Genomic DNA, 115,343 nt, shown 5'->3' with positions numbered 1-115,343 from the left:
ACGCCGACGATCAGCGACAGTTCGGCCACACCACTGACACGCTTCTTGGAGGCCTGGCTTTCCAGCACCCTTCCCAAACGCCGTTCGGCAGCCCTCAGCATGCCGTTGTCGCGGAACATCGATTCCAATGTCACGTGGCCTGCCGCGAACAGCTGCGCCACGCCGGATGGATGTGCATGCGTCATATCAAGCTGGGCGCTGAGCTGGTTGATGTCCTCCAATGGAGACGGAGCCAGCGAGGCACGATACTCATCATGCCATGTCTGGAATTGGTCAAGCATGGATTGCGTACTCATGTATTCGATCACTTTCCTACTGCTTTACGGTAATCCTGATAGCCCGGATTATTGGCAAGAGCCTCATCGATGTCCTTATTGCCCTGCGCCGCGAGCCAGGCGTACAGATCGTCGTACAGGGACGGGTTCATGGCCAGGAACGGCAGCAGCTCGGCATGACGCGCCATTTCGAACTGCTTGGTCATATCCGGCGTACGGCGGGCGTCTTCGGAGCTCAATCCGTCGACCTCGATAACAGGCTCAGGAGGCTTGTTGAATTCGCCGCGGGAAACCTTATCGAACACCGATCCCGGTTCGAAGGCTGGCGTGAATCCGCCTGCCGCGTCGGCGGCATTGATGGGCGAGGCAAAGCCATTACCCTGCTGCGTTTCGGCATTGCGGGCAAGTGGGGTGAAGACCACGGAACGGGTCTCGCGGAACACCGCGGTTTCCGCTTCCGGCTCGGCCTGCGACCGCATGAACGTCCGGTCGGCAACTGGCGCATTGCCCGCTTCCGGCTGCGCGATCAACGGTTCGGCCTGTATGCCGGCCTGCGTCGGCTGCTGAGCGTCCGCCGGCTCCGCAACGTCCTGATCACCGGTCTGATTATTGGCTGGGATACCGGATTCACGAGATTCGCGCACGTCCGCCATATGCTCGTCGATCCCAGCGAACAGGTTGTGTGGCTGTTCCTGATGTTCATCCTCGCTGGGAAACAGCAGTCGTGTCTGTTTGGAGGATTCCTCGGCGTTTTGCACCAGACGGTGGACTGGCTGCATGGATGGCTGTGCCGTCGGCATCACGTCTGCCGGCTGAGCGGTCTCTTCGCTTTGCCTGGGCTGTCGGTCAAGCGGTGACTGCGCAACCGGCTGTTCAGCGTGTTCCTGCTGCACCGGCCAATCCGTGGGAGGTTCCGCTGTCATCGGCTGAACCGGTTGCACGAACTGGACAGGTTGCACTGGCTGCACCGGCTGGGCCGCGGCATCGTTTGCGCTACCGCTCAGAACCGGCTTGTTCTGAGATTTCGGCCGCTGGGACTGGAACATGGTCGTCGGTTCGCCGGCGCGCAAATCGAGGATCTGATCGACGGACATATCTGCCGCGTCGGGTTCCTGATGCGTGACTGTCGGCATCGAATAGTCGAATAGATTCGCAACCGGCGCGCTCTGCTCATGCTCCGATGCATCCACGCGTTCGAAATCAGCCGGCACATCGCCGAACTGAACACGCATCGGCGAATACGGAAGAATATAGTCATCGTCTTCAGGAAGACGCATCAGTTCGCCATTATCGCGAATGATGTAGGTGCCGTTGGTCGAGTTGAGATCATGCAGGATGGCCTGGCCGTCGCTCCGCACGGAGAACTGCGCGTGGCGTTTCGACATCGATTTGGTGGAATCCTCCACCTCCATGCGCGTCGTGCCATCATCGGGCAATGGTCGCAGGGGTTTACGTCCAATCTCTACGTTCTCACCAGGATGGACAGTGATCTGTTGGCCACCGTTGACCTTTACCTGCCAGTGGCATGCCGTTTCAGCGCTCACCGCATAGCCTCCTTTTCGTGATTAGACACTATTCCTATTGTGTCATGGAGCAATCCCTTTTGAGGGATTACAGCTCAGGAATTAACAACTTTCTCCCATTAACGGCGAAACCCCGCCACCTGGAACCAGGTACGGGGTTTCGCGGAAAGCTGTGACAAGCGGCTCGAAGCCGCGCGAATCACTTGAGCTCGACGGTAGCGCCAGCTTCTTCCAGCTGGGACTTGGCCTTCTCGGCGTCTTCCTTCTTGGCGCCTTCCAGGACAGCCTTCGGAGCGCCGTCAACCAGAGCCTTGGCCTCAGCCAGACCCAGGGAGGTGATAGCGCGGACGGCCTTGATGACCTGGATCTTCTTGTCGCCAACGGCGGAGAGGATGACGTCGAACTCGTCCTTCTCCTCAGCAGCCGGAGCAGCGCCCGGAGCAGCAGCGGCAACAGCGGCGACCGGGGCAGCAGCCTCGACGTCGAACTTCTCTTCGAAGGCCTTGACGAACTCGGAGAGCTCAACCAGGGTCATCTCACCGAAAGCTTCGAGCAGCTCATCGTTGGTGTACTTAGCCATAATGGCTTCCTTTCAATCTTGGTGACGGGCTGAATTGAAGAGGTGACCGTCACCTAAAAATTTGTTTTCTTTGCAATTATCGATTCATGCGGCAAGCCGCAACTGAATCAGGCAGCCTTTTCCTGCTTCTCGCGCAGCGCATCGATCGTACGCACGGCCTTGGTCGGCAGAGCGTTGAACAGGTACGCGGCCTTGGACATCGTAGCCTTGATGTCGCCGGCGAATTCCGCGAGCAGCTGCGGGCGAGACTTGAGATCTGCCAGCTGCTTGGCACCTTCGGCATCGTACACGGTTCCGTCTGCGAAACCGCCCTTGATGACGAGGGCCTTGTTGTCATTGGCGAAGTCACGGATGACCTTGGCAGCCTCAATGAAGTCACCATGCACGAAGGTGATGGCGGTCGGGCCGGAGAGAATCTCGTCGAGACCCTCGATGCCCGCTTCCTTGGCGGCGATGCGTGCCAGCGTGTTCTTTGCCACAGTGTAGGAAGTATCGCGGCCTAGCTTTTCGCGCAGATCAGAGATCTGCGGAACGGTAAGCCCGCGGTACTCGGTCAGGTAGATAGCATCAGCAGAACGGAACTCGTCCGTCAGCTGAGCGACCACCGCTTCCTTTTCGGGCCTCTTCATGGCGTTCCTTCCTAAGTCGGCCGTTGACTCGAAGCGCGCCTTGCCAGGCAATAAAAAAGCCCTGCGCACAGGCAGAGCAACATAAGGCCGTTTCCGGCAGCCCGCAAATGGGCTTATATCTCTCAACCTGCGCTGGCTTGGCGAACCAAACTTCGGAAATACGCTCTCACGCATTTCAACCAACGGTCTGTGGTTTACGGGTTGCTACGATACGCACCGCCCAAGACTTCATGCATATCGGCGTGTCGCAGCATGCAGTGCGATACGCCGAATCCACCACCGGAGAGAACGCCGCTGCCAACCGCCCTTACAACGTTGCGGCATACTGCGCAACGGAAGCGGTGACCTCCTTGAGATAGTCGAGGGAACGACGCCAATGGCCGGGCACTTCGATGGAATGGTTGGCATCCGGGTACTCATGCACATGGGAGGTGAGCTTATTGGCCTTAGCGCGATCATAGAAGGGATCGGCGGTACCGGCGCAGATAAGCGGCGCCGGGCCGGGATAGGCCACGTCTCCCCCATCCTCCTCGACGGGGATGATCTGATCGGTCGGGTCGAAATCGGCGGGGTTGATCACCGGGGTGAGCAATGCGAACGGCAGCTGATGCGCGCGCGCCACATGCGGATAGGTCAGTGTGGTCAGGGATTTGCCGATCAGCATCAGCCTGCCGGACGCGTCTTCCGTACGCACACGCTCCACCCAGCCGTCGATCGCACCGTTGATCACCGGGGTGACCACCGACAGGTCGTCCGAGGCGTTGCGCACGTTCATCCGATCCACACGCCATCCGTTTTCCGCCAGCGCTTGCGCCGCCCAATACAACAGCGGACGATCGCAGTTATAGCCGGTGCCCGGCATAACCAGCACCCGGCCGTATTCGCTTCCTGCGGGGACGCGGTTCTTTCTCCACGACGTGATATTGACCTCGACCAACGGCTTGGCCATATGCTTTCCTTTCTCTCCCCGCTTATCGCGTTACCGTATGTTGACGGCACTCACTCTAGGACGCAGCCCCAACCGATGGACCTGCCGCCTTCAACGACACCCGTTTACTGATAACGGTTCTCATTTATGATATGATGGCGTCATCACCGAAAACCACAACCACAAACCAGCCGCAATTGCACGACGAAGCAACCGGCACAACAAGGAGAACCGTTGACCCGTCTACAGAAAACCATCACCGCAGCCGCAGCCTGCATGGCCTTGCTGCTGACCGGCACCGCATGCGGAAGCGCAACCAGCACAGGCAACAGCGCGAACAGCAACGTGAAGAACACCATTACCGTGGTGGCCTCCATCAACCAATGGGGAACACTCGCCAAAGAACTCGGCGGTGACCTGGTGGAAGTGAACAGCATCATCCACTCCACCAACGTGGAAGCGCACGACTACGAACCGACCACCGCAGACGTGAACCGACTGCACAACGCCACGGTCGCCATCGTCAACGGCGCCGACTACGACCCATGGGCCATCAAAGGCGCGGCGAACGGCAAGGCGACCGTAGTGAACGCCGCCGAAGCAGGCGGCAAGAAGGACGGCGACAACCCGCACGTGTGGTTCTCCGCCAACGTCCGCGCCAAAACCGCCGACGCGATCACCGCAGCCTACCGCAAGGCGATGCCCGCCAAAGCCAGCGAATTCAGCAAACTCAACAAGGCATGGCAGGCCAAGGAAACCGAGCTCGAAGATCGCATCGCCAAAAACGAGGAGGCGACCAAGGGCATGACCTACGGTGCAACCGAATCCGTGGCGCACTATCTCGCCGACGACCTGGGCATGATCGACCGCACGCCCACCGGGTACGCGCAGGCCACGGCGAACGAAAGCGAGCCGACACCCGGCGACATCACGCAATTCACCAACGCACTGAAGCACAAACGCATCTCCATGCTCATTCTCAACCCGCAGGAAGCCAACGCAACAACCAGGCAAATCACCGACGCCGCCAAGAAAGCCGACGTGCCGATCATCGAAATCAGCGAACAGATGCCCAGCAACTACAACAGTCTGCTGGACTGGATGAGCGCCCTCGTCAGCGCCATCGGCCACACCAGCTGACAAGACCAGTTGCACCCTGCCCACTGCACCGGCACCGTTTATAGCGAAGCGCCCGGCTCCCCCACCGGAGGAATCGGGCGCTTCGTCTATCAGCGACTCATGCAGCGCACATGACCCGCACGACTACAGGATGGCGGTCACCACGAAGTCGAGGATGAACAGAATCGCCACGACCCAGATCACCGGATGCACATCCTTGGCCTGCTTCTTGCAGGTCTTGATGATGCAGTAGGTGATGAAGCCGCCGGCGATGCCATAGGAAATGGAGTAGCTGAACGCCATGAACACGGAAGCGAAGAACGCCGGAATGGCCTCGGAGATGTCGCCCCACTCGACCTCCTTCAACGAGGATGCCATCATGCAGCCGACCACGACCAGCACACCGGCGGTAGCGGCGGACGGCACTGCGGAAATGACCGGGGACAGGAACGCGGACAGCGCGAAGCAGACCGCCACGACCACGGATGTCAGGCCGGTACGGCCACCGGCGGCGATGCCAGCGGAGGACTCCACGTAGGTGGTGGTGTTGGACGTACCGCAGATAGCGCCGATGGAGGTGGCGATGGAATCGGCGAATAGGGCCTTATCCATCTTGGAGGAGAAGCCGGAGCCGTTCTCCAGAGCCTGTTCGTCCTCTTCGGAGAAGATACCGGTACGACGGCCGGTACCGATGAAGGTGCCGATGGTGTCGAAGGTGTCGGACATGGAGAACGCGAAGATGGTCAGCAGGATGATCGGCAGCTTCGACACGTCGGAGAACAGCGCCGGGAAACCATCCTTGGTAAAGATCACGCCGAAGGTCTGCGGCAGCTGGGCGAAGGTATCGGCGATGGACACGGAGTTGGCCATGGTGGTCTGCCCCATCGGAATGCCGATGACGGCGGTGATGATGATGGACAGCAGCATGCCGCCACGCACCTTGAGCACGGTGAAGACGATCGCAAGAATCAGACCGATGACGAACAGCCAGATGGTCGGATTGTTCATGACCGCCAGGCCCGGGGTTGCAGCCGTGGCAAGACCCTTGCCGGCAGCCTTGGCATCCTTGGTGGTGAACGTGAAGAAACCGACGTTCAGGAAGCCGACATAGGCCACGAACAGGCCGATGCCGCCGCCGATGGCGTTCTGCAGCAGCTCCGGAATGGCCTTGATGATCATCTTGCGGATCTTGGTGACGGTGATGATGATGTTGATCAGACCGCACAGGAACACCATGCACAGAGTCTGCTGCCACGAGAAGCCGAGGCCGAAGCAGACGGTGTAGGTGAAGAACGCATTCAGACCCATACCGGCGGCCTGTGCGTACGGCACATTGGCGAACAGGCCCATGACAAGCGTGCCGATGATGGCCGCGATGATGGTGGCTAGGAACACGCCGCCCCACGGCATACCCGTCTGGGACAGGATCTGCGGGTTGACGATGATGATATAGGACATGGCGAAGAACGTGGTCAGACCGGCCATGACCTCAGTGGACGCGGTGGTGCCGCTCTCCTTCAGATGGAAAAACTTTTCCATTATCTCTTCTCTGTTTTGCTTCTTGGGTTGATAGGAACGCGCACGTTGCCGCGCACGCTCCGGCGAGAATCGCGACTCGCCATGGAACATAAGTTCCGGACGCGCCCACACTAGCACCGGCATGGGTCATGGTCATTACAGGCGTACCGGACTTCTTTTCCGCGCCGAGGCGAGGGCGCTCGTTTTCCGTGACGACGGCAACACAAAATGCGGGCCTGATGACAACTTCTGCGACTGGGGTGACATATGTTGTCGCTCCGGTCGCAGAAGTTGTAACGAAACCCGCAGAAAACGCGAATCGGCCGCTCAGCCGCGCGCAACTACGGAACTGCACTGCGCAGAGAGCGACCGTCTGCTGCTTCGAGATCCCGGAGGTAGCGCCCTAATCCAACTTGAGATCAGCGAAATCGGTGCACGAGTACTCATACGCCATATCCACGACGCGGAATCCCAACCTGGCATAGATATCTTTCGGAACATCTTCGGCATCGGCGTGAAGATACGGAACGGCCCCGACTCTCCTCGCATCCTCGACGGCATGCTTCAGCAACGTCGCGGCAACATGCCGCCGTCTGAAACCCTCATCCACCATAAGACTGTCCACGCAGGCGTACCCACCCGCCACATACACATAGCAGGATCCGACCAGCTGCCCATCCAGATAAACGCCAAGATAAGGGACCTTCTCACGCAGGCATCGATTGTCGCGAACGACGAAGTCCTCTCCGCACACAGCACCGAAGCATTTCAGCTCAAGCTGCTCCAATTGAGTGGGATCTGGGCTCTTGACGGAAATCCCCGAGCTGATGCTCCAACCATGCACGTCAACGTCACCGGGAAGAGCCATCGTCAGCGTCGTCTCTTCCTCCATTCCAAACGCATTATCCAACGGCTCGTATCCCACCATCTTGAGGAACAGGTCGCCTCGTGCTTGCTGATAGGTCAACGTCTCCCGGATCTCAGGCGATGAAGGCTGCCCGGAAAACGAAAGCAATTGTGGTCATATTTATCCCGCATCCGGTTGTCCTCCCATTTGACCAGATGCTTCGAAAAAGCGAAGACCGACGAAAACAGCATGGCGAAGTCCTCATCGGCATTCCGAGTAGACATGCTCCCCTCCAGCAACAATTCCAATCCACGCCGCAAAACCGAATCACCATACCATGGCGCGCGGAGGGGACCGTCCTCTCCTGAATCTCAGACACTTGTCCCGAATCATGGGCATACCGCGGAGCCACGGGCAGAAACATCCAACCAATGGAAAAATCCAGTCGACCGACGCCATGCATATGGACAAATCATCCACTGACTGGATAAAAACAACCTCTGACTAACCTCCCACACACCCAAACCACCCACCGGCTAGATAAAACGGACGCTAAGAAGCAACTAAGACGCCCAAAAAAACATCCAGACAGTGGAAGAAAAGAGGGCTTCACGGACATTCAGCGCCCAAAACACCCATCTGCTGGATAAAACGCCCTCTGACAAGACACCCACACGACCAAACCATCCACTGACTGGATAAAACAACCCCTGACGAGCCGCCAGCACACCCAAACATCCACTGCCTGGGTAAAAACGGATGCTGAGAAGGACATCAGACGCCAAAATATCCAGCCAATGGAAAAATCCACTCTCTTACCAGCCGATTAAAGAACCAAATCATCCAATCAATGGAAGGAAACGGACACTCAGCATCTCCTTACATGACTAAAACACCCAGTCACTGGATAAAAACACCCGCTTACCGGCCAGCCACGCAACCAAAACACCCAGCCAATGGACAATACGGACGCTAACAGGCCGCTCACACAACCAAAACACCCACCGGCTGGATAAAAACGGACGATAAGAAGGACATCAGACGCCCAAAACATCCAGACACTGGAGATAATGGCTGTCGAGACGATATTCAGCGGTCAAAACATCCAGGCAATGGATAAAAACGGGCGAGGTAAACCGCTCGCATAATTAGAACAGCAGCCGCCTAAGCTTACCGCTTAGATAAAAACATCTGCCAAGACCATGCCCACACAGTCAAATCATCCAGACAGTGGAGGAAACACCCGCTGGAGGTCAATCCCGCTGAGAGAAAACACCCGTTGAAAGCCAATCCCCACTGGGAGCTAATTCCACCGAAAACCAATCCCCGCTGGGAGAAGGTAGCTGTTGACAGCCAATTCCATTGAAGGAAAGCACCCACCGAAAGCTAATCCCGCTGGGGAAAACACCCACCGGAAGCCAATCCCACTGGAAGAAAACACCTGTTGGAGGCAATTCCATTGGAGGCTAATCCCACTGGAGAAAAACACCCGTTGGAGACCAATTCCGTTGGAAACCAATCCCACTGAAAACCCCGGCCAGCACAGCCGTAGAACCGAAGCACATATCATGGACCGTGCCCCCGGATCCAGCCTCCAAGCAATAGCAGAACCGAAGGCAGCCAGACGATCATCGGCAACGCAAACCCCAGAAATACCAAAACGGCCCGGAAACGGCGAGTACAAAACCGCCGCTTCCGGGCCATCCCGGCACTCGATCAGCCGAAACGACCGGAAACGTAGCGCTCGGCCTCTTCGTTCTGAGGATTGTTGAACATGGTGGTGGTGTCGGTGAAGTACTCGAGGTGCCCCGGCTGGCCCACGGCCTTCAGGTTGAAGAAGCCCGTGTAGTCGGCGATACGGGCTGCCTGCTGCATGTTATGCGTCACGATCACGATGGTGTAGTCGTTCTTCAGCTCGTTGATCAGATCCTCGACGGCCAGGGTCGAGATCGGATCAAGCGCGGAGCACGGCTCATCCATGAGCAGCACCTGCGGGTGCACGGCCACGGCGCGAGCGATGCACAGCCTCTGCTGCTGCCCGCCGGACAGGCCGACGCCCGGATTGTCCAGACGATCCTTGACCTCATTCCACAGGTTCGCGCCACGCAACGCCCATTCGACCAGATCGTCCGCATCGGACTTCGAGATCTTACGGTTGTTGAGCTTGACGCCGGCAAGCACGTTCTCGCGAATGGACATGGTCGGGAACGGGTTCGGACGCTGGAACACCATACCCACGTCACGGCGCACGGCCACCGGATCGACGTCCTTGGCGTACAGGTTCTTGCCTTCCAGCAGCACCTCGCCCTCGCAATGCGCGCCGGGGATGATCTCGTGCATGCGGTCGAGAGTGCGCAGCACGGTGGATTTTCCACAGCCCGAAGGCCCGATGAATGCGGTGACCTTGTTCGCCTCGATATTGAGGTTCACATCCTCCACGGCCAGGAAGTTGCCGTAGTAGATGTTCAGATGGTTGACATCAATGCGTTGTCCCATGTGATTTTCCTTATGACTTGTTGATTACGACTGCACGGTTCAGCGTTCTGTTTTGACGGCGAATACCTTCGCCACCAAGCGGCCGATGAGGTTGAGGATAAGCACGAGTACGATGAGCACGAGAGCGGCGGCCCAGGCGCGTTCCATCGGGATGGTGGTCACGCAGGAGGCGTCCGCGCCGACCGGGCAGTTCGCGTTCAGCTTGGAGTATTCCTGATAGACGTACACCGGCAGCGTGGTCATCTGCCCGGAGATCAGGTTCACGTTCGTGGACGCAATGTAGCCGGCGGTCATGAGCAGCGGCGCAGTTTCGCCGATCACTCGCGCGATGGCCAGAATGCAGCCGGATACGATGCCCGGCAATGCGGTCCTCAGCACGATCTTGGTGATGGTGCGCTGCTTGGTGACGCCCAGCGCATACGATGCCTCGCGCAGATCGTTCGGCACGATCTTGAGCATCTCCTCACTGGATTTGACCACGGTGGGCAGCATAAGCAGCGACAGTGCCACGGAGCCTTCGAAACCGTTGATGGTGCCGGGCCCAAGCAGGATGGTGAACATCGAGAAGGCGAACAGGCCGGCCACAATGGATGGGATGCCGCTCATCACATCCACCAGCAGGGTGATGGCGCGCGACAGCTTGCCGCGGTTGGAGTATTCCACCAGGTACACGGCGCACATCAGGCCGATCGGAATCGAAATGACCATGGCGCCGAGCGTGATCTCCAGCGTGCCGATGATGGCGTGCTGCACACCGCCGTAACCGCCGGAGGGAGTTGGATTGCCTCCGACCACGCCGGTCATGTTGTAGCTCAGGAAGTTGAGATTCAGCCTCTTGACGCCGTTGGCGATGGTGGTCCACAGCACGGAGATCAGCGGCACGAGCGCGACGATGAACGCCAGCGAGATCAGCAGACGCATGGCGGCGTCCTTGCGCTTGCGAGCCGCGATGAAGGAACGGGTCGGTTTGAACTTGTCGAAGTCGATGACGGGCGCGCCGTCCATTGGCGATGCTTCGGTTGCGGACATCATGCACTCGCTTTCTCGGTGATCTTACGTGCGATGAAGTTCACCACGAAGGTAATGAGGAACAGCACCAGGCCGGTGCCGATCAGGGCGGAGACGCCCAGAGCGTTCGCTTCCGGGTACTGCGCTGCGATATTGGCTGCGATGGTCTGGTTCTGCGAGGCCTGCAGCAGTTTGAACGAGTAGTTGAGCCCCGGGGACAGGATCATCAGCACGGCCATCGTCTCGCCGAGCGCACGACCAAGACCAAGCATGGAGGCGGAGACGACGCCGGATTTGCCGAATGGCAGTACGGCGAGCTTGACCATCTCCCACCTGGTCGCGCCGAGCGCCAGCGCGGCTTCCTCCTGCAGGCGCGGTGTCTGCAGGAAAATGTCACGCGACATGGAGGTGATGATCGGCAGGATCATGACCGCAAGCACCACGGACACGGTGGCGACGGTGCGGGATGGGTTGGCCGCCGGGCCGGCGAAGATCGGAATCCAGCCGAAGGTCTTCGACAGCCAGTTCCAGAACGGGTAGATGGCGGGAACCAGCACCAGGCCGCCCCATAGGCCGTAGATGACGGACGGGATGGCGGCAAGCAGGTCGACCACGTAGCTCAGCACGGTGGCGAGCTTCTTCGGGGCGTAATGCGAGATGAACAGCGCAATGCCCACGGAGATGAAGAAGGAAATCAGCAGTGCGAGGGCCGAGACCAGCACGGTACCGAACAGCAGCGGCCCGACGTACTGCCAGAAGTTGGTGGCCTTGCCACCGGTGAAGTTGGAAATCGTGGCGCTGTTGGCTTTCTGATCGCCGCCGATCAGCGGCCATGCGCGGAACAGCAGGAACAGTGCGACGGCGGCGAGCACCACCAGAATGAGGATGCCACAGCCATAGGCAACGCCTTTGAATACCTTGTCAGCGGTTTTGCCGCTGCCGTGGCGTCCGGCCGTGTTGTCTTGCGAACTCACGAGTTCTCCTTGGAACGAATCGGTTTACTCAGCACAGTGAGCGGAGTCGGATTCCTCCCATCCTACATGGGGACCGGGGGCTCCGACTTCGCTCGGAACGGCAGGTTGTGAAGACCTACTTACTTGGTGGAGATCGCTTTGATGGAGTCGGCGATCTTGGAGGTCAGCGTGCTCGGCAGCGGCGCGGTGCCGGCGGCCTGCTGGGCGGTCTTCTGGCCTTCGTCGCTGGTGACGTAGCTCAGCCAGGACTTGGCGAACTCGGCGGTTTTGGTGTCCTTGTACGCCGGGCAGACGATGTCGTAGGAGACCAGCACGATCGGGTAGGCACCGTCGGCCTCGGTCTTGTGGTTGATATTCACCACGACGCGGTGTTCGCCTTTGACGTCGGCAAGTTCGGAATCCTCAATGACCTTGGAGCCGGCATCGGCGGAGATCTCGGTGTACTTGGAGCCGACCTTGACGGCTACGGTGCCCAGCTCGCCAATCTGGGAGAAGTCGGCGTAGCCAATGGTGCCGTCGGCCTGCTTGACGGTGTTGATCACGCCGGAGGTGCCCTTGGCGCCCTGCCCGACCTCATTCGGCCAGTTCTCGGACAGGTCATAGGTCCAATCGTTCGGGGCAGCGTCCTTGAAGTAGCTTACGAAGTTCTGGGTGGTGCCGGACTTGTCGGAACGGTGCACGACGGTGATGTCGGTGTCGGGCAGATTGAGCTTCGGATTCTGGGACTTGATGGCCGCGTCGTTCCACTTGGTGATCTTGCCATCGAAGATCTTGGCGATGGTGGAGGCATCCATGTTGACATGCTCGCCCTGATCGGACACGCCCTTGAGATTGAACACGACCGCGATCGGGGAGACGTACACCGGCACGTCGAATGCGGTGCCCTTGGCACACACGTTCTTGGACTGTTCGACTTCGTCGTCGGCGAGCGCCTTGTCGGAGCCTGCCCATGCGGTGGCGCCCTGCAGGAAGGTGGTCACGCCGGCACCGGAGCCGGAGGGGTTGTAGGCGATCTTGGCGTCGGGGTTGCTGCCTTTGAATCCGGCGATCCAGGCTTCGACAGCGGCCTGCTGGGAGGAGGCGCCGGCACCGGCGTAGTCGCCGGAGATCTGGGAGCTGAGATCCTTGGTGGAGGTCGAATCAGTGGTGGCCGCGACGTTGTCGCCGCAGGCGGCGAGGGAGGCCAGCATGGCCAGGCCGGAAACGGCGGCCAGCGAACGAACGATGAGATTCTTGTTCATTATCTTCTTATTCCTCTGTCATCTATCTGGACGGGAGCCGTCGAAGCGCTCGTCTCTAGGACACTTACAAGCCTAGGGAATCCCACGAGCGTGCCGATCCAAAATAGGTGAACGGAAGATGAACACTTCCCGTCGTTCCGGCTGACCTGGGCGACCGCACTATCTGCCGCGCTGCCGTCAGACGGCTCGGTCGTCTGTCAGTCGGCAGGCTCGTCGATCTTGTATCCCAGGCCTCGCACGGTGCTCAGGTATTTCGGGTGGCTTGGTTCCTCTTCGATTTTGGCGCGTACACGTTTGACGTGCACGTCCAACGTTTTGGTATCGCCGACATAATCGGCGCCCCAGATGCGGTCGATCAGCTGATGCCGGGTGAGCACACGTCCTTTGTTCTGCATCAGGTATTCCAGCAGTTCGAATTCCTTCAACGGGAAGAACACGGATTCGCCGCGAACGATGACCTGATGCTGCCCGACGCGCATCACGATGTCGCCGCAGGTCAGCGGCACGTCGTCGTCGGCGCTCCCCTGCTGTTGGGCGCTCTGGTTGCGGCGCAGCACGGCGCGGATGCGCGCCAGCAGTTCGCGGAAGGAATACGGTTTGGTCACGTAGTCGTCGGCGCCGATCTCCAATCCGACCACTTTGTCGATTTCCGTGCTTTTTGCGGTCAGCATGATGATCGGTACGCGGCTTTGCTCTCGAATGCGGCGGCATAGTGTGGTGCCATCAATGCCCGGGAGCATCAGATCGAGCAGTACCAGGTCGATCCCGCCGTGGGTGAACAGTTCAAGCCCCTCTTCGCCCGTGGCTGCGGCGGAGACCTCGTAGCCTTCGCGGGTGAGCTGGTATACCAGGGGTTCCCGGTAGGATTCCTCGTCCTCCACGATAAGAATGCGTGTCATGGTGGTTTTCTTCTCTTTCCTTGGTTTTGGTCCGACTATTGCGACTGATTGTTCCGCCTGGCTATTCCGTCTGCTCGGCCATATCTTCGGCGCAGGGCAGTTCGATGGTGAATGTGGAACCTTCGAATTCGTGCGACCATACGGAAATCGTGCCGCCGCAATCCTCCACGCAATGCTTGGTGATGGCAAGCCCCAGGCCGCTGCCGCCCGTCTGTCTCGATCGCGCCGGATCGACCCGGTAGAAGCGTTCGAAGATGTGTCCGATGGCGGATTCGGGAATGCCGATGCCCTGATCGATTACGCGGATGCGTACGGCGTGCTCGCTGGTGTCCACCGCCACGCAGACCGTGGTGTATTCCGGCGAATAGTGGATGGCGTTCTCCACCAGGTTCTTCACCGCGGTCACGATTGCGCTCTCATCGCACATGATCGGCACATCCGGGTCGCTATCGGACGGTTCCGGCCCCAATCGGGTTCCATCGAATGCGAGCACCATCTCGATATGCCGTTGTTCGCCCTGCACACGATTCGCATCGATGGCGGCCCTGGCCACGGCCAATGCCGACATGCGCTTGGGGTGCAGGCTACGGCCGGCGTCCTGCATCTTCTGCAGATCGATCAGCCGTCGCACCAATTCGGTCAGGCGGGCGGACTCCTTGCTGACACGCCCGGAGAAATACCGTACCGCATCCGGATCGTCGGCCGCGTCGGCAATGGTTTCGGCCAGCAATGCGATCGCGCCGGTCGGCGTTTTCAGCTCGTGCGCGACATTGGTCATGAACTCGCGGCGCATCTGTTCGAAATGTCTGCGCTCGCTTATGTCGACGGCAAGCAGCGCATATAGTCCATCACCGATACGGCTCACCCGCACGCTCAGATATTGTTCGCGCGAAGGCAATGATTGCCCCGCCTGCACTCCCCTGCCCGAATGCGTGCCTGCCATGTCGGCCGCCGAACGTGCCACTTCGAGTTCGCGCTCACGGGTTGTGCCGTCATGCTCCACTTGGGCGAGCATGTCGAGAATCTCGCTATTGCGTACATGGCCGGCAGCGATGAGACCGAACCGTTCGATATCGTCACGCGCATACTGCACGGCACCGTTGCCGTCGACCAGCGCCACCGCCTGCGGCAGTGCGCGCATAAACGCCTCTTCACCGGTGCGCGGCGAATCGTTGCCGGCAAACAACGATTCGCCGCCCACGCTCATACCGCTGTCATGGTATTCGTCACGGGCAAGACGTTCGCCACGCTCCTTGCCGGCCCAATATGCGGCGAGCGAAACCACCGCCACCGCCGCGACCACCAGAAGAATCTGCCACCACTGCATTTCGCCGCTCGTCGCCCTTTCGACTATCGGGGTTTGCCCACAGGACACCTTCGCTTTACCACAGTAGCGAAGCCGGAACGGCGACAATGCGCAATACGCCTGAAGTTCAGCTATTGTTCACCTAGAGACGCCTGAGCAGATCCACGGTGAGGTTGGCGGCTGTATTCGCGTATTCACTGATGTCGAAGCCTTTGAATTCCTCATAGTCGGTGTCGGCGTTATCGGACAGCGCGCGAATCACCAATGCTGGAACATCGTTGCGCGCGGCGACCTGCGCCACTGCGGCGCCTTCCATTTCCACCGCGTCGGCACCGGTGGCGCGGATGACCTCCTCGACCTTGGCCGGGTCGTCCACGAAATAGTTGCCGGAGGCGATGGTGCCGATGATATGGGTGATGCCGGCGTCGGCAAGGGCCTTGTCCGCGACATCCAGCAGATGCCTGTCGCTATGGAACTCCTCGATGGGGTTCTGTTCGGTTCCCGGCTTCCATTGGCCTACGAGTCGCATGTCGGTGTCGAGATAGCGCAGCGTACCGCCAAGCACTACATCGTTGATGTGAAGCCGCTTGTTGAGATTGCCGGCGATGCCGGAGAAAATGATGGCTTCAGGATGGTAGACGTCGATGAGATGCTGCGTGGTGGCTGCCGCGGCGACAAGCCCCATGCCGCCTACGGTGGCCGCGACGGAAAGTTCCTCGCCGCTGTTGGCGGCAAGCGTGCCGCAGGTTATGTCAAGGCTTGCGGCCGTGGCATGCGTGGTGTTGGCGAGCGCTTCGGCGATGTGCGCGATTTCTTCGTTCAGTGCGCCGATGATGGCGATGGTTCTGGTCATGGGTGTTCCTTTCGCGTTGTTCCGCCGTCAGTTCCAACGGCGTGTGGCCACTGCCTGCGCGAGTTCACGCAAGAGTTGTTCGGTGTCGTTCCAGCTCAGGCAGCGGTCGGTGATCGACTTGCCGTATACCAGTTGGTCGAGTGGTGCGGCCGGCTGATTGCCGCCTTCGATGAAGCTTTCCATCATGATGCCGGTGATGCCCTGCTCGCCGGCTGCGATACGCGAGGCGATATCGCGCACGACTTCGGCCTGCCTGTGCTCGTCCTTGCAGGAGTTGCCGTGCGAACAGTCCACGATCACGCCGTGCGATGCCGCGGCGTCGGCCGGCATGCGTTTTCTGATGGCGTCCAGCGTCTCGGCCACATCATGGGCACTGTAGTTCGGGCCGCTGGTGGATCCGCGCAGCACCACATGGCAATCCGGGTTGCCGAGCGTCTTGACCACGGCGGCGCGACCAAGATGGTCGATGCCGAAGAAGGTGTGCTGCTGGGCGGAGGCGAAGCAGGAGTCCGCCGGAGCGCTGATCGAGCCGTCTGTGGCGTTTTTGAAGCCGATGGGCATGGACAGGCCGCTGGCCAGTTGGCGATGCACCTGGCTTTCCGTATTGCGTGCGCCGATCGCGCCCCAGCTTACCGCGTCGGAAATATACTGCGGGCTGGTGGGTTCCAGGAATTCGGTGGCGCAGGCGAGGCCTTCGCCCAGTACATCCAGCAGTGTCCGGCGTGCGAGCAGCAGACCTTTACGGATATTGCAGCTGCCGTCGATATCCGGATCGTTGATCAGGCCTTTCCATCCGACGGTGGTACGGGGCTTTTCGAAATACACGCGCATGACGATCAGCAGATGATCGTCAAGATCGGCCTTCAATGCCGCAAGACGACGCGCGTAATCCAAAGCCGCGGTCGGGTCGTGCACCGAGCATGGGCCGACGATGACCAGCAGACGATCATCCTGGCCGTACAGGCATGCCCTGATCTCATCGCGGGAACGGGCGACAAGCTCCTGCGCCCGTTCGTTCAACGGCAGGTCGGACAGCACTTGCGCCGGCGTGGGCAGCACCTCGAATTCCAGTACACGGCGGTTGACGATACGGCTGACGCCGACCTGATCCTCCCAACGTGGCACGTCGGTGGCCGTCAACGGGTTCTTTCCCTCATCCATGGCCTGACGAATCGCACGCATCTCCTCCGGTCGATTCAACGGTTCTGGCGCACCGTTTTCCGGCGACGCGAACCTCACCTCATTCTGCTGCTGCATCATGCCTCCTCGAAAACGCTCTCCCACACACAATAGCCGAAACGCCACCATGCGCGGTTCCGCTCGCGGCACGGGCGCGTACCGTCAGGCTTCGCCGCGCAGCACCAGTACGATCAGCAGAGCATTCAGCGCGACGATGAGCACGGCGATCAGCATGAAGCACGCATGGCGAACCGGGCCATCCGCCCACTTGCCCATCAACCGCCTGTCATGCGTGTAGCGCATCAACGGGATGATGGCGAACGGAATGCCGATGGAAAGGATCACCTGACCGATCACCAACGCTTCGGTGGGGTTCGGTGCGAACCATAGCACCACCAGCCCGGGCACCAGGGTGACCACGCGGCATGCCCACATCGGCGCTTTGATGCGTAACAGGCCATGCATGATCTCCGAACCAGCGTATGTGCCCACGGATGTGGAGCTCAACGAGGATGCCAGCAGTCCGATGGAGAATATGGTGCCGATGCCGGGGCCGAGCACGCTGACAATGGCATGCTGCGCCCCGTCGATGGAATCGGTACCGCTCATGCCGTGCAGAGAGTTTGCGGCAAGGATCAGCAGGCACAGATTCACCGTTCCTGCCAGCAGCAGCGCCCATGCCACATCGATTTTCGCGCCATGCAGCAGGCGTTGCACCGACGGCTTCTTCCGCCCGCCGGCATAATGGTCGTTCACCAGCGTGGAATGCAGGTAGATCGCATGCGGCATGACGGTCGCGCCAAGCATCGACGTAGCCATCATCACCGAATCACGATTGGTGAAACGCGGCACCAACCCCTGCACCACGCCGAGCGGATTCGGCGGATCGATGAACAGGCCGGCGATGAACCCGAACGTGATCACCAACAGCAGGGCGATGACGATCTTCTCGAATATGCGCTGCGTGCTGCCGCCTTCGAACATCAGCAGCACCGTCGACACCGCGCCGATGATGAGCCCTCCGACGAACAGCGGCAGGTTGAACAGCAGATCCAATGCGATGGCGCCGCCGATGAGCTCCGCCAGATCGGTGGCGATGGCGATCACTTCCGCCTGCATGAAGAACATGAACCGTCCGGCGTCGCTCATACGTTCGCCCAACAGATCGGGCAGGGATTTGCCGGTGACCACGCCCAGCTTGGCGGACTGGTATTGGATGAACACGCTCATGATGTTCGCCAGCACCAGCACCCACACCAGCAGGTAGCCGTATCGCGCGCCGGATGTGATGTTCGCCGCCACATTGCCCGGGTCCACATAGGCGACCGCGGCCACGAACGCCGGGCCGAGAATGCCGGCGAGCGCATGCTCATGCCGCTGCCTGCCAGACTCCGCGCTTTTTGCGGAATCCTCGCCGTTCACGCCGTCTACCATATCGTCCGAATCAGTGAGTCCGTCAGCAACCTGCCTGTATTCCATACCGCCTCGTCTCCAAACCGCTTACGGTATAACGCGGGTATGTTACAGACATGGCCTTTGAAAATGAACGGCCGTATAAAACGCATCGGCTTGGCGACGAATCTTTCGTCAAGGCCATGCTGCCTACTGCGGTATCTCCTGTGCGGGGCATGCGTGCAGTACGGCAAGCATGGCCGTTTTCTCGTTGGAGGTGACGCTGAGCGAATATTTGGCTTTCACGCCGATCTGCCGCGCCACGTATTCGCAGCGGTAGGCGCTGTTGGTGGGCAGCCAGTAGGCGGCCGAGGCGGATCCTTTCGACTGGTTGGCCGGACCGTCCACGGCGAGCAGATTGTACGGATCGTTTGCGAACGCGTATCGCTTGCTCGTATCCCATGTGTTGGCTCCGGAACGCCAAGCGTTCTCCAATGCCACCACGTGGTCGATCTGCACGGCCGAACTGGTTTTCACGCCGCGGGTGAAATGAATGGTCGCTCCGGTGTAGGGATCGTGCAGTATGCCGCTGGCCACCGTGCATGACCCCCGGTATTTGTAGCGCACGTCGCTCAGATCGCGGGCGAGGATGTCTTCGCGTACATCGCAGCCGTCGTTGTTGGCATCGGTTTTACGGAATCCGAACAGATCGCGGTCGTAACCTCCCGGATTGGCGGAATCGTCGACGTTCAACGTACCCAGCACATCCGCAGCCTGCCCGGTGGCCGTATGTTCGCCGGTGAGCTCGGCCACCTGCGGACTGAGCTTGGTCAGCAGCAGCGCAATGCATGTTCCGAGGATGACGGCTGCGAGCAGCATCGTCAGCGTCCGGAACCAGCTGGCGGAGGTGTTGACTATGCGGCGTGGGAAACGTGAACGTCGGCTCATGGCATCCTTGCTGGCTTGGCTGCGGATCTGGGGTGGGATCGGATTGGCGATCAGGCGTAGGTGAAGGTCATCGGATCATGACCGGCGCGGGTCGGGCCGTCCAATGCGTCGATGGCGGCATGTTCGTCGGCGGTGAGCTCGAATCCGAACAGATCGAGGTTTTCCTGCTGACGCTCGGCGTGCACGGACTTCGGGATGATGATGGTGCCGTTCTCGATGTGCCAGCGCAGAATCACCTGGGCCGGGGAGACGCCGTGCGCGGCGGCGATGCGTTCGATGGCACCATTGCCAGCGTTGAGGTCGGCGCCGCGCGCCATGGGGGAATACGCTTCGATGGCGATGCCGTGTTCCTTGCAGTAGGCGACCACTTCGCGCTGCTGCCAGGTGGGGTGCAGCTCGATCTGGTTCACGGCCGGGTATTCGCCGGTCTCCCGGTGCAGGCGTTCCAAGTGCTCGGGCAGGAAGTTGCATACGCCAAGCGTTTTCACACGGCCTTCGGCGCGGAACTCGTCGAACGCCTTCCAGGTCTCGCCGCTACGCCAGTCGAACGGGGTCGGCCAATGCAGCATGTACATATCGACGTATTCCAGCTGCAGGAGTCCAAGCTGGCGGTCGAACGCCTTGCGCGCGGAATCATAGCCTTGTTCGGAATCACGCAACTTGGTGGTGACCCACAGGCTCTGGCGCTGCTCGCCGGTGGTATAGCCGGCAGCGGCGAGCGCACGGCCTACGCCGGCCTCGTTGTTGTATCCGGCAGCACCGTCGATGTGTCGGTAGCCTGCCGCCAGGGCGCTTTCGACAACTGGCGTCACGCCTTCATCGTCGATACGCAGTACGCCCAGGCCGATCTGCGGAATGGCGTTGCCGTCGCTGAGTGTAATATCGGGAACTTCGTTGGGATTGGGATGACGATTCGTCATATTTTTGCTCCTTCGTTTCGGTACGGAATCGACGGTTATGTTGGCATTGCATGCTGTCTGGTACTGATGTGCAGTCTATGCCACAGCCGGGAGGATGCGCGGGCGGGGCCTGCTACCGCGTGGTGGATCTGGCGATCACCCGTGAGGGGATGCGCATAAGCTCAGGCTCGACGTTCCGCCCGGCGATGCGCATCAGCATGCGAGCACTTACCGCGGGCACGATGGCATCGAACCGTGAATCCATGGTGGTCAATGGCGGCTGCAGATAGGCCGCCTCCTCGATGTTGTCGAATCCGATCACCTGCACCTGGCCCGGCACGCTGATGCCATTCGCCGCAAGCGCCGACAGCACGCCGATGGCCAGCTGGTCGTTGAACGCCACCACGCCGTCGAACTCCGTGCCGGCGTCGATAAGCCGCTGGATGGCCTTATAGCCGCAGCCGATGGCCCAGTCGCCGCCGCTGACCACCAGTTCGGGGTCGAGGCTTGTTCCCCGTTCACGGCATGCTTCGATCACTCCACGCAAACGGAGCCCGGCATTGCCGTCGGTGGCATGCAACGCGGCCTGCTCATCGTAGATTCCACGACTGCCGATCACGGCCAGATGCCGCGCTCCACGCTCGAACAGGTAGGAGGCGGCCATACGCGAAGCCTGCACGTCATCGCAGGTCACATGGTCGCAGACGCCCCACACGTCACGTGCGCCGACCGCGACCATCGGATAGTCCACGTCCAGATCCTGCGCGGTCAGGCTCTCATCCTCCGACATGGACAGGATCAGTCCGTCGGACACGGTGGTGTTGAAATTGCGAAGCAGTTCTCGCGCCCCTTGCGCGTTTTGCCCACCATAGGTGACGACGTACACCAGGTAGTCGTCCGACCTCGCCTGTTCGATAATGCGATTGGCGAGTTCCGCCAGGTACGGCGGCGTCAGCATCGGCACGGCAAGCGTGATGACGCCGGTGCTGTTGCGGTTCAGATTGCGCGCCGACACGTTGACCCGGTATCCGAGCCTGCCGATGACCTCCTGCACGCGTGCCCTGGTCTCATCGGACATGCGCCCGGCATTGTTGATGACATTGGAGGCGGTTTTCAGCGAAACGCCGGCTTCCTGCGCCACATCACGCAAGGTGACACGTTTCCTGCCGGGTTCGATCTCGCTCAACACCGCCTCCGATCATAGGGTTCGTTGACTGCCGTGGGCTTGTGTCTACAACGCCGAACGGCAACATACCGCTACTGCCGATTGTATCGTTTCACGACGAGTACGCCGTTGCGTCGAATGGTGTAGACGCCCGGGGCCTCGCCTTCATCGCACTGGAAGCGATACACGGGTTCGCCGGAAATGCCGCTGACCACCGTCTCGTTCTTGCCGCGCGGCAGGTAGAAGTCGAAGATCGCTTCGGCGCTCGCACGCTCGGTATGCAGGGTAATGGTCGGGTCGTAGTCGGCGCCGTCGCCTGCCTCGCAGGCCTGGCCGACAGTCAGATGGTCGCCGACGAACACAGCGAGATCGGCCACGTTCAAGTCGCACCCGACGAAATAGGCCATGCCCTTGCCATAGGGGTTGCGCGTAATCGCCGCGGTACCGTCCAATTCCCACTCGTCGGCCTGTGTGCCGGCGTAGCTTGCCAGCACTTCCGTATCGGCTCCATCCACAGCGATATCGTTCTGCCATAGGCGGGTGACCATGCCATTGGATAGGCGGATCTCGCTAGGCTCCCCCTCGGCCTGTGCGCCCAGAATGTTGAATTCCTCGCCGCGAATACCCAGCATGGTGCGCAGCATGCCGTCGCCGGCACCCGGGTATCCGCCGAGCCACGTATGGAAGTTCTCATCGATCAGGCCGCTTGCATAGCCGACCACCACCGTGCCGCCGTCACGGACGAAACGTTCCAGGCGCGCGGTATCGGCGGCGCTGAGCATCAGCACCGTCGGCAACACCACCGTCGCATAGCCGCTCCAGTCGTATTTCAACGGGACGATATCGGCGCGCGTCCCGGCGTCGAGATAGGCACGATACCAGTCGCGCACATCATGCCAATGGTTGAGCTTCTTGCTCGGCAGTGTTTCGCTGCGCGTAGCCCATTCGGATTCGGCGCTGAACAGGATCGCCGTATCGGAACGCACCAGTTCGCTGCCCTGCACGCCCGCATCGCCCAGCGTTTTAAGCGCGGCGCCCAGCTCGCATACGCTGCGGTACAGTTTCGTATGCTCGCCGGCGTGCGGCACCATTGCGGAGTGGAAGGATTCGGCGCCGAACGCGGAGGCCCGCCACTGGAAGAAGTTGATGGCGTCCGCGCCCATGGCCACATGCGCCACGGAATCGCGTACGGTCTCGCCTTTACGCTTGCGGATGTTGAGGTCCTTCCACTGCACTGCCGACGTGGAATGCTCCATCACATACCATGGCCTGCCCAACGCCAGGGAGTCCATCAGCGCGTCAGAGCAGAACAGCTCGTCGATATGCGATTCGCCTTCATGGAAGTAGTGGTCGTTGGACACGAAATCGACCTCGTTCGCCCAATCGGCATAGTCCATGCAGCACTGGTCGGTGGAGACCATGAAATTGGTGGTGAACGGCTTATCGGGGCAGATCTCGGCGATGGCATCGCGTTCGGCCCGGTAGAAGTCGAGCAGCATATCGTTGCCGAACCGTTCGAAATCCAGTTTCTGACCAGGGTTCACCATGGAGTCGGCGCCCATGAAACGCGGGATGAGCACCTCGTCGAAGCCGTTCATCTCCTGCCCCCAGAACGTGGTGCCCCAGGCGGCGTTGAGCGCTTCGATGGTGCCGTATTTGCGCTCGCACCAGGCGCGGAAGGCGTGGAGCGCGTTGTCGCAGTAATCGTAGCGGTTGTTCCAGCCGTATTCGTTGCCCATATGCCATGCGGTGACATAGGGGTTGGTGCCGTAGCGTTCGGCAAGCTTGCGGCACAGCGTGAGCGCATATTCCTTGAATACCGGGCTGGTGGGGCTCCACGACTGGCGTGACCCGGCATTGATGGGGTGCCCGTACTTGTCGTGCGGCAGGACCTCGGGGTGCTGCTCGTACAGCCACAGCGGGGCTGTGGCCGTGGCGGAGGCCAGATCGACGGCGATACCGGCCTTGCCAAGCTTGTCGATGATGCAGTCGAGCCAGCCGAATTCCCAGCGGTGCTTTTCCGGCTGGATGCGGTCCCAGCTGAAGATGGCGAGGGCGACGGTGTTGACGCCGGCCTGCTTCATGAGCCGGATGTCGTCGTCCCACACGTCTTCCGGCCATTGGTCGGGGTTGTAGTCTCCTCCGAATGCGATGCCTCGTCCTGATTCGGTCAGTAGCGATGGCCAATGGAAAGTTCTGCGATGTGCCATGAGTCCGTTCCTTTGCAATCTCATTGCGCCCAAGTGGTACAACTGTGTATCAACCGCCAATGATACACAGTTGTACCACCAGCTGTCAAACGGCATGGGCCCACATCTAAGCCCCTACGCAATGTGCCGGTTCGCATCGAACGAACCGGCACATTGCGCCACGATTACAGGCGATCGACAGACTCACGCATCGTGCTGTGCGTCGGCAGCCATCACATGCTGACCACCTGGTCGGCGATCCGCATGGCACTGGCCCGATGAGACACCAGCACCACCGCTTTACCCCCATACCCGCGGCCACGCCCGGACCGATCACGATCATGATGTTCCTCGTGGGCGAGCGCATCGATGGAACGAAGAATAATCGCCTCGTTCAACGCGTCAAGCCTGCTGGTGGGCTCATCAAACAACACCAGATCCGCCTTGCGCAGGAATACACGTGCCAATCCGATGCGCTGACGTTCGCCTTCGGACAGACGATCGCCCAACTCGCCCACCGGAGTGTCAAACCCTTCCGGCAACGAGTCGATGAAATCGAGCACGGAGGCCTTACGACATGCGTCACGCAAACACTGCTCACGAGCGCCATCATGACCCACCTGCGCCGAATCGCCGGAAACCACGCCCGTCAGCGAGCCGGTATCCGCAATCGCCAGCAGCAGATTGTCACGGATCGTCCCATCGAACAGGTGCGTTTCCTGCCCCATCAGCGCCTGCACCCTGCGGCGATGGTGGGCGTCGATCTTCCCCAACGGCTCATTGGACATGCGCACCTCTCCGGATTGCGGATCCCAGTAGCGCATCAACAGTTTGACCATCGTCGACTTGCCCCTGCCTGAAGGCCCCTGCACGCCCAAAACGCCATGTTTCGGCACGGTGAGGGAGAAGTCGTCGAGCACCGGTTTGGCATCGGATGCATACGAGAAGGTGACATGGTCCACTGCCATGCCTTTGTAGCGAGGCTTGCCATGGCCGGTCTCCTGCACGGCCGGCGCCTCGTCCATCAGCGAGAACAGCCGCCGTGCGGAGGCGAAGGTCTGGCTGAGGTTCGCCGGCAATGCGGCAAGTGCCAGCGTAGGAGCAAAGGAGCTGACGATAAGCACAAACGCCGTCATCAGCTGTGCGACCCCGCCGCCTTGCCCGATCACACCGAGCGCCACTGCGGCTCCGGCCAAGGTGAACAGCATGACTAGAATGCCGCCGATGCCTGAAAACAGACCGTTACGCCTGCTCAGTTTCGCACGTTCATACCAAAGCCGCTTGGTGCGGTCCTCGATACGCGCAACCCGTTCCTCGCCACACCCGAAGCCGATGATCTCGCCAAGTCCACGCATATCGTCCATCATCGCCTCGTCAAGATCGCTTGCCCGTCCACGAATGCCAGGGCCCAGCTGACGGACGCTCACGGCAAAGACCCTCGGCACGATAACGCCGATGACCAGATGCGCGCCAAGCAGCAGCAACGCCATCCACGGGTTCAACGTCAATGCGGCCAACGCCGTCACCACCGTAGTCGCCACCGCAATCACCACGGGCGAAATGGTGTGGGCGAAGAAAATCTCCAGCAGCTCCACATCCGTGGTGACCATGGCGATCAGATCGCCCTTGCCATGGCCGGCGAGCTTTGCCGGCGCCAGACGCCGCAACGTTTCGAACGCTTTGGACCGGAACAGCGCAAGCAGTCGGAAGGCGACATTGTGGTTGAGATACTGCTCGACATACCTGAGCGCGCCGCGGACCACCGCGCATGACGCCATCAGCGCCGCAGCCATTGCCGCGGACATGCCCCACACCGGTTTGCCCGACAGCGCGAACAGTGTCATAACAGCGAATACCGGCAGGAAAGTCGCCGCCAGATGCCCAACGGTGCCGGCCAGCGACGCCGCGGTCATAAGCCCGGCGAGCGGCTTCGCTTCATGCAGCAGACGGCCCACAACCTGTGACGTGGAGTATTTCCGCGAATCGGTACTCTGCCCACAGCTCCGGTCGCCGTCGGAGGTTTTCACGGCGGAACCGGCTGTGGAGAAATCCGAGAAGGCGAAGGCGGAATCGCCACCGCCCGAGCTCACGTCCGCAAACCGTTCCACATCGCGCTGCGCGTCATACAGTTTCGCGTATGCACCGCCAATCGCCATCAGGCCAACATGCGAGCCGGTTTGCACGGCATGACCATGGTCAAGCACCACCACATGATCGGCACGCTCGGCGTTGGCCATACGATGCGTGATCATAATCACCGTCCGATGCTTACGATGTGCCAGATCGTGAATGGTATGCAGAATCAGATTCTCGCTTTCCACGTCCACGCTGCTGGTCGCCTCGTCGAACACATACACCGGGCTATCGTGCAGCAACGCACGCGCTATGGCGATGCGCTGGCGTTGCCCACCGGAAAGATTCGCCGCATCAGGCTCGATGACCATGTCGAGTTCGCCGGGCTGGCCGTGGATAAAACCGGCGATACGCGCTTCGATCAGCGCGTTCCACATGGCCTTCTCATCGGCCTTCGGATTGGCCATCAGCAGATTCTCGCGCAATGTGCCCGCAAACAAATGGCTTCGGGCACCGACCAGCGTAACCGTGCGGGACAACGTACTTGGGGAAAGCCCCGAAAGTTCGGTGCCGTTGACGATGATCGACCCGGAATACCCGGAACGTATGCCGGCCAGCAAAGCGGCGGCCGTGGACTTGCCCGACCCTGAAACACCAACAATGGCGGTAAGCTGGCCGGGAGCGGCATAGAACGAGGCATCGTCGAGCGCCGGTTTCTCCCGATCCCCGGAATCGTAGGCATAGCTTACGGAGTCGAAGGCGATGGCGACAATCGACTTGCCCACGCCGGCAAGCGTGCCCTCCCCTCGTTCGGGCTCGGGCGCGTCAAGCAACGCGAAGATGCGCTTGCTTGAGGTCATGCCGTTCATCGCCACATGGAAATACGACCCCAGCTGCCGTAGGGGGATAAAGAATTCGGCCGACAACAGCACGATAAGCACCACCGAGGCCACACTCAGCGTCTTGGTCGTGGCAAACTGCCACAGGGCCACGCCTATGCCGACTGCCGTACCGCCATAAGCCACCAGATCCATCGCGGCCAATGAACGCAGCTGGATCTGCAACACCTTCATGGTCATCACACGGAACCGTTCGGCTTTCTCGTTCAGATCACGCGACGCTCGAGCATCGGCGTCAAAGGCCTTCAATGTTTCCAGACCCTGAAGATCATCAAGAAAAGCGGCGCCCATATCGGTATACCCGCCCCAATACCGTTTGAACGCCTTCGACGCACTCATCGCCACCATGCCGACGATAAGCACGATAAGCGGCGCGCAGATCAGCAAGGTCAGCGCGGTAGGCATATTCAGCGGGGCCACCACCGCGAACAAGGTGATCGGAGCCACAATCGCATAGCACAACTGCGGCAGGAACAGTTCGAAGAAGCTTTGTATCTGCTCCACGCCCTCGCCCGCGGATTGCACGACATCCGACGTGCTCACCCGCGTGGAGTACGACGGTCCAAGTGCCAGCATCTTGCGATACAGCTTGCTGCGTAACGCAAGTTTGACCCGCTCGGAGGCTTCGCTGCCCAAATGCGAGGCAACCACGGTGGCGATATAGCGCGTTACCACGCAGATCGTCAGAATCCAAACGAATGGCGGATTATCGGAGCCTTGCAGCCATGGAGCAAGCACATCGCCGAACAGGGCCACCACCGTGATCATAAACACCACATTGGCCAGCAGACCGATCCACTGACAGATGACCTTACCGACGATCAGCCTAGTGACGCCTGGAGCCAGTCGGAGCAACCGCTTATCGAACATATCTACCCGTTTCTGTCATATCGACGACCATACGGCAGTCGACAGCCGTTTCGGCAGGGAAATGCATGCCGCCCGTCTTCACTGTAATGAAGACGGGCGGCACGCACAAAAGAATCCGTTCCCGGATTCACAAGCATCTTACAAGCTGAGGAACAGCTCGTGGATGCGGGTATCCTCGGTAAGTTCCGGATGGAACGCCGTGGCGAGGATCCTGCCTTGCCGCAGACCGACCACATTACCGTCGATCTCGGTCTCAACAGTCGCCTCGGAACCGACGGACACCACGAACGGCCCGCGGATGAACACCAGAGGGAAATCCTTGATGTCGCCGAAATCGGCGGTGGCTGCGAAGGAGCCCAGCTGCCGTCCATACGCATTGCGGCGCACCACCGCATCAAGAGCACCGAAATACACATTACTGTCGTTGTCGAGTTTCTTTGCCAGCAGAATCATGCCGGCGCAGGTACCGAATGTCGGCTTGCCTGCGGCGATATGCCTGGCGATCGGTTCGAACAGACCGGTGGAATGCAGCAGCTTGCCCTGCGTGGTGCTTTCGCCGCCGGGCAGGATCACCCGGTCGATGGATTCGTCGAAATCCTCGGCGGCGCGCAACAGCTTCCACGGCGCCCCGAGCTTATCGAGCATGGCGGCATGCTCGGCGAACGCCCCCTGCACCGCAAGAATGCCGGTCACGCCATGCTTGACGGATTCCACATCTTCGGATTCTTCTTTGGAAATGTATTCAACAGCTACGACCATAAGGGCTTCCCCACTCTCGCTTCGTATGCAAGCGGGCAGCGTCTCCGCTGCCCGTTCTTGCAGAAATGGCTATTGGGCGACGGATCACTCGCCGCGAGCGGCCATGATGGTTTCGATCTCGTCCTCGTTGATGCCGACCATGGCCTCACCCAGGTTGGCGGACAGTTCGGCCAGCAGATCGGCGTCCTGCCAGTTGGCGGTCGCCTTGACGATGGCGGCGGCGCGCTTGGCCGGATCGCCGGACTTGAAGATGCCGGAGCCAACGAACACGCCTTCGGCGCCGAGTTCCATCATCAGGGCGGCATCGGCCGGGGTGGCCACGCCGCCGGCGGCAAAGTTCACCACAGGCAGGCGGCCGTTGTCGTGCACGTACTTGGCCAGATCGTACGGAACGGCCAGCTGCTTGGCTGCCTCGTACACTTCGTCGTCGCGCAGGGAGACGAGCTCGTGGATCTGCTTGTTCATGGTGCGCATGTGGCGCACGGCCTGAATCACGTCGCCGGTGCCCGGTTCACCCTTGGTACGGATCATCGCGGCGCCTTCGGCGATACGACGCAGAGCCTCGCCCAGGTTCTTGGCGCCGCACACGAACGGCACGTCGAACTGGTTCTTGTCGATGTGGTACACGTCGTCAGCCGGGCTCAGCACCTCGGACTCGTCGATGTAATCGATGTCAATGGCCTGCAGGATGCGGGCTTCGGCAATATGACCGATACGCACCTTGGCCATCACCGGAATGGACACGGCCTCCTGGATGCCGCGGATCATTGCCGGGTCACTCATACGGCTCACGCCACCGGCCGCACGGATGTCGGCGGGAATGCGCTCCAGCGCCATAACCGCGCAGGCACCGGCGTCTTCGGCGATATGCGCCTGCTCCGGGGTCGTGACGTCCATGATCACGCCGCCCTTGAGCATCTGGGCAAGATTCTTGTTCAGTTCGTTACGGTTCTCGGCCACAATCGTTTCCCTTCGATTCTTTACAATGGCTGTCCACCTCATGCTAGGGGAAGTGACGCCCCCGGCACGCATTACGACCACATTGTAATGTGCAAAGGCACTATTGTGTTACGGCGGCCTGCCCACCGTACTGATGCAATCCATGTTCCCCGCCCCCGTCCATTTCGCACCCGACAAAACATCAGCGCGGTTTTTGGAGCGCTTCACAACGTGTCGCAACCTACGCAAGCGTAACCTGAAAGGAAGCGCGGCAAAATCGCCTGAGACACAAAGAAAGTGCGGATATCTATGCTCTCCGAATACACCACTCCCGGCGCATCCATCGAATTGGACGACGACCAGATCATCTATTCCCTGCTCACCCGGCGCATCGAACGCACCGGAACAGACACGGTGATCGCATCGAAAAAGCTCGGCCCCGGGCGCTGGCAGGACATCACCGCCGGCGAATTCCATGCATCCGTCGTCTCCGCCGCGAAGGGCCTGATCGCGCTGGGCATCGCCAAAGGCGATGCGGTGACGCTATTCTCCTCCACCCGTCTTGAATGGGGCATTCTCGACTTCGCGCTGGCTGCGGTGGGCGCGGTGAGCGTACCGATCTACGACACCGATTCCGCTTCCCAGGCGCAGCGCATCATGAACGATTCCGCGGTCAAACTTGCCATCGCCGACAACCGCGAACGTTATGACCGTCTCGATTCCGTCAAAGACAACTGCCCGAGTCTGCGTCAGATCCTCATGATCGACGGCAACGCGCTGGGCGCGCTGGAAGGGCTCGGCGTGGCGGTGTCCGACGAGGAACTGGGCGAACGCACCGCCTCCGTGCATGTCGACGATCTGGCGACCATCGTGTACACCTCCGGCTCCACCGGCCTGCCAAAAGGCGTTGAGCTCACGCACCGCAACTTCGTGAGCATCACGATCTCCGCCAGCCAGGCGCTGCACGAGATAGTCCTCGACGATCATCCACGTCTGCTGCTGTTCCTGCCGTTGGCGCACTGTTTCGCCCGGTTCATCCAGTACGCTTCCATCGCCTCCGATGACGGTGTGGTCGGCTACCTGCCGGACACGAAGTCGCTGCTGCCCGATCTGCGCAGCTTCGGCCCGACCTACCTGCTGGGCGTTCCACGCGTGTTCGAAAAGGTATATAACGCCGCCTCGCATAAGGCCGGCATGGGCTTCAAGGGGCGCCTGTTCCTGAAAGCCGCCGAGGCTGCACGCACGTGGAGCCGCAAGGAGCAGGCCGGCGAATCGCACACCATTGGCGAGATCGCCGAACATGCCAAGTACGAGGCGCTCGTATACCGCACCGTGCGTAGTGCACTGGGCCCGAACATCCGCTATGTGGCTTGCGGCGGCGCGCCTCTCTCCCTCGACTTGGCGCACTTCTACACCGGCATCGGCCTGCCGATGATCCAAGGCTACGGCATGACGGAAACCGCGGCGCCGTTCGCAGCAACCCGTGTCAACGACAATGTGATTGGCACAGTCGGCCAGCCTGCCCCCGGCTCATCCGTACGTATCAGCGAGGACGGCGAGCTGCAGGTCAAGGGGCCGAACGTGTTCCGCGGCTACCATAATCTGCCGGAGAAGACCGCCGAAGTGTTCACCGAGGACGGCTGGCTGCGCACCGGCGATCTGGCAAGCATCGACGACGCCGGCCGCATCAGCATCACCGGGCGTAAGAAAGACATCATCATCACCGCAGGCGGCAAGAACGTCTCCCCCATCCCGTTGGAGGAGGAAATCAGCAAATGCCCGATCGTGGAGCATGCCGTGGTAGTCGGCGACCAGCGGCCGTTCATCGGCGCATTGATCACGCTCGACCCGGAGACGTTGGCGCAGTGGCTGCCGAAGCATGATCTTTCCGCCGACACCCCGCTGGATCGCCTGGCATTGAACGCCGCGGTGCATGATGAAATCCAGCACTACGTGGATGCGGCGAATAGCACAGTCTCCCGCGCGGAATCGGTGCGCAAGTTCGTGGTGCTTGACACCCAGCTCACGCAGGAGAACAAGTGCCTGACACCGAGTCTGAAGGTCGTGCGCCCAGCGGTGAACCGTGTGTTCGCCGAAGTGATCGACCGCGATCTGTACGGCGGCAAGCGCTGATTCAGTCTTTGTTACGCATTGCGCCCTGTGCGCCGGATGTTGCCGGCGCACAGGGCGCAATGCGTTTGCCGGGAATAGCCGTTACTTTCCGGCTGCTTGAACGTCCTGCCGGTTATTCAGCTCACTGGCCATTGCCGGTGCTCTGAGTGCTGCCGGCAGTGTTCCCATTCCCCGAGCTGCTGCCTGTGCCGGTGCCGTTCTGGCTGCTATTGGCGCTGCCATTGCTTCCGGCATTTTCTCCACCGGCGCCGGCGGAATCGGGCTTGGAGTCGGAATCGTTGCCACCGGTGTTCTGTTGCCCGCCGGTATTGGTGTTGTTCTGATTCTGGCCGTCGTTGTATGTGCCGTTGTCATACCCGTTGTAGCCATCGGTGTTGTAGCCGTAAGTGTTGCCGTAAGTGCCATAGCCGTACGTGCCGTCGTTTCCGCTAGCGCTCTGCGATGTCGCAGCGCTCATGGAATTCTCCACCTTATCGCTTGCCGATCTCAGTGCGGAAAGAGCACTGGTAATAGCGGCATCATCCGTACTGTTCTTCGAAATCAGGGCATTCGCGGCGTCAATCGCTTCTTGCAATGCACTACGTGTGGATTCGTCACTCACCGCGCCCTTGCTGTTGTCCATCAGATCTTGGGCGGTGGCGACCGCATCCTTAAGCGAATTGAAGCCCATGGCCGTCTTGCTGATGTTCACTGCGGAAACCGCCTTGCGGATCGCCTCGGCGCTCCTGTTCATATCGGTGGTCTGCGTTTCCATGCTCTTGGTGCCGTTCTTCAGTTCGGTCAGCGAACGGCTTGCGGCACAGCTTTGCGCTTCGCCGTAATGCCCGGCGTTGTTCACCTGCTGCTTCAGCTGCTCTATGGTCGTGGCGTCCGTGACTTGCGACGCGGTGATCGACTGGGCGCTTTCGGCACTCTTCAATGCCGCGTTCAACGCCTTCTTCGCCTTGCCATACTGTTCTGATGCCTCGGAGCAGGCTGCCACGGCATCATCGTGTTTCCCGGACTGGCCGCCCTTCCACAGCACGAAGCCGCCGATTCCTACCACCAACACGATCGCCAGCACCACGATGGTGATGATGGTGTTCCTTCTGCGCGTTCCGGCACGCTTACCGGATGCGGAACGCCTTGAACCCGAACCGGAATCCTCCGATTCGCTCACATTGTCCAACTCCTCGGCGCCACCGACCACTGGCGGCAATGTGACGGTCTGCTCACCGCCGAAGACTTGCGCTTGATCCGGCTGCTGTTCCACGGTCACCGGCGTTGCGGGCATGTGATCAAGGGGATGCGTCCCTTCCGAAGATGCCGTTTCCGGCAGGAACACGGTGGCATTCCCCTGCGAATCGGGTTCCTCATCGGTATCGCGGCTTTCGGGTTCGTTCGCATCGGATGCACCCGTGGTATCCGCACCAAGAGCACTCAGAATATTGCGCTTCGGAGCGGCATGACGCGGCCCCTTCTCCGCTTCCGCCGCAAAATCCGGAAAGGTAAGCGGCTCGAAATCCCAAGAGCTGTCGACAATATCACCCGACACCACGGGCGATTCAACCCGTTCGCCCTGCTTGTCCGTCTTCTGCTGATTCTGTACCGCCGGAAAACTGAGATTCAGAGGCTCCCCCGTGAATTTCTGCTCGTCCATGTACTGCCTTACGTTCTGTTCTCATCCTGCCCTCAGGCATATTCCGTCGGTTAGTTTAGTCGAACGAGGAACGGCATCCCCATGCCCCATCATTTCTTTTCACATATCGCAACATTCGCCGTCGGCTCTTGGCAACTTCCCTATCGAATATGCAAAGGGCGGCACCCCAAGTAAGGCACCGCCCCAATGATTCCGCATGTCTTAAAGCAAATCAGTGTTTTCTGCCTCGCCTTGCAGCACTGCGCTTCGCCCCATCCTCATAGTAGTAATAATAGGCCTCATTGTGGCTTTTCTTCGGATTGGCGAAGTTGAACACGAAGCCCAGCACCGGCACCTTGGCGGTACGCAGCGAATCCGCGACCTCCTCAAGATTCTTCTTTCGGCACAAGCCTCGGGCGGTAACGAGAATAATACCGCTGGTCCAACTGCCGAATACGATGGCATCGTTGGAAACGGTGAGCGGCGCGGTATCGATGATCACGTAATCGTATTGCAGCAGCGCCTGGTCGACCAGCATTTTCATCATGTCGGAATTCAGCAGCAGGCTGGCATTGGCCGGGCGTTTGCCCGCCGGGAGGATATGCAGGTTGGGCTTCCAGTAATTCTGCACCACATCGACCGGCGCCATCTGCCCGGACAGCACATGTGCCAAACCGACGTTGCCCTCGATGCCCAGATGGTGGGCCACGGATGGGTGGCGCAGATCGGCGTCGATAAGCAGCACCTTCGCGCCGTTCTCGGCAAGTACGGCAGCAGTATTGACGGCCGTGGTGGTTTTGCCTTCGCTGGGCGACGTGGAGGAGATGACCAGAAGCTGGCCATAACCGGGCGTCTTGTTGACTTCCAGGAATTTGATGTTCGTACGGATACGTCGGTATTCCTCGGTTACCGAGCCATTGGGTTCGGTGATGATGACAGGACGCGTGCCTTCCAAAGCCTCGTTCTTCGGTATGGAGCCGAGCGCGGAGGCATGGACGATGCCCCGCACGTCGGAGGCTTCCTCGACCTTGGTGCGCAATAGGTCCTTCAACAGAGCGGCAATGATACCGACAATCAGACCAAGGACTACGCCGGCCGCGATGCATAGCTTCTTATTCGGGGCACTCGGTTCCTGAGGCGTGGCGGCACGCTGGACCACTGTCAATTTAATGGGCGCAGCAGCGCCTTTGGCATATAGGTCATGCTCGACGATAGTACGAAGGGAATCCGCGACGGCATTAGCTATGGTTGCCGACTGTTTGGCGTCACCGGCAGTGGCAGTGATATTCACAAACGCGGTATTGGAAGGATTCGACACGGTAAGCTGATTGCTCAAATCCTTTACGGAAACGTCAAGACCGAGCTGGGAGATAACCGGCTTCAGCACCGTTTCGGTAGTGGCAAGCGTCGGATATGATTTGATTTGATTGGATACGTAGGTTCCGCCAGTATTCTGCTGCGTAATGTCGTCAGAATTACCGCCATCCTGCGCAGCGTTATAGGTGGCAATCACCTGTGCCGTTGCAGAATATTGAGGTGCCGCGAGAAAAGCATACGCACCGGCAACACCGACAATCACCGCAAAACAAATCGCTGCCGTAGCGATATGTTTACGGATAATCACAACTATATCCGCGAAAGTAATCCCCGAAGGTCTGCTACCATCCGAGATGCCTTGCCCACTTTCCTGATTCTCATTCTCTTCAGCCACAGCAGTCCCTTCTTATTTTCCTCGCTCAAAAGTGTAACAATGCCCTCAAACCATTCACGGCTTGAGGGCATTCATCGGAAAAAAATCAAGCGTTCTTCTTGCGGCCACGCTTCTTCATGGTTCCGGAGGTCGCCGCATCAATGTCGAAGATGATGACCTTTTCCTCGACGTGAATCGTGCCGGCAACGGACTTGTACGCAACCTCGCCCTCGGAAGCCTGCGGAAGTTCGAAGTACTTATGCAGGGCTTCAAGCACCACCGCTTCCTTAATATTCACAGAGGCGGTCTGCTTGCCTTCCGGCTTGCTGAACTTCACTGCGTTGGCGCTTTTCGCGTTACAGGCCTGCACGGCAATCTGGCGGGTCTTGTCGTTGATAAGAATCTTGACATATGCGGGGTAGCCAAGATCCGCTGCAGTGGCCTTATTGAAACGTGCGACGGATTCAGTAACCGTCATCACGGCCTTTCCCGTTGGAACGGACATGTTGATTTCCTCAAATCCCTGAAGCAATGCCATATTTTTCCTTTTCTTTGCCAATATCTATGGCGCCATGCACCAACACTGCAACTTGATTGCATATACAATTGAGTTGCGTTTTCTTCACTATTTAACAACAGGTTTTGCTGGTAAAGCAACTCTCATTACCAACAACGAATTCTGTTTTACACGCATAATACTTTTTAAATACCACTCCATAAGCGCATTCTTTTAATAACAGACATTTCTGCAAAAATACTTGACCGAACTGCCATTGATAACGTTCTCTTCCACAACGCATTGATTTCACATACGCTACACAAATCACGACAAACGCCAACGTTTTCATCGTTCCATCAACCGCACCGTCCATAAACCGACACCTTCCGGCAGAAGCGCGGCACATAGACCAATAACCGCAAGGACTACAGCGGATTCAGAATTAGACAAACCAGATGAAATCGCATGCATACCACCATCATCAAACGTTGAAAAATATGATATTCTTGATAACGCGTATATCACGCGAACGTTATCAAGGGAGATAGGATCAGACACAGCGCCGTGCTGCACGCCCCAACAGGGAACACAGCCACGGAAGGAAGCGGCTTCCCAGCAACTTCCATCGCTGCGACTGCATCCCTATATCAGGGAGGGCCGATGAAGGCTAGAGGTAATCAGCCAGACGGCAGAGAAGATATGCATTCTTCGACACACTGGCATGCCCCGACGCATGAGAAAATCCGTGCGTATCACAAGAAGAACACCATTTGGAAGAAGCTTGCCGTAAGCGTGGCCGCAGTAGCCACCGCCATCGGCGGCGTCACCGTCACCACTTCGGCGGCACAGGCCGCCACGAACCGCGACAGCTACGCCGATACCGTGGAGAACTCCACGTTCCAGGCCGCACGTGCCAAGTACGGTCTGGCGGAGCAGATGAGCGAAGGCGCCACGCTGCATGCGTGGGAATGGTCGTTCAAGACGATCGAACAGCACATTCCGGAAATCGCGGCAGCCGGCTACACCTCCGTGCAGACCGAGCCGATCTCCGCCATCCACACCGGTAATAAGGGCAAGATCTTCACCGAGAACTGGTACTACGTGTACCAGCCGACCGACACCACCATCGGCAACTGGGTGATGGGTTCCGAATCCGATCTGAAGAGCCTGTGCGCCACCGCACACAAGTACGGCGTGCGCATCATCGTGGACGTGGTCGCCAACCATATGACCGCCACCTGGAATGCCATCGCGGATCGTTGGAAGAAGTCCGACCTGTACCATCACGACTGCAACGACGGCGACGTACAGGACTACAACAACCGTTACCAGGTGACACACTGCAAGCTGCTCAGCTTGTACGACATCAACACCTCGAAGACCGAGACCGCCAACATGATGCATGATTACCTCGTGCAGGCGGTGAACGACGGCGTGGATGGCTTCCGTTTCGACGCGGCCAAGCATATCGAGCTGCCAAACGAATATGACGGCTCCCAGTATTGGAATATCGTGTTGAACAACGGCGCCCAATTCCAGTACGGCGAGGTGCTGCAGGATTCCATTTCCCATGATGCCGATTACGCCAAGCTGTTCGCCAACAACAGCCGTCATGGCGGCGGTGTGACCGCTTCCTACTACGGTGTCAAGCTCCGCGGCGCGTTAAGCTCGAAGAATCTGAATGCTGGCAACCTCAACAATTGGGACAACGCCGCAGGTGGCAACAATCTCGTTTCCTGGGTGGAATCGCACGATAACTATTCCAACAAGCCCGACGATTATGGCGCGTCCATGAAGATGAGCGAATGGGAAATGACTATGGGGTGGGGCGTAATCGGCTCCCGCTCCCAGACCATGCCGCTGTACTTCGATCGACCTGTCGGCTCCGGCGGCAACCAGCCGCAGTTCGCGGAGAAGAGCCAGCTCGGCGATGCCGGCTCCGACTCTTGGAAGGATTCGCAGGTTGTAGCGGTGAATCACTTCCGCAACAAGATGAACAATGCCAAAGCCAAGGAATACATGCGCAACTGCGGTGACAATTCCTGCCTGATGGTCGAACGTTACATCAAGGACGGCAACGCCGATTCCGATGGCGTGACCGTGGTGAACATGAATGGCGATAAGTCGCTGGCTGGCACCGAGACCACGCTGGATGACGGCACCTACACCGACCAGGTGAATGGCGGAACGCTGACCGTCTCCGGTGGCAAGATCACCTCCGGCACCGCCAAGGGTGGCAAGATCAGCGTGTTCTACAACAGCAATCTTGCCAGCGTCTCCGCTAACCCGACCGGCGGTTCCTTCAAGACCGACACCACTAAGGTGACGCTGCACGCCTCCAACGTGACGAGCGCCTCCTACACCACGTCCGAAGGCAGCTCCGGTTCCTACCAGGATGGCGACACCATCGCCATCGGCGCTAAGACCGCGGTCAACGGCATCATCACCCTGAAATTGCAGGGCACCGATAAGGACGGCAAGACCGTCTCCGCCGAATACACCTTCACCAAGAAGGATCCGGCAGCCGTCAGCATCGCCTACGCCAAGAAGCCGAGCAACTGGTCGAACCTGTACGCCTACGTGTACGTGGACGATTCGAGCGCGGCAACGCTCAAGCAGAACGCAAAGTGGCCCGGCGTGGCAATGACGAAGGTCTCCGCAGGAGACAGCTGCGGCAAGGATGGCGAATACAAGTACGAAATCCCTGACGGATTCGACGAGAACGTCCGCATCATCTTCAACGATGGCAATGCCACCAACACGCTGAAGTATCCTGCCGATACCGCCGAAGGCGAGGATGCGGCTGGCCTGTCCATTGACGGCACCTACGCTTGGAACGGCGATACCACCGCTTCCGGCACATGGACGGCTCGTAGCTGCGCCGTTGTTACCGTGAACTCCGTGAAGATCAACCAGAAGGACTTCACTACCGACCTCACCAATGGCGCAAAGACCATCAAGCTCACCGCCACCACCGATCCGGCTGGCGTGAATGTTTCCTGGTCCTCCTCCAACGAAGCCGTTGCGAAGGTCGCATCTGACGGCACGGTCACTCCGGTGAAGGCGGGTACTGCCAAGATCACCGCGAAGTCCGGAGGCAAGTCCGCCTCGATCACCGTCACGGTGACCGGCGTCCCTCCGCTGGATCCGGTCGGGAAGAACACGATCTACGCGACCAAGCCTTCGGGCTGGGGCGACCTGTACGCGTACGTGTACACCGGCGACGGCGCGACCGCGGCGAACAACGCGGCCTGGCCCGGCGTGAAGATGACCGCCACGACGGCATCGGACGGCTGCCGGCAGGCGAACGCGTACAGGTACGCGGTGCCGGACGATCTCGCCAAGGGCGCGAAGGTGATCTTCAACGACGGCGGCTCCAACCAGTACCCGGGTTCCCGCGAGCCGGGCATCGCATATGACGGCGGCATCGTGAAGTGGGACGGCGCCACCGCCGCCCTGCCCGCGCTTGACTGCCCGACCGATGTTCCGGTCACGTCGGTGTCCATCTCCGGTCCGGGCGTGAAGGACGGCAAGGCCACGGTCAGGAGGAACGCGTCGCTACAGCTGGCCGCCACGGTCAGCCCGGGCAACGCGACCGACAGGACCGTGGCGTGGAAGTCCGGCGACACGGCCGTGGCCACGGTCGACAAGGCCGGCAAGGTGACGGGCGTGAAGGCCGGCAAGGCCACGATCACCGCGACCGCGGGCGGCAAGAGCGCCAGCGTCGAGGTCACGGTCGAGGAACCCCAGACCACCGTGCAGATCACGTTCGACGCCGCCGCCGACCTCAAGGCCGGCGAGACCCTGTACGCCGTGGGCGACTGGGGCCAGGGCAAGGGCAAGATCTGGAACCGCGCGGGCGGCGTCAGGCTCGCCGGCGCCGACGGCTCCTACACCGGCACCACGACCGTCGCCAAGGGCCACTCCGTGACCGCCCGCCTCGTGAAGGTCACCGCCGACGGCAAGACCGAGTGGGATAAGATCGGCGACATGAAGGCCACCGCCGACTCGTCCAAGACCGTCAGCCTCAAGTGGGACGAGAACGCCGGCAAGACCGTGGGCATCACGATCAACGCCGCCGCCGACCTCAAGGCCGGCGAGACCCTGTACGCCGTGGGCGACTGGGGCCAGGGCAAGGGCAAGATCTGGAACCGCGCGGGCGGCGTCAGGCTCGCCCAGAGCGGCAGCATCTACACCGGCACCGCCAAGGTGGACAGAAACCACGCCATGACGTTCCGTCTGATCAAGGTCGACGCCAGCGGCAGGACCACATGGGACCCGACCACGGACCGCAAGACCACCGCCGACAAGACCAAGAGCATCGGCGTGACTTGGAGCATCAACAAGGTCAACGAGGATGGAAGCATCCCCGATGGCAACGAGTTCTACATCACCGGAAAGGGTGTGGAGAACGGCAAGCTCACCATGCAGGCCCATCATCTCGCCGAGCTTAACCTCGTTGGAGCCAGCACTTCCGACAAGGTGACTTGGTGGTCCGATAGCGCTGCGGTCGCGGTCTCCGGCACCGGCACCGTGTACGCCGTGCAGAAGGGCGCCGCCAAGGTAAGCGCCAAAGTCGGCACCAAGATTGCTTCGGTAGATATTACCGTGGAAGACAATTCCGTCAACAAGGTCAGCTCCGTAACCATTACCGGAGACGGTGTGTCCAATGGCAAGCTCAGCATCGTAGCAGGAAAAAATATCCAGTTGAACGCTACTGTGCTGCCGGAGAACGCCACCAACAAGACGGTGTCCTGGACATCATCCAACTCCTCGGTCGTCAACGTGATGGGCACTGGTGTTTTAACTACCGCTAAGGCAGGTACAGCCACCATCACAGCCACGGCCGATGGTGTCAGCGCCAAGGTCGCCGTCACTGTAACGGCCGCGCCAAATCCTTTCAATGATGATATCGTCATCGCCGGCGCCGAGAGCGGCAAAGTAATCGGTTCCGAGCAATTCCAACTCACCGCCCGTGAGAAGGATGGCAGCAGCTTCGCAAACGTGGAGTGGAGCATTCCTGACACCAATCTGCTGATGTTCATCAACAAAGGGTTTTCCAAAACGACCACAGGCCGTACTGTAGGTCTCAAAGCTCAGTACGATCTGTCCCGACACGACTACGTCGACACTGTTATCTCAGTCAAGGCGACTCGAACCGACGGCACTGTGTTGACCGCACAGAAGAAGATCTCTGTTGGAGGTTCTGATTCCGTTTCAGACTCAGACCCCCTTGACTCACTCACTCCGAGTGCCGACGGTCTGACGAAAACCGGCGACAATGAATACACCATTACCATTCCAGCCGGCTCGTCAAAGCACGTGTCCGTCACAGCCCTCCCAAGCAACGCCCGTCAGCTGCCCTTGTGGAAGGAACTCGGCGGAGATGATACCGTAGCCACTGTTGATGCCGACGGTACCATTTACGCCCATAAGGCAGGCACCTTCGCGACTAGCGCCAATAACTACAACCGCTACTTCCAGCTCACTGTTGTAGTGGAATAATCACACACCAATAAGTGAAGGCTCGGTCCGCATGCCAGCGGAACCGAGCCTTCACTTATTTCATGCCGAGGAAAATGTCAGGGTTGATATCAGATCAGAAATCCAATCATCTCATTCGGCATCAGTTTTCTTGGCGCGCAACGCTTTTCTTCAGATAAGCAATCGAGCGGTCTCGCATGCTCTGCAAAATCGCATCAGCGCCTGCCGAATAATCAATCGCAGTTCCATTTTTCACTTCAGCAGACGGAATCTGAGTGAAGTCGGTGATAATGCGATCCGTCAATCCCAATTCCTGCAATACCTGTCCACGACGGGTGCCCAGCTCATGCTCTTTCGTACCTTCGGTGTAAACCCAGAAAGTCTTATGGAAGTTGATGGAGAACAGCGTTCCATGATAGGAATCGGTAAGCACCGCCTGAGCATAGCGCATCAGAGAGAGGAATTCCTCAGGACCGGCTTCCAGCACATTAATCAATTCCGCACAGTTCGGCACATTGCCTGCCATCGGCGTCAACACCGCAATACGCATGCCGATACGCTGGGACAGCTCCTTCAACTGATTGAAGACGCCCACCGCCCGCTTGGGGCGCAGCAGAGAATAGAACAATAGATAGGGCGTCTCCCCTATCGTCTTGCCAGCAGGCACATGTTCCAGCCATTCATCGGACGTCAGCAGAAGCGTCGGATCGCATACATGTTCCACATGCTTTCCACTTACTCGTTCCAGCTTGCCACATGCGGACCGTTCCCGCGCAGACAATGCATCGAATCGGGCAAGTGCCGGACCGATGCGATCGAGTTCCTCATCGGTCATGGTGGCCGGTGAGGAGGCATAGGAGATCTTCCTACACTGCGCCCATGCAAGCAGATAGGGATCCATATACTTCCAACCCACATGTTCCAGCTCATTGGAATGCTTGTTGATGATCTGATCGCTGCCGCTGACGGCCACGTCGAACGCATCAGCCAATTCGCCAAGTTCCTCCGGCTCATGGTACTGATTCTGACTCAACCGCATATGCTCGAGGATGAACCGTTCAAAGCGTTCCATCCTCGATTTGCGTTTACCGGCCACCGGAAGCATAGTCATGTCGGCAAGCGTCGATTTGAGTCCCTGCCCGCGGAAGTACAGATTACGGTAGTACCGCTCGCCTTCCTCGGACCGGTAGTCGATCATGGTGACGTGGTGCCCCATGCTGGCAATCTTCGTCTGTGTTGCGTATGCCTGCAACACCGATCCATAATTGTAGGCCGCATGGTAGGTGATGATTCCCACGTTGAGCGGATGACCGGCCATGTTGTTTCCTTTCTTCCCGAATACCGTTTGCCTATGAACTTGATGGACCCTGATGGGTTCAATCACCGAATTGCCTATGGCGCACCCACGCTATCGCGGCACTGGCGCAATACAGATTCCATTTCATAGAGAAGAGCGCCGCTTGCCTGGTCAGAGGGAAGCGCCCTCCATGGTATCCGCGTAGCGGCATGCGGAATATCGGCAGATTCAAGGTCTGTCGATATTGCTTTCTCCGTTCGCCGTGATTCCATGGCGCGTTCGGATTGAACAGGTAGTTGATCATGATGATGGTCAGATGAAACAGCGCATAATCGTCAAGACATTCAACGCACTGTTTTCTCAATGCCGGCTGGTCGATTCGAGCTACCGTGGCGTTCAATGCCTTGATCCCTGCCACCGTGCGCTGCACGTAATCGGTTCGGAAAGTCCTGACTGCGGATTCCGCATTCCTACGGTATTCATATGCCATTGAGTCCACATATCCGATGCGTTTCGCCGCCATGCAGGCACGAAATGCGTATTCGGCGTCTTCTCCAAGGCTTAGCAATTCGTTGAATCCTTGGATTCCATGCAGTACTGGCGCAGCATACAGTTTGCCCCATGCCAAGGCTATTCCCTTTTGCGGGCGAAGCATGTCCAGGCAAAAACCGTCACGTTCCTCCCCGTTAAAAACCTTGTCGACCGTCAGATAATGATGCTCTTCCGCCTCGCCGTTTGACGCATCGTCCAATACGCTGCGATATGCGCCCATCACCACATCGCAACGATGCCGCCGCGCGAAGTCAAGCAGACTCTCGACGGCGTGATCGGGCAATACATCATCGGCATCCACAAACATCGCCCATTGCCCAGCGGCCATACCAATTCCCGCATTGCGAGCCGCAGATACGCCTGCATGGCCAATGGTAGCGGTACGTACCGTAACCGTTGGGAACTCCCAGTCTTCCACAACCGTACCGTCGAATTCCGGATCGCCATCGAATATGATGACCGCCTCCATCAGAAAACCATTCCCCCGTTGCTTGGCGAGGCTTTCCACGCAGTTACGAAGCACCGACAATGGCGTTCCATATACCGGTATGATGACGCTGACAAGATCCGTCATGGTTATCTCAATTCACGGGTAATGATTTCAGGCTTGTACCTGAAGGAGATCGGCGATTCGATGGATTCCGGGAAATTACCTATTGCGACAAACGCTATCAGCACCTCGTAGTCGGGAATCCCCAGAAGATTACGAATATCATGCTCCTGTTGTTTGCGCATCATCGTGTTCAGCGGGCATGATGCAAGAGATTCGTATTCAAGCGCCGTAAGAAACGCCATGGTGAACAATCCGCCATCGATATATGGCTCGTTGCGTTCCTCCACGCTCACGAAGCTGCGCACGTCAACACTAATCAGGGCAAGCAGCGGGGGCATATCATAGCCGCGCCATCCTCCTTGCAGTTTCAGCGCATGCTCGATGAGCTTCGGGTTTTGAACAAGCAGAATGCGGTATGCCTGACGATTGCACACGGAGGGTGTCTTCATGGATAGTGCAATCGCATCGTGCACAGCCTGCATGTTGACCGGAGTGCCGGCGTATTCGCGGACACTGGTGCGCTGCGCGAACAACGTTGCATAATTCTTTGTCTTATTGTCAAGCTTGTCCGAAGCCCGAACGATTTTGACTCCTGCGTTGCCCTCGTTACCGCACGCCTTATCGGCGGAAGCAACCTCATCGGCAAACCATTCGCTAACGAATTGAGGAATCTGCTTACCTATGGCGCGATGCTTATGCACATACGCCCGAACCACATTCTGTGCCGCATGGTAGGTCACATCGTCCACTGGATAGCCAAGTTCACGCCATCGTTCCATCATGGCTTTCAGCTCAATGAATGCCGATCTTCCGAAGCCTGAACGGAAATGCTTATGCGACAATCCCTTCTCGATGCGGTGAATGTAGTACACCATTGTTCCCCGCAGCTGCTCGAACCGCTCATCGTTCCATTGCCCAGCGCAATTGTTCAGGAAACGCTTGCGCTGCCCGGAATAATACGATGCCAGTTTTATGTTCGCCTTATTCCGCTGCAGCAATTTCCACACACGTTGAGGCACAATGGCCTTGATCTGCTGCTTAACGCCCATTTGTCGTCACCTTTCCTGCAGTTGCGGCATAGCCGCCTGCAACTCGCCCACGACTCTTCTTGTGTAATATCCTCCACGCAGTTGCGCGCCTAATTCGCCAGCCCTTTTCGTCATCGAAAGATACTCTTCCTTGTCTATGGTACGTTCCACCTGCACGGCTTCCCGCATGCTATCCACCGCGAAACCAACACCGTGCTGCGTGACGAACGATGCCAACGCCGCCTTGTTCCATATGATTACCGGTTTATCGGAAGCAAGATACAGCGAAAGCTTGTGCGGATTGTTCACGGCCAGATATTTGCCATAGAATCCCGTGCACGTTTCCGTACTGTCGCCATCCCAGATAAGTCCGAACCTCCCCTGGAGCTTGCCCGGCAGCTCGTCGGGAGCATACATGCCCCGGTACCATGCGGAAGGGCCCTGCTTCTCATCGAATTTCGGTCCGTAGAGATTGATGTCCGCGTCAGGGAATTGCGTGGCGAGCCGATATATATACCCGGCTTTCTCATGGCTGAGATTACCCGCTATGTCGATACCGTGCCGCGCCTCCGGAGGAATCGGCGTGACCGTTGGAAGCAGGTAGTCGAAAACACCGATCTCCTTGATCGGCGCCGTGGCACCATATTCGCGCAGCACCTTGCTCATGCGTGGATTGTGGCTGATCAGCATATCCGCTTCCGCAACCCATTGCTTATCGAAATCAGTGAACGAGTAACCGCGCAGACTTTCCAAATCATGCACCAGCATAATGAAACGCACACCTCGGGTTTTCATCCTGCGTATAGAGGGCAAGGCATACAGGGATACCTTGTTGTACATGATCAGTGGGAACTGCACCAGCACCACATCACCTGACTGGACAACACGCTCCAATCGTTTCCAATCGGCTATGGTGTAACCGACGCATAGCAGCTTGTCGAAGTACCCTTTGTTCTCGCCCGGATGGACTTCGAAGGGCTGCCATGCTTCCTGTTCAAGCAGCCGGCGGATATCGTCACGCGCCTTGGAACCAGCGTGGGCATGGTGCAGGGAACGTTCGCAAATCACATACTTCGTCATATCCGATCCTTCACTCCTGTGGTTTGAACCGATTAATCACCGGCTGAATCATACTCATCAGAAACTGTTCGTGGCATACAGCGAGCGATGCGCCATATACGATGCCGAACACCACGCCGCCGCCAAGAAGCCATGCGAATGCGTTCCATGCAGCGGCATTGCCCAATGCCAACACGCATTGCGTTACAACTCCCGAAAGCAGCGCACAAAGGAAGATGCGAATCGGATCGACCAGTTCGCGAATCCCTTTAAGAAAATCACGGCATACATACGAGCGCATGACGAACATCAACGCCTCACACAGCGAAATGCTCACCGCCGATCCGATCACACCGAATCTTGGAATCAAAAGAAGATTCGCAATGATGGCCAAAGCGAGACCGATGACGTTGACAGTAGCCCAACTACGCTCTCTGCCTTTGGAAATCATGTAATTGGCGAGCACGATGTTCATGGCGGAGAACATCACGGCAAAGCCGACGCATCGCAGCGGGAACACCGATCCGGTGAAATCGGGCCCGCCGAGCAACGCCACGATCGGATCAGCAAGCAGTATCAGCAATGCGATAATCGCAGAGCCGAACACCATGACGAAATTCATGTTCTTCGCAATGAGCTCGCTCGCACGACGTTCCTTGTTTTGTGCCTGGTAGTAAGACAATCGTGGAAGCATAACGTTGCCGACCGAATTGACGGCGGTCACCAACACGGATTTGATTTTGGAGACAAGCTGGTACAAGCCAACCATGTTTGTCGTACCGAGGAAGCCAAGCATGACGATGTCGACCTGGATGTACATTCCGGACGAGATGGATGCGATCATGAACCACAGCATCGGCTTGAAATGCCGCGTCACATCGAGCTTGGCGCCGTCATGCAGATCGATGAACTTACGAAGCCTCAACAGGTTGAGGATATTGGATCCATAGCCGGCCACCACGACGATGAGACCGTAGATCACATAATCGCCGCGCTGCCTGACGAACGCGAACATAAGCACCAAAGCCAAAAGTTTGAAACAGACGCTTCGCACGGTGATGTACTCGTACTGCTCCAGTGCCTGATAAAACCATTCCACTCCAAACGACGCCAGCCAGATGGAAAGCCCGAACAGCAGGAACAATTCGAATTGCGCGTTCATCTTCGGCACGGTGAGCAGGCAGGCCACATACACAATGCTGACCACAGTGGTCGAACATCCAAGAATGACCAGCAACTCCTTGACGGTTCGCGAGAGCTCAGCACGATCATCGCGAACGCTGGCGCATGCACGCACCCCGTAATATGTAACACCCAGCAATGCCACTAGCGAGAAATACGAGGAAACCGACTGGGCGAATGCGACATGCCCGGTACCGCTCGTGGAAAGCACGCGCGAAACGTATGGAACAGTGATCAGCGGGAATATCAACGATGATGTGGTGACAATCATGTTCATCAACACGTTGAATTTGACGGAACGAATGCGTGGTGTACTGCCCTTACCACTACATACGGCCTTATCTGCCGCCTCCCAACGCTTCACCTGATGTTCTCCTTCATATCAGAGGACTTTGCAGAATAGTGCCTTTCCTCACCGGCAGCTATGCCATGCCCGAGGATAATATTGGTCAGGAGAATAAGCGCAATCCAGATAATGATGTTCTTCAGCATAATTTGATTAAGCATGGTGGACATCCATCGGTTGGAGAAAAAGCTGAAAGCGCAGCAATAACTGATAGCCCCATACAACATCATGGATAGAGGAACGCTACCGCTTCCATACTGCAACGCGTAGACCGTGCTTTCATAACACAATTGGGAAAGCGCTGCGATAAAAGCAACAGCAAGCATGGCACCGGCAATTCCCCAATCGAAAATGAATGCATAATATGTGGTGAACACATTACCGAGATCCACATTCCCATATCTTTGGAACGGCTGCCAATTCAACCAGTCGAGGACAGTGTGGCCAAAAACCTGGGGGAATGAAGCAAAAGTCGATGCCAATGTCATGTCTCCCCATTTCATCGACTTCACAGCAAGGGATGGGTTCATCGAACCAGTAAGGAACGCATCCAGATTCTTCATAGGCGCCCCGATATAGATGGAAAGATACTCGTATATGGTCGACTCTCCAGGTTCACGCCCCATCAACGAAAGAAGCGGCTTGAACAAGGCCAAACCGGCCAAAACGATAATCATGAAAAAGGCAACCGTACGGAAACGTAACCGAACACCTTGCCAATGATTGTTTTGCCGACGGAAGAGAATCCAATAGGCAAAAGCCGCAACGCCCAATTGAATGAGGCTGTTTCGCCCACCCGAGATCAAAGACATTGGGATAGCTGCCAGGGCGTTGATCAGCGCAAAATAGTCCTTCTTCAACGTCCGAATTACAAAACTCCGCATAGCAAAAAACAGCCATACATACGCCATAGCGTTGGTGGATAGATACAGCAGAGAGACAATGCCGGAAATAGACACACCTTCGGTGCTGAATTTATTCAGGTGATCATACAGCCCAATAGCTTTGCTTAACGAGCCGTCACCGCCGTATGGCAACGTCAGAGCGACGATGCTCCGCGATACAACGATGAAGGACAGACATGTAAACATCAGCCCGGCAACATAAACCCATAACGGCAAAGTAATATTTCGCGGCTCTTTGTATCTCCGTGATGAAACATCACCTACCACAATCGTGTGGAACAGCGTTTTTACACCATATGCTGTAGCCATGAAGACAACCGCCCCCACCATGACGACCATGCATGTCTGTAAAGACAGATTAAAATTCCACGCCTTGTAATTAGTCAGACCATTGAAGACGGATAAAGCAAAACCCAGAACGAAGAGTATGGACGGTTCCGCGAAATCCCCTCCATACACCATCAGCAGAAGAGCCAGGAACAAAAGTAATGTAAGTAGCAGCGCAATCGAAAACATTCTTGACATGTGCTCCTAATGCGACGAAATTTCCGGGTGCCGCCGTTTATAGCAGCGGTACATCACGCTGTACAAGGCAGGAGAAACGACAAGCAGCTTCCACTGCAACAATTGGCTCCGTGACAATAATCCATATTTTTCCACCAATGGCAGCAAATTACGCAAACGGACTCGGGCATACCGTTCGAAACCAGACCATTCCTTGCGCTTATGCGCAAGGATAATGCGGTTGCAGGTGCCCACAATGGATTCCAAATGGCCATATGCCGCATATGGTTCGTCCTGAGGGTATTTTCTGCGCACCAACTCCAGCATGTTGCCGGTGGACTGGGCGAATTTATCGGTGATGCCGTGTGATTGGCTTCCTTCGGTCATCCGGTATCGATACAACGGCGCGGATTCATAGACTATGCGCTCGGCACGATCCAGAAGCTGGTAGGTCACTGGTGAATCTTCGGCATATTGGGCGTCAACCGGATATCGAAGCCCGTCAAATAATTCCTTTTTCGCCAGCTTGTCCCACGCGACCACGTAAAAATAACCATGGATGTTGACGTATTTGAACGCGTCCTCGGATGTCATCACCATCTTTTTCCCAGGCAATGCATTGCAATAGGTTTTGCCGTCCAAACCCTCACGCGCATAGGAGACAATCGACAAATCGGCATCTGCATTCTCCATGTTCCTCATCAATGTTCCGAACATGTCAGGCAGCACATGGTCATCAGAATCCACAAAACCGATATACACTCCGGCGGCGGCATCAAGACCTGTATTGCGGGCTGCTGCAAGACCGGCATTAGACTGATGGATCACGCGAATACGTGAATCGCGTTCTGCCCATGTATCGCATTTTTCACCGGACGAATCGGTGGAACCGTCATCGACCATAATGATCTCAAGATTGGCATACGTCTGGCAGACAAGGCTCTGCATGCATTGGTCAAGATACCGCTCCACATTGTAAACCGGTACGATAATACTGATCAGGGGTTGGGATGGCATTGTCATAGCACAGACTCGACTACTCGTTTTGCGCTTTTTCTTATAGAGCTCATCATGAGGAGCCGTTGTTCCCTTCTTCGTCCAATCAATAATCCCTTAGCTGGCAATCAGCACTTCAGTGCATGGATAGCGCTCAAGCCAATCGCTAGGTATGCAAGATCTTGTCAACATTCCCGAAACATCCAGGGAAAGTTTATTCGTCGGAAGCGACACGCCTATGGAAGCAGCAATCTTCTTCCTATACGAAAACATATTTTACGTGAATAAGGGCGGGCGATCTTCCGATTCGTTCTGAAAATCGCCCGCCCTGGCTCTGTCTTACTCCCTGTCCATAGGGATTAGACAAGCAGTCATTCCACGGTGATGGTGAGGCTCAGGGTCTTGCCGTCGACCTTGGCGTTCACCTTCGCAGTGCCCTTCTGTACGGCGTACACGGTGCCGGTGCCGGAGACCGCGACCGCGGCCCCGTCGCTCCACCACATGTCCACCTTGGACGAGGTGCCCGAGACGGACAGCTGCGCAAGGGAGCCGGCCGAGAGCGTCAGCTTGCCGTTGACAACCCCGTCGCCGGTGATGGCGAGCGTGGACGGCGGAACGCCGTTCTCGTTCACCGTGGCGACGTCCCAAGCCACGCCAATGCTCTTGGTCTTGTCGGCGGTGGTCTTGCGGTCAGATGCCGGGTCCCACGTGGTCCTGCCGCTGGCGTCGACCTTGATCAGACGGAACGCCATGGCATGGCCGGTCTTTACCGAGACGGTGCCAGCATACGTGCCGTCCGACTTCGCGGACAGCTTCACGCCCGACGCGCGGCTCCAGGTCTTGCCGTCCTGGCCCCAGTCGCCCACGGCGTACAGGGTCTCGCCCGACTTGAGGTCGGCAGCGGCATTGATCGTGACGCTCACGTTCTGGCTGACGACACTGCCGTCCCAGGTGACGTCGAGGGTCTTGGACTGGTCGGCAACGGCCTTCCGATCCTTGGCCGGATCCCACGTGGTCTTGCCGCTGGCGTCGACCTTGATCAGACGGAACGCCATGGCATGGCCCTTGGCAACGGTCGTGGTGCCGGTGTAGGAGCCGCCGCTCTTGGCGAGCTTGACGCCGCCTGCGCGCTTCCACGCGTTGGCCTGGCCCCAGTCGCCCACGGCGTACAGGGTCTCGCCCGACTTCAGATCCACTCCGGATGCGCGGAACGTGATGTCGACCGTGGACGCCGGCTCGTCCTCGACCGTGACCTCGACGCTGGCGCTCTTGCCGCCCGCGGTCGCGGTGATCGTGGCCTTGCCGGCCTTCACGCCCGTCACCTTGCCGGCCTTGTCGACCGTGGCCACGGCCGTGTCGCCGGACTTCCACGACACGGTCCTGTCGGTCGCGTTGCCCGGGCTGACCGTCGCGGCCAGCTGGGCGGAAGCGCCCTTCCTCACGGACAGCTTGCCCGAGGACACGCCGGCGCCCGTGATCGCCACGGAAGTCACCGGCACGTTCGTCGTGCAGGTCACGGACGCGAGCGAGGACGAGGAGCCGTCCCAGCGCACCGTGCCGCCGTTGTAATCCAGACCCGGCTCACGGGAACCCGGGAACTGCTGCGAGCCGCCGTCGTTGAAAATCACCTTCGCGTTCGAGGCCAGGCTGTCCGGGACCTCGTACTTGTATCCGGTCTGGTCGCAGTTGTCCGCCGCCGTCATCTCGACGCCGGGCCAGGCCGCGTTGTTGACCGCGCTGGCGCCGTCGCCCGTGTACACGTACGCGTACATCTTGCTCCAGCCGGAGGGCTTGGTCGCGTAGATGGTGTTCTTCTTCACCGGGGTGGGCGGGATCTCGCCGGTCACCGTGACGGTGATTGAGGCGGTGGCCTTGCCTGCCTTGGCGGTGATCTTGGCGGTACCCGCCTTCACCGGAGTGACTACGCCCTTCGAGCTGACGGTTGCCACATCCTTGTTGGACGACCTCCAGCTTACGGACGCTCCTTCCGGATCGGTCGTGGCAGTCAGCTGCTTGGTGGTGACGCCATTGGAGATGTCAGTGGTGTAGCTCGACTGGTCGATCTTGACAGACTTGGTTTCAACGAGCGACCCAGTACCGCCGATGTTCGCCATCTGCACGGTGAACATGTCTTCGTCGGACTTCTCGAAGGAGTTGTTCACCTGAGAGGTGGTGTCCGGCAAATCGGCATTGTCGTTCATGGCCAGATCGTACGGCAGGGAATCCATGGCGGACAGGCCGAAGGTAGCCGCCAGTTCGATACCAATGCCGTTCGCGGCAATATGGTCCGCAGTAGTGCCAAGTTCATCCAACGGGATGGCGATCTCGTAATGATCGTCCATGCCGGCGGAATCGTGACCCTTGTCGTTGAAGTTGACCCACTTGGTCTTGCTTTCGTTCTCTGCAGTCATATCGCCGACTACACGGCCGTTGCTATCGCCCCAGCCACCGTCGATGCCGATGACCTTATCGCTCAAAATGCCATTGCCATAGCCGAACTTGATGCCGGACTTCTTGGTATTGGTCTTGGCATTGGCTGCCGGGCCATACTCGGCATTGGAATCGAGACCGTCGGAGTCACCCTGGTACACCCACGGACCGTTGGAGCCGTTGGTGGAAATGGTGACGACCTTATTGACGTTCTGCTTGCCGCCCCAGGTGATGTTGGACGCCCACAGGGAGCCGCCGGTCTTCAGGCCGCCGTTGTTGCCCACGCGGGTGCTGTCGTCCTTGGTATCGATGGCGATGTGGAACGGCAGGTTCTGGGTCTGCCACAAGTGGCCTTGGCTCAGCGGGTAGTCGTCTCCACGATCCACCACATCCTGCACGTTGGTCATTTCCCACATGAGGTAGAGGTTGTCGTTATCGTAGGCGCCATACAGCGCGTACAGGTCGATCGGAACCTCGTACATGGAGTTCGAGCGGTACACACGAGGATCGTCGTTGGCGGCGCCCTGCGCAATCAGCATGGAGCTGTCCCAGTCGGACAGGCTCGCGCCCTTGCCGGCCGTAAAGTTGATGGTCTTCTTCACGCCATTGCCGACCTTATTCGTTCCATACTGCGAGGCGAGATGCTGATCCTGGACAGGCACCTTCTTCAGGGTGACGGAGCCACTCAATTGATCGCCTTTCTTGACCTTCGTGCCATCCTTGGTTGCAGTACCGGTCACCTTAACGGTAACGGTCTCGTTTTCGGCAAGGGTGCTGCCGACGGAAATGCTTTCGCCATCCTTGAAGGAGCCGGACTTGCCTTCGGAAGTGGTGTACTTCAGGTTGTCGGCATACTGGGCGTGCAGCGTCACCTTCACGCTCTCGGAGGAGAATTCCGCAGATGCGGAGTCGGCATAAACGCTCGGCTCGGCCTGACCCTTTGCGTAGAAGACGCTCACGGAGCCGCCCTTGGCGGTGCCGGAGACGATCTTGCCGCTCTGAACCACAAGCTTGCCGCCGTTGACCTCATCCGTGTAGGTGCCGTCGTCAAGGCTGGAGGCGAGTCCGGCAAGGTTCTGGTCACCGGCCATATTGGCGATGACCACGCCGTCGTTCTGCACGCCATCCTTGGTGTAGCGCTCGATCATGACGCACTTCTTGGCAGCGTCGCTGTTCGAGTCGGCGCTGCAGTTCTGCAGATGCTCGGACTTGCCGTCCATGGCGTTGCGGAAGTGGTTGACGGCTACGACGGACTTGTTCTTCCACATGTCGTCACCGGTGTCGCCCAGCTGGGATTTCTCCGCGAACTGCGCCCTGAGGTTGCCGTTCTGGTCCCTGCCGCCGGATTCCTTCGGACGGTTGAAGTACAGCGGCGCGCCGGCCTTGCGGGAGCCGACAATGGCCCAGCCCATCATGATCTGGTAATCGGTGAGCTCGGTGGAGACACCCTTCTTCACGCCATCGGAACCGGTCTGTTCCTTGTTGGCATAGTTATCGTGTGATTCGACCCAGGTGACCAGCTGATCCTCGTTTGCGCCACCGGTATCGATGTTCTGCACCATCTTCGTGGTCAGGTTCTCGGACTGGATGGCCGCACGAATCGTGCCACCGTAGTTGGAGGCGGTGTTGCCGCCGCCATCGGAGGAGTTGTCTTTGAATAGGTTGGCGTATGCCTTGTAGTCCAGGCCGGAATCGCCCTGCAGCACCTCGCCGTACTGGAACTGCGCGCCGTTCTGCAGAATGGTGTTCCAATAGTTGGAGGTCTTGTTGTCGAACTTCTCGGTCGGCAGCTCCACGTGCTTGGCGGCATCGAAGCGGAAGCCGTCGACGCCATCGGCGACGGCGGTCTTCAGGAAGGACTGCATACGGTCGGCCACGGTCTGGTTCTGCGTATTCAGATCCCACAAACCGAGCAGGTGGCACTGCGTGACGTCACGACGGGAGCTGTAATTGATGTTGTCGCCGTTGGCACCACCGCAGTTGGAGCGGGAATGGAAATAGTCCTTGTTCTGCCAATCGGAATCGATGGCGCTCCAGTCGGAGGTGAAGTGGTTGGCCACCACGTCGACGATCACACGCACACCGTACTTGTGGGCGGTGTCGGTCATCTCTTTGAGATCGTCTTCAGTGCCGACCACAAAGTTGCCGATGCTGGTGTTCGACGGCTGGTACACGTAATACCAGTTCTCGTCGAACTTCTTGCCATTGGCCGGAACATACTTGATCTTGCTCATCGGCTCGGTCTGCACGGAAGTGTAGCCGGCCTTGGCGATGGCTTCCATGTTCGCCGTGATGTTCTTGAACGACCACATCCATGCGTGCAGGATGGCGCCGTTCTTCATATGCTTGGTCAGACCGTACTTCTCACGGGCCGTTTCGAATGTGGAGTTCTCCACAGTGTCCGTATAGCTGTCTCGGTCGGTGGAAGCGGAAGCGGTGGAGGACACAAGCCCCATACCGCCGAACGCCGTGGCAAACGCAACCGCACCTGCCGCCAGCTTCTTCCAGACCACTCTCTTCCTGAATGGTGAACGGTTCCCACTCTGGGGCGAATGCTGCGATCCGCCTTCACTCGGGGAGTATCCACTAGCCTTCATTGGCACTCCTTATCAGTGGCCACAGGCCTGGCATACGCCGCACGTTCGGGTCTATCGCTCCTCCCACACAACGCACATTACCTGGCTACGCTTGGCCAATCTCCTTTGACAACGTTCTCTTCTGGAGCACGTTCCTTTTAAAATATCATAAAATGCGCCAATAAACGCCAACGTTTTCACCGTTCCATCAAGCACACCGTTCACAAATCGACGCCTTTTGACAGAAGCGCGGCGCATAAACCAACGGCCACAAGGACTACAACAGTTTTTTAATGAGATAAAGCAACTGAAATCGTACGCACAACACTGTGAAAGAACATCAGATAAGCACCATGCCACTCAACTGCACATTGTCATGCGAACGCTGTCAAAATTGGCAGGAAACCACGGCATACAACGCTTATCCGAACTCAAACATCAATCTATATGCCCCACGCTGAAGCACAACGAATCTTAAAAGCTCTTCTCATACTTCCTGCCGCCGAACTTGGCCATCAGGAAGCCGGTTCCTTTTCTCCACCAGTCCACCGGCTCCGGGCTGGTCACCGGCATTTCCGCATAGTCGTACCCTTTGGTGCCCAACCAGACATCCAGCAGACGCTCGCTCACGCGCCCGGGGTATCGCGCACCGAAGGCGTCATAGAATTCGGGCGGAATACGCTTGGTCAGCTCCTCGATGATCGGGAACATCCAGGTGCAATACTCGTCAAAGCGCTCACGCGTCATCACGAACATATTGAAGATATGCGCCTTCTTCGACTGCATCAAATGTTCGAACGCCGGAACATATTCGGGGCATTGCTCCTGAAGCAGTTTCAACGTTTCGTCGAATTGCCTGCCGTCGAAGGTGTGACTGTAATGCGAATACACCGTCTCGATGTAATAGTTGCGTCGCCGCGGCACGATGATATCGGTTCTGTTGAGCAGTTCCTCGATATCCTTCCGAGTGGCGATCCGTTCGAAACGATCGCTGGACGATCTCATTGTCTTATTCAACGTGGCGAAATGCCTCCGATAATGCACCAGACCCTTATACTCGGCATCGCAATTCTTCCATAGCCAGTACAGGCCGGTGAGCTCCGAGTAGTACGCGTTCCTATCGGAGATGTTGTCGCCAGTATTGTCACAGGCGAATCCCAAGTCGACATCCGGGTGCAGTGCCTTCCCTACCTGTAGCGGCAGATACATGGAATCCTCAGGCATCCTATACGCCTTATGGGTGGCCACTGCTATGCATATATCCTTGTGGGATTCAACCTGAACTGACTGCATAGGAACCTCCTCGTTTTTCATCATCTGACACCGCCCGATCAGTAGGCACCGCTGGGATTGATCATCGTACCGACCGTGCGGAAGATATAGACGATATCCCCCATCACCGACCAGCTTTGCACATAGCCCACGTCCAGCTGACGGCTTTCGGCCTCGCTCAGATCGTTGCGGCCGGAAACCTGCCATGGCCCGGTGATCCCCGGCTTGACCAGCAGACGGGTGGCATAGACCTGGTCGTAACCGTCCACTTCGAATTGGCGCTGCGGGCGCGGACCGACCACGCTCATCGTGCCGATGAACGAATCGAAGAACTGCGGCAACTCGTCAAGACTCGTCTTGCGAATGAACCGACCGACCTTGGTAACACGAGGATCGTTCTTGATCTTCACACACGCACCCAGCTCCTGACCATTCACGGCGGCCACCTCCGCCAATTTGGCATCGGCATCCACGTACATCGAGCGGAACTTATGGATCTTGAACGGTTTGCCACGCAAGCCAATACGTTCCTGCGTATACAGAGCCGGCCCATGATCCTCAAGCTTGATGGCGATCGCCACCAGCACCATGATCGGCGATGAGATCACAATCGCCAACGCCGACACCACAATGTCGAACACACGCTTCTGCAGCATGGCCGCAGGCGAATACTGCGGCAGGCAGATCGTCATCACCGTGGTGCCTTGGATCACGCGCACCTGCGTCTCGTGCCCGCTCACATCGGCAGCGGAGGTGACCAAGGCGATCTCCAGATTCATGGATTCGGCCCTCAAGGCAAAAGTGTTGAAATTATCGGAGAACCGTTGCATCACATCGGTGACCATCACCGTCTGCGCATGCAGGCTGACGGCGTGTTCGGCAAAATCATCGCCATAGGTCATGATCGGAATGCTCAAGCCGAGAACGTCATTGATTTGCTTGTCCAGCCCTTCGATATTCGTATCGGCCTCGACCAGCCCCGTTGCGGGATCAAGCCGTATCGGGCATACTGCCACCGGCCGATAGTTCAGCTGCTGCTTCTGCCCGAGGAACGCGAGCGCGCGCGTAATGCCTTCCTGCGACCCGACAACCACAGTGGAATAGGAATATCGTCCTTTCCGACGCCCCTGCGTGATGAGCAGTCGCATGAAGAAACGCTCCACCATGGTGAGCAGCAGGCCGAATACGAACGACAGCACAATAGCCGTCAACGACATGCCGATGCGCATGATGAAATCGAAGGCGCATGTCACCATGACTGCGATTACGGCGCCTTTGATGAGTAACGCATTGAGCTGGTAGCCATCGCCCATCACATGGCGGTGGTACACGCCGACGCCATGCAGACAAACCGCCCAGAGTACCGCACAAATCAGCAGATACGCCGACAGATCCATGGGAATCCCAAAACGAAAGGAATATATGTCGGTTTCATGGCGCAACGCAAGCACCGTGGCGGACGCAACGATGAGCATCGTCATATCAAGCACCGTCAGCGACATGTTGACGGAGAATCGCCAATAGGCCACGCTCAACAATCGATGTTGAGTCGCCTGCCCTAGTCTTGCTTTGTCGTTCTCTTCCATCTTTTCCCTCATCCGGCAATGCTCTTGTAAGCAAAGTCAACTAAGGAAAGTCTAATCATCGATGAATACGTTATCAACCGGACGGGGGTGTACCCCATCGTCATATGGACATGGCCAAGCGAGTGCCGTTGCTCGCCCATGCTGGCATTACATAGGAGGAAAGCCTTACGATTGCCGCACTTTTGGAGCTTGTTCAGCCGGTGATCTCCATAGTCCCCAGCAGCGCTTTATGATCGGAACCGGCAACCGCACGCGCCTCAAGATCGCCTACGATAACACCGCGATCGTGCACGATATGATCGATCTCGGAACAGGCAGGCATCGGAATGACGCCCAGCAGCTTCACATTCGACGGGTAGGTCATATGGAATCCGCTTCCGGCGCGTTCGCCCGAATCCAGGAAGCGCGCCCCAAGCAGATACCGGAAACTGGCATGATCCCATATGGCGTTGAAATCCCCCATCAGCACATACTTGCCTTTGCTCCCCTGTAACTGCCCAATGGCGCTTAACCCTTTGCTCCATAACCCTTGGTTGCTCGGGCGGGGCGAAAATGGATGCACCGAACCGAATCGCACGGCCACTCCACCAAAATCAATGCTGGACGCCGGAATACTGGAGGACTCGATGGGAATGAGATCCCCCGTAGTGTCGCTCATAGGAGCCGCGCTCCACAGCGCGTTCACGCCACCGTTGTCATGCGCCGACCACTTCGCCACGTTCGAATAAGGCAACGTCGCTTCCAAGCCGGCATCACGCAACCGTTGCACCAGTCCATGCGACACCTCCTGCAATGCCAGCACCTCTACATGCTCATCACGAACCATCCGCACAATATGGTCGGCATCCGCAGCGCCTTCCTTCGCATTCAACGTCATGATTCGCGCATAACGATCAGTCGTGTCCAATTCGCTTTGCGTAACCGCGAGACGCGCGCGTACCGACAATCTGTCGGTCGGCACTATGAACCCCCAGTGCCAGCACACCTGCACCATAATGCAGACAACACATATAACGGCGAGCGCACGCTGGCGTATGGCGAATGCGATGATGGCAACGGCAGCAGTGGGGATAATGAACCACGGCATGAGTGCCACAACGATGGGAACGTATTTTCTGCCGCCGAAGCCGCCTGGAATCATACGCAGCACCATGGCGATGAGCGTTATCGCCATGATTGTGCGCAGCATGATGATGAATCTATGGGATTCTGCGAGACGACCCACCATGCCTTGCACGCCTCGTGTATTGTGCATGTCGGGCGGTATTGCGTCGGAGGATGCGTATGTCGCCGGCATATCGTGCTGCGCACGATTCGCACAGTCGTTACGGATGCCGTTGCCAGTATCGTGATTCGTATCGTTCGTCATGCAGTTGCGCTTCACCCTTCGATGGCATCCCATTGTTGCACTCGGCTTGCCATCGTTGCAGACGCTTGCCCGTAGCAGCACTCATACTGACGGATTCTCACGTTTTCTACGCGATGGATACGATAGTTCACTGCACAATCTGCTGCCGCACCGGAGCGGAATCCACTTGACGCCGTTTTTTCAACGCGTTCAGTATGGCGCACAGGTCGCGGTTGAGTTCGTTGGCCACTTTCACGAACGTTGCGAACGGTTTGCCCAATGGGTCTTCGATATCCTTGGTTTTGGGAAGCATTGGTCGAATGATTGTGGATGCTCTGACGACCGATTCCAAGCGTTCCTGAACGGTGAGCCCCTCGACCAGGCCCTGCTGAGCGCAATATTGGCACATGTTGGCGAAATCATCCACCAGGAACGTGTAACGGACGGCGTTCGGTGCCAGTGTGACGATGTCTTTGCGCTGATTCTTTTCGAAGCAGAGTATCAGATCCGCTTCCTCCGCCATGGCTTTGGTAAGGCGACGTGAACGGAATCCGCTGGGTTCGATGTCTACGCTGCGCATGAGTCTGGCACTGTATCGGTCCATCTCGTGGCGTGTAAGTCCTCGTGTGCCTGCACTAGCTACGCTGATGGTGGTGCCTGACAAATACCTCCCCAGCAGCAATTCGCCCATGGGGGACCTGCAGATATTGCCTGTACAGACGAACAAAATGAGCATATCGCGCACCAATCCTCACAGTTGCATTGCATGACGGTATCGGTAACAGTCTACCCATCGCAGAGCCGAACCGCCTGTTCCAGTCCCCTGTCCAGCCACGGTTCGTTCCAATTCGATTCGTCCCCCGCGAGCGCCTCCGGCGATTGCAAAGCATGTGACGATAACGCATAAGGCGCATCCAGAGAGGATTCCGGATGCGCCTTATGCGATGGGGATATGGATGATGGATGGAATATAAGGAGAAGATCCCCATCAATGTCGGGAGAATGTTGCGCATTCTCCCGGCCGTCACCGTTCAGTGAACGGCACTGACTGCCGTGAAAGCAAACGCGGTAGATGGGCAACGACGCACGAAGGATGATGCGTCTGATAATCTACCGCGCCGCTATCACGCCATGATCTCAGTGACGGTTGTTGAGACGATGGTACATCTCGCTGATCTCCAGCTCCTTCTCGAACTGGCGAGCGGTGGTGTTCTCGTCGATCACGGCGAGTTCGACACCGGCGATGCGGGCGAAGTCTTCCCAAGCCTCACGGCCAACGGACGTGGTCATGCAGGTGTGGTGAGAGCCACCAGCGGTGATCCAGCACTGCACGGCGGTCTTCAGATCCGGCTTCGGCTTCCACACGGCGCGAGCGCACGGCAGCTCCTTGAGGGAGCCCTGCGGCTCAACGACGGTGACTTCGTCCATGAGCAGACGGAAGCGTTCGCGCTCATCGGCCATGGAGACCACCACGGCGTCGGTCGGCTTGCCGGAGAACACCAGACGAACCGGGTCGGACTTGCCGCCGATGCCCAGCGGGTAGATGGCCAGCTTCGGCTTCTCGATGGTGCCGATGGCCGGGGAGACCTCAAGCATGTGGGAGCCCATGTCGAGCTCGTTGCCCGGCTCGAAGTTGTAGGAGTAGTCCTCCATCAGGGAGGCGCCACCCTCAAGGCCGTAGCCCATCACGGCACCGATGCGCACCAGCACGGAGGTCTTCCAGTCGCCTTCTGCGGAGAAGCCCCAGCCGTACTCGGACGGGAAGCGCTGCGGGCCGACACCCGGCAGCTGCGGCAGGGCGCCCAGATCCTCGAAGTTGTCGACGGCGGCGGTGCAACCGTTCTCACGCATCATGTTGACCATGGCCGCTTCCTCCTTGGCTGCGATGAACAGCTCATCGTAGCGGGAGTCCAGCAGCTCGGGGGCAACGTCGTACTTGGCCTTGTAGTCCTCGATGAGAGCCTTGACCTGATCGTCCTTGACCTTGTCGTATGCGGCGACGAGTTCGTTGACGGCCCAGGTGTTGATGGAGGCGCCGAACACGCGCTCGGCCTCGGTCTTGTCGCCTTCGGTGACGGCGACGTTACGCATGTTGTCGCCCCAACGCATGACCTTCATGTTCTGGGAGGCGTCCCAGCCGGCGCAGGCGCGAGCCCAGGTGCCGACCTTCTCGGCGACTTCCGGATCGGTGTAGTGGCCGACGACGATCTTGCGCGGAATGCCAAGGCGGGAGACGATGTAGCCGAACTCACGGTCGCCGTGTGCGGCCTGGTTCAGGTTCATGAAGTCCATGTCGATGGTCTCCCACGGAATCTCCTTGTGATGCTGGGTGGCCAGCTGCAGCAGCGGCTTGGTCAGCACTTCGAGACCGCGGATCCACATCTTGGCCGGGGAGAAGGTGTGGCACCAGGTGATTACGCCGATGACGTTCGGGTTGGCGGAGGCTTCGGTCATGAAGGCCTTGACGCCGTCGGAGGACTTCAGGGTGGGCTTGAGCACGATCTTGGCCGGGATCTTGCCAGTGTTGTTCAGGAAGTCGACCATTTCGCCGGTCTGCTGGGCCACCTGGCGCAGCGCTTCCTCACCGTACAGGTCCTGGGAGCCGACGCCGAACCAGATTTCCTTACCTTCAAATGGGTTTTCCATTGCCATTGTTGTTTCCTTACTTCATTGTGTTGGATAGGGTATGTGTTGTGTGGCAGAGCGGAACCATGCAGGATCCGCTCCGTCAAGTCAGTGTCAACGCTGTCAGTGCTGTCCGTAGACGTTGGTGTAGCGATCGTTCAACCTATCGATATCTTCCTGGGAAATCGGGATGATATCGCCAAGCTGCTTGGCAGCCCACATGGTGTGGGCGACTTCCTCGGTCATCGCGGCGGCCTTGACGGCAGCTTCCGCGTCCTTACCAATGGTGAAAGGACCATGATTCTGCATGAGCACGGCAGGGGACTTCGGGTACTGCTTCAAGGTCTCCACAACGCCTTCGCCGATGGCTTCGGAACCGATGAGGCGGAAGGGACCTACCGGCACAGGGCCACCGAATTCGTCACCCATCATGGTCAGACCGCAAGGAATGTTCTGACCGGTGGCCGCCCAAGCGGTCGCATAGGTGGAGTGAGTGTGCACTACACCGTAGACGTCGGGCATGTGACGATAGATGTAAGCGTGGGAGGCGGTGTCGGAGCTGGGGGCTTCCGCGCCATCGACCACGTTGCCGTCGAGATCGCAAACGACCATCGAGCTCGGGGTGAGGTACTCGTAGCGCAGGCCGGAGGGCTTGATGACCATCAGGTCGGCGGTATGAAGACGCTGGGAAACGTTGCCAGCGGTCCATACGACGAGGTTCCACTTGATAAGCTGCTCGTGCAGGGTGGCGACGACCTCGCGCACCTGCTTAACTTCAGCACGGACTTCGGGACCGTAATCAGCCAAAGTTGCCATGATGTGTTTGTTCCTTTCTACCGAATCGGCAGTTACTTGGTTTCCAGCGGAACCGCATTAATAGCGGCCTGCTCGATGGGCAGACCCTTGCGGAAACGCTCGAAGAACTCCTCAAAGCCTGCCACATCATCCGAATCGGGACTCTCTGTGGTGGAGCTGGCGCCGGCGAAGACGCGACCATCGAGGTAATCGGCAAGGTTGCTCTTGTCCTCGTTGGTGTGCCACAGGTAATCGGCGAGCACTGCCATGCCCCATGCGCCACCTTCGGCGGCAGTGGACATGACCTTGATCGGAGTGTTGAATGCCGCGGCAAGAATCTTCTGAGCGACCTTCGGGGTGGTGAAGATGCCACCGTGGCCGACGAGCGAATCAACGGCGACGCCTTCATCCTTGGTCATGATGTCCATACCGATCTTGACCGGGGAGAACGCGCTGAACAGCTGAGCGCGCATGAAGTTGCCCAGGCTCATATTCGCCTCAGGGCCACGCACGAACAGCGGACGGCCTTCCGACAATCCGGCGAGGAATTCGCCGGAACGGAACGGGTAATTAATCAGACCACCGCAGTTGGAATCGACATCGTCGGCAATGGCCGCACGGAACAGCGTCCCGTACAGGCTGCCCGGATCGAGCGGATATCCCGAAGCGGCGGCAAACTGACCGAACAGGCCAACCCACGCGTTGAGGTCGGAGGTGAAGTTATTGGCGTGGCTCATGCCGGCCAAATCGCCAGCCGGAGTGGTGACCAGATCGACTTCCGGGTGCAGGGCCTTGAGCTTGTGCTCCAGTACGACCATAGCGAAGATGGAGGTTCCGGCTGACACGTTTCCGGTGCGTACGCGCACGGAGTTGGTGGCAACCATACCGGTGCCGGCGTCACCTTCCGGCGGAGCCAGCACGATGCCCGGCTGCAAGGCCCCGGAAGGATCGAGCAGCTTGGCACCTTCGGCGGTAAGCTCACCGGCCGAGGTTCCGGCGACCAACGGGGTCGGCAGCAGATCCTCAATCTTCCACGGCTGTTCGGCAATCTCATCCAGCGCGTCGAACTGCTTGAGGAATTCGGCCTCGTAGGTCTTAGTGGTCGGGTCGATCGGGAACATGCCCGACGCATCGCCCACGCCAAGAACCTTCTTGCCGGTAAGCTTCCAGTGCACATAGCCGGCGAGTGTGGTGATGTAATCCACCTTGCCGACGTGTTCTTCCTTGTTGAGCACGGCCTGGTAAAGGTGTGCCACGGACCAACGTTCCGGGATGTTGTATTGGAACAGCTCGGAAAGCTTTTCATGGGCCTCGGAAGTGTTGGTGTTCTGCCAGGTGCGGAACGGAACCAACAGCTCGCCAGCCTTGTCGAAGGCAAGGTAGCCGTGCATCATGGCAGAGAAGCCGATATGACCGATAAACGTCAGACGCTCACCGTAGGCGTTGTACACATCATCCGCCATGGAAGCGTATGCGGACTGCAGCCCCTTCCAGATCTCCTCCTTGGAGTAGCTCCACAAGCCGTCTTCCAGGTGGCTTGCCCACTGGTAGTCGCCGGATGCAATCGTACGGTACGTATCGTCGATCAGCACGGCCTTGATTCGGGTGGAACCGAACTCGATGCCTAGTGCGGTGCGACCGCCGCGGATCTTCTCCGCAATCTTCTGGGGAGCATCATCAATGTCGACCATATCGACTCCTTATTATTACTTAATTAGTTGTGTTTTTGTTCGTCTGATCACTTGGTCCAGAGAGCCTGGATCTCTTCCAGGGTCTTGCCCTTGGTCTCAGGAGCGAACTTGGCGATGGAGATGGCACCAATGAAGTCCATGACCATCCAGAAGATGAAGGTGCCGGAACCGCCCCAGCCCTGGAACATCATCGGGGTGAACTGACCGACGCAGAAGTTGATGCCCCACAGCAGCACGGTGCACAGGCCGGAAGCACGACCACGCATGTAGGTCGGGAAGAGCTCAGGAATCATGACCCAGGTCACCGGGCCGAGGCCGAAGGCGAAGCAGGCGATGAATCCGCAAGCGCCGGCGACAACGAGCCAACCGATGTTCGCATGGAAGGCGAAAGCCATGATGGCGGCAAACACACCCATGCCAGCAGCGGAGGAGACCAGCAGCGGCTTACGGCCTGCCTTGTCGATAAGTGCCATACCGACAACGGTGAAGACCAGCTCGACAAGACCAACGAGGGAGGAGCACAGGAATTCAACGTTCGGGATGTTGTCACCCAGAGCGGCCTTGAACATGGTCGGACCGTAGTAGGAGACGGCGTTCTGGCCACCGACCTGGTTGAAGGCGGCGAGCAGCAAGCCAATGAGGAACGGGATGAGCAGCGGCTTCTTGAACAGATCGGTCAGCTTGCCGTTCTTATCACGCTCGATGGAGGCCTTGACGTCTGCAACCTCACGATGGGCCTCATCGGTGCCACCGATCTTTTCAAGGATGGCGAAGCCTTCCTTTTCACGGCCGGACTGAATCAGGAAACGCGGGGATTCCGGGGAGAGGAACAGTGCGATGAAGAAGATGGCAGCCGGGAGGCAGCCGATGCCGAGCATCCAACGCCAACCAGTGTTGATACCCCAGTCAAGGCTACCGGCATTGGCAATACCGAAGTTGATGACATTGGTCAGGAAGATACCGAGGATGGTGAGCAGCTGGTAGGCGGAGCTCAGGGTGCCACGGTACTTGGCAGGAGCGCACTCGGTGATGTAGGTGATGGCCAGTGCGGACGCCAGGCCGATGCCGACACCGCCGATAATACGAGCGGCAATCAAAGTCCATGGGCTGTAGGTGAAGGCAGACCACAGAGCCGCGAAGAAGAAGCAGGCTGCACCGATGAGCAGCACCTTGCGGCGGCCAATCTTATCGGCAAGGAAGCCGGAGAAGCCAACGCCAACCACACCGCCGATCATGATGGAGGAGATAACCAAGCCCTGAAGTCCCGCGGACAGGTTGTATGCCTGACGGAGGAATTCGATGGCGCCGGAAATGCTCACCGTGTCGTAGCCATAGAGAAGGCCAGCCATACCAGCGCTTAATGCCAGAATGACCACATATTTCATTGAACCCTGCTTTTTAACAGCGCTCGTAGTGTTCTCAGTCATTTTTGTTCCTTTTTCTGTTCCGTAACCGGCAGGTAAGCCTGCCGAAGCAGCTTCGCTTCACACGTGGCCTGCGGCTTACACCGAAGGCAGGTTCGCGGTACGCTACGACGATACCGGAAAACTCGTCTGCGGTGATATTTCCCGTTCGCTGAATAAAAATGTTATCGCTCACATTTATAAATGTCAACAGGCGCCCAAAACCTTGATTTACAGCCGAACTTACGGCGTGTTGAGCAATCTGAAACACTCACGTAAAGCCGCTTATTAGACATTAAATCCAATGTTTGCCGTATTTTTACGCCAAATGCAGCAATTATGCATCAAAAATGATGTGAACGCTCTCAAAAATCTTCACATACAACGAGAAAAACATCAGTCGGCTTATGTGAGAGTAGGCGACAGCCACTCAATGAGACCAGCCGGCTTATAGAAGCCACGGCAGCATGCGATAGCCGAGTGCAAGAGCTTGAAACCTCAGGTTCACACTCGGCCATATTCACTCCAGATGTTTGAGTAAGCCGCTTAGCCCTACGGCATCCATACAGAAAGGCGTAAGGACGCACCAGGCGATCAACGGCTCGAGGCACCCCCCACGGAACTGCGCTGCACCAGCTTTGCCGGCACCAGACCTACACCGTGCTGCGACGAGGCATACCCCGGTTCGGCGCCCTCCCCCAGCAGATACAGCACCTCACACATCGCCAGTTGCCCCAACGTCTCAAAATCCTGGCGAACAGTGGTCAGCGGCGGGAGCATATTATCCACACCCGGCATATCGTCAAAACCGACCAGACTCACATCCTGCGGAATACGCACGCCATGCTCATGCATGGCACGCGCCACCCCCATCGCCTGCGCATCATTCGCGGTAACCACCGCAGACGGCAGCCTGCCGCCGGAACGCCCGATATTCTCAAGCACATGGTTCATCTTGGCATATGCCTCGCCACCCTCCCATGTCTTGCATTGAACGGTGACCGAATTCACTGCGTTGGTTGCGCACAGCTTATTCCACGCGGCCAGACGGGTGAAGGCGTCACGCCATTCGCGAGGACCGGCGAAATACAGGGCCGAACGGTGCCCACGCGCCTTCAGCACATGCATCACATCCTCCATCGCGCCCCACTGGTCAATACCGACAAGCGCCACCTTGCGCCGATCGGCAGGTCTGAGCAGACGAAGCTCCTCCTGCACACCCATGCCGCCATGCGCGGAGGTAATCAACACACGAGGACGGCTGATCCGAGCGCGGCAGGCAGCGGAGAACATCACATCCGTGGGCGTCAAGAAGATGAACGCATCGACATTCTGCTCATCGAAGGTACGGCATAGATTATCGAATTCCTTCTGCGTGCACAACGCCTCATGCACCATCATCACGGACATGAACAGGCCGTGCGAGCGCGCAATCGATTCGATGGCGCCAATAGCGGAGATAGGGCCGTAGAAGTTCTGCCCGCCGGCGATAAGACCGATGGTGCGGGACCGGTGGGATGCCAGTGCACGAGCGGAGTTGCTGGGACGATAGTCAAGCTGTTCAATGGCGCGCTGCACCTTGGCGCGTGTGGACGTTGAAACGTCCGGGGAATTATTGATGACGCGGGAAACGGTCTGATGGCTTACTCCGGCAAGCTTGGCCACTTCAAACATCGAAGGACGTTTATTCGCTTTCCGCCCAGCCACCATGCAACTTCCTCCTGCTGCCCGCTCTCGTATATTCCACGTATAGTTCCAACTGTACCGCAGAGAATCGGTGACATCGTTTACTTCTCAGCCGATGGTCGCAGGAAATCCGCAAGCATTCAGGCTGCAACCGAAAAGACACCCATCGCATTACCGGCGAAGGTCTTCCACTCGGGCAGAGCACGCACGCGCCAGTCAGACAACTGTCAGGTCAGCTTCCAACTGATACGATGCAGCGCAGTCGGCCCGTATTGCGCGATGGCCGCACGGTGGGCTTTGGAACCGTAGCCCTTGTTATGCTCCCATTCGTATGGAGCGTATTGGGGATCGCTGTGCGCGATGGACACCATCAGCCGGTCTCGCGTGACCTTGGCGATCACCGCCGCAGCGGCAACGGTCGCGCAATGCTGATCGCCTTTGACCTTGGTGACGACATCGGCGGGGACCGGCACCACCGGAGCCTCAAACGTATTCAGCGCCTTGGTGATGTAATCGTTCGGACCGTCAAGAATCGCGCCCACAGATGCGCGAGTCTTCACTCCCCCGATAACCGCCGTACCATCGTCGCCGATGCCCAGCGTGCGCTCGACCTCGGCCAATGCGCGCAACGCGGCGACACCGAGCGCATAGGAGATGCCCCACTCGTCGATCTCCGTGTTGCTGGCGGCGCCCACGGCCCAAGCCGCACTCCAATCCTTCAGCTCGTCGACGATCGCCTCGCGGCGATGTTCGGTCAGCATTTTGGAATCGGCAACGCCTTGCGGCACTTCCTTCGCACCATCGCGCACATCCTGCGCCCGGATCGCGCAGGCACCAACCATGACCGGCCCTGCCAAGGAGCCCCGGCCGACTTCGTCAAAACCGACGATCACGTCGTATTGCCTGTCTGCCAACGTATGCTCAAGATCAAGGGTCGGGGTGATCATGCCGCAGTTCCTTCCGGAACGTCACGGAACACGTCGTGATGCCCGCTGACCGTAGACAGTCTGTTCAACGGCCAGTAGCGCACCAACGCCACGCCCACCACTTTGCCGATCGGCACCAAGCCGTTGTCACCATCGTCCTGATGGTAGCGAGAATCAGCGGAATTGGAACGATTATCACCCATGACGAAAATATGGTTCTCGCTTACCGTCACTTTGAACGGGAATGAACTGGGTTGCACACCGTCCTTGATGTACGCCGTCTCATCGATGGCCACGCCATTGATGGTGATGGGGCTGCCGCCGCCCTTGCACTCGACCACATCGCCCGGCAATCCGATCAGACGTTTGATCAGATAGTCTTCGCCCAGCGTGCTGTCGGATTCGCCGGCGAGCCAATTTGCCGGATCATGGAAGACGACGACATCGCCTCGTTTGAGCGCGAAGATTTTCGGGGTGAGCTTGGTGGTGAGCACACGATCGCCAGGTTCAATGGTGCTTTCCATGGAACGCGACGGGATGGTGTAGCAGCCGACGAGCAACAGTCGGATAAGCAGCACCACCAGCACGGGGATGCCGCAGAACAATATGGCATCGCGTGTGGAGAAGCTGTCGTTGTTCTGCTTCCTTGCCGCATGCGCCGGCCTGCGGCTTCTTCTGCGGCGCGACGTTCCGGCGGGTTGCGCATCCCCGCGCCACGCATCGGCGGGGACATTCCCCGAATCATTGCCCATATCGTTCATGACCGTGCTGTCCATGACCGTTGCCCCCACTCGATATTCACGTTCGGCTGAATATGGTTTCGGCCCGGAAACCAGAGGATTCCAGGCCGAGAACTATGCCATTATGGCGAAACTCACTTGGAGTTGTCGCGACGCTCGACGATACGAGCAGCCTTGCCGCGCAGAGCGCGCAGGTAGTACAGCTTGGCGCGACGCACGCGGCCACGACGCACGACCTTGATGGAGTCGATTGCCGGGGAGTGCAGCGGGAAGCGACGCTCCACACCGGTGCCGAAGCTGATCTTACGAACGACGAAGGTTTCGCGGACGCCTGCACCGTGACGGGCGATGACCACACCGGTGAAAGTCTGAATACGGGAGTTGTTGCCTTCCTTGATCTTCACGTTCACGTCGACGGTGTCGCCTGCGCGGAACTCCGGGATCTCCTCGGCCGGCTTCAGGTGCTTGGCATCAAATGCTTCAATAGCGTTAACCATTGCTATTCCTCGGTCACTGCCGCATATCAGTGCACTGGTTGGGGCATATGCCGCATGCTTCACGCATGTTCCATTCGGTGCATATGCCTGCGGTTCTCCTCAGGTTTGCCTTTCGGAGGGTGCCAATCCGCCGACCCGTTGGCCTTTCGACCCGTCGGCTGGACCTAAAAGAAAAGCGGGATTATGCGGCGTCCCGCCTTTCGGCACATCAGCAGTCAAAAATACCCCATCCGCAAGACCTATTTGATTGCGTTTCGACTGAAACATTCGTTGCGGACCGACCGAAGAGACAGGCATCCCCTATCAGAGCCTTATCAACCTGTATTTGGCACAATGCGTCAAAAAGAAGAAACGCCTGCCCTTCGTATGGCTCTCGTCACCGCCATGGCATACGAAAAGCCCCGCCTGCGCATTGCAGGCGGGGCTTTCAATGTTCAGCTACGTGCTGGTGGTTCCGATCAGAAATCAGAACTCGCGGTGAGCGCGGTAGAACTTGATCAGGGACTGGGTGGAAGCGTCCTGTGCGGCCAGTGCGTCATCATCCTGGGAGATGGCCGGGGTGATCTGCTTGGCCAGCTGCTTGCCGAGCTCGACGCCCCACTGATCGTAGGAGTCCAGGCCCCACACGGTGCCTTCGACGAAGGTGATGTGCTCGTACAGGGCGATGAGCTCGCCGAGTGCGAACGGGGTCAGGGCCACGCCGAAGATGGAGGTGGTCGGGCGGTTGCCGGAGAACACACGGGCCGGAACGATCTCTTCCGGGGTGCCCTCGGCGCGCACTTCGTCAGCGGTCTTGCCGAAGGCCAGGGCCTTGGTCTGTGCGAAGTAGTTGCCCAGGAACAGCTCGTGCACGTCCTGGTCGCCGTCCTTGGTCGGGTTCGGGGTGTTCACGAAAGCGATGAAATCAGCCGGGATCAGCTGGGTGCCCTGGTGGATCAGCTGGTAGAAGGCGTGCTGGCCGTTGGTGCCCGGCTCGCCCCAGAAGATCTCGCCGGTCTCGGAGGTGACCGGGGTGCCGTCCCAACGCACGGACTTGCCGTTGGATTCCATGGTCAGCTGCTGCAGGTAGGCCGGGAAGCGGTGCAGGTACTGGTCGTACGGCAGCACGGCGTGGGAGGCGACCTTGAAGAAGTTGCGGTACCACACGTTCAGCATGCCGAGCAGCACGACGACGTTCTTCTCGAACGGGGTGTTGACGAAGTATTCGTCGATTTCGTGGAAGCCGTGCAGGAACTCCTCGAAGCGGGCCGGGCCGAAGACCACGGCGAGGGAGGTGCCGACGGCGGAGTCGACGGAGTAACGGCCACCGACCCAGTTCCAGAAGCCGAAGGCGTTGTTCGGGTCGATGCCGAACTCGGCGACCTTCTCCAGGTTGGTGGAGACGGCGACGAAGTGCTTCTTGATGGCTTCGGCGTTCTTCTCGTCGGAACCGTCGATGGCGCCCTTGGCCTTGAGCTCTTCGAGCAGCCAGGTGCGAGCCTCACGGGCGTTGGTCAGGGTTTCCAGGGTGGTGAAGGTCTTGGAAACGATGATGAACAGGGTGGTCTCCGGGTCGAGGCCCTTGGTCTTCTCAGCCAGGTCGTTGGGGTCGATGTTGGAGATGTAGCGGGCGGAAATGCCGGCGTCTGCGTACGGCTTCAGTGCCTCGTACACCATGACGGGACCCAAGTCGGAACCACCGATGCCGATGTTGACCACGGTCTCGATCTTCTTGCCGGTCACGCCGGTCCACTCGCCGGAACGGACCTTGTCGGCGAACGCGTAGATGCGGTCGAGGGTTTCGCGCACATCCTTGACGGTATCCTGACCGTCGACAATGTACTTGCCCTCGTCCTCGACCGGGCGGCGCAGTGCGGTGTGCAGCACGGCACGGTCTTCGGTGTTGTTGATATGCACGCCGGTGTACATAGCCTTGGTGCGCTCGTCAAGCTTGACGGCCTTGGCCAGGTTGGCGAACAGCTGGAGGGTCTCCGGCTTAATCAGGTTCTTGGAGAGGTCGAAGTGCAGATCGCCGGCATCGAAGCTCAGCTTCTCCACGCGATCGGCGTCATCGGCGAACCACTTCTTGAGGCTGATGCCTTCTGCCTGCAGCTCATCGTAATGCTTCTGCAGAGCAGCCCATTCCGTGGTCTTCGTTGCATCAACTGGAGGATTGATGGCCATGTGTATTGGTCCTTTCATCATCACCATGAAGCAGTGGCCCAAGCCTAGAATACGGCGCGCGCCACCGCCTCCTTCCAGCTACCAAGATACTCACAAAAGAGGACACAGAAACACATAAGTTCGCAAGTCACGAACATAATCGCCCACAAACGCTCATACGCCGCCGATTTGCCCATGCGCATATCGCAACACGCGGGAACCGCAACGATGCAAACGTACTCATAGACGAACCCATAAGCAGCTGCTTCACCATCTTGCGGTACCATGCATCACCATGCATCATCGCACCGTCAAATAAACCCGTCAGTCATCGCACAACCCTGCCCCAACCAGCCCGGCCAGCCGCCCGGCAGCATCACATCATTTCGACAGATGGACCATGCGCAGCAGCGGGCGGCGCACACAACGATCGAACAGGCAGACCGCCACAACATATGCCAGCGAAAGCATGGCACCGACCGCAATCCACGCCGCAAGCTCGCCGAATATGGCAGGCCCCGACTGCAACGAGGAGGCACGCACCAGAAGCGGGTCGAGGAACCTCGCATTGACGGCCTTCCATAAGAAGCTGGCAAGGGTCTGCACCACATAAAACCCGAGAATGCCCGAAGCGAGCGCCGCAACCACGGCCTCGGCGCGACGAGCGGCATGGACGCGGGCGTGAAGCGGCGGGCAGGCCGCAGCCATCAACGCGCACACCGCAAGCGCAAAGGAAATCAACGACGTCGATTTGAACGACAACGCATACAGTGCAACATATGAGGAGCGCATGACCATAACAGCGGTGAGAACGGACGCCACTGCCAGCAGCACCAGTACACCGCACAGCCAGAAACCGCGAATCGTCCACAGTGGGCGGCGATCGGCATGCCGCACCCCATGTCTTTTGTCTTCCGTACGCCGCTCACTGTTATGCTGCACAGCCCAGCCAAGCAAACCGGCCAATCCGAACGACAACGCATAGCTGACCGCACTCATCTGCTTGCGCCAATCCAGCAAAGTGCGCTGCCCGTACTGCGCCTGCCATGTGCATGCCACATACGCATTCAGCGCATAGACGGCAATCAGCACGGCACCTGCCACCACCGCGCTTCTGCAAGCGCCGAGGCGATTCAGCACCCATGCGATCGCAGGAGCGAGCGCCACGAACGCCAGGTATAGCCATACGAATTCTAGTTCGTAGACAAGGCTGGCCGACTGCGTATCGTTTGATACCGATGGTGCCCAATGGCCGGCCACCAGAACAAGCAGCAGATAGAACGCAACAGTGGCCAGGATCATTGCGATGCGGCGGCCGGTGGCACGCAGCTGTGTGTTCCAATAGCCGCTGGAACCTGCCGCCCCGCACATGCGCGGGATAAGGAAGAACCCCGAAATCATGAAGAAGATGTGGTTGCCCCACGCGCCGCAGTACATGATCATTGCGACGATCCACATCGCGCCCCGTGAGGAAGCGAGTGCAGACACGGGTTCGGCCACGCTGACGGGGTGATGCGGCCCCATCCATATGGCTTGCACGTATTGCTGCAGGAATGCGTGGAATACGGCGATGCAGACGATGGCGAGCAGTCGTAGCACTTCGATCGACATCATGCGCTTGCGCCCTGCCGCGGGCGTGCCGGCCGTAGCCGTAGCGGCACGCGATGATACGACGCGCTGCGTCGCAGGGCGCGCATCGTATGCATGCGTATGCCGATGAGTGAACCGTGTTGCCATGCCTATCAGGATAATCACGCCGCCTGTATGCTTGCGTGTCAAATGAGCGCCGACACCGTTTCGACAGTTCTTCGCCACATGTCGCAGAGCCTGCGATCGACTCCGACATGCCGTTATCTGCTGCGCCTGCACAACGTGCCGAACGGGCCGATTTGGACAATTCCACACTATCCAGTACACTTATTGTTTTGTGCGTGGATCGCGTATGCGATTCACCAGCATTGCCACTTTAGCTCAGTCGGTAGAGCGGCTCACTCGTAATGAGCAGGTCGTCAGTTCGATTCTGACAAGTGGCTCCCCTTACCCTAGATGGGTTCGCCCGTCTAGGGTTTTGCATATCGGCCTGCAGGCTGGTAGGCATGCGCGAGTGGCGGAATTGGTAGACGCGCAGGATTTAGGTTCCTGTGTCTTTGACGTGTGGGTTCAAGTCCCATCTCGCGCACCGTTCTTGTATCGGCGTATGCGATTGATTCAGTCAACGTGCACAGTTCCTTACTGTGAACGGTTTCGCGTATCGTCTCCCCCGCTGTACTTAAGATGGCAGGCGGTTCGTTCATAACGGCAACAGGCATATACGTACTCGTTTTGCCAGTACATGCGACTGCGCGCATTCAACCACACGGTTGCACGACGGCACGTCCGGCAAGCCTGAAGCCGATGAGAAGACAGAGATAGAGAATCACAATGCAAGCGCTTATCCAACCCGTTGCGTTGCTGCTGATCATTCTGGCCGGCTATGCGTTCAAACGTGCCGGTTTGTTCGGGCAGCGCGATTACCGTATTCTGCAGACGGCGATCTTCGACCTGGTGCTGCCAGGCGCGATCATCTACTCGTTTGCAACGAATCCACACGAGATCAAACTGTTGTGGATTTCCGTATTCGGCCTGATCGTCGCTCTTATTCCACCCATCGTGATCTTTCTGGCCACGTTGCATAAGCCTGTCGCCAGACGCGCGTTCATGATGCTGAACGGTTCGGGATTCAACGTAGGCTGCTTCTGCTTCCCCGTGGTCTCGTCGTTCCTGGGTACGGCGGCGATCGTTCCTGCCGCGATGTTCGACATCGGCAATTGCGTGATGGTGGCCGCCGGCACCAACGTGATCACGCAGCTGCTGCTGCACATCCAGCCCGGCAAAACGTTAAGCGAGCAGCATGCGGGCGATGCGCCGACCTTGCCCTATATCAAGCCGAAGGACAAGGATGCCAAGCGTTTGGCGAGGCGCGCCCTGCTGCGCAATGTGCTTAAGGGGTTCTTCGGTTCGGTGCCGTTCGACGTGTACATGCTGATGATCGTGCTGACCCTGGCGCAGGTGAAGATCCCCGGATGGATCGCCACGATGGTACAGCCGCTGTCGAATGCGAACTCGTTCTGCGCGATGCTGATGGTGGGCATGCTCATGGATCTGCCCGCTTCGCGTCGTGATGTGAAGGATGTACTGACGGTGATCGGCTGGCGTGTTCCGTTCGCGATTGCGTTCGCCGCGATAGCCTGGTTCATCCTGCCGTTCTCCGCATCGATCCGCGAAGCCGTGGCGCTATGCTGCCTCGCACCTATCGCCGTGTTCTCCACCTTGTTCACCGACAAGGTGCTGGGCAACGCCAAACTCGCCGGCTTCTCGCTGACCATCACCGCAGTGCTGAGCCTGATCATGATGACCGGAGCGCATTTCCTGTTCACCGCCATGGGCGTATGACCCGCGCATGATGCCGCATAGTCGTCGCACAACGTGCAAGCGTGCGAATGCTCATGTCGTTTCACGATAGAGCATCTGCTCAGGCGCCCCGCGGAAGCATCTCCAGCAATAACAACGCCTTGCAATACCAATGAGGCATTGCAAGGCGTCAAAGCACGCAAACGAAGATCAGAACAGCGCGCTGACCGCAGGCACCAACGCCTTCAACGCCTTGCCACGATGAGAGATGGCATTCTTCTCCTCCGGCGTCATTTCGGCGGAGGTGAAACGCCTGCCGGCTTCTACGGCACGTGCCGGCTGATCGTCGGGAATGAACAGCGGATCATAGCCGAAACCATTCGTGCCATGCGCTTCACGCAACAGCACGCCCGGCATCTCGCCAAGCTCCACGGTTTCGGATGCGATCGGGTACGGTGCGCCCTCGGCGGCACCCGGCACCACCAAGGCGGCGGCGCAACGGAACCGAGCGGTGCGCTTCTCATCCGGAATATCGGCCATCTGCGCCAAAAGCAGCGCGTTATTGGCTTTGTCGTTGCCATGCTCGCCGGCCCAACGCGCAGAGAGGATGCCCGGGGCATTGCCCATCACATCCACAATCAGGCCGGAATCATCGGCAATGGCGGGGCAACCGGTGCGGGCGGCCACGTCACGCGCCTTGAGCAACGCGTTCTCCTGGAAGGTCACGCCGTCCTCCACCGGGTCGGGCAGATTCAGAGAACCGGCGGATACCAGTTCCACCTGCTGAGCGGTCTCGCCCAAATCCTCGGCAAGAATGCGGCGGATTTCCTTGAGCTTGCCTTCATTATGCGTGGCAACGATGATGCGCATATATGTTCCTTTACTCCTTATGCTGGCTTACTGCCTTACATACTCTTGCGGTCCGCGTGCCATACGCCAGACCGGGCGTTCGTTCAGTCCTTGGCGAGCGCCTCGCGCTGCGCGGCCTGAAGCTCCTTGTTGCCCTTCTCGGCCAAGTCCAGCAGCGTACCAAGTTCGTCGCGGGTGAACGGCCGATGTTCGGCGGTGCCCTGGAGTTCGATGAAGGCGCCGGAACCGGTCATGGCGACGTTCATGTCGGTCATGGCGGCGCTGTCTTCCACATACGGCAGATCCAGCATCGGAGTACCGCTGATCACACCGACCGACACGGCGGACACGCAATCGGTGAGCACCTTCTTGGCGGAACGAATGTGATGATGCTTCTCCGCCCAGTCGAGCGCATCCACCAACGCCACATACGCGCCGGTCACGGAAGCGGTTCGGGTGCCGCCGTCGGCCTGCAGCACATCGCAGTCGATCTGAATCATGTTCTCGCCCAGCGCCTTCATGTCGACTACGCCGCGCAGACAACGGCCGATCAGACGGCTGATCTCGTGCGTGCGGCCTCCGATCTTGCCACGCACGGATTCACGGTCGGTACGTTCCGCGGTAGCCCTGGGCAGCATCGCATATTCGGCAGTGACCCAGCCCAGACCGGAATCCTTACGCCAACGCGGCACACCGGCGGTGAAGGTCGCCGTGCACATGACACGGGTGTTGCCGCACTCGATAAGCACGGAGCCTTCCGGGGCGTCAGTGAAATGACGTGTGATGCGTACCGGGCGCAATTCGTCGACCTTGCGACCATCGGCACGAGTAATGGAACGTTCACCCAACATATCTGTAATTTCAACCATGCGCCCCAGCTTACGCGCACGCCGCCCTTGCGCCGCCACGCAACGGCGAGCAGACAGACCGAATATCGAGCGGGGTCAGCAGCTTGCGGCCGCGTTCGCGTAACAAGCCGACCCATTGCATGAACGCGAGCCAGGACTTACAGTCGGATTACCTATTAGTCACCACGAGACGGGACAGAAGAATGGTGGATTATTCGCCGGCCCTTATGACCGACATGTATGAGTACACGATGCTGGACGCCTGCCTGAAGGATGGTACGGCGGATCGCAAATGCGTGTTCGAGGTGTTTACCCGGCATCTTCCCGCAGGACGCCGGTATGGCGTGGTCGCCGGCACCGGTCGCATCCTCGACGCGCTCGAGCACTTCCATCTGGACGACGAGGATCTGAAATTCCTGGCCGATCGCAAGGTGGTGAGCCCGGAAACCATCAAGTGGTTGGAAAACTTCCATTTCTCCGGATCCATCAAAGGCTACCGCGAAGGCGAAATGTTCTTCCCGAACTCCCCGATTCTGCAGATCGAAGGCACATTCGGCGAGTGCACACTGCTGGAGACGCTGGTGCTGTCGATTCTGAACTATGATTCCGCCGTCGCTTCGGCTGCAAGCCGTATGGTTAGCGCCGCGAAGAACCGCCCATGCATGGATATGGGCGGCCGCCGCACCAACGAATGGTCGGCTGTGGCAGCCGCACGCGCGGCAGTGGTCGGAGGTTTCCAGGGGACCGCGAATCTGCTGGCGGCGCAACTGTACGGATTGAAGGCCATCGGCACCGCAGCCCACTGCTTCACGCTGGTGCATGACGACGAGCGCAGCGCCTTCGAATCGCAGATCGCCGCCTTGGGCAAGAACACCACGCTGCTGGTCGACACCTACAACATCGAGGAAGCCGTGAAAACTGCCGTCGAAGTGGCAGGACCCGAACTGGGCGGCGTGCGCATCGATTCCGGCGATCTTGCCTCCCTGGCACAGCGTGTGCGCAACCAGCTGGACGCATTGGGCGCCACGAATACGCGCATCACCGTCACCAACGATCTGGACGAATACGCACTGGCCGCATTGCAGACCGCGCCGGTCGACTCCTACGGCGTGGGCACCATGCTGGTCACCGGTTCCGGTGCCCCGACCTGCGCCATGGTCTACAAGCTCACCGAACGTGAAGGCGCGGACGGCGTGATGGCGCCGGTCATGAAGAAAAGCAAGGACAAGGCCACCACTCCGGGGCGCAAGCTCGCTTACCGTTCCTACGAGTACAACCTGGCCGAAGCCGAGCATGTGATCTCCGGCTCCGAAGAGAAGCTCGCCGGCTACACGCCGGACAACGGCTGGAAGAATCTGCTCGTGGATTACGTCGATCACGGCCAGATCGACTCCAGCTGGCAGGGCCATGACGCCATCATGCGCGCGCACGACTACCGTGCCGCCGCATTGAACGAACTGCCGATCGCCGCACAAAGCCTGATGAAGGGAGACCCGGTGATTCCGACCGAGATCACGGTGCTATAGGCACCTCCATCCCGTAGGAATTCTTCGCCAAACGGCCGTGGACCCTTGTACTGATACAGGCTCCACGGCCGTTTTTGCGTTACGATACAAGCGCTTGCGACACTTATCCAACGAAGGATCACCTTATGCTCGAGCCAACGTTCGCCTACGTTCCCAACCCGAACCGCTATCTCGACGGCATCCCCTCCGATAGTCGTATCGCGGTGGATCCCCGGTTCCTGAAGCATTCGGCGTTGACGCCGGAACGTCTGCAGCAGATCCGAGAGCTCAACGACATCGCCATTGAACGCGGTCAGACACTGGCCGAGATGTCGCTGGCCTGGCTGTTGCATGACGATGCAGTCACGTCCGTGCTGGCCGGCGCCTCGAAGCCGCAGCAGATTCTCGACAATATCGGGGCCCTGAGCAACACCGATTTCAGCAGCGAGGAGCTTGCCCGCATCGACGAGATCTCCAAGCGCTGACCGCAATCGCTTGCGGCATAAGACAAAGGCCCGCGCCCGCCGCATATCGCACGGAGGGCACAGGCCTTGGCCTGTCTGCCGGAACGTCAGCGGAACATCTCCTCGTAGATGCGCTTGCAGTCCGGACATACCGGGTATTGGGAGGGGTCTCGCTTCGGCACCCAGATCTTGCCGCACAACGCCACCACCGGGCGGCCTGTCATACGTGATTCGGCGATGCGATCCTTCGAAACGTAATGCGCGTAGCGATCCGCGTCGCCATTATCCGAGCGTTGGGTCTCCTCCTTGACTTCCGGGCGTTCCAGCACCGAGGTGCCTGCGCCGGAATCCGGTGCGGACTGCTGGTCGCCGCTGTTGAGATACGTGGTCATTGCGATATGCTCCTTACGCGTTCGTTCAATCCGCCCTCCATCATAATGTTTTTCCCGTTTCTACGCCGCGAAGCGCTGCGCCATGCCAGATAACGCCGGATAAAGAGGTAGGCTTATTCCTATGACCAAAGCAGTATGCCCCGGCTCGTTCGACCCCGTAACCGCCGGACATCTTGACGTAATCGAACGCAGCACGCGTTTCTTCGACGAAGTGCATGTGGTAGTGGCGGTGAACGCTGCCAAAACACCGATGTTTTCAGCGCAGACCCGTGTGGATATTATTCGCCGCGCCCTTGTGGAAAGGGGCTGCGAGAACGTGGTCGTCTCGTTTACCGACGGACTGATCACCGACTATTGCAAGCAGGTTGGCGCCACCGTGATCGTAAAGGGGCTACGACAGAACGGCGATTATGAGGCGGAACTGGGCATGGCCCTGGTGAACCGGCAGATCGCCGGCATCGAAACGCTGTTTCTGCCCGCGAACCCCGTGCTGGAGCATATTTCGAGTTCCATCGTCAAAGATGTGGCCCGTCATGGCGGCGACGTGACCGGAATGGTGCCCGATTGCGTAGTCCCGATGCTGAATGAGGCGTTGCACAAGGAAAGGATTTCCCATGAGTGATCAGAACGATGTCGAACATCCGACCGGATACGTGGATTTGACCGGTGACCCTGTAGCCGATGTGACAGGTGCCGAAAATAGGGGAACCGTACCGCTGCAAAGCGCGCCTATGCCTCCGGCACCTGCACCGAACCCCACACCGGCGTCCGCCCCCATGCCGTTGCCGGACGGTCAGCCCGCCGGCGGCACCGGGGCATACGCCGAGTCCGCGCCATTGGACGAGACCGTGGCGGGCGAACCGCCTGTCGCCGACGACGCCGCCTCTTCCACGCCATCCTTCACATCCCCGTTCCCACTGCCTGATCTGAGGGAAAAGCCCACCGTCGAAGAGCAAAGCCAAGAGGAATTCACCACCGTCTACGATGTGATCGGCAAGCTGGAGGACACGCTGAACGAGGCAAAGGGTGGTTTCTTCTCCCCCGGCCTGGTGAAGGTCGACCGCGATGCGCTGATGGCCAATCTCGATGAGTTGAAGAAAATGCTGCCGGTGCAGCTCGAACGTGCTTCCGCCCTCATGCGCGAGGCGGAACGGCGTTTGGAAAGCGCACAGACCCAGGCCAATGCCATTGTCGCCTCCGCGCAAAGCCGTGCCGCCGACACCATCAAAGAGGCCAACGACCAGGCGCAGTTCCTTGCAGGCCAGGAAAACGTGACCGAACTGGCACGGCAGAAGGCGCGTACCATTCTGAACACGGCCCAGGCCAAGGCCGACCATCTCACGCAAGGCGCCGACGACTATTCCGCCAAAGTGATGGAAGGTCTGCGCCAGCAACTGACCAAACTCACCAGCGATGTGGACGCCGGTCTGAACGTGCTGCACGAGCGCCAGCGCGCCGCCGCCGACCAGCTCCCGCATCTTGACCAGAACGACTACCCGGAGGCCTGAAAACCCATGCCACATATTGAAAACTCCCCGTGGAGCGTATCCGTTGCGCAGGTCGCGTCCCGCGCCGGCCAGTCCAAGCAGATCGACAGTGATTTCCCCGCGCCCAGCGGCATCGGCGATGACATCATCGGCGTCAAGGAAGGCGAACCCGTACATGTCAGCGGATCGTTCGACTCGATTGTGGACGGTCTGATTCTCAACGCCGACATCAACGCCCCGGTGCATGCCGAATGCACCCGTTGCCTGAAGCCCATCATCCGTGACTGGACCACGCATGTGACCGTGTTCTTCCCCTACCATGACGAGCGCGACAATCGCAGGCAGCAGGACGAGGTCGACATCATCGCCGGCGAGGAAGAATCCGAAGACACGTATCCACTGCTCAACAACGGTTCCTTCGCCGATCTTGAAGCGCTGCTGCGCGATACGCTGGTGGACGAGCTGCCGCTGCAGCCGCTGTGCCGCGAGGATTGCCGTGGCCTGTGCTCCCAGTGCGGCGTGGATCTCAACGAGAATCCCGACCACACCCACGAGATGACCGACATCCGTTTCGCCGGACTGGCCGATCTCAAGGCACAGCTTGAACGCGAACAGCAGGGCTGACAGGCCTGCGGATACTGCGACACGCGTGCGCGCGTATACCGGAATACGCTATTTGTACGCACGTTGCGTTAAAGTACTGAACGCTTAAGCTCAAATGTTCGAACGAAACAGAGGATACTGAAATGGCACTGCCTAAGTACAAGACCTCGCGCGCCAACACTCATTCGCGTCGCGCGAACTGGAAGGCGACCGCTACGGCTACCGTGACCTGCCCGAACTGTGGCGCTCCGGCTCAGCCGCACATGGCCTGCCCGAGCTGCGGTTCTTTCCGCGGCCGCGTCTACCGTGAGGCTATCCAGTCCATTCACACCAAGTGAGCAGCACTGGACAAGCATGAATAAAGCCCTGCCATCGACGGGTGGCAGGGCTTTTTATATCTTTATATCCTAGAAAGCCCTAGGAAATTCCAGAAAACAGAAGATAGAGGATCATGACAGACGAAGCACAGCACAAGCCAATCACACGCACCTACCACAATGACGGCACCCAGACGGCCGCAAACGAACTGTTGGAGGCGCTCGGCACCACCATCAGCCCCGATCTGCTGGTCCAGGCGCTCACCCATCGTTCCTTCGCACACGAGCATCCGGGCGCAAAACATTACGAACGACTCGAATTCCTGGGCGACGCCGTACTGGAACTCATATCCACCGAGACGCTGTTCCGCCTGCACCCCGATATGAGCGAAGGCGAACTGGCGAAGATGCGCGCCAAAGCGGTGAGCGAGGAAGCGCTGAGCGCCATTGCACGCACCAAGCTGCATGTGGAACCGTATATTCTGCTGGGTCACGGCGAAGCGACACAGGGCGGCGCACAGAAGAGCTCGATTCTGTGCGACATCGTGGAATCGCTGATCGGCGCGACATTCCTTGAACATGGCATCGACGGCGCACGCAAGGTGGTGCATCGCCTGATCGACGACACGTTGGCCGAAGTCGCCACCGAAGGCCCGGCATTGGATTGGAAGACCTCGCTGACGGTGAAGGCGCATCATCTCGGCAAGGGCGAACCGGTGTACCATATGGCGGTTTCCGGCCCGGAATACGCGCAGGTGTTCACTGCACGCGTCTCGCTGGGCGACGACGAGGAGATTCTGGGCGTGGGCAAGGGATCGTCGAAGCGCAAGGCGCAGCTGGCCGCCGCCGCGGCAGCCTGGAAGAAGCTCGACTGACGCCGTTCCCCACAGTCCTCCCCGCCCTATGCGCGGCTTGCGGTGTGCCCCTCCCCCAAGTGTCCACACCGTAAGCCGCGCAATGCAAATGTTGGCTTATTGAATAGACTGGGAAAACAAAGCGCACAGCACCGGCCACGAACCGGCAGCGCAATGACCAAGGAATCAAGAGATGTGAGAGGAACCATGGCTTTACCTACCCCTCTGCAGGCATTCAGCGCCGTGCCCAAGGACCAGCACGACGAAACGCAGACCATTACCGATGGAGAGAAGATGACCGGCGCCCAGGCGCTGGTGCGTTCGTTGGAGGATCTGGGCATCGAAGACGTCTTCGGCGTTCCGGGTGGCGCCATTCTGCCGGTGTATGACGAAATCAAGGACGACACGAAGTTCCACTTCATGCTGATGCGCCACGAACAGGCCGCCGGCCATGCCGCCGAAGGCTATGCGCTGACCACCGGCAAGGTGGGCGTGTGCATCGTCACCTCCGGCCCTGGCGCAACCAATATGATCACCCCGATCGCGGATGCGAACATGGATTCCGTACCGCTGGTCGTCATCACCGGTCAGGTGGGCGTGAACGCCATCGGCACCGACGCCTTCCAGGAGGCCGACATTGTGGGCGCCACCTACCCGATGGTGAAGCACTCCTACCTGGTGACCAGCGCGCAGGATATTCCGCGCGTACTCACCGAAGCCTACTATGTGGCCAATTCCGGCCGCCCCGGCCCGGTCGTGGTCGATGTGACCAAGACCGCGCAGACCGGCAACATGTACTACTCCTGGCCGCAGCGCATGATCCTGCCCGGCTACAATCCGACCACCAAGGCGCACGGTCATGTGCTGTCCGACGCGGCCAAGCTGTTCTCGCAGTCCTACCGCCCGGTGCTGTACGTGGGCGGCGGCGCCGTCCGTTCCAAGGCCGGCGAACTGATCAAGCAGCTCGCCGATCTGACCGACGCCCCAATCGTCACCACGCTTCCCGCTCGTGGCGTCGTTCCCGACTCCGACCCGAAGGTGCTCGGCATGCTCGGCATGCATGGCACCATCGCCGCAACCGGCGCCGTGCAGCGTTGCGACCTGCTGGTCACCATCGGCGCTCGTTTCGACGATCGCGTGACCGGCAAGCTCGACGCATTCGCCCCCGCAGCGCGTGTGATCCACATCGATATCGATCCGGCCGAAATCGGCAAGAACCGCCAGCCTGACGTGCCGATCGTGGGCGACGTTTCCACCGTGCTCAAGGATCTGATTCCGGAAATCGAACGTTCCCAGGCCATTCACGGCAGGCCGAACCTGAAGCCGTGGTGGAACGCCATCGACGAGTGGCGCACCAAGTACCCGGCCACGTGGGAGGAGCCCACGGACGGTTCGCTCGCCCCGCAGTGGGTGGTCAGGCAGCTGTCCGACCAGGCCGCGGACGATACGCTGTGGGTGACCGGCGTGGGCCAGCATCAGATGTGGGCCGCGCAGCTCATCGATTTCAAGCGCCCGAACTCCTGGATGACCTCCGGCGGCCTTGGCACCATGGGCTACGGCCTGCCCGCGGCCATCGGCGCCGCCGTGGGCGGCAAAGGGCGCCCGGTCTGGCTGATCGACGGCGACGGTTCCTTCCAGATGACCTCCGAAGAGCTTGCCGCAGCGTTCTTCGACCACGCTCCGGTAAAGATCGCCCTGCTGAACAATTCCGTGTACGGCATGGTCCGTCAGTGGCAGACGCTGTTCTACGGGCAGCATTATTCCGCCACCAACCTGCTTGACGGCGAAGCGCATGGCGAAGAGGGCGTGAAGCTGGAAGCCAACGGCGATATGCCCGTTGAAGTGCCAGATTTCGTGAAGCTGGCCGAAGCCTACGGTTGCGTGGGCATGCGTGCGTTCACCAAGGACGAGGCCATCGAATGCATCAAGAAGGCCAACGAGATCAATGACCGCCCGGTGCTGATCGACTTCCGCGTGTGGAAGGACGCCATGGTGTGGCCGATGGTCGCCGCCGGTGCTTCCAACGACGATGTGACGTACATGCCCGGCATCAAGCCGTTGCGCGACGATACCGTTACCGGCGAGCCTGCAACCGCCGCAAGCGAGAACTGAGAGGAGAGAATCATGCCTCAATACCCTGCATCACAGCCCGGTTCCGAGCGTCATACGCTGTCCGTGCTAGTGGAGAACCGCCCCGGCGTGCTGGCCCGTGTGGCCGGCCTGTTCGCCCGCCGTGCGTTCAACATCAACTCGCTGTCCGTCTCCCCCACCGAACGCCCTGACATCTCCCGTATCACGGTGACGGCCGATGTGGAGGCCATCCCGCTGGAGCAGATCATCAAGCAGCTCAATAAGCTGCTGCACGTACTCAAGATCGTGGAACTCGACCCGCGTTCCACCGTGGAGCGCGAGCTTGTGCTCATCAAGGTAGCGGCCGACGTGTCCAACCGCTCCGACGTGCTGGAGATCGTGCGCATGTTCCGCGTGCGCGTGGTCGATGTGAACCCGGAGTCGCTGACCATCGAGGCCACCGGTTCCGAAGACAAGATCGAGGCGCTGCTCGGTCTGCTGGAGCATTACGGCGTGATCGAGCTGGTACGTTCCGGCGCGGTCGCCGTGACCCGTGGCCCGAAGGCGCTGAGCGAGAAGGTGCTCGGCTCCGAGATCACCGGTCGCTGAACGGTCTGAACGGTATTATTTACGGAAAAGCGCTGTCTCGCGATTCATTTCGCGGAGCGGCGCTTTTTCGTATCTGATCCGTATCTGATTCACCGCAACATCGTATGTTCCCATTGCGCCGCCCTGGGAATGCTACGAATGGAACGAGAACATATCATCAGCACGGCACTTGCCACGAGAACCGCGAGGAACACCAGCACCGTGCCATGGAATCCAAGAACCGGGAGCAAGGTACCGGCCACGGCACTACAGAACATCGAAAGCACCTGGGCTGGAACCGTCAATGTGACAGTTATGCGCCCCTGCATGCTCGTAGGCGACTTGGCGAAGATGAAACCGAGCAGCATCGCGTTGATTAGCGGGAACGGCAGACCGACCAGCGAATTGGCAACCATCATGACCCAATAGTTGTCGGTCAACGTCATCGGCAATACGCACAGGCAGATGAACAGGTAGGCGAGGCACACGGTTGGCCCGACAGGAACCTTATCGCTGAATCTGCCGGCAAGCAACGATCCTACAAGCATCATCAACGATATGCCGCCGCTGATGAATCCGATGAAGGTCGCATTGGTCCCGCACGACACCAAATGCAGCTGGATGGCATATTGGATGCCATTGATGCCGAAATTTACTAATGCCGCCACGATGAGCACGACCACCAGCGTCTTCCTACGCAGCGACCATGACCAGCCTTCCAGAAAGTCGTGAAAGAAACCGCCTTTCACTGCATCGCCATCCGATTCCCCGATACGCCCGCCATCCGCACCATGTTCGCGGATGCCGGTGGCGGCGACGCCGGCCACAGCGTACATACATGCCGACACCAGAAACGGCAGCCATGGAGCGACACTGTACAGAAAGCCTCCGATGGGGCCTCCTACCATGGTAATGGTCGCGTCGCGCCCTTCGTTGAGGCTTCGCGCTTTGGGATAACAGCGGATATCGATAATCGAACGGAGCATCGCGTCCGTGGCGCTTCCCAAAAAACCGTTGATGCTGGATGCGAGCACCGCAATCAGCAGCAACACGGGAAATGGCAACGCGTCGCACAACAGCAGCATCACGATCGCACCCCAAGCCAGAACGCCAACGACGGCGTTCGTCACGATAAGTCGTTTGCGATCATGCCTATCGACGAAAGTGCCTCCGAATACGCTTGCTACCTGTTGCGCAATCATCGACGACGTTCCGAGCCAACCGGCGGCGACGGTGGAGCCAGACACCGCATATCCGAGCAGACTGATCGCCAGCGCGCGCATCGCCGCACCAACCGCCGATGCCGTATCGGCGGTAAACCAAGAAACGTATCCTGCGGATTGCCAGAATGATTTCCCTGTTCCGTCCATGTCTTGTTTCACTTGTTTTCCCTGTTCCGCCCACGCTTTTCAGATTGCCTATGGGTTCATATGCAAAGTCCGCCGATTCCCTACGAAAACCACCTGAAAGCCTGTAGAATCAGCGCCACGGGTTCGGCGCCCGGCTCATCGTCGCCATGCATGCCGGCCTTGATTTGCCAGCGACGTACGACCTCATTGAGTTCCTCAATCATCGAACGCATTTCCTCGGCGGTCAGGTTCAGAACATGATCGTCGCTGGTGCATGAATCGGTCCATTCCCGAGGCAATTCCGGCAGTCTGTCCAGAAAACGCTCGTAGGCCATCTCGTAGGAGAGTGCCGCCGAACGCCGAAACAGATCCATGGCCTTTGCCTTGTCCGCATTGTTCTTTTCTTCGGAGCTCCCCAGACGAACGGCGCTTTGGCAAGCCTTCCACCAGCTTTTTCTTCGGTCGCCGTCAGGAGATCTCACCTTCTCCACCAGCCCCACACGTGCAAGCTGCCCCAAGTGATAGCTGATGGCCCCCGGAGCCTCGCCAAGCTGTTCGCTGATGTTTCCCACGGTCTGCTCGCCGTTCACCCGCAACGTTCCAAGGATCCTCATACGAATCGGACTGGCCATGGCCCGAAGAGTATCGGCATTGGTCACGGTCACTGCGGCATCTTTGGGCATCCGTGTTTCGCTAGGGGTTGCGTCGGTCATTGCAAAGGTCTCCTTTTCATCATCTCCCATTATATACAAATTATTTGTACAATATGTTTGCACACATGCTCCATGTACTCAACAGCAAAGAGCACATGCCATCGTCGACGTCTTGGTTCCCTTTGGCAAAAGCAGCAAAAACTTCTATTCTGAAAAGATAAGCAGACCAATGGGGGCGCCTTATGAACAAGATGATGAGAAGGGGTTTGTGCTGTACACTATCGGTTGCGCTGCTGAGCCTGTGTGGCGGCTGTGCGGACTCCACACATGGAACATCCGGTACCGGTAGCGACTCCGCTCAGAATAGCGAGACCGACGATGCAGAGGCACAAGCATATCGAGCATTCACCGTGGATGCGCTCGACAATTACGCCTCCGATAACCTATTCGACGATAAAACCGATCCGATCCTGGTAAATAAGCTTGGCTCCAAAATCATGCACGGCGACGGCATGATCCCGTTCAAAGAACCGATAGACGGCAGCAACTCGTATGAGGTCGCCTTCATGTGCAAAGGAGAAGAACAGGCGCCGTTCTCCTTCGTGCTGTATAAAGACGGCCAACCGCACACCATGAGTACCATGGGCGGTTGCGCATCCGATGGCGTGCAATCGGTCTCCCTGCCCGCGAAGCGCTTCCCCGACGCAACCTCGCTGTCCATCATCAATATCGGCGGCACGAATCTTGTCGTATCCGTATACGAGGTCAGGGAAGCGGAACGGTAGAGGGTCGCCATTCGATGGCCGCAATGGCGCCGAGCCTGGAGTCCTTTCCCCAGCCCGGCACCATTGTGCCGCGCACGCAGTGCGCTACTCGAGCTGTTCGGAAAGCTCCATCCACTCCATTTCGAGGGATTCGGACTCATCCGTGACGGCCTGCAACTGCTCGTTGAGCTTGTTCAGGCCCTCGTAGTCGCTCGGGTCGTGCGCGGCCATCTGCGACTCCACATCGGCCTTCTGCTCCTCAAGTTTGGCAAGTTTGCGCTCGATTGCGGAAACACGGCGAGACGCCTCATGGTATGCCTTGCCGGTGAGCTTCGGCGCGGTAGCAGCCGAGTCGGCGACATCGCCAGAATCACCTGCGGAAGTCGAGGAATCTGCGGAAACGGCATCGCCGTTCTTCCTTCCCTTGCCAGTTTTCCCGGCCTTCTCGTCAGCAAACGGATCCTTGCCGTTCTTGATGGCCTCGGTCATATCAAGATAATCCTGCACACCACCAGGCAGATGACGGATCTTACCGCCGATCAGCGCGAACTGCTGGTCGGTGACGCGTTCAAGCAGGTACCGGTCGTGGGAGACGACGATCAGCGTGCCCGGCCAGGTATCGAGCAGGTCCTCCATCACGGCGAGCATATCGGTGTCAAGATCGTTGCCCGGCTCGTCCATGATGAGCACGTTCGGCTCATCAAGCAGGATGAGCAGCAGCTGCATGCGACGCCTCTGACCGCCCGAAAGATCCTTGATCGGTGTCATGAGCTGCGCGGATTCGAAGCCGAGACGTTCCATCATCTGCCCCGGCGTGGTCTCCTTGCCATCCACGATGTAGCTCGGCTTGTAGCGGCTCAGCACTTCCTTGATCTTGTACTTGCCCAGCTTCTCCAGCTCGTCAAGCCGCTGCGAAAGCACCGCGAACTTCACGGTTTTGCCGATGTTCACATGGCCGGCGGTCGGGGTGATCGTGCCGTCGAGGATCTTCAGCAGCGTCGATTTGCCGGCGCCGTTCGCGCCGACGATACCGATACGATCGCCAGGGCCGATCAGCCACGTCACATCGTCAAGGATCTTGCGGCCTGTCACGGTAATCTTCTGCGCGGCGGACGTGACCTCGGGCACGGCATCATCGGCGGCACTGCCTGATTCTTGCGCCACTTCCTCGACTTGCGCGGCCTGAACTGCGGCCTCCTGCGCCTGCGGCACGCCGGCATCCACCAATCGTGGATCGGTCAGATCGTCAACGGCGACCTCCACGCTGCCATGCACCTGCGGTTCGGCATACATGGCCGGCACCACGTCCACGCGCGAAGCGGAATCCTCCATCTGCGCCACATCAGGGTCGATCTCGGCCTCACCCTGCGCATGCTCGAAGATCTGCGTCACATCGATCAGATCAACCACCTGCTTGCCCAAACGGGACGTGGCCATCTGCTTCAATTCCAGCGTATTGCGCATGGGCGGCACGTCGGCGATAAGCTCACGCGCGGCCTTGACATGGAACTTCTGTTTGGTGGAACGGGCGCGAGCGCCACGCGACAGCCATGCGAGCTCCTTACGCGCCAGATTGCGCCGCTTGGTTTCGCGCACATCGGCCTGGCGATCGCGTTCCACGCGCTGCAGCATGTACGCGGAGTAGCCGCCTTCGAACGGCTCGATCTCGCCGTCATGTACTTCCCACATGGATTCGCACACTTCGTCGAGGAACCAACGATCGTGGGTGACGAGCAGCAATGCGCCCTGGCCTTTGCTCCAACGGTTCTTCAAATGCTCGGCCAGCCAGTGGATGGTCACCACGTCCAGGTGGTTGGTGGGCTCGTCGAGCGCAAGAATATCCCAATCCTTAAGCAGCAGGCGCGCCAGATCGGCGCGACGGCGCTGGCCGCCGGACAACGAGCCGATCTTCGCATCCAAGCTGATGCCGCCAAGCAACGCCTCTACGATTTCACGTGATTTGGTTTCGGCCGCCCACTCGTAGTCCTCGCGCCCTTCGAGCGCCGCTTCACGCACGGTGGCGTTGTCGTCGAGCGGATCACGCTGGTCGAGCATGCCGAAGGTCAGACCGCCGCGCATGGTCACGCGCCCGGAATCGGGCTTCTGCGTGCCACGGAAGAGGTGCAGGAGCGTGGATTTGCCATCGCCGTTCTTGCCGACGATGCCGATGCGGTCGCCTTCGAACACACCTTGCGTCACATCGGTGAAGATGGTTTTGGTGGCGAAGGCGAGCGATACGTGTTCAAGTCCCAAATCATAAGTCGGCATAAAGCACCAATGTAGCGCGGCGACGGAACACCACCGTCCATATACATAGGTGTATGTGCGCTTGCCGCCGCGCTAAGCCGCGTACAGCGGCCGCTCACCTCGCAATCGTGCCGCGGTGCGCGCCCCGCGATCATACCGTTTGTACCGTTTGTTCAATCTGCATCGATTGTTCGGCCTGTACCGACTATCCCAGCTATACCGCCTATTTCAGCAGGTCGGAGTATTCCGTCTTCCACTGGTCCAGCTCGGTGCGCATCGCGGCCTTGTCCGCTTCCGGCGCGCCCTCGTGCGATGCCGTCCAGCGGGCCGTCGAGCACGAGATCATAGTCAAGACCGTTGTTCATGTGTACCTGAGGGTCGAAGAAGATCTCCGCACGGTGCACCCCGTCAGCGTGCGCATGCGCAAGGTAGTCGAACATCAGATCGGAGAAGTCCTCGCGAATGCGCAGCACACTCATGAGCTGATAGTACAGATCGAGGAAGGATTGCAGATTGTCGAACCGGTAGTGGGAGCGTAGGTCGTCGATGCCGTCGAACGGCAGTGTCACGCCGTTACGGTCGGCCAGCCGTAGGGCGAGTTCGGGTTCCAGCGTGCCTTCGATGTGCAGGTGCAGTTCGGTTTTGGGCAAGGCGTGGAGAGCCTGCGACATACGGGCGCCGATGGCCATGATGCTCCTCCTTGCACACGGGCGGCGACAGTGCCGTTACGGCTGTGGCGCCACGATGGTACGGCGTCTTCTTGGGAACACCTTGGGAGCTAGCGCAACGTGGCGGCATAGGAATTGCATCTGGCCGCGAAGCCGGAGAACACCTGGTCGGCGAGCGGCTGCAATCGGGGATTGTATTCGGCGAAATCCTCACGCAGCTTGGATTTGGAACCTCCGGCGGCTTTCAGATCCTTGACCATGCTCGGCTCGTCGAGCCATTCCTCCAGCAATGTCGAGGTGACTTCGAGATGGAATTGCAGGCCGAGCGCCGAGCCGAAACGGAACGCCTGGTTCTTGGTGGCCGCGGAACGTGCGAGCGGCTGCGCACCTTCGGGCAGGGAGACCACGTCGTTATGCCAGTGCAGCACGTTGATGCTTTTGTCCCACATGGAGAAGAAGTCGTGTTTGTCGGTGCGTTTGATGGGAGCGAATCCGATTTCCGGCTCTTTGCCTGATTTGAGTTTTGCACCGAGCGCCGTGGCGATGATCTGATGCCCCAGACAGACTCCCAGCACCGGCTTGTTCACCGCAATCGCGGCACGTGCCAGCTTGGCCTCGGCTTTGAGCCCAGGGTACGCGTCGAAATCCTGCGCCCCCATGGGCCCTCCCATGATCACCAATCCCGTGATTTCGTTGAAGTTCGGCAAATCCGGTTTTTTCTTCTTGGCGATGGTCACGGTCTGGTACGGCAATTCCATATCGTCCAGACTGTCGAGAATGCGCCCCGGTTTCTCCCACGGAACATGCTGCACGATCAACACCTGCGGTTTCGTCATAACCCCTATTGTGGCACGACCCACGTAAACTGCAAACGTTTGCCGTAGTAATATGGGCCACCCACATGCCTTGTCTGGTTTCATGCCTAGGCTTGGGGGCTATGGCAAACACTCAGGAACCGCAGAATTTCAACGCTTCCGTCATGCCGAGCACACTGGTCTCGACACAAGTGGCCAAAGCCGCCACACGACTGAAGCTGTACGATACGGCCTCGCACGCCGTAAGCACGTTTACCCCGATCAAGCCCGGCGAAGTGGGCATGTATGTGTGTGGCGCGACGGTGCAGTCCTCGCCGCACATCGGCCATATCCGTGCCGCCGTAGCATTCGACATCGTGCGCCGTTGGTTCCTCAAGCTCGGCTATCAGGTCACTTTCGTGCGCAATGTGACCGACATCGACGACAAGATTCTCGACAAGGCCGCCGCGGAAGGCCAGCAGTGGTGGGCACGCGCCTACCATTACGAACGCGAGTTCAGCCAGGCCTACTCCGATCTGGGCGTGCTGCCGCCGACCGTCGAACCGCGAGCGACCGGGCATATGGCCGATATGATCGACATGATCCAGCGCATCATCGATAACGGCCACGCCTATGTGGTGCGCGGCGATGACGGCAAGCCGACCGGCAACGTGTACTTCGATGTGGCGTCCTGGCCGCATTACGGCGAGCTGACGCATCAGAAGCAGACCGCCGTGGCCGACGCCGCCTCCGAAGTGGCCGACGCCATGGGTCCGTCCGTCGACAACGCCGGCGACGACAAGTACAACCCCGTCGACCCGGCCGATGCCTCCCCCGACAAGCACGATCCACGCGATTTCGCACTGTGGAAAGCCCCCAAGGATTCCGATCCTCTCGACGCACGCTGGAACACCCCGTTCGGCACTGGCCGCCCGGGCTGGCACATCGAATGCTCCGCCATGAGCCACCGCTATCTGAAGGACGGTTTCGACATCCACGGTGGCGGACTTGATCTGCGATTCCCCCACCACGAGAACGAAATGGCCCAGACCCGTGCGGCGGGCTACGATTCGGCCGCACGTTGGATGCACTCGGCATGGGTGACCGCCAAGGGCGAGAAGATGTCGAAGTCGCTCGGCAATGGCCTGTCCGTGCCGGCCGTGCTGGCCGAGAACTCCGCGTGGGTGGTGCGTTACGCATTGGGCGGCGTGCAGTACCGTTCCATGCTGGAATGGTCCGATCAGACGCTTGCCGAAGCGCAGTCGGCCTATGATCGCATCTCGAATTTCATCGAACGTGCCGGCATCGCCATCGGCGAGCAGCCCAGCCGTACCGAAGTCGCTTCCGTTCCCGCCGACGCGCTGCCTGCCGATTTCGTTGCCGCGATGAACGACGACATCAACGTCTCCGGTGCGACCGCCGCGATCTTCACCGCGATTCGTTCCGGCAACACGTTGCTGTCGAAGTTGGCCGATCGTGCCGATTCCGACGCGGCCAAGGCCGAGGTGCGTGAGGTGCTGCTCGGCGTGCGCGCGATGCTCGATACGCTGGGCTTGGACCCGCTGGCCGAGCCGTGGGTGAATGGCGGTGCGGCAGGCGGCGCTGCCGGCGAAGGCGAATCGGCCGAGCATGATGTGCTCGACTCGCTGATCCGCGAACAGCTTACGGCACGTGCCGAAGCCCGCAAGGCCAAGGATTTCGCCAAGGCCGACGCGATCCGCGATGCGCTGAATGCGGCCGGCATCGCCATTGAGGACGGCCCGCAGGGCTCCACCTGGTCCCTGCAGTAACGGCAACACAGCAGACATCTGCGATTAGCGACCCATTTGGACGAAATACGGCTCTTTTTCGTCCAAATGGGTCGCTTTATGATCGGTTTCGTCCGAATGGGTCGCTAAATCCCACATGCGGCCACGCCCGTCCAATGTCGCCGGCAGCCGGCCACCAGCACGGCACGGCCCGGATATTTCCCGCGCGGCGGCTAGACTTGGGAACATTATGGCAGCATTTAGTTCTTTGACAGACAGGCTCTCCGGCGCGTTCAAGCACCTGAAGAGCAAAGGTAAGCTTTCCGAGGCCGATATCGACGGCACCATCCGCGAAATCCGCCGTGCACTGCTCGACGCCGACGTGGCGCTCGACGTGGTCCGTTCCTTCACCGCCAGCATCCGCGAACGCGCGTTGGGCACCGAGGTCTCCCAATCCCTCAATCCCGCGCAGCAGGTCGTCAAGATCGTCAACGAGGAGTTGACGAGCGTTCTGGGCGCAGGCGTTGACCGACCGTTGAACTTCGCGAAGAATCCGCCGACCATCATCATGCTTGCGGGTCTTCAGGGCGCTGGTAAGACCACGCTTGCCGGCAAGCTCGGCTACTGGCTGAAGGATTCCGGCCACACGCCGCTGCTGGTTGCGGCCGATTTGCAGCGCCCGAACGCAGTGACGCAGCTGCAGGTGGTTGGCGAACGCGCGGATGTGCCGGTGTATGCGCCGGAGAAGGGCGTGCAGGCCGATGGCGGCGAAGCGGTCATGGCTCCAGGCCAGACCACTGGTGACCCGGTGAAGGTCGCTCGTGACGCCGTGGAACTCGCCAAGCAGAAGCTGTATGACACGGTGATCATCGATACCGCCGGCCGTCTCGGCGTGGATGAGGAGCTGATGAAGCAGGCGCGCGATATTCGCGATGCCGTGCAGCCGAATGAGATTCTGTTCGTCATCGATGCGATGATCGGTCAGGATGCCGTGCAGACCGCCAAGGCCTTCGATGAGGGTGTGGACTTCACCGGCGTGGTGCTGTCCAAGCTTGATGGCGACGCCCGTGGCGGTGCCGCGTTGTCCGTGGCGTCCGTGACCGGCAAGCCGATCCTGTTCGCTTCCACCGGCGAGGGGCTGAAGGACTTCGAGGTCTTCCACCCCGACCGTATGGCGTCGCGCATTCTCGATATGGGCGACATCATGACGCTTATCGAGCAGGCGCAGAAGCAGTTCGATGAGGAGGAGGCGCGCAAGGCCGCTGAAAAGCTGTCTGCCGGTTCCTTCGGTCTGGATGATTTTCTCGATCAGCTGCAGCAGGTGCGCAAGCTCGGCCCGATGAAGAACCTGCTGGGCATGATTCCCGGCATGGCGGCTCATCGTAAGGAGCTCGAACAGTTCGATGAGAAGGAAGTCGACCGCACCGAGGCCATTATCCGGTCGATGACCCCGGCGGAGCGTCGTGATCCGAGCATTATCGATGGTTCGCGCCGCCGCCGCATCGCGTTCGGTTCCGGTGTGACCGTCTCCCAGGTGAATGCGCTGTTGCAGCGTTTCGAGCAGGCCGCGAAGATGATGAAGCGCGTGTCCAACAACAATGGCGGCGGACTGCCTGGTTTCGGTGGCCCGGCCATGGGCAAGAAGGCCAAGAAGGGCAAGAAGAAGAAGGGTTCCAAGTCCGGCAATCCGATGAAGCGCGAGGCCGAGGAAAAGGCATTGCGCGACAAGCTGGCCGGCAAGTCATCCGGCGGCAACGGCGGTTCGGCATTCGCCAAGAAGCCGCAGAATCCCGCGCTTCCGGCTGGATTGCAGGATCTGATGAATGAGGCTGGCGACAACGGCACTCCCGATCTGCCGCCGAATCTTGGCGGTGGCGTGGCCGGTCTGTTCGGCCGCTGATTCACACAGCATATGACGCGGGGCGAGTCGGCCTTGCACTCATGGTGATACGGCTGGGGCCGGGCGGAATGCTATCCGCCCGGCCCCAGCCGTATCACCATCCGTTTGCGACTGCTCGCAGGTCCATCTACGGCTTCAATGGCTCCACACGCTCCCCAGTCATGGAGCGACACAGTTATCTCACAAGGCAGCCGCTAGAATACCCAAAGGCGCACGGCGCATGCCCCGCGCCACGTAATGATCGACGACTGGAACGACCGGACTGGGGGATGTATGACGATAGCGCTCATGGTAATGGCCGTATTGCTGTGGTGCTGGCTGCTGCTGAGCTGCCTGCCGGCCGGGGCGGAGGCTCATATGCCAATGCCGTATCTTATTGCGCTGATTCCGCTGTTATGGGTGCCATCATTGGCGCTGGCCGCAATATCCGCATGCGTCCACGCGTGGACGCCACTGGTTGCGTTCATGCTGACGGCAGTAGCATCGGTGGCACGTCTGTGGCCGTATTGGGCGCCCACCCACACTCGTGAAACGGTCCGTGAAACATCTTCTGGCGCGGCGACGGAACCTCGGACGGCACGCTCCCTGCGCGTAATGACGGTGAACTGCCGATATGGTCGCGCCGATGCACACGCCATCGTACGCGAGGTGCGGCAACGGCATATCGATGTGCTCGCCACACAGGAGACCACCGACGATCTTGTCGAACGGCTACGCGAAGCCGGACTGGACAGCCTACTTCCCCACCGGCAGCTCGGCACCAGCAGACCCACCGATAACGGCGGATACAATGCGCTGTTCTCACGGTTCGAACCCAGTCGGTCGGCGGCGAACCTCATCGACATCCCCGCAGCCGACGTGCCATCGATGACCGTCGACCTGCCGACATCCGCCGACATGCAAAGCACCGGCAACACACGCGCATACCATGTCACGCTTGCGTCGGCGCACCCGAAATCCCCCATGCGCGGCTGCCCCGAATGGTCCGCCGGAATCCGCGGATTGAGCGCGATCGCCGATCTTGCCGAGCGTGAGCCGAACGGCATCGGCGTGGTCATGGGCGACCTCAATTCCTCCATCGAACACCCCAGCTTCCGCTCGCTGCTCGCCAATGGATTGCACGACGCCAGCCGCACCCAGGCGACGCATGCCGTCGTAACCTTCCCCAGCTGGCTGACATGGCCGCATATCGAACTCGATCATGTGCTGTTCACCAACGGCCTGTGCCCAAGCAAGGTGGAATCCTTCCGCATCGACGGCACCGATCATTACGCACTGACCGCAACGCTCACGCTCGAATAGCCCTGCCGCTCCGGCAAGCCGCCTCCACGTCCGCCCCCGCGCGCTATAATGTGTCAGTTATTCGCGCGCGCGTGGCGCCCTCTACACCCCGTGCCGTGAGGAACAGTGGGTTTCGGATTCCGTGCCCCACACAGAACTCGAAACGCACACCCCTAGATATACAAGGAGAGCCATTTTGGCAACCAAGATTCGTCTGAAGCGCATGGGTAAGAAGTTCTACGCGTTCTACCGCGTGGTGATCATGGATTCCCGCCAGAAGCGTGACGGCCGTGCCATCGAAGAGATCGGTACCTACAACCCGAACACCCAGCCTTCCACCATCGTCATCGATTCCGAGCGCGCTCAGTACTGGCTCGGCGTCGGCGCTCAGCCGACCGAGCAGGTTCTGAAGCTGCTGAAGATCACCGGTGATTGGCAGAAGTTCAAGGGTCTCGATGGTGCCGAAGGCACCCTGAAGACCGTTGAGGCTGGCCCGGATGCCGCCGCTCGCGTTGAGGCTGTGGAAGCCGAAGCCCAGAAGCTCAAGGCCGCCAAGTCCGAAGCCGAGGCTAAGGCCAAGGCTGAGGCCGAAGCTGCCGCCGCCGCTGAAGCTGAGGCTCCGGCTGAGGAAGCCGCTGAGGAAGCCCCGGCTGACGCCGAGTGAGCTGAGCCATAGCGCAAAGCAAACGAGAAAGGCTGACTGATCATGCTTGAACAGGCTGTGGAGCATCTTATTAAGAACATCGTCGATTTTCCTGACGACGTGTCGGTGAAGTCCCGTGAGAACGCACGTGGCGAAATGCTTCGCGTGCGCGTCAACCCCGAGGACATCGGCCGCGTGATCGGGCGTTCCGGCCGTACCGCCAATGCGATTCGCACGGTGGTGCAGGCGCTGAGCGACCACAAGGTCCGCGTCGACATCATGGATGTGCGCCGCTGATTCCATCGGAATCCGCGCCTCATCCGTGCCTATGAGGTAAACTGCACAGCATGGCAGATCAGAACATGCATGAGAACCCTCAGCAGCGTGAGCTGCTGAGGGTTTGTCGTATCGGCCGCGCCCAGGGTATGAAGGGCGAGGTTACCGTACAGGTGTTCACCGACGAACCCGAATGGCGCTTCGAGCCGGGATCGGAGCTGTTCTCCCGCAACGGCGAGCAGCGGTATGTGGTGGAACGCTCCCGAACATTCAAGAATCGCTGGATCATCAAACTAGAAGGCTGTGACGACCGCAACGCTTCCGAAGCGCTCAACGGCACCGAACTGTATGGCGAGGCGGATGATCCGGAAGACATGCTCGAAGCCGATGAATGGTATCCGAAGGATCTTATCGGTCTTGAGGCCCGCATGGATGAGGAGAACGAGATCGGTGCCCCTGCCGGCAAGCCGATCGGCATGGTGGTCGACGTTATCGATTCGCCCGCGCAGTCGCTGCTGAAGATCCGCCTGACGGAACCGGTCGAGACGGGTACCGCCTCCGACGGCACGCCGATTGTGGAGAAGACCACGCTGGTGCCGTTCGTGGACGAATTGGTGCCGCTGATCGATCTGGAGGAAGGCTACCTGACACTCGACCCTCCGGGAGGTCTGATCCCGGGTCTGTGACATACGATGCCCATCGATGGCAGACCGGAAACGGCGCCGTGCAAGGATTCGTTCGTGCACGGCGCCGTCGTCTGTTTCAGGCGATTTCGCCGGAAACCTTGTTCAGCAGCATGCTGACGGCAAGATCGGCAAGATGGGCGGCGATGGGAGACAGTTCCCAGTTCTCGCGGCGTACCAGCGCGAAGGTGTCGTAGATCGGGTTTTCAAGCGTGGTCACATGGATATTCGACGGGAAATGATCGGATTGCGCCACTGCCTGCGGCACGATCGAATCGCCCAGGCCACGCGAAACCAGCGACATCGCGGCGTCCACCGATTCGACTTCGATGTCGGGTTCCAACGTCACGCCAAGCTGTTGCGCCTGCTGCGTGAGCTGCAGACGCGTCGGGTCCTCTTCGCCATGGCGGGCATCGTAGAGGATCAACGGCTCCTTGGGCATGTCGATGAGGCTCATCGGCCGCATGCAACGCTCCGGCTTGCTGCTGGCCCACAGAATCTCGTGGCGCATCAACGGCTGGATGTGCAGCCCTTCCGTCGGCACCGGCAGGCATAACAGGCCGGCTTCCAACGTGCCATTGCGCACGGCGTCCGCCACCTCGAAGGAGTTCTGCCCCAGCAGTCGAATGCGCACATTGGGGTGCGCTTCGCGGAATACCGCCGCCAGTTCGGAAAGGTGATAGTAGTTCGCGTTCTTGAGGATGCCGAACGACACCGTGCCGCCCTCGCCGGTGCTCAGCGCGGTTAGCGCGCTGTCCGCGCCAAGCTCCGCGTCGAGCAGACGCTTGGCCCACGGCATAAGCGCCTGACCCGCCGTGGTAAGCACCAATCTGCGGCCTCTGCGCACGAACAGCGCCATGCCGTACTGATCTTCCACTTTGCGCACCAATTCGGAGATCGTGGGTTGCGTCAAACCCATGTATTCCGCAGCCGCGGTGAACGATCCCAGGGTCGCCGCAAGGTAGAACGCCCGTATCTGAGTAATAGTCATAGGTTAATCCTATGGGATACGAAGGATATCCACACCTTGTACGATACAAAACATGCGCTTAAGGTGAGCCGTGTTTTGAGCAACCACCCAAAGCAACGCCACAAGCAACGAGAGGACCGCATTATGGCACTGGCACAGCGCACCGCAACCACCGCAACTCGCACCATGCCCCGCCTCGAAACCGCAACCGAGACGGATATCGAATCGCAACCCACCCGAATCGAGCATGACTGCATCGGCTCCGCAGCAGTGCCGGCCAACGTCTACTGGGGCATCCACACGCTTCGCGCCATCAACAATTTCCCCGTCTCCGGCATCACCGTAAGCGACCACCCGGAAATCATCCACGCTTATGGAGCCGTGAAACTCGCCTGCGCACGCACCAACCGCGAACTCGGAGGCATCGACGCCTACCAGGCCGAACTCGTCGACCGCGCCTGCTCCGACGTGATCGCAGGCAAGCTCGACGACCAATTCCCCGTCGACGTGCTGCAGGGCGGCGCAGGCACCTCGACCAACATGAACGTCAATGAGGTCATCGCGAACCGAGCACTGGAACTCGGCCACTACCCGCGCGGCGAATACGAGATCATCCACCCGAACGACACCGTGAACAAATCCCAGTCCACCAACGACTCCTACCCCGCCGCCGCACGCCTTGCCCTGATCGATGCCTCGCACACCCTGATCGACAGCACCCGCAAGCTCAGCGCTTCGTTCTCGTCGCTGTCGCAGCGCACCATGACCGTGGTGAAAATCGGCCGCACCCAATTGCAGGACGTCGTGCCCATGACCTTCGGTCAGGAATTCGGCGCATTCGCCAGCCAGCTCGGTTCCGACGCCGCATTGCTGGAGCAGCAGCATGAACCGCTCAGCGTGGTGAACCTTGGCGGAACCGCAATCGGCACCGGCATCTGCGCCGACGTGCGCTTCCGCGAACTCGCCGCCCGCCATCTCGCCACCATCACCGGTCTACCCATCCGCCCGGCCGCCGACCCGGTAGGAGCAACCTCGGACGTCAGCGATTTCGTCATGCTCTCCAGCGTGATCAAGCGCACCGCACTGCACTTGGGCAAAATCGCCAACGATCTGCGCCTGCTCGCCAGCGGCCCGCGTGCCGGACTCGCCGAAATCCAACTGCCGCCGCGCCAGGCCGGATCGTCGATCATGCCAGGCAAGGTGAACCCGGTGATCCCGGAATGCGTGAACCAGACCGTGTTCATGGTCATGGGCATGGACACCACCGTCTCCTATGCAGCGGAGGCCGGGCAGTTGCAGCTCAACGCCTTCGAACCGGTGATGCTGCATGCGATGCTCGACGGCATGCACATGCTGGCGCGCGCAATGGATACACTACGCGAACGTTGCGTGAACGGCATCAAGGTGAACAAGGAGGTCGGCATGGCAGAGGCGATGCGCTCGTCGTCGCTGGCGACCTCGCTTATCGACTACGTAGGCTACGAGAAGGCCATGCAGATCGCCAAGGACGCATTGGCCAAGAACACCACCGTGCGCGCCGCCGCCGACAAGGAAGGCAGCATTCGCCCGGAGATCCTCGACTCGATTCTCGACCCGCGCGATCTGACCCGCGTGTACTGACGATTCCGGTACCGCACTGCCTCATCCTACGGATGCATAGAGCGGATGGTCGCCGGCCCCGGGCACTGCCTGCCGGCGACCATCCGCTCTATTCCGCCGCCCCCGTTACTCTGGGTAACTATGAAGATCGACATCGTTTCCGTATTCCCCGAATATTTCGACGTGCTGAACCTGAGCCTGTTCGGCAAGGCGCAAGCCAAAGGGCTTATCGAGGTGCATGCGCATAACCTGCGTGATTGGACGCATGACGTGCATCATTCGGTGGATGACACGCCTGTAGGCGGCGGCGCAGGCATGGTGATGAAACCGGCGGTATGGGCGGAATGCCTGGACGAGCTGCTTGGACTGGAACCGGCCGACGCAACGCCCGATGCTGCAGTCGATACCGCAACCGATACCGCAGCCGGCAAACCGGTGCTGATCTTCCCGAATCCATCCGCTCCCCTATTCACCCAACGCGACGCCACCGAACTCAGCCATGCCGACCATCTTCTGTTCGGCTGCGGGCGCTACGAGGGGTATGACGCGCGAATCCCCGCATATTACCGCGCGCAGGGCGTGAATGTACGCGAATACTCCATCGGCGACTACGTGCTCAACGGCGGCGAAGTCGCCACATCGGTGATGCTTGAGGCGATCACCCGTCTGATCCCCGGATTCATGGGCAATCCCGAATCAATCGTCGAGGAATCATATACGGGCGAAGGCGCGCTGCTGGAACATCGGCAGTACACCAAGCCGGCGCAGTGGCGCGGGCTGAATGTGCCGGACGTGCTGCTCTCCGGCGACCACGGCAAAGTCGACCGTTTCCGCCGTGACGAAGCACTGACGCGCACCAACGACATTCGCCCGGATCTCATCGAACAACTGGGCTGCAAAGCGCTCGACAAGGCGGATCGCAAGACCTTGATGGCGCTTGGCTGGGAAGTCAGCGGCGAACATCCACGCCGGCGCGGCAAGTAGGGGCTACGCCTCGGATTCCCGACCGATGCCGGCGCCATCATCGGCGTCTATGCCTTGATCGGCGCCCGCGGGCACTGCCTCGATATAGAACACCGCGGTTTCCCCATAGGTTTTGGATTGGGTGATCTCCCATCCGCTAGGCGCCGCCGGATCGCTGGAACGGGCGGAACGTTCAAGCATGATCACGCTTCGCTCATCCACCCATCCATGTGCGGCCAGATCGGCCAACAGCCGGTTGCAGTCCTCCGTTTCGAACGCATACGGAGGATCGATGAACACCACATCGTATGGCGCGTTGGCGGTTCCACCCGCCAGCATTTCGGCCTTCCGAACAAGTACCTGGGCGCGCATATCCGGTGCCCACGAACGATTGCGCTTCAACTGCGCCACGGTTTTGCCGATTAACGCAGCGGCAGGCCTCGACGCCTCCACGGCCGTCAGTTCGCGTGCGCCGCGGCTTAGCGCCTCAATGCCCAAGGCGCCGGTGCCGGCGAACAGATCAAGCACCCGAGCGTCATCCAGCACACCCCACGAATCCAAATGCGAGAAAATCGCCTCTTTGGTACGGTCGGTGGTCGGTCTGGTCCCCTGTTTCGGTGTGGTCAGCGCCACGCCCTTGAATCGTCCTGAAATCACGCGCATACGCTTTAGCCTACAAGGCGGGAAGAACCAGCTTCAGCGACGCTTCGAGCATAGCCACATGCGCCGTGCCGCCAGATCGGCCACATCAGTTGCTGGTCAGGAACGCCTCGTTCCCTCGTGTAAAATCCAACACGGCACCGGCCAGCTGCACGCTCCCCTTCAATTCCGGATCATCCGCCAGCATCCGTTCGGCACGCGACCGCGCATCGACGATCAGATCGGCGTCCTTTACCACACGGAGCAGCTTCAGACTTGAACGCATGCCCGACTGCGTATCCCCCAGTACGTCGCCGGCACCGCGGAATTCCAGATCGGCCTGGGCGATCTGCGCGCCGTCAAGCGAATCGTGAATCACCTCCAACCTGGATTCGGCGATCGAACCGGGTTCCGCACGGGAGATGAGGAACGCCCAGCTGTCGGTGCCACCTCGGCCCACACGCCCGCGCAACTGGTGCAGCTGGCTCAGCCCGTACCGGTCGGCGTCGAAAATCACCATGCAACTGGCCTGCGGCACATCCACACCGACCTCGATCACCGTGGTGGAGACAAGCACAGGTGTTACGCCCGATGCGAAATCGGCCATAACCTGCGTTTTGACATCGTCCTTATCCCGCCCGGTCAACGTGGCGAATGCGATGCCCTGGAACTGCGGAAGCTTCTGCAGACGCTCCTTGATCTGCATAACGGTGTGCAACGGCGGGCGCTGCTGCGCCATGTCATCATCGGTGGCATAGGGGTCGAGCACCGCACCGTTGGCATCATCGCCACGCCCGTTATCCCGATCCGCCGCACCGGCATCGGCGCCTTCGGATGGATCGTCGATACGCGCGCACACGATATAGGCCCGTTCACCAGCGTCGATCCGCGCACGGATATGCGAGAACATATTCGCCATGGTGCGCCCGTCCTCTTCATTGATGACGAAGGTGCGAATGGGTTTGCGCCCACCAGGCAGCTCGGTAAGCCACGAAATGTCCAAATCGCCGAACCAGGTCATGGCGGCGGTGCGCGGAATCGGTGTGGCGGTCATGACCAGCATATGCGGCGTACTGCCATCAATCGGCTTGGATTGCAGGCTTTCGCGCTGTTCCACGCCGAACCGGTGCTGCTCGTCGATAACCACCAGCGCAAGATTGGAAGCTTGGAATGCGGTCGAGAACGCCGCATGCGTGGCGACGATAATTCCCGGCTCGCCGCTGGCCGCAATGGCATGCGCCTTGCGCCTGGCCGCCAGCTTCATGCCACCGGTGATCAGGGTGACGGGAATGGACGGGGAATGCAATCCCTCCACCATGGTGCGAATATTCTCCGCATGCTGTTCGGCGAGCACCAGCGTGGGCGCGACCAGCACGGCCTGATACCCCGCTTCGACGGCCTGCAGCATGGCGGCGAGCGCCACCACGGTTTTGCCGGAGCCGACTTCGCCTTGCAGCAGACGCTGCATGGGGTGGTTCTGCGCCATATCGTTGCGAATGTCGGCAATGACCTGCTGCTGCCCGTCGGTGAGTTGGAACGGCAGGGAGGCGACGAATCGTTCCACCAGCCGTTCGCCTGTTGCGCCGTCGCCTGCACACGGGTGGGCGGACGCCCCGCCGTTGGCTTGTCTGGCCTGCAGCAACGCGGTCTGGCAGATGAAGGCCTCTTCATAGCGCAATGTGGCTATGCCCTGATGGAACGCCTGCACCGACGCCGGGTCGTGGATGGCTCGAAACGCTTCGGCGCGATGCATAAGCCCACGTTCCGTGCGGACTTGTTCGGGGAGAATGTCGGGGATGGCTTCGGCCAGTGTTCCGGTGAAGCGTTCCTCGTCTTCGTTGGTCATCACGGCGATGTCGTCGGTGCCGGGCGCAGGCATGTCCCTGCCGCCGAGCATCCATAGCAAGCCGACGATGGTCTCATGGATACGCTCGCTCGACAGCCTTGCAGACGCGTGATAGACGGGCCGCGGGCGGCACACACGTTCCATGCCTTCTTCGATGGTGGTGGCGTCATAGGATCGCGTGTGCCGCGCTCCGACGCCGCTTTGATGCGCTATGCTCCCTGATTGCGCATCGGTCGCCATACCCTCTGCCGGCTGCGATTCGGCGGGCGCCACGGTGGCGATGTCGGGGTGTGTGAATTGCAGTTGCCCCATGTATTCGCTGGGTGTGCCGCTGACGATAACCCGCGCCCCTTGTGCGAGCCTCATGGCCATCCAGTCCACATACCCCTTGCGCCCCGAGAAGAACACCAGGCGAGCCATGCTTCCCGGCATGTTGCGGGTGGCCGCGAAATCGGAATCGTCCACGACGGCTTCAAGCCGGTACCCTCGCCGTGCGTTCATCGCCATGATGCGGCATTGCCTCACTGTGGCCGCGAACGCCATGGATTCGCCGGGCCTGGCTTCGCGAATGGCTCGAGGCGGCACCGGGTCGGCGACACGGAACGGGTAATAGGTCAGTGCATCGTTGACACTGACAATGCCGAAGGATTTGAGCGTGGACACGCGACGTTTGTTGCTGAGCAGCGATCCAAGAGGGGTGTCCAACGAAATACTCATACCGTCCATCCTATCCGCACCCATGCAGACCGTGCCTTCAGTCATGCGGAGAACCATGCCGCCCCCGCATACCGCCTAACCCGCTGTTCCGCCAGATCCGCAACGACGCCACATGCCGCCAGGTAAAGCAAAACCCCGCCGAGTCGAAACTCGAACGGGGTTTAACGCGATGTATCTCGCACTCACGCGGCCACGCGCTGGACCTTGCCGGCCTTGAGGCACTTGACGCACACGCGGACGCGAACGTTTTCGCCGTCAACGGTGGTGTGCACCGGCTGGAGGTTCGGGCGGAAGGTGCGCTTGTTGCGGATATGCGAATGGGACACGGTGTATCCGACCTGCGGACCCTTGCCACACACTGCACAACGAGCTGCCATGATGGTCTCCCTACGTTTACATTGACTTGCAAGTCTGCGTAATTCAGACCGCACGTTACCGAGCGGCTGAACACACAACTTCTCAACTATACAACCAACCATGACAATTGGCAAATACATATGCGGCTTCGATTGCGGCATCACACGATGCGTTCGCGCAGCGCATAGGGCTCACACCAAGCTTCCAGCTTGCGCTCGTAGAATCTTACATAATTTCAAAGGCCCGCATCCCCATGCACTACAGGATGCGCCCGTATCAAGGAGGATATTATGCGACTGGGCAACGTCATCTCCGAGCGCGCCAAGAACGCGGCCGACAAACCCACGGTGATTTCGCTGGGGCAGATTTGGATGGACATCATGCTGGATGTGGACGACATGCCCAAGACCGGCGATTTCGCGGTGACACGCCACACCAAGCCCACACCGGGAGGCAGCTATCGCATACTCGCCGCCGCCAGCCGCATGGGCGTCAGGGCACAGCACGCGGGCATCATAGGCGACGGCATCTGGGCGTCGGCTGTCAGGATGGTGCTCAGGCGATCCGGCATCGACCATATCGGCCAGAATCTCGACAATGTGGATTCGGGATTCCGTCTGGTGTTTCAGGACGAAGAGGAACGCAAAACCTATATCGCACACTACGGCGCGGAGGCACAAGGCGACGAGCATACTTTCGACAACATCACACCCTCCAGCAATTCCGTGGTGCACATCAGCGGCAACACCCTGCTCAACCAGACCGCCGTCGGTCTTGACGGGTTCCTCCGCCGGGCCGGAACGGACCCCAAACAGCGCGATTGGATGCTGGTGCTCAACTCCACCAACGCGTTGAACCAAGTAAGCGACAAACTCATCGAGGATCTGGTGCTCGCCCGCCCGATCTGGTCCTGCAACCGGCAGGAGGCCGGCACACTGGCGGACCGCCTGGGCGTGCATATCGACGACAGCACGACCATGACCGTGGGCGGCGGATTCGACAAATCGATGCAGCTGCTGTGCGACGAACTCGGCAACGCCCTGCGCGCACCCCTGGTGGTACGCGCCGGCTCGCGGGGAGCCTGGGTACGCAAACCCGGCGGCAAGGTGGAGCATATCGAAGGATTCCCCACCAAGGCAGTGCACACGCGTTCCGCAGGATCCTGCCATACCGGGGTGATGTGCGCCATGCTCGCCAAAGGCTGGTCGCTGCCCGACGCCGTTCGCATAGCCAATGCCGCCGCTTCGCTTGCCATTCAGCATAACGATCACGGTGTGCCCGTATGCCCCAGCTACCAGGAGGCAATGGCTCTGTTGGAGGCGTAATGCGCACAGCGGCGGCCGGCGACCGTAGAATAACGGTGTACGCAAACTGAAGGAGTGGCGGCAGTGGGCAACATCATCGATTACGCGCGAGAGGAACAACGCTCATTCGAAGAGCTCCCGTTCAACGAGGTGGACGCCCTGATTCTGGCACAGCTGGCCTATGAGGATATTCCGCGACTCGTCCCGGCATTGGACGACGAACGGAACATGTACGGCACGTTCCGCGGCAGGATACGCCATTTCCCGATGGACCGGCATAATCTGCGCCAATCGGCGAAGGCGTTGCTGCGCGCCCCGTTCTCGGCCATTACGCTCAAGCAGATGGATGAGGTGCTTCATGGTGGAGCCGACAGCGCATGCCAGCATCAGGTGCATGCCGTCAACTTCACCGATCCCGCGATCATGCATTCGTTCGTGCGCACCGTTGCCGCCAACCCTCGTTTTTCCGGGTTGCACGTGGGGGCCTTTGCGGAACGGTTCGATACGGACGAACAGACGCAGACTGCGGCGCTCACGTTCCTGCTTCCCGACGGCACGCTCGTATTGTCGTTCCGTGGCACCGACGATTCGCTGGTGGGCTGGAAGGAAGATTTCAACATGGCCTTCCAGTACCCCGTGCCCGCACAGCGCATGGCGGCTGATTACATATGCACCGTGGCGAAGCTCTGGCCCGGCGACATGATTCTGACCGGACATTCCAAAGGCGGCAATTCGGCGGTATATGCGGCGATGAACGCACCGGCCAAGATCCGCAAACGCATCGCCGCCGTATATTCGCTGGACGGCCCCGGATTCCCCGAACACGTGGTGACCAGCGAACCGTATCTGTCTACGGTGAGCAAGGTGCACAAGATCGTGCCCGACTCGTCGATCATCGGCATGGTGTTGGAAACGCCGGAACCATGCGTGGTGGTCAAAGCTGATTGCGAAGGCCTGATGCAGCATTTCGCGTTCGCCTGGCAGGTCGACGGCGACGCTTTCGTGCGCGTGGACGACATCGCACCCAGCTCCCACGAGTTCAACTCCTCGTTCAACCGTTGGATGACCGGTCTGAGCCGTGAGGAACGCGAGCACGCGGTCGATGCGCTGTTCCAGGTGATTCACGCCAGCGGCGCCACCACCTTCTCCGGGCTTATCGCCTCCATGCCGTTATCGTTGCCCAGCATGATCGGCGCGATCGTGGGATTGACGCCCGACGAGCGCAAGCATCTGATGGAAGCCATGCGCATGCTTGCGGCAGCTGCCACGGCACGCAACCGGAACATCACCAGATAGACCCGACACCGAGTATTATTGTTGTCTAGTTATGACATATCAATGGACACATTGTTAAAAAGAGCAACGATGCCCCGTCCCCGTCTTGATTGCGACACGCCATCGGCCATACAGCGTATGATCAACACCTTCTGGCAACTGCTGAGCGAACGCAGATACCGGAACATCACCGTCACCGACATCGTTCGAAGAGCGAACGTGAATCGCAATTCGTTCTACTATCATTTCAACAAACTCGACGAGCTTGCCTACCGCGCCATTCATGACGAGGTCAACCGCTCCCCACTGGTGCAGAGCGGCGGCAACGGCCATGTGCCGGATCTGCAGCATTGGCGCAAGCACGTGGGCGAGCTCATCTCCACCGAAGAGGAACGCAAACGCACCGAGCGTCTGACCATGATCGTCGGGCCGAACACCGATCCGGTGCTCTATCAGGCGTTCCATGACAACGAGCGCGAGGCTCTGCTGGCAGTGCTGGCACGCGAACCCGAAGACGTCGACCCGCGCACCGATCTCATGATGGACTTCATCATCGGCGGGATCATGGGCATATTGAACCGCTGGCAGCAACTGAACGAACATCACGGCACCGACCCGCTTACCGATGACGACGCCACAGCGATCGCCATCAGGGTGTATGCCTTGCTGCTGGAAAACTGCCTACCATCAGGAAGCCCCGCAGGAACCACGAAGCAACACGCCAAATAGCCAAATAACAGGGCGTCCGAAGCGCCATCGCACACGCCGCTACATATGGTGTGAGGTGCGTACCCGTGAGTCGGATACGCACCTCACACCATATTTCAATATTCCAATGCCGTTCACCTTACCGGCAGATCAGCGAAGCACACCCTCGATCAGACGCGTGATGAGCTCGGTATAGCCGATGCCGGAGGCGTCCCATGCCTTGGGATACATGGAAATCGGCGTGAAACCGGGCATGGTGTTGATCTCGTTGACCATTACCGTGCCGTCGGGGGTGACGAACGTATCGACACGGCTCAGTCCGGCACCATCGACTGCGGCAAAGGCGCGGCGTGCCACATCGCGCACATCCTCAAGCACGCTCACCGGCAGATTCGCCGGCACTTCGACATGCGATGCGGAGGAATCCATGTACTTGGAATCGAAATCATAGAATTGGTCGTCGCCCTGATCGCGATGGTCGAGCACAATCTCGCCCGGCCAGCTGGCTTCCGGTTCATCACCGGGAGCGGCGCACAGCACGGCACATTCGATTTCACGCGCGTCGATGCCCTGCTCGACAAGCACCTTCCAATCATGCTTGCCGGCCTCGGCCACAGCGGCTTCCAACGCGGCGATCTGCGCCTGCTCATCATCGGCCTGCTCGACCTTGGTCACACCGAAGCTGGAACCCGCGCGGGAAGGCTTGACAAACAGCGGGTAGGCGAGCTTGGCTTTCTTCACCTCGTCATACACCGATTCTCCGGTGGCGTGACGAGCGTCGACCATAATGCCGGGAGCGGTGGGGATGCCTGCGGCGTTCAGCACGATCTTGGTGTAGTGCTTGTCCATGCATGCGGCGGAGGCGAACACGCCGCAACCGACGTACGGCACGCCCATCATTTCCAGCAGCCCCTGCACGGTGCCGTCCTCGCCGTACACGCCGTGCAGTACGGGGAATACGGCATCGATATGACCCAGGGAGATCACATGATCAGGCTGGCCGGGATCGTCTGCGAAGAAGCCGTCCTGACCGCGGGAAACGTCCAAGGTGACCGCACGCGAATCCGCGGTGGCGACGACTTCCGGCAGCGTGCCGTCGTCGAGACTCCAGCTGCGCGGATCCTCACCGCCGACGATCCATTGCCCGGTTTTGGTGATGCCCACGGGAACCACGTCGAAGCGTTCGGCATCGATCGCGTTCAGCACACCGGCCGTGGAGATGCAGGAGATGGAATGCTCGTCCGCACGACCGCCGTACAGCACCATGATGCGTTTCTTAGCCATAATTCTCTCGTTCCTTTCACTCGGCGGTGATAGTACCGTCGAAGAGTTGCGCCAGCATGTCGGCGCAGGAGATGCCTTCTTCAAGTACACGGTTCATGGCGCAGGCCAGCGGCGTGGGGACGCCGTACTGCTTGCCCAACGCGACCACGGCCGCCGTGGTCGGCACGCCTTCGGCGACGCCATTGCTCACCTTGGCTGCCTCGTCACGACTCAAGCCCTTGCCAAGGTTGGCGCCGAACGTGTAGTTGCGACTCAGCGGAGAGCCACAGGTAGCGATGAGATCGCCCACACCGGCCAGCCCGGCGAAGGTCTTCGGATCGGCGCCGGCTGCCTCGCCCAGCGCGGTGAGTTCCGCCAAGCCTCTGGTCTCGATCATGGCCGCGGTGTTTTCACCATAGCCTGCGCCGCGAGCCATGCCCACGGCGAGCGCGACCACGTTCTTCAGACTGCCGCACATTTCCAGACCGATCACATCGGTGGTGATGAACGCCTTGAAATAGTCGGTGGTGCAGGCGCGGGCGACCTTCTCCGCATTGTCGAGGTTCGCACAGCCGACCACGGTCGCCGCCGGCTGGCGCGTGGCGATCTCCTTCGACAGGTTCGGTCCGGACACTGCGGCGAAATGCTCGGCATCCAGGCCGAGGGACTCGCACACGACCTCGTCCATGCGCTTGTTGGTGTTACGTTCGATGCCTTTCATCAGGCTCACCACGATGGCGTCCTGCGGAATCAGACCTTTGAATTCGGCGAGGGCCACGCGGGCGAACTGGGCGGCGATGGCCACCACGATGATGTCGGCGTTCTTGACGGCTTCCGCACGGTCGCCGGTGGCGGTCATATTATGAGGCAGCTCCTCCACCACGGGAAGACGCACGCCGTTATGGTGATGGTCGCGGATGCCTTCCACGATCTCCGGCTCGATGGCCCACATGGTCACATCGTTGCCGGCATCGGCAAGCACCTGCCCGAAGGCGGTGCCCCATGCTCCAGCACCCAGCACGGTAACATTCGTCATTTGTCTACTTCCTTATCTTGCGCGTGGATGGTTCGATACGTCATTCCGCAACCCATGCGATGCCGGCGTCCAGCTGTAACGGCTCGACGCCATGCATGGCCACGGAATCAAGTTCAGTCGGCAACCCGCTTCATCGTGCGGAAATCCCAATACCCGTCCGGTGCTTTCTCGCCACGGATCTCCTCCATGATCTGAGTCATGCGCACGCGGATGCGGCGGGTGAGCTCGTCGGCGTCCTCGGCGTCCGGCCATTCGCCCCACGAATCCTGATGTTCCAGCAGATCCGCGTAATCAAGACGGGTATCGTAGCACATCACCACGTTCTTACGCGGCCATGGCCACAGATGGTTGATGCTCGCGGCACCCCACGTCACGGCGCAGAACAGCGGAATCTGCTTGCCGGAACGGCGCGACGCCTCCAAGGCGATCATGCCCACGCCGTTCTTCATGCTCATCGGCCACTTTTGCGGGTCACGGGTCACTGTGCCTTCGGGCCATACGGTGAGAGGACGCCCGGAGGTGAGAATGTCAACGGAGGTCTCCTCGATCGCCCGTGCCTGGCCACTGCGGCGACGGACGGGCTGCATGCCCACGGCCTGGAACCATTTGCCGATCAACGGCCATGTCGCCATCTCAGCTTTGGCCATGTACCTCGGGCGACGGCCCTGATGGAACAGCGAGACCATCGGCACGAACACGTCGTACATGGTCACATGGGTGGCCGCGGTGATGAACGGACCGGTTTCGGGGATGTTCTCCAATCCCCATGCGCGCACCTTGCTGCGATTGCGCAGCACCACGTCGCATCCGGTGAGCAGACGCCTCGTCGCCTTGGGATTCTGCGCGGCGATCTCCGCCTCATTGACGGTGCGCGGCTCGTTGGGCAGATCATGCAAGGGTTCCACGAGATGATGATGCTGCGCGAGCTTCGCTACCTGCTCATCGCTCAACGGTTTGACCGCCGAACGCGGCGAGGGTTTTCCTTTGGATGCCATGCCTTCTATTGTGCCCCACACGGTGCCCTAGCGGGCGACCGATTCGATTCGTTGGTTCCTTCGCGGATTCAGGAACCCGTATACCCACGAGTTCACTATGGTTACGCATTGATCCGCATCAATGATGAGGGCCCGTACCGCACGGCACGGGCCCGGAGAATATCAGTCGAAATCCGCTCCAAGCGCTTCGAGCTTGCCACGGAAGTCCGCGTATCCACGATCGATCAGGCTGATGCCATGCACGTCGGACGGACCATTGGCGGCCAGTGCGGCAATCAGGTGACTGAAGCCGCCACGCAGATCCGGCACGTCGATATCACGCCCGGTGAGCGGGGTCGGCCCGAAGATCACCGCGGAATGCTTGTAGTTGCGCTGCTGGAAACGGCACGGCAGCGATCCGAGGCATTCACGGTACAGCTGCACGGTCGCGCCCATCTGCACCAGCGGCTTGGTGAATCCGAAACGGTTCTCGTACACGGTCTCGTGCACGATCGACAGGCCCTTGGCCTGGGTCAGCGCCACCACGAGCGGCTGCTGCCAGTCGGTCATGAAACCGGGATGCACGTCGGTTTCGATGGCGACGGGATGCAGATCGCCGCCCGGATGCCAGAAGCGAATGCCGGAATCGGTGATGTCGAATTCGCCGCCGACCTTACGGAACACGTTGAGGAAGGTCATCATCTCCGGCTGGGTGGCGCCCTTGACGAAAATATCGCCGTGGGTGGCGAGCGCGGCGGAAGCCCAGCTGGCGGCCTCGATGCGGTCGGTCAGGGAGGTGTGCGTGTAGCCCTTGAGCTCCTTGACGCCTTCGATGCGGAAGGTGCGGTCGACATCGACGGAGATGACCGCGCCCATCTTCTGCAGGACGGCGACCAGATCCATGATCTCGGGCTCGGTGGCGGCACCGGACAGTTCGGTCTTGCCTTCGGCCAGCACGGCCGCGAGCAGAGTCTGTTCGGTGGCGCCCACGGAGGGGTACGGCAGATGGATCTTCGCACCATGCAGACCGTGCGGCGCGGTGATGTGGATGCCGTCGCGATGCTCCTTGTTCACGTCGGCACCGAGCTTGCGCAGCGTCTCCAGATGGAAATCGATCGGGCGCCCGCCGATGTTGCACCCGCCAAGCGCGGGGATGAACGCCTCGCCCAAACGGTGCAGCAGCGGACCGGAGAACAGGATCGGGATACGCGACGAACCGGACAGCGTATCCACGTCGGCCACATCGGCCAGATTGACGTTGGTGGCGTCGATGGTCACGGTGCCGTTGTTGCCGTCGAACGCGACATCCACACCATGCAGACGCAGCAGGTCGGAAACCACGTACACATCACGGATCTCCGGCACATTCTTCAGCACGCTGACACCAGGCGCAAGCAGCGCGGCGACCATCGCCTTGCTGACGAAATTCTTCGCGCCACGCACCTTAATCGTGCCATTCAGCGGACGACCGCCTTCGACGTGCAGCACGTCATTGTTATTCTCAGCCACGAATCAACCTCTCTCGCGTTTGCAGTGACTCCACAATACTGTTGTCCAGTTTGCCATATCTCATGTGAGTACGTCGTGAAATACGCTGAACTCATCTGCTCTGAGCGCAACACCACAGCTTACATCGCAGGCAGGAGTTCACAACACCAACCTGCACAAGGCTTCAGCGCCGCATCACGCTTTCAGACCGTGCCCAACAGACCGCCGAACAGCACAATCAGCAGCGCGCACACCTCGAAAACGAAAAACAGAATGAACGTGGCCCAGCTACGTGTCAGCACGTTCAACGGCGAATCCTTCTTGATCATCACCAGCAGACCGACCCACACCACGGCGAACACGGCCACAGCGAAACCGGCGGAGATGATGCCAAGATTCGCGGCATTCGCAACAGCGGAGGACTTGCCATACACCACGTATGTGGAATACCAGAAATCAAAGCGCAGCAATGCCAGGCCGGCTATCAGCTGCTCGGCGGCGAGCGCCACGGCGAACAGGATGCGCCACAGCCAGTGTGCGGAATCGACCACCGCCAGGCCCAGGCAGGTGAGCGCGGCCAGCGTGACCGTCCAAGAGACAAAGGCCATGCCCTGCGGGGTGAGGATATTGAGATGGCTCACCACCCAATCGGTGTGGTTTACCGCGAGCGCGCGCCCCAGCCCATATGGTGCGACCACCGCGGCAAGCACGCCGATAATATACACAATCCAGCGTGTGGGGTGCGCTTTGCTGCGTTCGATGTCCGCAAGGGAAAGCTCGGTTTCGGGAATGGTGGAATCGGGATGCTTCGACACCTCCACGGTCTCGACCTTGCCGCCGATGATTTCCTTCGCCTCATTAGCCGAACTGGTGGTTTCAGCGTGTGTGGTTTCAGCCATGCCGCCCCCGAAAAATCTTGTATTCTGCGTTTACCACCAGCATAGTAACGGCTCCCACCGGAAAGTGCGCGATCGGCGGGCTGTGCCGGCATGCGCATGGTCGCCGCATACAACAAAACCCACCGCAGTCGGTGGGTTCGAATGGAGCGGATGACGGGAATCGAACCCGCGTAATCAGTTTGGAAGACTGAGGCTCTACCATTGAGCTACATCCGCGTTGCCTTGTGTCTGCCGATAACGACAGTGAAAGACGTGTGCCATTATACACAAGGTTTGGGCAATACGCCCACATCGGCGGTGCGAATGGTGTGTACGATACCGTCCGCAGTGCGTAGATCCAGCGAAGCATCGGCGTTCAGAGCCACTGCCTCACCTTCCATTTCACTGCCGTCAACATAATGCGCTACGGCGTGGCGCCCAAGCGTGTAGCAGATTTTCTCCACTTCATCACGCAGATCCTGCGCCTGCCTGTGGGGGTCCGCCGCAAAACCACGCAACCGCGCACGCAACGATTCGACGATGCCGGCCGCGATGATGTCGCGCAACGATTCGGCGTCCGGCAGCGGCGCATAATGCAGCTGCAACGATGTGGACTGGGCTGTGGGAAGATACTCGGCATCAATGGCGAGGTTCAGCCCGATGCCGAAGATGATGGCGATACGATCAGCGCCCTTGTTGTCGTCGTTATATCCTTCCGCCATGGAACCCACTGGCAATGAGGCCATCTGCGAAAGAATGCCGCCGAGTTTATGCCCGCCTAGGAATACGTCGTTGGGCCATTTCAGCATGAAACCCGCGCCATCGGCATCGTCGTTCACGGTTGCGATCGACTGTGCGCCGCATTCCCGCATCGCGCCACGCAACCCGTCGACGGCGGCAAGACCGGCGATCATTTGCAGCCAGCCGTTCACGGAAGCATCCAAGGCCAGCCAGCGCGGCACCGCCGTCACAAAGGTGACGGCGAAGGATTCGCCCGGTCTGCTCACCCATGCATGGTCGAGCCTGCCACGCCCTGCGCTTTGCGTATCGGCGGCAATCGCCACCACCGAATCATCGTTCAACTGCAGGGTTCCGTCCTGCAGCAATCTGCCTGCCTCGATATTGGTCGAATCGATGCTGCGGTATACGATGACCCGACTGGTCACGCGCTCGGTGCGCGGCATGCGCGAGTCGACGTTATACGCGCCGTGGCTTGAACCCATGGCAGGTTCCGATGCTGTCGATAATACGTTCATACGTTCCCCCACTGTAGTTTCACGTGTCCCTTATATTCCCTATATTCCGTCGGTTTCCGGCCGATCCTCCATCTGCAGTATGACCACGGCGGATGCGACGGAACCGTCATGCGACAGAGACACGTGGAATACCGGCATGCGGTTTTGCCCTGGTCCCGGCTCGTTCACGCCCAACGAATCCGTCAACGCCGTGGATGCTTTCGCAGACAGAACGACCCGTGGGCATCCTCGCGAATCGTCGAGAATCTCCACTTCACGCCACGGGAAATCATCAAGCGTGTACGGGTATTCGCCGGCCCGAGCGTTCCCCTCCCCCGCGTTCGTGTGCCGTGGCAGCTGCGCAATCGCCTCGCACCAGGCTTTCAGCACCGCCTCCTTGCCGGCCCACCGTGCGGCCAAATGGAGGGATTCGTCATCATGCTTCATCCGCGCGCGCAAAGCCGCCTGACGTAGTTCACGCGTGGAGAACAAAGCACGCAACCGTGCCCCCGGCTCGTTCAATTGTTGCGAAAACCCACTGATATCGACCACATCATGGCCAAGACCCATCAGTGACATGATTTCGTCGCTCTCCTTGAATATGTACTTCCCACACCCGCCTGCACGGCCCTGCCGAGCTTTTACGC

At 59.4% G+C, this 115,343-nt stretch carries 92 protein-coding genes, 3 tRNA genes and 1 pseudogene (1 of these 96 cut by a window edge); 27 read left to right on the top strand and 69 right to left on the bottom strand.

All coding sequences use genetic code 11. The annotated features are described in order from the left end of the window. From BBAG_RS01320 to BBAG_RS01300, 5 genes are all read right to left on the bottom strand, one after another. Positions 1-296, bottom strand: partial view of a helicase gene (locus BBAG_RS01320; RefSeq protein WP_033508917.1) — the start only. It extends 3,304 nt beyond the left edge of the window; the window shows 296 of its 3,600 coding nt (coding positions 1-296); it begins with the start codon at positions 294-296; its stop codon lies beyond the left edge, outside the window. Between the two features lie 8 nt (positions 297-304). Continuing rightward, positions 305-1,819: an FHA domain-containing protein gene (locus tag BBAG_RS01315; RefSeq protein ID WP_033508896.1), complete on the bottom strand. Its 1,515-nt coding sequence runs from the start codon at positions 1,817-1,819 to the stop codon at positions 305-307. Between the two features lie 178 nt (positions 1,820-1,997). Further along, the gene (rplL, locus tag BBAG_RS01310) at positions 1,998-2,378 is read right to left on the bottom strand and encodes a 50S ribosomal protein L7/L12 (RefSeq protein WP_003827592.1); all 381 of its coding nucleotides are present in this window, start codon (positions 2,376-2,378) and stop codon (positions 1,998-2,000) included. Positions 2,379-2,485: 107 nt separating this feature from the next. Further along, entirely contained in the window at positions 2,486-3,007 is a 522-nt protein-coding gene (gene rplJ / locus BBAG_RS01305) for a 50S ribosomal protein L10 (protein ID WP_003827590.1), read from the bottom strand. A 307-nt stretch (positions 3,008-3,314) separates the two neighbouring features. Further along, entirely contained in the window at positions 3,315-3,956 is a 642-nt protein-coding gene (locus tag BBAG_RS01300) for an alpha/beta hydrolase (protein WP_003827588.1), read from the bottom strand. A 255-nt stretch (positions 3,957-4,211) separates the two neighbouring features. Between BBAG_RS01300 and BBAG_RS01295 the strand changes: the two genes are divergently transcribed. Next, positions 4,212-5,075, top strand: a complete 864-nt coding sequence (locus BBAG_RS01295; protein WP_003827586.1) for a metal ABC transporter solute-binding protein, Zn/Mn family — start codon at positions 4,212-4,214, stop codon at positions 5,073-5,075. 123 nt (positions 5,076-5,198) lie between these two features. On the opposite strand, the gene BBAG_RS01290 is transcribed toward BBAG_RS01295, so the two are convergent. From BBAG_RS01290 to pdxS, 18 genes are all read right to left on the bottom strand, one after another. Further along, complete coding sequence (locus BBAG_RS01290) at positions 5,199-6,593, bottom strand: NCS2 family permease (protein ID WP_033508900.1); 1,395 nt, start codon at positions 6,591-6,593, stop codon at positions 5,199-5,201. Between the two features lie 382 nt (positions 6,594-6,975). Continuing rightward, the gene (locus tag BBAG_RS01285) at positions 6,976-7,539 is read right to left on the bottom strand and encodes a GNAT family N-acetyltransferase (protein ID WP_003827580.1); all 564 of its coding nucleotides are present in this window, start codon (positions 7,537-7,539) and stop codon (positions 6,976-6,978) included. Positions 7,540-9,135: 1,596 nt separating this feature from the next. After that, positions 9,136-9,915: a phosphate ABC transporter ATP-binding protein PstB gene (gene pstB, locus BBAG_RS01280; protein WP_003827576.1), complete on the bottom strand. Its 780-nt coding sequence runs from the start codon at positions 9,913-9,915 to the stop codon at positions 9,136-9,138. 39 nt (positions 9,916-9,954) lie between these two features. Next, a complete protein-coding gene (gene pstA, locus BBAG_RS01275; RefSeq protein ID WP_003827574.1) occupies positions 9,955-10,947 on the bottom strand; it encodes a phosphate ABC transporter permease PstA in 993 nt (330 codons plus the stop codon). After that, complete coding sequence (pstC, locus tag BBAG_RS01270) at positions 10,944-11,897, bottom strand: phosphate ABC transporter permease subunit PstC (RefSeq protein WP_003827572.1); 954 nt, start codon at positions 11,895-11,897, stop codon at positions 10,944-10,946. The genes pstA and pstC overlap by 4 nt, the downstream gene beginning before the upstream one ends. Before the next feature lie 119 nt (positions 11,898-12,016). Beyond that, the gene (gene pstS / locus BBAG_RS01265) at positions 12,017-13,138 is read right to left on the bottom strand and encodes a phosphate ABC transporter substrate-binding protein PstS (protein WP_003827570.1); all 1,122 of its coding nucleotides are present in this window, start codon (positions 13,136-13,138) and stop codon (positions 12,017-12,019) included. Positions 13,139-13,335: 197 nt separating this feature from the next. Further along, positions 13,336-14,037, bottom strand: coding sequence for a response regulator transcription factor (locus BBAG_RS01260; RefSeq protein WP_003827569.1), 702 nt, complete (start codon positions 14,035-14,037; stop codon positions 13,336-13,338). A gap of 61 nt (positions 14,038-14,098) precedes the next feature. Next, a complete protein-coding gene (locus BBAG_RS01255) occupies positions 14,099-15,364 on the bottom strand; it encodes a sensor histidine kinase (RefSeq protein WP_003827566.1) in 1,266 nt (421 codons plus the stop codon). A 121-nt stretch (positions 15,365-15,485) separates the two neighbouring features. Next, complete coding sequence (gene mtnN, locus BBAG_RS01250; protein ID WP_003827564.1) at positions 15,486-16,196, bottom strand: 5'-methylthioadenosine/S-adenosylhomocysteine nucleosidase; 711 nt, start codon at positions 16,194-16,196, stop codon at positions 15,486-15,488. A 27-nt stretch (positions 16,197-16,223) separates the two neighbouring features. Next, on the bottom strand, positions 16,224-17,453 hold the full coding sequence (locus BBAG_RS01245) for a 3-deoxy-7-phosphoheptulonate synthase (RefSeq protein WP_047750218.1): 1,230 nt from the start codon (positions 17,451-17,453) through the stop codon (positions 16,224-16,226). Between the two features lie 84 nt (positions 17,454-17,537). Beyond that, positions 17,538-18,809, bottom strand: a complete 1,272-nt coding sequence (locus tag BBAG_RS01240; RefSeq protein ID WP_047750215.1) for an Nramp family divalent metal transporter — start codon at positions 18,807-18,809, stop codon at positions 17,538-17,540. Positions 18,810-18,977: 168 nt separating this feature from the next. Beyond that, complete coding sequence (locus tag BBAG_RS01235; protein WP_033508905.1) at positions 18,978-19,715, bottom strand: HNH endonuclease family protein; 738 nt, start codon at positions 19,713-19,715, stop codon at positions 18,978-18,980. A gap of 50 nt (positions 19,716-19,765) precedes the next feature. After that, a complete protein-coding gene (locus tag BBAG_RS01230) occupies positions 19,766-20,635 on the bottom strand; it encodes an aldo/keto reductase (RefSeq protein WP_003827559.1) in 870 nt (289 codons plus the stop codon). A gap of 112 nt (positions 20,636-20,747) precedes the next feature. Beyond that, a complete protein-coding gene (locus BBAG_RS01225; RefSeq protein ID WP_033508921.1) occupies positions 20,748-21,800 on the bottom strand; it encodes a LacI family DNA-binding transcriptional regulator in 1,053 nt (350 codons plus the stop codon). 71 nt (positions 21,801-21,871) lie between these two features. Further along, positions 21,872-23,989 (bottom strand): beta-galactosidase, encoded by a 2,118-nt coding sequence (locus tag BBAG_RS01220; RefSeq protein WP_033508907.1) that lies wholly within the window; start codon positions 23,987-23,989, stop codon positions 21,872-21,874. 212 nt (positions 23,990-24,201) lie between these two features. Then, positions 24,202-27,810, bottom strand: a complete 3,609-nt coding sequence (locus BBAG_RS01215) for an ABC transporter ATP-binding protein/permease (RefSeq protein WP_003827554.1) — start codon at positions 27,808-27,810, stop codon at positions 24,202-24,204. A 138-nt stretch (positions 27,811-27,948) separates the two neighbouring features. Further along, complete coding sequence (gene pdxT / locus BBAG_RS01210) at positions 27,949-28,569, bottom strand: pyridoxal 5'-phosphate synthase glutaminase subunit PdxT (RefSeq protein WP_003827553.1); 621 nt, start codon at positions 28,567-28,569, stop codon at positions 27,949-27,951. Between the two features lie 84 nt (positions 28,570-28,653). Then, positions 28,654-29,529 carry a pyridoxal 5'-phosphate synthase lyase subunit PdxS gene (gene pdxS / locus BBAG_RS01205; protein WP_033508909.1) on the bottom strand — a complete coding sequence of 292 codons (876 nt, stop codon included), beginning with the start codon at positions 29,527-29,529 and terminating at the stop codon, positions 28,654-28,656. Between the two features lie 288 nt (positions 29,530-29,817). Between pdxS and BBAG_RS01200 the strand changes: the two genes are divergently transcribed. Beyond that, positions 29,818-31,641: an AMP-dependent synthetase/ligase gene (locus BBAG_RS01200; protein ID WP_003827548.1), complete on the top strand. Its 1,824-nt coding sequence runs from the start codon at positions 29,818-29,820 to the stop codon at positions 31,639-31,641. A gap of 121 nt (positions 31,642-31,762) precedes the next feature. On the opposite strand, the gene BBAG_RS01195 is transcribed toward BBAG_RS01200, so the two are convergent. The 4 genes from BBAG_RS01195 to BBAG_RS08435 all read right to left on the bottom strand — a co-directional run bounded on the left by BBAG_RS01195 (position 31,763) and on the right by BBAG_RS08435 (position 35,821). Further along, on the bottom strand, positions 31,763-33,280 hold the full coding sequence (locus BBAG_RS01195; protein WP_003827546.1) for a hypothetical protein: 1,518 nt from the start codon (positions 33,278-33,280) through the stop codon (positions 31,763-31,765). Between the two features lie 211 nt (positions 33,281-33,491). Beyond that, a complete protein-coding gene (locus tag BBAG_RS01190; protein ID WP_081443795.1) occupies positions 33,492-34,904 on the bottom strand; it encodes a polysaccharide biosynthesis tyrosine autokinase in 1,413 nt (470 codons plus the stop codon). A gap of 151 nt (positions 34,905-35,055) precedes the next feature. Continuing rightward, positions 35,056-35,487, bottom strand: coding sequence for a hypothetical protein (locus tag BBAG_RS01185; RefSeq protein ID WP_003827541.1), 432 nt, complete (start codon positions 35,485-35,487; stop codon positions 35,056-35,058). 91 nt (positions 35,488-35,578) lie between these two features. Next, on the bottom strand, positions 35,579-35,821 hold the full coding sequence (locus BBAG_RS08435; RefSeq protein WP_152595341.1) for a hypothetical protein: 243 nt from the start codon (positions 35,819-35,821) through the stop codon (positions 35,579-35,581). A 326-nt stretch (positions 35,822-36,147) separates the two neighbouring features. On the opposite strand from BBAG_RS08435, the gene BBAG_RS08700 reads away from it, so the two are divergent. After that, on the top strand, positions 36,148-40,953 hold the full coding sequence (locus tag BBAG_RS08700) for a starch-binding protein (RefSeq protein ID WP_052941860.1): 4,806 nt from the start codon (positions 36,148-36,150) through the stop codon (positions 40,951-40,953). 121 nt (positions 40,954-41,074) lie between these two features. On the opposite strand, the gene BBAG_RS01165 is transcribed toward BBAG_RS08700, so the two are convergent. The 22 genes from BBAG_RS01165 to BBAG_RS01055 all read right to left on the bottom strand — a co-directional run bounded on the left by BBAG_RS01165 (position 41,075) and on the right by BBAG_RS01055 (position 72,808). Further along, positions 41,075-42,250, bottom strand: a complete 1,176-nt coding sequence (locus BBAG_RS01165) for a polysaccharide pyruvyl transferase family protein (protein WP_152595375.1) — start codon at positions 42,248-42,250, stop codon at positions 41,075-41,077. Positions 42,251-42,308: 58 nt separating this feature from the next. After that, on the bottom strand, positions 42,309-43,355 hold the full coding sequence (locus BBAG_RS01160) for a glycosyltransferase family 2 protein (RefSeq protein WP_003827528.1): 1,047 nt from the start codon (positions 43,353-43,355) through the stop codon (positions 42,309-42,311). 2 nt (positions 43,356-43,357) lie between these two features. Next, a complete protein-coding gene (locus BBAG_RS01155; RefSeq protein ID WP_003827527.1) occupies positions 43,358-44,383 on the bottom strand; it encodes a nitroreductase family protein in 1,026 nt (341 codons plus the stop codon). Between the two features lie 6 nt (positions 44,384-44,389). After that, positions 44,390-45,442 (bottom strand): hypothetical protein, encoded by a 1,053-nt coding sequence (locus BBAG_RS01150; RefSeq protein WP_003827524.1) that lies wholly within the window; start codon positions 45,440-45,442, stop codon positions 44,390-44,392. 10 nt (positions 45,443-45,452) lie between these two features. After that, positions 45,453-46,967, bottom strand: coding sequence for a flippase (locus tag BBAG_RS01145; protein ID WP_231855877.1), 1,515 nt, complete (start codon positions 46,965-46,967; stop codon positions 45,453-45,455). After that, complete coding sequence (locus tag BBAG_RS01140) at positions 46,964-48,379, bottom strand: O-antigen polymerase (protein ID WP_231855876.1); 1,416 nt, start codon at positions 48,377-48,379, stop codon at positions 46,964-46,966. The genes BBAG_RS01145 and BBAG_RS01140 overlap by 4 nt, the downstream gene beginning before the upstream one ends. 6 nt (positions 48,380-48,385) lie before the next feature. Next, positions 48,386-49,375: a glycosyltransferase gene (locus tag BBAG_RS01135; protein WP_231855903.1), complete on the bottom strand. Its 990-nt coding sequence runs from the start codon at positions 49,373-49,375 to the stop codon at positions 48,386-48,388. Between the two features lie 350 nt (positions 49,376-49,725). Further along, positions 49,726-54,297, bottom strand: coding sequence for an Ig-like domain-containing protein (locus BBAG_RS01130; RefSeq protein ID WP_003827513.1), 4,572 nt, complete (start codon positions 54,295-54,297; stop codon positions 49,726-49,728). Between the two features lie 537 nt (positions 54,298-54,834). Continuing rightward, on the bottom strand, positions 54,835-55,653 hold the full coding sequence (locus tag BBAG_RS01125; RefSeq protein WP_033509037.1) for a DUF4422 domain-containing protein: 819 nt from the start codon (positions 55,651-55,653) through the stop codon (positions 54,835-54,837). Positions 55,654-55,691: 38 nt separating this feature from the next. Continuing rightward, positions 55,692-57,218 carry a sugar transferase gene (locus tag BBAG_RS01120; protein WP_231855875.1) on the bottom strand — a complete coding sequence of 509 codons (1,527 nt, stop codon included), beginning with the start codon at positions 57,216-57,218 and terminating at the stop codon, positions 55,692-55,694. Positions 57,219-57,411: 193 nt separating this feature from the next. After that, positions 57,412-58,587: an endonuclease/exonuclease/phosphatase family protein gene (locus BBAG_RS01115; RefSeq protein WP_003827506.1), complete on the bottom strand. Its 1,176-nt coding sequence runs from the start codon at positions 58,585-58,587 to the stop codon at positions 57,412-57,414. A gap of 127 nt (positions 58,588-58,714) precedes the next feature. Further along, on the bottom strand, positions 58,715-59,302 hold the full coding sequence (locus BBAG_RS01110; RefSeq protein WP_003827505.1) for an arsenate reductase/protein-tyrosine-phosphatase family protein: 588 nt from the start codon (positions 59,300-59,302) through the stop codon (positions 58,715-58,717). Positions 59,303-59,703: 401 nt separating this feature from the next. Next, positions 59,704-61,218, bottom strand: coding sequence for an L-arabinose isomerase (gene araA, locus BBAG_RS01105; RefSeq protein WP_003827503.1), 1,515 nt, complete (start codon positions 61,216-61,218; stop codon positions 59,704-59,706). Between the two features lie 96 nt (positions 61,219-61,314). After that, the gene (locus BBAG_RS01100) at positions 61,315-62,007 is read right to left on the bottom strand and encodes an L-ribulose-5-phosphate 4-epimerase (RefSeq protein ID WP_003827502.1); all 693 of its coding nucleotides are present in this window, start codon (positions 62,005-62,007) and stop codon (positions 61,315-61,317) included. Positions 62,008-62,039: 32 nt separating this feature from the next. Next, entirely contained in the window at positions 62,040-63,677 is a 1,638-nt protein-coding gene (locus BBAG_RS01095; protein WP_003827500.1) for a xylulokinase, read from the bottom strand. A gap of 47 nt (positions 63,678-63,724) precedes the next feature. Continuing rightward, entirely contained in the window at positions 63,725-65,104 is a 1,380-nt protein-coding gene (locus tag BBAG_RS01090; RefSeq protein ID WP_003827498.1) for a sugar porter family MFS transporter, read from the bottom strand. A 570-nt stretch (positions 65,105-65,674) separates the two neighbouring features. Next, complete coding sequence (locus BBAG_RS01085) at positions 65,675-66,790, bottom strand: LacI family DNA-binding transcriptional regulator (protein ID WP_033509035.1); 1,116 nt, start codon at positions 66,788-66,790, stop codon at positions 65,675-65,677. A 203-nt stretch (positions 66,791-66,993) separates the two neighbouring features. Beyond that, complete coding sequence (locus BBAG_RS01080) at positions 66,994-67,713, bottom strand: ribonuclease HII (protein ID WP_003827493.1); 720 nt, start codon at positions 67,711-67,713, stop codon at positions 66,994-66,996. Next, entirely contained in the window at positions 67,710-68,468 is a 759-nt protein-coding gene (gene lepB, locus BBAG_RS01075) for a signal peptidase I (protein ID WP_003827491.1), read from the bottom strand. The genes BBAG_RS01080 and lepB overlap by 4 nt, the downstream gene beginning before the upstream one ends. A gap of 98 nt (positions 68,469-68,566) precedes the next feature. Continuing rightward, positions 68,567-68,929 carry a 50S ribosomal protein L19 gene (gene rplS / locus BBAG_RS01070; RefSeq protein ID WP_003827488.1) on the bottom strand — a complete coding sequence of 121 codons (363 nt, stop codon included), beginning with the start codon at positions 68,927-68,929 and terminating at the stop codon, positions 68,567-68,569. 465 nt (positions 68,930-69,394) lie between these two features. Further along, positions 69,395-71,092, bottom strand: a complete 1,698-nt coding sequence (gene pgi, locus BBAG_RS01065) for a glucose-6-phosphate isomerase (RefSeq protein WP_033509033.1) — start codon at positions 71,090-71,092, stop codon at positions 69,395-69,397. 360 nt (positions 71,093-71,452) lie between these two features. Beyond that, complete coding sequence (locus BBAG_RS01055) at positions 71,453-72,808, bottom strand: acyltransferase family protein (RefSeq protein ID WP_152595354.1); 1,356 nt, start codon at positions 72,806-72,808, stop codon at positions 71,453-71,455. 223 nt (positions 72,809-73,031) lie between these two features. Here BBAG_RS01055 and BBAG_RS01050 point away from each other — a divergent pair. The 3 genes from BBAG_RS01050 (at position 73,032) to BBAG_RS01040 (ending at position 74,503) form a co-directional block, all read left to right on the top strand. Then, positions 73,032-73,104: transfer RNA gene (locus tag BBAG_RS01050), tRNA-Thr, on the top strand. Positions 73,105-73,169: 65 nt separating this feature from the next. Then, a tRNA-Leu gene (locus BBAG_RS01045) sits at positions 73,170-73,250 on the top strand. A 242-nt stretch (positions 73,251-73,492) separates the two neighbouring features. Beyond that, a complete protein-coding gene (locus BBAG_RS01040) occupies positions 73,493-74,503 on the top strand; it encodes an AEC family transporter (RefSeq protein WP_003827480.1) in 1,011 nt (336 codons plus the stop codon). A 168-nt stretch (positions 74,504-74,671) separates the two neighbouring features. On the opposite strand, the gene BBAG_RS01035 is transcribed toward BBAG_RS01040, so the two are convergent. Together BBAG_RS01035 and rph are read right to left on the bottom strand one after the other, a co-directional pair. Next, positions 74,672-75,331, bottom strand: coding sequence for a non-canonical purine NTP pyrophosphatase (locus BBAG_RS01035; RefSeq protein WP_003827478.1), 660 nt, complete (start codon positions 75,329-75,331; stop codon positions 74,672-74,674). An 83-nt stretch (positions 75,332-75,414) separates the two neighbouring features. Next, positions 75,415-76,179 (bottom strand): ribonuclease PH, encoded by a 765-nt coding sequence (rph, locus tag BBAG_RS01030; RefSeq protein ID WP_003827475.1) that lies wholly within the window; start codon positions 76,177-76,179, stop codon positions 75,415-75,417. A gap of 182 nt (positions 76,180-76,361) precedes the next feature. On the opposite strand from rph, the gene BBAG_RS01025 reads away from it, so the two are divergent. Then, positions 76,362-77,684 carry a nicotinate phosphoribosyltransferase gene (locus BBAG_RS01025; protein WP_033509029.1) on the top strand — a complete coding sequence of 441 codons (1,323 nt, stop codon included), beginning with the start codon at positions 76,362-76,364 and terminating at the stop codon, positions 77,682-77,684. A 161-nt stretch (positions 77,685-77,845) separates the two neighbouring features. Next, a pseudogene (locus BBAG_RS01020) lies at positions 77,846-78,148 on the top strand (aldo/keto reductase); the annotation flags it as partial. A gap of 86 nt (positions 78,149-78,234) precedes the next feature. On the opposite strand, the gene BBAG_RS01015 reads toward BBAG_RS01020, so the two are convergent. Continuing rightward, positions 78,235-78,519 carry a DUF3039 domain-containing protein gene (locus BBAG_RS01015; RefSeq protein ID WP_003827470.1) on the bottom strand — a complete coding sequence of 95 codons (285 nt, stop codon included), beginning with the start codon at positions 78,517-78,519 and terminating at the stop codon, positions 78,235-78,237. Between the two features lie 121 nt (positions 78,520-78,640). Here BBAG_RS01015 and coaD point away from each other — a divergent pair, with 121 nt between their 5' ends. The 7 genes from coaD to ilvN all read left to right on the top strand — a co-directional run bounded on the left by coaD (position 78,641) and on the right by ilvN (position 84,459). Then, positions 78,641-79,141: a pantetheine-phosphate adenylyltransferase gene (gene coaD / locus BBAG_RS01010; RefSeq protein WP_003827468.1), complete on the top strand. Its 501-nt coding sequence runs from the start codon at positions 78,641-78,643 to the stop codon at positions 79,139-79,141. Further along, positions 79,134-80,027 (top strand): ATP synthase subunit B family protein, encoded by an 894-nt coding sequence (locus BBAG_RS01005; protein ID WP_033509027.1) that lies wholly within the window; start codon positions 79,134-79,136, stop codon positions 80,025-80,027. Before coaD ends, BBAG_RS01005 begins: the two co-directional genes overlap by 8 nt. Positions 80,028-80,033: 6 nt before the next feature. After that, positions 80,034-80,630 carry a YceD family protein gene (locus BBAG_RS01000; protein ID WP_003827466.1) on the top strand — a complete coding sequence of 199 codons (597 nt, stop codon included), beginning with the start codon at positions 80,034-80,036 and terminating at the stop codon, positions 80,628-80,630. Between the two features lie 122 nt (positions 80,631-80,752). Further along, a complete protein-coding gene (gene rpmF / locus BBAG_RS08240; RefSeq protein ID WP_003827465.1) occupies positions 80,753-80,947 on the top strand; it encodes a 50S ribosomal protein L32 in 195 nt (64 codons plus the stop codon). A 113-nt stretch (positions 80,948-81,060) separates the two neighbouring features. Continuing rightward, positions 81,061-81,801 (top strand): ribonuclease III, encoded by a 741-nt coding sequence (gene rnc, locus BBAG_RS00995; RefSeq protein WP_003827463.1) that lies wholly within the window; start codon positions 81,061-81,063, stop codon positions 81,799-81,801. Positions 81,802-81,987: 186 nt separating this feature from the next. Further along, positions 81,988-83,892, top strand: a complete 1,905-nt coding sequence (locus BBAG_RS00990) for an acetolactate synthase large subunit (protein ID WP_003827460.1) — start codon at positions 81,988-81,990, stop codon at positions 83,890-83,892. Positions 83,893-83,904: 12 nt separating this feature from the next. Then, positions 83,905-84,459, top strand: coding sequence for an acetolactate synthase small subunit (gene ilvN, locus BBAG_RS00985; protein ID WP_003827458.1), 555 nt, complete (start codon positions 83,905-83,907; stop codon positions 84,457-84,459). A gap of 89 nt (positions 84,460-84,548) precedes the next feature. Here the strand turns inward: ilvN and BBAG_RS00980 are convergent, their stop codons facing one another. Both BBAG_RS00980 and BBAG_RS00975 read right to left on the bottom strand, forming a co-directional pair. Further along, positions 84,549-85,820: an MFS transporter gene (locus tag BBAG_RS00980; RefSeq protein ID WP_231855874.1), complete on the bottom strand. Its 1,272-nt coding sequence runs from the start codon at positions 85,818-85,820 to the stop codon at positions 84,549-84,551. A gap of 68 nt (positions 85,821-85,888) precedes the next feature. Then, positions 85,889-86,500, bottom strand: coding sequence for a winged helix-turn-helix domain-containing protein (locus tag BBAG_RS00975; protein WP_231855873.1), 612 nt, complete (start codon positions 86,498-86,500; stop codon positions 85,889-85,891). Between the two features lie 191 nt (positions 86,501-86,691). On the opposite strand from BBAG_RS00975, the gene BBAG_RS00970 reads away from it, so the two are divergent. Continuing rightward, positions 86,692-87,225, top strand: a complete 534-nt coding sequence (locus BBAG_RS00970; RefSeq protein WP_231855872.1) for a hypothetical protein — start codon at positions 86,692-86,694, stop codon at positions 87,223-87,225. Positions 87,226-87,309: 84 nt separating this feature from the next. On the opposite strand, the gene BBAG_RS00965 is transcribed toward BBAG_RS00970, so the two are convergent. The 3 genes from BBAG_RS00965 to BBAG_RS00955 form a co-directional block, all read right to left on the bottom strand. Next, positions 87,310-89,472 (bottom strand): ABC-F family ATP-binding cassette domain-containing protein, encoded by a 2,163-nt coding sequence (locus BBAG_RS00965; protein WP_003827450.1) that lies wholly within the window; start codon positions 89,470-89,472, stop codon positions 87,310-87,312. 152 nt (positions 89,473-89,624) lie between these two features. Then, on the bottom strand, positions 89,625-90,140 hold the full coding sequence (locus tag BBAG_RS00960; protein WP_003827447.1) for an amidohydrolase family protein: 516 nt from the start codon (positions 90,138-90,140) through the stop codon (positions 89,625-89,627). An 89-nt stretch (positions 90,141-90,229) separates the two neighbouring features. Beyond that, positions 90,230-90,955 (bottom strand): type 1 glutamine amidotransferase, encoded by a 726-nt coding sequence (locus tag BBAG_RS00955; protein ID WP_003827445.1) that lies wholly within the window; start codon positions 90,953-90,955, stop codon positions 90,230-90,232. A 101-nt stretch (positions 90,956-91,056) separates the two neighbouring features. On the opposite strand from BBAG_RS00955, the gene cysS reads away from it, so the two are divergent. From cysS to rimM, 6 genes are all read left to right on the top strand, one after another. Next, positions 91,057-92,703, top strand: coding sequence for a cysteine--tRNA ligase (gene cysS / locus BBAG_RS00950; protein ID WP_047750028.1), 1,647 nt, complete (start codon positions 91,057-91,059; stop codon positions 92,701-92,703). 208 nt (positions 92,704-92,911) lie between these two features. After that, on the top strand, positions 92,912-94,561 hold the full coding sequence (gene ffh / locus BBAG_RS00945; protein ID WP_003827441.1) for a signal recognition particle protein: 1,650 nt from the start codon (positions 92,912-92,914) through the stop codon (positions 94,559-94,561). Between the two features lie 273 nt (positions 94,562-94,834). Continuing rightward, on the top strand, positions 94,835-95,863 hold the full coding sequence (locus tag BBAG_RS00940; RefSeq protein ID WP_033509006.1) for an endonuclease/exonuclease/phosphatase family protein: 1,029 nt from the start codon (positions 94,835-94,837) through the stop codon (positions 95,861-95,863). A gap of 175 nt (positions 95,864-96,038) precedes the next feature. Beyond that, positions 96,039-96,506, top strand: coding sequence for a 30S ribosomal protein S16 (gene rpsP, locus BBAG_RS00935; protein WP_033509004.1), 468 nt, complete (start codon positions 96,039-96,041; stop codon positions 96,504-96,506). Between the two features lie 42 nt (positions 96,507-96,548). Further along, positions 96,549-96,782 carry an RNA-binding protein gene (locus BBAG_RS00930; RefSeq protein ID WP_003827435.1) on the top strand — a complete coding sequence of 78 codons (234 nt, stop codon included), beginning with the start codon at positions 96,549-96,551 and terminating at the stop codon, positions 96,780-96,782. A 50-nt stretch (positions 96,783-96,832) separates the two neighbouring features. Continuing rightward, positions 96,833-97,447 (top strand): ribosome maturation factor RimM, encoded by a 615-nt coding sequence (rimM, locus tag BBAG_RS00925; protein ID WP_003827434.1) that lies wholly within the window; start codon positions 96,833-96,835, stop codon positions 97,445-97,447. A gap of 76 nt (positions 97,448-97,523) precedes the next feature. Here rimM and BBAG_RS00920 read toward each other — a convergent pair whose 3' ends face one another. Then, entirely contained in the window at positions 97,524-98,435 is a 912-nt protein-coding gene (locus BBAG_RS00920; RefSeq protein WP_003827430.1) for a LysR family transcriptional regulator, read from the bottom strand. A gap of 165 nt (positions 98,436-98,600) precedes the next feature. Here BBAG_RS00920 and BBAG_RS00915 point away from each other — a divergent pair, with 165 nt between their 5' ends. Then, on the top strand, positions 98,601-100,034 hold the full coding sequence (locus tag BBAG_RS00915) for an aspartate ammonia-lyase (RefSeq protein ID WP_047750200.1): 1,434 nt from the start codon (positions 98,601-98,603) through the stop codon (positions 100,032-100,034). Positions 100,035-100,154: 120 nt separating this feature from the next. Next, positions 100,155-100,997, top strand: coding sequence for a tRNA (guanosine(37)-N1)-methyltransferase TrmD (gene trmD / locus BBAG_RS00910; RefSeq protein WP_003827425.1), 843 nt, complete (start codon positions 100,155-100,157; stop codon positions 100,995-100,997). A 3-nt stretch (positions 100,998-101,000) separates the two neighbouring features. On the opposite strand, the gene rsmD is transcribed toward trmD, so the two are convergent. The 3 genes from rsmD to rpmB all read right to left on the bottom strand — a co-directional run bounded on the left by rsmD (position 101,001) and on the right by rpmB (position 104,555). Then, positions 101,001-101,639, bottom strand: a complete 639-nt coding sequence (gene rsmD / locus BBAG_RS00905) for a 16S rRNA (guanine(966)-N(2))-methyltransferase RsmD (protein ID WP_003827422.1) — start codon at positions 101,637-101,639, stop codon at positions 101,001-101,003. 85 nt (positions 101,640-101,724) lie between these two features. Then, on the bottom strand, positions 101,725-104,178 hold the full coding sequence (locus BBAG_RS00900; RefSeq protein WP_033509017.1) for an ATP-dependent DNA helicase RecG: 2,454 nt from the start codon (positions 104,176-104,178) through the stop codon (positions 101,725-101,727). A gap of 182 nt (positions 104,179-104,360) precedes the next feature. After that, a complete protein-coding gene (rpmB, locus tag BBAG_RS00895; protein WP_003827419.1) occupies positions 104,361-104,555 on the bottom strand; it encodes a 50S ribosomal protein L28 in 195 nt (64 codons plus the stop codon). A 270-nt stretch (positions 104,556-104,825) separates the two neighbouring features. Between rpmB and BBAG_RS00890 the strand changes: the two genes are divergently transcribed. The 3 genes from BBAG_RS00890 (at position 104,826) to BBAG_RS00880 (ending at position 107,843) form a co-directional block, all read left to right on the top strand. Further along, a complete protein-coding gene (locus BBAG_RS00890) occupies positions 104,826-105,860 on the top strand; it encodes a PfkB family carbohydrate kinase (protein WP_003827417.1) in 1,035 nt (344 codons plus the stop codon). A 63-nt stretch (positions 105,861-105,923) separates the two neighbouring features. Further along, complete coding sequence (locus tag BBAG_RS00885) at positions 105,924-107,135, top strand: DUF2974 domain-containing protein (protein WP_033509002.1); 1,212 nt, start codon at positions 105,924-105,926, stop codon at positions 107,133-107,135. 117 nt (positions 107,136-107,252) lie between these two features. Continuing rightward, a complete protein-coding gene (locus BBAG_RS00880) occupies positions 107,253-107,843 on the top strand; it encodes a TetR/AcrR family transcriptional regulator (RefSeq protein ID WP_003827413.1) in 591 nt (196 codons plus the stop codon). Between the two features lie 129 nt (positions 107,844-107,972). On the opposite strand, the gene BBAG_RS00875 is transcribed toward BBAG_RS00880, so the two are convergent. From BBAG_RS00875 to BBAG_RS00840, 8 genes are all read right to left on the bottom strand, one after another. Further along, positions 107,973-109,106: a D-alanine--D-alanine ligase family protein gene (locus BBAG_RS00875; protein ID WP_003827411.1), complete on the bottom strand. Its 1,134-nt coding sequence runs from the start codon at positions 109,104-109,106 to the stop codon at positions 107,973-107,975. A gap of 16 nt (positions 109,107-109,122) precedes the next feature. Beyond that, entirely contained in the window at positions 109,123-110,121 is a 999-nt protein-coding gene (locus BBAG_RS00870) for an NAD(P)H-dependent glycerol-3-phosphate dehydrogenase (protein WP_003827409.1), read from the bottom strand. 113 nt (positions 110,122-110,234) lie between these two features. Next, the gene (locus BBAG_RS00865; RefSeq protein WP_003827407.1) at positions 110,235-111,116 is read right to left on the bottom strand and encodes a lysophospholipid acyltransferase family protein; all 882 of its coding nucleotides are present in this window, start codon (positions 111,114-111,116) and stop codon (positions 110,235-110,237) included. Between the two features lie 162 nt (positions 111,117-111,278). Continuing rightward, entirely contained in the window at positions 111,279-112,604 is a 1,326-nt protein-coding gene (murA, locus tag BBAG_RS00860) for a UDP-N-acetylglucosamine 1-carboxyvinyltransferase (protein ID WP_003827406.1), read from the bottom strand. A 182-nt stretch (positions 112,605-112,786) separates the two neighbouring features. Continuing rightward, the gene (locus BBAG_RS00855; protein WP_003827404.1) at positions 112,787-113,482 is read right to left on the bottom strand and encodes a hypothetical protein; all 696 of its coding nucleotides are present in this window, start codon (positions 113,480-113,482) and stop codon (positions 112,787-112,789) included. Positions 113,483-113,624: 142 nt separating this feature from the next. Then, positions 113,625-113,698: transfer RNA gene (locus BBAG_RS00850), tRNA-Gly, on the bottom strand. 44 nt (positions 113,699-113,742) lie between these two features. Next, positions 113,743-114,684, bottom strand: coding sequence for a biotin--[acetyl-CoA-carboxylase] ligase (locus BBAG_RS00845; RefSeq protein ID WP_003827402.1), 942 nt, complete (start codon positions 114,682-114,684; stop codon positions 113,743-113,745). A 72-nt stretch (positions 114,685-114,756) separates the two neighbouring features. Further along, positions 114,757-115,275: a holo-ACP synthase gene (locus tag BBAG_RS00840; RefSeq protein ID WP_193352295.1), complete on the bottom strand. Its 519-nt coding sequence runs from the start codon at positions 115,273-115,275 to the stop codon at positions 114,757-114,759. Positions 115,276-115,343 lie beyond the last annotated feature (68 nt).

This window comes from Bifidobacterium angulatum DSM 20098 = JCM 7096 (assembly GCF_001025155.1).
Lineage (GTDB): Bacteria > Actinomycetota > Actinomycetes > Actinomycetales > Bifidobacteriaceae > Bifidobacterium > Bifidobacterium angulatum.
Note: the sequence above shows the minus strand (reverse complement) of the source record. Positions and strands in the feature narration are given on the sequence as shown.

Coding starts and splice junctions, on each gene's coding strand:
- BBAG_RS01040 (WP_003827480.1), top strand. CDS start 73,493: ATGCAAGCGCTTATCCAACCCGTTGCGTTGCTGCTGATCATTCTGGCC.
- pgi (WP_033509033.1), bottom strand. CDS start 71,092: ATGGCCATCAATCCTCCAGTTGATGCAACGAAGACCACGGAATGGGCT.
- BBAG_RS01200 (WP_003827548.1), top strand. CDS start 29,818: ATGCTCTCCGAATACACCACTCCCGGCGCATCCATCGAATTGGACGAC.
- BBAG_RS00930 (WP_003827435.1), top strand. CDS start 96,549: ATGCTTGAACAGGCTGTGGAGCATCTTATTAAGAACATCGTCGATTTT.
- BBAG_RS01115 (WP_003827506.1), bottom strand. CDS start 58,587: ATGACGAACGATACGAATCACGATACTGGCAACGGCATCCGTAACGAC.
- BBAG_RS00855 (WP_003827404.1), bottom strand. CDS start 113,482: ATGGCTGAAACCACACACGCTGAAACCACCAGTTCGGCTAATGAGGCG.
- BBAG_RS01220 (WP_033508907.1), bottom strand. CDS start 23,989: ATGGCACATCGCAGAACTTTCCATTGGCCATCGCTACTGACCGAATCA.
- rplJ (WP_003827590.1), bottom strand. CDS start 3,007: ATGAAGAGGCCCGAAAAGGAAGCGGTGGTCGCTCAGCTGACGGACGAG.
- BBAG_RS01085 (WP_033509035.1), bottom strand. CDS start 66,790: ATGGTGGCTGGGCGGAAAGCGAATAAACGTCCTTCGATGTTTGAAGTG.
- BBAG_RS01215 (WP_003827554.1), bottom strand. CDS start 27,810: ATGTTCGATAAGCGGTTGCTCCGACTGGCTCCAGGCGTCACTAGGCTG.
- BBAG_RS00970 (WP_231855872.1), top strand. CDS start 86,692: ATGATGAGAAGGGGTTTGTGCTGTACACTATCGGTTGCGCTGCTGAGC.
- BBAG_RS01230 (WP_003827559.1), bottom strand. CDS start 20,635: ATGACGAATCGTCATCCCAATCCCAACGAAGTTCCCGATATTACACTC.
- BBAG_RS00880 (WP_003827413.1), top strand. CDS start 107,253: ATGATCAACACCTTCTGGCAACTGCTGAGCGAACGCAGATACCGGAAC.
- BBAG_RS00900 (WP_033509017.1), bottom strand. CDS start 104,178: ATGAGTATTTCGTTGGACACCCCTCTTGGATCGCTGCTCAGCAACAAA.
- BBAG_RS01080 (WP_003827493.1), bottom strand. CDS start 67,713: ATGATCACCCCGACCCTTGATCTTGAGCATACGTTGGCAGACAGGCAA.
- lepB (WP_003827491.1), bottom strand. CDS start 68,468: ATGGACAGCACGGTCATGAACGATATGGGCAATGATTCGGGGAATGTC.
- BBAG_RS00915 (WP_047750200.1), top strand. CDS start 98,601: ATGCCCCGCCTCGAAACCGCAACCGAGACGGATATCGAATCGCAACCC.
- cysS (WP_047750028.1), top strand. CDS start 91,057: ATGGCAAACACTCAGGAACCGCAGAATTTCAACGCTTCCGTCATGCCG.
- BBAG_RS01090 (WP_003827498.1), bottom strand. CDS start 65,104: ATGACTGAGAACACTACGAGCGCTGTTAAAAAGCAGGGTTCAATGAAA.
- BBAG_RS01055 (WP_152595354.1), bottom strand. CDS start 72,808: ATGGCAACACGGTTCACTCATCGGCATACGCATGCATACGATGCGCGC.
- rplS (WP_003827488.1), bottom strand. CDS start 68,929: ATGGTTAACGCTATTGAAGCATTTGATGCCAAGCACCTGAAGCCGGCC.
- pstA (WP_003827574.1), bottom strand. CDS start 10,947: ATGATGTCCGCAACCGAAGCATCGCCAATGGACGGCGCGCCCGTCATC.
- BBAG_RS01095 (WP_003827500.1), bottom strand. CDS start 63,677: ATGGTCGACATTGATGATGCTCCCCAGAAGATTGCGGAGAAGATCCGC.
- BBAG_RS00875 (WP_003827411.1), bottom strand. CDS start 109,106: ATGGCTAAGAAACGCATCATGGTGCTGTACGGCGGTCGTGCGGACGAG.
- BBAG_RS00940 (WP_033509006.1), top strand. CDS start 94,835: ATGACGATAGCGCTCATGGTAATGGCCGTATTGCTGTGGTGCTGGCTG.
- BBAG_RS00975 (WP_231855873.1), bottom strand. CDS start 86,500: ATGACCGACGCAACCCCTAGCGAAACACGGATGCCCAAAGATGCCGCA.
- BBAG_RS01150 (WP_003827524.1), bottom strand. CDS start 45,442: ATGACGAAGTATGTGATTTGCGAACGTTCCCTGCACCATGCCCACGCT.
- BBAG_RS01000 (WP_003827466.1), top strand. CDS start 80,034: ATGCCACATATTGAAAACTCCCCGTGGAGCGTATCCGTTGCGCAGGTC.
- BBAG_RS01100 (WP_003827502.1), bottom strand. CDS start 62,007: ATGGCAACTTTGGCTGATTACGGTCCCGAAGTCCGTGCTGAAGTTAAG.
- araA (WP_003827503.1), bottom strand. CDS start 61,218: ATGGCAATGGAAAACCCATTTGAAGGTAAGGAAATCTGGTTCGGCGTC.
- BBAG_RS00990 (WP_003827460.1), top strand. CDS start 81,988: ATGGCTTTACCTACCCCTCTGCAGGCATTCAGCGCCGTGCCCAAGGAC.
- BBAG_RS01235 (WP_033508905.1), bottom strand. CDS start 19,715: ATGAGCCGACGTTCACGTTTCCCACGCCGCATAGTCAACACCTCCGCC.
- BBAG_RS01140 (WP_231855876.1), bottom strand. CDS start 48,379: ATGTCAAGAATGTTTTCGATTGCGCTGCTACTTACATTACTTTTGTTC.
- BBAG_RS01195 (WP_003827546.1), bottom strand. CDS start 33,280: ATGGACGAGCAGAAATTCACGGGGGAGCCTCTGAATCTCAGTTTTCCG.
- BBAG_RS01120 (WP_231855875.1), bottom strand. CDS start 57,218: ATGGAAGAGAACGACAAAGCAAGACTAGGGCAGGCGACTCAACATCGA.
- BBAG_RS08435 (WP_152595341.1), bottom strand. CDS start 35,821: ATGGACGGTGCGGTTGATGGAACGATGAAAACGTTGGCGTTTGTCGTG.
- BBAG_RS00890 (WP_003827417.1), top strand. CDS start 104,826: ATGCGACTGGGCAACGTCATCTCCGAGCGCGCCAAGAACGCGGCCGAC.
- BBAG_RS00870 (WP_003827409.1), bottom strand. CDS start 110,121: ATGACGAATGTTACCGTGCTGGGTGCTGGAGCATGGGGCACCGCCTTC.
- BBAG_RS01015 (WP_003827470.1), bottom strand. CDS start 78,519: ATGACCACGTATCTCAACAGCGGCGACCAGCAGTCCGCACCGGATTCC.
- mtnN (WP_003827564.1), bottom strand. CDS start 16,196: ATGACCAGAACCATCGCCATCATCGGCGCACTGAACGAAGAAATCGCG.
- pdxT (WP_003827553.1), bottom strand. CDS start 28,569: ATGGTCGTAGCTGTTGAATACATTTCCAAAGAAGAATCCGAAGATGTG.
- BBAG_RS01160 (WP_003827528.1), bottom strand. CDS start 43,355: ATGACGGATCTTGTCAGCGTCATCATACCGGTATATGGAACGCCATTG.
- BBAG_RS00840 (WP_193352295.1), bottom strand. CDS start 115,275: ATGTCACTGATGGGTCTTGGCCATGATGTGGTCGATATCAGTGGGTTT.
- rplL (WP_003827592.1), bottom strand. CDS start 2,378: ATGGCTAAGTACACCAACGATGAGCTGCTCGAAGCTTTCGGTGAGATG.
- trmD (WP_003827425.1), top strand. CDS start 100,155: ATGAAGATCGACATCGTTTCCGTATTCCCCGAATATTTCGACGTGCTG.
- rimM (WP_003827434.1), top strand. CDS start 96,833: ATGGCAGATCAGAACATGCATGAGAACCCTCAGCAGCGTGAGCTGCTG.
- BBAG_RS01185 (WP_003827541.1), bottom strand. CDS start 35,487: ATGGCATTGCTTCAGGGATTTGAGGAAATCAACATGTCCGTTCCAACG.
- ilvN (WP_003827458.1), top strand. CDS start 83,905: ATGCCTCAATACCCTGCATCACAGCCCGGTTCCGAGCGTCATACGCTG.
- BBAG_RS00845 (WP_003827402.1), bottom strand. CDS start 114,684: ATGGGTTCAAGCCACGGCGCGTATAACGTCGACTCGCGCATGCCGCGC.
- rnc (WP_003827463.1), top strand. CDS start 81,061: ATGACAGACGAAGCACAGCACAAGCCAATCACACGCACCTACCACAAT.
- BBAG_RS00960 (WP_003827447.1), bottom strand. CDS start 90,140: ATGGCCATCGGCGCCCGTATGTCGCAGGCTCTCCACGCCTTGCCCAAA.
- BBAG_RS01260 (WP_003827569.1), bottom strand. CDS start 14,037: ATGACACGCATTCTTATCGTGGAGGACGAGGAATCCTACCGGGAACCC.
- rpmF (WP_003827465.1), top strand. CDS start 80,753: ATGGCACTGCCTAAGTACAAGACCTCGCGCGCCAACACTCATTCGCGT.
- BBAG_RS00920 (WP_003827430.1), bottom strand. CDS start 98,435: ATGACTATTACTCAGATACGGGCGTTCTACCTTGCGGCGACCCTGGGA.
- BBAG_RS01035 (WP_003827478.1), bottom strand. CDS start 75,331: ATGCGCATCATCGTTGCCACGCATAATGAAGGCAAGCTCAAGGAAATC.
- pstS (WP_003827570.1), bottom strand. CDS start 13,138: ATGAACAAGAATCTCATCGTTCGTTCGCTGGCCGCCGTTTCCGGCCTG.
- BBAG_RS01255 (WP_003827566.1), bottom strand. CDS start 15,364: ATGCAGTGGTGGCAGATTCTTCTGGTGGTCGCGGCGGTGGCGGTGGTT.
- BBAG_RS01110 (WP_003827505.1), bottom strand. CDS start 59,302: ATGCTCATTTTGTTCGTCTGTACAGGCAATATCTGCAGGTCCCCCATG.
- BBAG_RS01240 (WP_047750215.1), bottom strand. CDS start 18,809: ATGGTAGACGGCGTGAACGGCGAGGATTCCGCAAAAAGCGCGGAGTCT.
- BBAG_RS01155 (WP_003827527.1), bottom strand. CDS start 44,383: ATGGGCGTTAAGCAGCAGATCAAGGCCATTGTGCCTCAACGTGTGTGG.
- BBAG_RS00955 (WP_003827445.1), bottom strand. CDS start 90,955: ATGACGAAACCGCAGGTGTTGATCGTGCAGCATGTTCCGTGGGAGAAA.
- BBAG_RS00865 (WP_003827407.1), bottom strand. CDS start 111,116: ATGGCATCCAAAGGAAAACCCTCGCCGCGTTCGGCGGTCAAACCGTTG.
- BBAG_RS01290 (WP_033508900.1), bottom strand. CDS start 6,593: ATGGAAAAGTTTTTCCATCTGAAGGAGAGCGGCACCACCGCGTCCACT.
- BBAG_RS08700 (WP_052941860.1), top strand. CDS start 36,148: ATGCATTCTTCGACACACTGGCATGCCCCGACGCATGAGAAAATCCGT.
- ffh (WP_003827441.1), top strand. CDS start 92,912: ATGGCAGCATTTAGTTCTTTGACAGACAGGCTCTCCGGCGCGTTCAAG.
- BBAG_RS01025 (WP_033509029.1), top strand. CDS start 76,362: ATGGTGGATTATTCGCCGGCCCTTATGACCGACATGTATGAGTACACG.
- rsmD (WP_003827422.1), bottom strand. CDS start 101,639: ATGCGCGTGATTTCAGGACGATTCAAGGGCGTGGCGCTGACCACACCG.
- BBAG_RS01295 (WP_003827586.1), top strand. CDS start 4,212: ATGGCCTTGCTGCTGACCGGCACCGCATGCGGAAGCGCAACCAGCACA.
- BBAG_RS01135 (WP_231855903.1), bottom strand. CDS start 49,375: ATGCCATCCCAACCCCTGATCAGTATTATCGTACCGGTTTACAATGTG.
- coaD (WP_003827468.1), top strand. CDS start 78,641: ATGACCAAAGCAGTATGCCCCGGCTCGTTCGACCCCGTAACCGCCGGA.
- BBAG_RS01300 (WP_003827588.1), bottom strand. CDS start 3,956: ATGGCCAAGCCGTTGGTCGAGGTCAATATCACGTCGTGGAGAAAGAAC.
- BBAG_RS01005 (WP_033509027.1), top strand. CDS start 79,134: ATGAGTGATCAGAACGATGTCGAACATCCGACCGGATACGTGGATTTG.
- rpmB (WP_003827419.1), bottom strand. CDS start 104,555: ATGGCAGCTCGTTGTGCAGTGTGTGGCAAGGGTCCGCAGGTCGGATAC.
- BBAG_RS00965 (WP_003827450.1), bottom strand. CDS start 89,472: ATGCCGACTTATGATTTGGGACTTGAACACGTATCGCTCGCCTTCGCC.
- BBAG_RS01125 (WP_033509037.1), bottom strand. CDS start 55,653: ATGCAGTCAGTTCAGGTTGAATCCCACAAGGATATATGCATAGCAGTG.
- BBAG_RS01165 (WP_152595375.1), bottom strand. CDS start 42,250: ATGGCCGGTCATCCGCTCAACGTGGGAATCATCACCTACCATGCGGCC.
- pstB (WP_003827576.1), bottom strand. CDS start 9,915: ATGGGACAACGCATTGATGTCAACCATCTGAACATCTACTACGGCAAC.
- BBAG_RS01245 (WP_047750218.1), bottom strand. CDS start 17,453: ATGCAGCAGCAGAATGAGGTGAGGTTCGCGTCGCCGGAAAACGGTGCG.
- rph (WP_003827475.1), bottom strand. CDS start 76,179: ATGGTTGAAATTACAGATATGTTGGGTGAACGTTCCATTACTCGTGCC.